The 81,590-nt window shown below is 46.6% G+C and carries 80 protein-coding genes; 45 read left to right on the forward strand and 35 right to left on the reverse strand.

Translation table 11 applies throughout. From position 1 onward, the window contains the following. Positions 1 to 43: 43 nt before the first annotated feature. The 3 genes from hemG to R7P64_RS21395 are packed head-to-tail and all read right to left on the reverse strand — an operon-like array spanning position 44 to position 2,708. On the reverse strand, positions 44 to 571 hold the full coding sequence (hemG, locus tag R7P64_RS21385; RefSeq protein WP_005378894.1) for a menaquinone-dependent protoporphyrinogen IX dehydrogenase: 528 nt from the start codon (positions 569 to 571) through the stop codon (positions 44 to 46). A gap of 9 nt (positions 572 to 580) precedes the next feature. Continuing rightward, positions 581 to 2,038: a TrkH family potassium uptake protein gene (locus tag R7P64_RS21390; RefSeq protein WP_005378893.1), complete on the reverse strand. Its 1,458-nt coding sequence runs from the start codon at positions 2,036 to 2,038 to the stop codon at positions 581 to 583. Positions 2,039 to 2,084: 46 nt separating this feature from the next. After that, positions 2,085 to 2,708, reverse strand: coding sequence for a YigZ family protein (locus tag R7P64_RS21395; protein ID WP_005378891.1), 624 nt, complete (start codon positions 2,706 to 2,708; stop codon positions 2,085 to 2,087). Positions 2,709 to 2,969: 261 nt separating this feature from the next. Between R7P64_RS21395 and fadB the strand changes: the two genes are divergently transcribed. From fadB to R7P64_RS21410, 3 genes are all read left to right on the forward strand, one after another. Beyond that, positions 2,970 to 5,141 carry a fatty acid oxidation complex subunit alpha FadB gene (fadB, locus tag R7P64_RS21400; protein ID WP_318123951.1) on the forward strand — a complete coding sequence of 724 codons (2,172 nt, stop codon included), beginning with the start codon at positions 2,970 to 2,972 and terminating at the stop codon, positions 5,139 to 5,141. A gap of 14 nt (positions 5,142 to 5,155) precedes the next feature. After that, positions 5,156 to 6,331, forward strand: a complete 1,176-nt coding sequence (fadA, locus tag R7P64_RS21405) for an acetyl-CoA C-acyltransferase FadA (RefSeq protein ID WP_006743176.1) — start codon at positions 5,156 to 5,158, stop codon at positions 6,329 to 6,331. Positions 6,332 to 6,581: 250 nt separating this feature from the next. Then, a complete protein-coding gene (locus R7P64_RS21410; RefSeq protein WP_025768943.1) occupies positions 6,582 to 7,562 on the forward strand; it encodes an MDR family oxidoreductase in 981 nt (326 codons plus the stop codon). A gap of 52 nt (positions 7,563 to 7,614) precedes the next feature. On the opposite strand, the gene R7P64_RS21415 is transcribed toward R7P64_RS21410, so the two are convergent. Together R7P64_RS21415 and R7P64_RS21420 are read right to left on the reverse strand one after the other, a co-directional pair. Next, entirely contained in the window at positions 7,615 to 8,559 is a 945-nt protein-coding gene (locus R7P64_RS21415) for a LysR family transcriptional regulator (RefSeq protein ID WP_017821924.1), read from the reverse strand. A 168-nt stretch (positions 8,560 to 8,727) separates the two neighbouring features. Further along, positions 8,728 to 8,910, reverse strand: coding sequence for a hypothetical protein (locus R7P64_RS21420; RefSeq protein WP_005378880.1), 183 nt, complete (start codon positions 8,908 to 8,910; stop codon positions 8,728 to 8,730). A 133-nt stretch (positions 8,911 to 9,043) separates the two neighbouring features. Between R7P64_RS21420 and tusA the strand changes: the two genes are divergently transcribed. Beyond that, a complete protein-coding gene (tusA, locus tag R7P64_RS21425; protein ID WP_033906598.1) occupies positions 9,044 to 9,292 on the forward strand; it encodes a sulfurtransferase TusA in 249 nt (82 codons plus the stop codon). A gap of 44 nt (positions 9,293 to 9,336) precedes the next feature. Here tusA and R7P64_RS21430 read toward each other — a convergent pair whose 3' ends face one another. Together R7P64_RS21430 and R7P64_RS21435 are read right to left on the reverse strand one after the other, a co-directional pair. Beyond that, the gene (locus R7P64_RS21430) at positions 9,337 to 9,597 is read right to left on the reverse strand and encodes a hypothetical protein (protein ID WP_005378878.1); all 261 of its coding nucleotides are present in this window, start codon (positions 9,595 to 9,597) and stop codon (positions 9,337 to 9,339) included. Between the two features lie 160 nt (positions 9,598 to 9,757). Beyond that, positions 9,758 to 10,312, reverse strand: a complete 555-nt coding sequence (locus tag R7P64_RS21435; protein WP_005378877.1) for a TMEM165/GDT1 family protein — start codon at positions 10,310 to 10,312, stop codon at positions 9,758 to 9,760. Between the two features lie 484 nt (positions 10,313 to 10,796). Between R7P64_RS21435 and glyQ the strand changes: the two genes are divergently transcribed. The 4 genes from glyQ to R7P64_RS21455 all read left to right on the forward strand — a co-directional run bounded on the left by glyQ (position 10,797) and on the right by R7P64_RS21455 (position 17,579). Further along, positions 10,797 to 11,726: a glycine--tRNA ligase subunit alpha gene (glyQ, locus tag R7P64_RS21440; protein WP_064376850.1), complete on the forward strand. Its 930-nt coding sequence runs from the start codon at positions 10,797 to 10,799 to the stop codon at positions 11,724 to 11,726. A gap of 1 nt (position 11,727) precedes the next feature. Beyond that, the gene (gene glyS / locus R7P64_RS21445) at positions 11,728 to 13,794 is read left to right on the forward strand and encodes a glycine--tRNA ligase subunit beta (RefSeq protein WP_005378875.1); all 2,067 of its coding nucleotides are present in this window, start codon (positions 11,728 to 11,730) and stop codon (positions 13,792 to 13,794) included. A 217-nt stretch (positions 13,795 to 14,011) separates the two neighbouring features. Further along, complete coding sequence (locus tag R7P64_RS21450; protein WP_318123954.1) at positions 14,012 to 16,096, forward strand: alpha-amylase; 2,085 nt, start codon at positions 14,012 to 14,014, stop codon at positions 16,094 to 16,096. A gap of 229 nt (positions 16,097 to 16,325) precedes the next feature. Next, positions 16,326 to 17,579: a valine--pyruvate transaminase gene (locus R7P64_RS21455; protein WP_154204935.1), complete on the forward strand. Its 1,254-nt coding sequence runs from the start codon at positions 16,326 to 16,328 to the stop codon at positions 17,577 to 17,579. 127 nt (positions 17,580 to 17,706) lie between these two features. Here R7P64_RS21455 and R7P64_RS21460 read toward each other — a convergent pair whose 3' ends face one another. The 6 genes from R7P64_RS21460 to dnaA all read right to left on the reverse strand — a co-directional run bounded on the left by R7P64_RS21460 (position 17,707) and on the right by dnaA (position 25,528). Next, positions 17,707 to 18,144 (reverse strand): Hsp20 family protein, encoded by a 438-nt coding sequence (locus tag R7P64_RS21460; RefSeq protein ID WP_005378857.1) that lies wholly within the window; start codon positions 18,142 to 18,144, stop codon positions 17,707 to 17,709. A gap of 533 nt (positions 18,145 to 18,677) precedes the next feature. Next, a complete protein-coding gene (locus R7P64_RS21465) occupies positions 18,678 to 19,094 on the reverse strand; it encodes a GreA/GreB family elongation factor (RefSeq protein ID WP_025768940.1) in 417 nt (138 codons plus the stop codon). A 343-nt stretch (positions 19,095 to 19,437) separates the two neighbouring features. Continuing rightward, the gene (gene gyrB / locus R7P64_RS21470) at positions 19,438 to 21,855 is read right to left on the reverse strand and encodes a DNA topoisomerase (ATP-hydrolyzing) subunit B (protein ID WP_005378841.1); all 2,418 of its coding nucleotides are present in this window, start codon (positions 21,853 to 21,855) and stop codon (positions 19,438 to 19,440) included. 13 nt (positions 21,856 to 21,868) lie between these two features. Beyond that, positions 21,869 to 22,948 carry a DNA replication/repair protein RecF gene (gene recF, locus R7P64_RS21475; RefSeq protein ID WP_005378839.1) on the reverse strand — a complete coding sequence of 360 codons (1,080 nt, stop codon included), beginning with the start codon at positions 22,946 to 22,948 and terminating at the stop codon, positions 21,869 to 21,871. Positions 22,949 to 22,957: 9 nt separating this feature from the next. Further along, the gene (dnaN, locus tag R7P64_RS21480) at positions 22,958 to 24,058 is read right to left on the reverse strand and encodes a DNA polymerase III subunit beta (RefSeq protein WP_005394106.1); all 1,101 of its coding nucleotides are present in this window, start codon (positions 24,056 to 24,058) and stop codon (positions 22,958 to 22,960) included. Positions 24,059 to 24,121: 63 nt separating this feature from the next. Continuing rightward, positions 24,122 to 25,528, reverse strand: coding sequence for a chromosomal replication initiator protein DnaA (gene dnaA / locus R7P64_RS21485; RefSeq protein WP_318123956.1), 1,407 nt, complete (start codon positions 25,526 to 25,528; stop codon positions 24,122 to 24,124). 412 nt (positions 25,529 to 25,940) lie between these two features. Here dnaA and R7P64_RS21490 point away from each other — a divergent pair, with 412 nt between their 5' ends. The 23 genes from R7P64_RS21490 (at position 25,941) to glmU (ending at position 46,190) form a co-directional block, all read left to right on the forward strand. Further along, the gene (locus R7P64_RS21490; RefSeq protein WP_005378831.1) at positions 25,941 to 26,687 is read left to right on the forward strand and encodes an amino acid ABC transporter substrate-binding protein; all 747 of its coding nucleotides are present in this window, start codon (positions 25,941 to 25,943) and stop codon (positions 26,685 to 26,687) included. Between the two features lie 114 nt (positions 26,688 to 26,801). Next, on the forward strand, positions 26,802 to 27,473 hold the full coding sequence (locus R7P64_RS21495) for an amino acid ABC transporter permease (RefSeq protein WP_005378829.1): 672 nt from the start codon (positions 26,802 to 26,804) through the stop codon (positions 27,471 to 27,473). Beyond that, complete coding sequence (locus R7P64_RS21500; RefSeq protein WP_005378827.1) at positions 27,470 to 28,207, forward strand: amino acid ABC transporter ATP-binding protein; 738 nt, start codon at positions 27,470 to 27,472, stop codon at positions 28,205 to 28,207. The genes R7P64_RS21495 and R7P64_RS21500 overlap by 4 nt, the downstream gene beginning before the upstream one ends. A gap of 242 nt (positions 28,208 to 28,449) precedes the next feature. Further along, a complete protein-coding gene (rpmH, locus tag R7P64_RS21505; RefSeq protein ID WP_005378825.1) occupies positions 28,450 to 28,584 on the forward strand; it encodes a 50S ribosomal protein L34 in 135 nt (44 codons plus the stop codon). Between the two features lie 46 nt (positions 28,585 to 28,630). Further along, positions 28,631 to 28,954 carry a ribonuclease P protein component gene (gene rnpA, locus R7P64_RS21510; RefSeq protein WP_005394102.1) on the forward strand — a complete coding sequence of 108 codons (324 nt, stop codon included), beginning with the start codon at positions 28,631 to 28,633 and terminating at the stop codon, positions 28,952 to 28,954. Continuing rightward, positions 28,921 to 29,178, forward strand: coding sequence for a membrane protein insertion efficiency factor YidD (yidD, locus tag R7P64_RS21515; protein WP_005378822.1), 258 nt, complete (start codon positions 28,921 to 28,923; stop codon positions 29,176 to 29,178). The genes rnpA and yidD overlap by 34 nt, the downstream gene beginning before the upstream one ends. A 2-nt stretch (positions 29,179 to 29,180) precedes the next feature. Further along, positions 29,181 to 30,803, forward strand: coding sequence for a membrane protein insertase YidC (yidC, locus tag R7P64_RS21520; RefSeq protein WP_005383834.1), 1,623 nt, complete (start codon positions 29,181 to 29,183; stop codon positions 30,801 to 30,803). 130 nt (positions 30,804 to 30,933) lie between these two features. Next, a complete protein-coding gene (gene mnmE, locus R7P64_RS21525) occupies positions 30,934 to 32,295 on the forward strand; it encodes a tRNA uridine-5-carboxymethylaminomethyl(34) synthesis GTPase MnmE (protein WP_005383836.1) in 1,362 nt (453 codons plus the stop codon). A 100-nt stretch (positions 32,296 to 32,395) separates the two neighbouring features. Beyond that, positions 32,396 to 32,830 carry an FMN-binding protein MioC gene (gene mioC, locus R7P64_RS21530; protein WP_154204938.1) on the forward strand — a complete coding sequence of 145 codons (435 nt, stop codon included), beginning with the start codon at positions 32,396 to 32,398 and terminating at the stop codon, positions 32,828 to 32,830. A gap of 477 nt (positions 32,831 to 33,307) precedes the next feature. Beyond that, on the forward strand, positions 33,308 to 35,203 hold the full coding sequence (mnmG, locus tag R7P64_RS21535; protein ID WP_005378901.1) for a tRNA uridine-5-carboxymethylaminomethyl(34) synthesis enzyme MnmG: 1,896 nt from the start codon (positions 33,308 to 33,310) through the stop codon (positions 35,201 to 35,203). After that, positions 35,203 to 35,838, forward strand: a complete 636-nt coding sequence (gene rsmG / locus R7P64_RS21540) for a 16S rRNA (guanine(527)-N(7))-methyltransferase RsmG (RefSeq protein WP_262634477.1) — start codon at positions 35,203 to 35,205, stop codon at positions 35,836 to 35,838. The genes mnmG and rsmG overlap by 1 nt, the downstream gene beginning before the upstream one ends. Before the next feature lie 10 nt (positions 35,839 to 35,848). Continuing rightward, positions 35,849 to 36,622, forward strand: a complete 774-nt coding sequence (locus R7P64_RS21545) for a ParA family protein (RefSeq protein ID WP_005383838.1) — start codon at positions 35,849 to 35,851, stop codon at positions 36,620 to 36,622. Positions 36,623 to 36,646: 24 nt separating this feature from the next. Continuing rightward, positions 36,647 to 37,528, forward strand: coding sequence for a ParB/RepB/Spo0J family partition protein (locus R7P64_RS21550; RefSeq protein WP_005383840.1), 882 nt, complete (start codon positions 36,647 to 36,649; stop codon positions 37,526 to 37,528). Positions 37,529 to 37,717: 189 nt separating this feature from the next. Further along, positions 37,718 to 38,107, forward strand: coding sequence for a F0F1 ATP synthase subunit I (locus R7P64_RS21555; protein ID WP_005378921.1), 390 nt, complete (start codon positions 37,718 to 37,720; stop codon positions 38,105 to 38,107). 8 nt (positions 38,108 to 38,115) lie between these two features. Continuing rightward, positions 38,116 to 38,928 carry a F0F1 ATP synthase subunit A gene (atpB, locus tag R7P64_RS21560; RefSeq protein WP_005378922.1) on the forward strand — a complete coding sequence of 271 codons (813 nt, stop codon included), beginning with the start codon at positions 38,116 to 38,118 and terminating at the stop codon, positions 38,926 to 38,928. A 57-nt stretch (positions 38,929 to 38,985) separates the two neighbouring features. Next, positions 38,986 to 39,240: a F0F1 ATP synthase subunit C gene (atpE, locus tag R7P64_RS21565; RefSeq protein WP_002540812.1), complete on the forward strand. Its 255-nt coding sequence runs from the start codon at positions 38,986 to 38,988 to the stop codon at positions 39,238 to 39,240. Between the two features lie 74 nt (positions 39,241 to 39,314). Next, positions 39,315 to 39,785 carry a F0F1 ATP synthase subunit B gene (atpF, locus tag R7P64_RS21570; RefSeq protein ID WP_005378929.1) on the forward strand — a complete coding sequence of 157 codons (471 nt, stop codon included), beginning with the start codon at positions 39,315 to 39,317 and terminating at the stop codon, positions 39,783 to 39,785. 14 nt (positions 39,786 to 39,799) lie between these two features. After that, complete coding sequence (gene atpH / locus R7P64_RS21575) at positions 39,800 to 40,333, forward strand: F0F1 ATP synthase subunit delta (protein ID WP_017635596.1); 534 nt, start codon at positions 39,800 to 39,802, stop codon at positions 40,331 to 40,333. A 13-nt stretch (positions 40,334 to 40,346) separates the two neighbouring features. Continuing rightward, the gene (atpA, locus tag R7P64_RS21580; RefSeq protein ID WP_005378931.1) at positions 40,347 to 41,888 is read left to right on the forward strand and encodes a F0F1 ATP synthase subunit alpha; all 1,542 of its coding nucleotides are present in this window, start codon (positions 40,347 to 40,349) and stop codon (positions 41,886 to 41,888) included. Positions 41,889 to 41,932: 44 nt separating this feature from the next. Next, the gene (gene atpG / locus R7P64_RS21585; protein ID WP_005378932.1) at positions 41,933 to 42,799 is read left to right on the forward strand and encodes a F0F1 ATP synthase subunit gamma; all 867 of its coding nucleotides are present in this window, start codon (positions 41,933 to 41,935) and stop codon (positions 42,797 to 42,799) included. Positions 42,800 to 42,834: 35 nt separating this feature from the next. Continuing rightward, positions 42,835 to 44,238: a F0F1 ATP synthase subunit beta gene (atpD, locus tag R7P64_RS21590; RefSeq protein WP_005383849.1), complete on the forward strand. Its 1,404-nt coding sequence runs from the start codon at positions 42,835 to 42,837 to the stop codon at positions 44,236 to 44,238. A gap of 18 nt (positions 44,239 to 44,256) precedes the next feature. Further along, positions 44,257 to 44,679: a F0F1 ATP synthase subunit epsilon gene (locus R7P64_RS21595; RefSeq protein WP_005378937.1), complete on the forward strand. Its 423-nt coding sequence runs from the start codon at positions 44,257 to 44,259 to the stop codon at positions 44,677 to 44,679. 149 nt (positions 44,680 to 44,828) lie between these two features. Next, complete coding sequence (gene glmU / locus R7P64_RS21600; RefSeq protein WP_053304044.1) at positions 44,829 to 46,190, forward strand: bifunctional UDP-N-acetylglucosamine diphosphorylase/glucosamine-1-phosphate N-acetyltransferase GlmU; 1,362 nt, start codon at positions 44,829 to 44,831, stop codon at positions 46,188 to 46,190. Between the two features lie 80 nt (positions 46,191 to 46,270). Here the strand turns inward: glmU and R7P64_RS21605 are convergent, their stop codons facing one another. Next, entirely contained in the window at positions 46,271 to 47,011 is a 741-nt protein-coding gene (locus R7P64_RS21605) for an amino acid ABC transporter permease (RefSeq protein ID WP_005383852.1), read from the reverse strand. 115 nt (positions 47,012 to 47,126) lie between these two features. Between R7P64_RS21605 and R7P64_RS21610 the strand changes: the two genes are divergently transcribed. Next, positions 47,127 to 47,903 carry a transporter substrate-binding domain-containing protein gene (locus tag R7P64_RS21610; RefSeq protein WP_213907440.1) on the forward strand — a complete coding sequence of 259 codons (777 nt, stop codon included), beginning with the start codon at positions 47,127 to 47,129 and terminating at the stop codon, positions 47,901 to 47,903. A gap of 44 nt (positions 47,904 to 47,947) precedes the next feature. Here the strand turns inward: R7P64_RS21610 and punC are convergent, their stop codons facing one another. Beyond that, positions 47,948 to 49,153 carry a purine nucleoside transporter PunC gene (punC, locus tag R7P64_RS21615; RefSeq protein ID WP_005378946.1) on the reverse strand — a complete coding sequence of 402 codons (1,206 nt, stop codon included), beginning with the start codon at positions 49,151 to 49,153 and terminating at the stop codon, positions 47,948 to 47,950. Between the two features lie 152 nt (positions 49,154 to 49,305). Here punC and punR point away from each other — a divergent pair, with 152 nt between their 5' ends. Beyond that, positions 49,306 to 50,208 carry a DNA-binding transcriptional activator PunR gene (gene punR, locus R7P64_RS21620; RefSeq protein ID WP_017821565.1) on the forward strand — a complete coding sequence of 301 codons (903 nt, stop codon included), beginning with the start codon at positions 49,306 to 49,308 and terminating at the stop codon, positions 50,206 to 50,208. Between the two features lie 54 nt (positions 50,209 to 50,262). Here the strand turns inward: punR and ilvA are convergent, their stop codons facing one another. Genes ilvA through ilvG form a run of 5 tightly spaced genes read right to left on the reverse strand, consistent with a single transcriptional unit; the run spans position 50,263 to position 56,561 of the window. Continuing rightward, positions 50,263 to 51,810 carry a threonine ammonia-lyase, biosynthetic gene (gene ilvA / locus R7P64_RS21625; RefSeq protein ID WP_213973536.1) on the reverse strand — a complete coding sequence of 516 codons (1,548 nt, stop codon included), beginning with the start codon at positions 51,808 to 51,810 and terminating at the stop codon, positions 50,263 to 50,265. A 2-nt stretch (positions 51,811 to 51,812) separates the two neighbouring features. Continuing rightward, a complete protein-coding gene (ilvD, locus tag R7P64_RS21630; protein WP_005383859.1) occupies positions 51,813 to 53,654 on the reverse strand; it encodes a dihydroxy-acid dehydratase in 1,842 nt (613 codons plus the stop codon). 13 nt (positions 53,655 to 53,667) lie between these two features. Continuing rightward, positions 53,668 to 54,606, reverse strand: a complete 939-nt coding sequence (gene ilvE / locus R7P64_RS21635; protein WP_005378953.1) for a branched-chain-amino-acid transaminase — start codon at positions 54,604 to 54,606, stop codon at positions 53,668 to 53,670. 12 nt (positions 54,607 to 54,618) lie between these two features. Continuing rightward, on the reverse strand, positions 54,619 to 54,903 hold the full coding sequence (ilvM, locus tag R7P64_RS21640; RefSeq protein ID WP_005378958.1) for an acetolactate synthase 2 small subunit: 285 nt from the start codon (positions 54,901 to 54,903) through the stop codon (positions 54,619 to 54,621). A gap of 11 nt (positions 54,904 to 54,914) precedes the next feature. Continuing rightward, positions 54,915 to 56,561, reverse strand: coding sequence for an acetolactate synthase 2 catalytic subunit (gene ilvG, locus R7P64_RS21645; RefSeq protein WP_005378960.1), 1,647 nt, complete (start codon positions 56,559 to 56,561; stop codon positions 54,915 to 54,917). 465 nt (positions 56,562 to 57,026) lie between these two features. Between ilvG and R7P64_RS21650 the strand changes: the two genes are divergently transcribed. Beyond that, positions 57,027 to 58,550, forward strand: coding sequence for a YifB family Mg chelatase-like AAA ATPase (locus R7P64_RS21650; protein WP_262591890.1), 1,524 nt, complete (start codon positions 57,027 to 57,029; stop codon positions 58,548 to 58,550). Between the two features lie 55 nt (positions 58,551 to 58,605). Here the strand turns inward: R7P64_RS21650 and R7P64_RS21655 are convergent, their stop codons facing one another. Next, positions 58,606 to 59,562, reverse strand: a complete 957-nt coding sequence (locus R7P64_RS21655; protein WP_285400266.1) for a DUF2860 domain-containing protein — start codon at positions 59,560 to 59,562, stop codon at positions 58,606 to 58,608. A 149-nt stretch (positions 59,563 to 59,711) separates the two neighbouring features. Here R7P64_RS21655 and R7P64_RS21660 point away from each other — a divergent pair, with 149 nt between their 5' ends. Then, on the forward strand, positions 59,712 to 60,590 hold the full coding sequence (locus tag R7P64_RS21660) for an acyltransferase (RefSeq protein ID WP_137282462.1): 879 nt from the start codon (positions 59,712 to 59,714) through the stop codon (positions 60,588 to 60,590). 46 nt (positions 60,591 to 60,636) lie between these two features. Here R7P64_RS21660 and R7P64_RS21665 read toward each other — a convergent pair whose 3' ends face one another. The 5 genes from R7P64_RS21665 to R7P64_RS21685 all read right to left on the reverse strand — a co-directional run bounded on the left by R7P64_RS21665 (position 60,637) and on the right by R7P64_RS21685 (position 64,643). After that, a complete protein-coding gene (locus R7P64_RS21665; protein ID WP_033906582.1) occupies positions 60,637 to 61,239 on the reverse strand; it encodes a thiol:disulfide interchange protein DsbA/DsbL in 603 nt (200 codons plus the stop codon). 34 nt (positions 61,240 to 61,273) lie between these two features. Beyond that, a complete protein-coding gene (locus R7P64_RS21670; protein WP_170890928.1) occupies positions 61,274 to 62,260 on the reverse strand; it encodes a serine/threonine protein kinase in 987 nt (328 codons plus the stop codon). Positions 62,261 to 62,313: 53 nt separating this feature from the next. Then, a complete protein-coding gene (gene ccoG / locus R7P64_RS21675; protein ID WP_318119209.1) occupies positions 62,314 to 63,735 on the reverse strand; it encodes a cytochrome c oxidase accessory protein CcoG in 1,422 nt (473 codons plus the stop codon). A gap of 308 nt (positions 63,736 to 64,043) precedes the next feature. Further along, complete coding sequence (locus R7P64_RS21680; RefSeq protein ID WP_318119210.1) at positions 64,044 to 64,310, reverse strand: YihD family protein; 267 nt, start codon at positions 64,308 to 64,310, stop codon at positions 64,044 to 64,046. Between the two features lie 165 nt (positions 64,311 to 64,475). Continuing rightward, entirely contained in the window at positions 64,476 to 64,643 is a 168-nt protein-coding gene (locus R7P64_RS21685) for a hypothetical protein (RefSeq protein WP_005379043.1), read from the reverse strand. Between the two features lie 296 nt (positions 64,644 to 64,939). On the opposite strand from R7P64_RS21685, the gene R7P64_RS21690 reads away from it, so the two are divergent. Both R7P64_RS21690 and trhA read left to right on the forward strand, forming a co-directional pair. Beyond that, positions 64,940 to 65,746: a sporulation protein gene (locus tag R7P64_RS21690; RefSeq protein ID WP_213915382.1), complete on the forward strand. Its 807-nt coding sequence runs from the start codon at positions 64,940 to 64,942 to the stop codon at positions 65,744 to 65,746. 70 nt (positions 65,747 to 65,816) lie between these two features. Continuing rightward, positions 65,817 to 66,470, forward strand: coding sequence for a PAQR family membrane homeostasis protein TrhA (trhA, locus tag R7P64_RS21695; protein ID WP_318119211.1), 654 nt, complete (start codon positions 65,817 to 65,819; stop codon positions 66,468 to 66,470). A 33-nt stretch (positions 66,471 to 66,503) separates the two neighbouring features. Here trhA and R7P64_RS21700 read toward each other — a convergent pair whose 3' ends face one another. The 6 genes from R7P64_RS21700 to def form a co-directional block, all read right to left on the reverse strand. Continuing rightward, complete coding sequence (locus tag R7P64_RS21700; protein WP_005379050.1) at positions 66,504 to 67,088, reverse strand: DUF3157 family protein; 585 nt, start codon at positions 67,086 to 67,088, stop codon at positions 66,504 to 66,506. Between the two features lie 26 nt (positions 67,089 to 67,114). Continuing rightward, complete coding sequence (locus R7P64_RS21705) at positions 67,115 to 68,560, reverse strand: TrkH family potassium uptake protein (RefSeq protein ID WP_005386656.1); 1,446 nt, start codon at positions 68,558 to 68,560, stop codon at positions 67,115 to 67,117. 9 nt (positions 68,561 to 68,569) lie between these two features. After that, positions 68,570 to 69,946 carry a Trk system potassium transporter TrkA gene (trkA, locus tag R7P64_RS21710; RefSeq protein ID WP_005379062.1) on the reverse strand — a complete coding sequence of 459 codons (1,377 nt, stop codon included), beginning with the start codon at positions 69,944 to 69,946 and terminating at the stop codon, positions 68,570 to 68,572. Positions 69,947 to 70,009: 63 nt separating this feature from the next. Next, positions 70,010 to 71,293 (reverse strand): 16S rRNA (cytosine(967)-C(5))-methyltransferase RsmB, encoded by a 1,284-nt coding sequence (gene rsmB, locus R7P64_RS21715; RefSeq protein WP_318119212.1) that lies wholly within the window; start codon positions 71,291 to 71,293, stop codon positions 70,010 to 70,012. Positions 71,294 to 71,373: 80 nt separating this feature from the next. Continuing rightward, positions 71,374 to 72,321, reverse strand: a complete 948-nt coding sequence (fmt, locus tag R7P64_RS21720) for a methionyl-tRNA formyltransferase (RefSeq protein WP_005461453.1) — start codon at positions 72,319 to 72,321, stop codon at positions 71,374 to 71,376. 33 nt (positions 72,322 to 72,354) lie between these two features. Further along, a complete protein-coding gene (def, locus tag R7P64_RS21725; protein ID WP_005379068.1) occupies positions 72,355 to 72,873 on the reverse strand; it encodes a peptide deformylase in 519 nt (172 codons plus the stop codon). Between the two features lie 138 nt (positions 72,874 to 73,011). On the opposite strand from def, the gene R7P64_RS21730 reads away from it, so the two are divergent. From R7P64_RS21730 to R7P64_RS21745, 4 genes are all read left to right on the forward strand, one after another. After that, on the forward strand, positions 73,012 to 74,106 hold the full coding sequence (locus R7P64_RS21730; protein ID WP_238844198.1) for a LysM peptidoglycan-binding domain-containing protein: 1,095 nt from the start codon (positions 73,012 to 73,014) through the stop codon (positions 74,104 to 74,106). Continuing rightward, complete coding sequence (dprA, locus tag R7P64_RS21735) at positions 74,090 to 75,199, forward strand: DNA-processing protein DprA (RefSeq protein WP_222712611.1); 1,110 nt, start codon at positions 74,090 to 74,092, stop codon at positions 75,197 to 75,199. The genes R7P64_RS21730 and dprA overlap by 17 nt, the downstream gene beginning before the upstream one ends. Positions 75,200 to 75,201: 2 nt before the next feature. Next, positions 75,202 to 75,681 carry a DUF494 family protein gene (locus R7P64_RS21740; protein ID WP_005379074.1) on the forward strand — a complete coding sequence of 160 codons (480 nt, stop codon included), beginning with the start codon at positions 75,202 to 75,204 and terminating at the stop codon, positions 75,679 to 75,681. A gap of 74 nt (positions 75,682 to 75,755) precedes the next feature. Then, the gene (locus tag R7P64_RS21745) at positions 75,756 to 76,325 is read left to right on the forward strand and encodes a type I DNA topoisomerase (RefSeq protein ID WP_318119213.1); all 570 of its coding nucleotides are present in this window, start codon (positions 75,756 to 75,758) and stop codon (positions 76,323 to 76,325) included. Between the two features lie 66 nt (positions 76,326 to 76,391). Here the strand turns inward: R7P64_RS21745 and R7P64_RS21750 are convergent, their stop codons facing one another. Together R7P64_RS21750 and purE are read right to left on the reverse strand one after the other, a co-directional pair. Further along, positions 76,392 to 77,525 carry a 5-(carboxyamino)imidazole ribonucleotide synthase gene (locus R7P64_RS21750; RefSeq protein WP_285335371.1) on the reverse strand — a complete coding sequence of 378 codons (1,134 nt, stop codon included), beginning with the start codon at positions 77,523 to 77,525 and terminating at the stop codon, positions 76,392 to 76,394. 4 nt (positions 77,526 to 77,529) lie between these two features. Next, a complete protein-coding gene (gene purE, locus R7P64_RS21755; RefSeq protein WP_005379082.1) occupies positions 77,530 to 78,015 on the reverse strand; it encodes a 5-(carboxyamino)imidazole ribonucleotide mutase in 486 nt (161 codons plus the stop codon). A gap of 200 nt (positions 78,016 to 78,215) precedes the next feature. Here purE and R7P64_RS21760 point away from each other — a divergent pair, with 200 nt between their 5' ends. The 4 genes from R7P64_RS21760 (at position 78,216) to R7P64_RS21775 (ending at position 80,940) form a co-directional block, all read left to right on the forward strand. After that, positions 78,216 to 78,773: an L-threonylcarbamoyladenylate synthase gene (locus R7P64_RS21760; protein WP_005379084.1), complete on the forward strand. Its 558-nt coding sequence runs from the start codon at positions 78,216 to 78,218 to the stop codon at positions 78,771 to 78,773. Between the two features lie 47 nt (positions 78,774 to 78,820). After that, complete coding sequence (gene hemF / locus R7P64_RS21765) at positions 78,821 to 79,738, forward strand: oxygen-dependent coproporphyrinogen oxidase (protein WP_065274969.1); 918 nt, start codon at positions 78,821 to 78,823, stop codon at positions 79,736 to 79,738. A gap of 101 nt (positions 79,739 to 79,839) precedes the next feature. Continuing rightward, positions 79,840 to 80,673, forward strand: coding sequence for a shikimate dehydrogenase (aroE, locus tag R7P64_RS21770; RefSeq protein ID WP_042523879.1), 834 nt, complete (start codon positions 79,840 to 79,842; stop codon positions 80,671 to 80,673). A 3-nt stretch (positions 80,674 to 80,676) separates the two neighbouring features. Further along, complete coding sequence (locus tag R7P64_RS21775) at positions 80,677 to 80,940, forward strand: DUF1488 domain-containing protein (RefSeq protein WP_213973540.1); 264 nt, start codon at positions 80,677 to 80,679, stop codon at positions 80,938 to 80,940. A gap of 14 nt (positions 80,941 to 80,954) precedes the next feature. On the opposite strand, the gene R7P64_RS21780 is transcribed toward R7P64_RS21775, so the two are convergent. Beyond that, complete coding sequence (locus R7P64_RS21780; RefSeq protein WP_171345091.1) at positions 80,955 to 81,506, reverse strand: gamma carbonic anhydrase family protein; 552 nt, start codon at positions 81,504 to 81,506, stop codon at positions 80,955 to 80,957. Between the last annotated feature and the right edge of the window lie 84 nt (positions 81,507 to 81,590).

The raw sequence follows: 81,590 nt of genomic DNA on the forward strand, positions 1-81,590 counted from the left end.
CGGATAAATTTGCATCAAAAGCGGTCAAAAGAGCACGTTATTTCTACAGTTCTCTGAATTTATCTGCGAAAAGAGCCACTTTTTCCCAATTGGTGTACTCCACCTCTTTGGTCGTATCAGTTTCGCCACCCGTCATCGACATAATGAACCTAATCATAGTTCTGTCGAACCAGCTGTAACGTGGGTAATAAAGTGCACCAGCAAAAACACCGATTAGCGTTGGTTTCCAAGGCGACTTAATTAGGAACTTGCGAATGTAGGCACTACCTTCAGGTGTATCCTTTCCTTGGTCCTCTTTACGAGCGGTTAGGTTTACGCAGAAAAATGCCACTTTATTTTGCTCCAATTGATTGAGGTTTCGCTCAATAAACTGGTATAGCTTTTTATTAAGATGGCCATAGCGAATAGAGGCGCCTATCAATACTCTGTCGTATTGGCTGAAGTCAATCGTCTCGACATTATGTAAATCCACCAGCTCACAATCGAAGTCTGGAAGTTGTTCATCTATATAGTGGAGAATTTTTTTAGTCTGCCCTTCGCGGGAAGAGTATAGAAATAATGCTTTTGCCACGATTTCCCCTTAGCTACGCCAAAACGTCGGCGTAAGTAGAATAAGTAAGGTAAAGATTTCCAAACGACCAAACAGCATAGAAACTATCAATACCCATTTTGCTTTGTCGTTAACATCACCAAAGTGAAGCGCCACTTCTCCCAAGCCAGGACCGAGGTTGTTCAGAGTCGCAGCCACCGCTGAGAACGCACTAAGCTCATCCATTCCTGTTGCAATCAACCCCAACATACAAACCACAAATACCAATGCGTATGCGGAGAAGAAACCCCAAACCGCATCGACAACACGTTGCGGTAGGGCACTGCCACCTACTTTGATGGTGTAAACCGCGCGTGGATGGACTAAACGTTTTAGTTCACGCGCACCTTGTAAGGTAAGAAGCAGGATACGGATCACTTTCATGCCGCCGCCTGTTGAACCAGCACAACCACCTATAAAGGAAGAGAACAATAACAGCACAGGTAAGAAGAGAGGCCAATCCGCAAAACCTGTTGTCGTAAAGCCCGCTGTTGTGGATATTGATACGGTTTGGAACAGAGCCTGATCGAAAGCATCGTATGTCGATGTGTAAGAGTGATGTTTCAGTAATAATAGAAAGCAAATGATAAATAGCAGCACTTGAATAAACAAGAAGGCACGAAACTCAGGATCTTTCCAGTAATACTTGGGATGTACGCCACCTGATGCAAATGCAGCAAAGTGCAGCGTGTAGTTACATGCAGATATAAGCAGAAAAACCACAGTAATCAGGTTAATCGCGTAACTATCAAAATATCCGATGCTGGCATCGTGGGTAGAGAAGCCGCCAATAGCAATGGTGGAAAAGCTGTGACTGATGGCGTCAAATGGCGTCATACCAGCTAACCAAAAAGCCGAAGCACAGGCGATAGTCAGGCTCAGATAGATGTACCAAAGCGCCTTAGCAGTTTCTGCTATGCGCGGCGTCACTTTAGTATCCTTGACTGGACCTGGGATCTCGGCGCGGTAAAGCTGCATACCACCGATGCCAAGTACTGGCAAAATCGCCACCGCTAATACGATGATTCCCATACCGCCGAACCACTGCAGTAACTGTCGATAGAATAGAATCGCTTTAGGTAACTCATCCAAACCAACAATAACGGTCGCCCCGGTCGTCGTGAGAGCAGAAAACGATTCAAAAAACGCATCTGTCACTGAGACGTTCGGGTTGTCAGCAATGAGAAAGGGGATCGAGCCTGCACTGCCAAGTACTGTCCAGAATAAGACGACAATAAGAAAGCCATCTCGAGCTTTAAGCTCGTGCTTATACCTGCGGTTTGGGTACCAACAAACGGCCCCACAAAACAGCAGAACAAAAAATGTCGTGACAAAAGGCACACCAGCACCATCTCGATAGATCAGCGCAACGAGTGCTGGCGCAAGCATAGTGACACTAAAGAGTGCGAGCAGTAGCCCGACGATTCGAATAATTGAACGAAATTGCATGGATAAATTGACTAGCGAAGCTGTCCCTGTTGCTTCCTGTTTTTCATTATTGTCCGTCTAGCGGAGTGACAATTGCCTTTGCCCCGCTTTTATTGATGATTGCTTGGGTAAACGCGCTCACTTCTCGAAGCTCAATTTCCACCACTAATACGACCTGATCGCTGTATTCAGCCTCGACTTCTATCGCGCCAAATTGCGGCATGATTGATTGTGCGATAGGCATAAACCCATAGTCTAACGTTAGTCTGAGCTTTGTGGTTATTTTTTTCTCAATAGTTTGAAGCAGCTTGAGCGCTTGTTGAACCCCACCCCCATACGCTTTAACCAAGCCGCCTGTACCTAACTTGATTCCACCAGAGTATCGCGTGACCACAGCCGTGATCTCCCCCACCCCAGATCCAGACAGCTGCGCCAGGATTGGTTTGCCTGCTGTTCCGGACGGCTCCCCATCATCACTAAAGCCCCATTTCATTGAATCTTCCGGGCGACCAGCAACAAAGCCCCAACAGTTATGTCTGGCATCAGCGTGTTTAGCTTTGATTTGATCAACAAATGCTTTTGCTGCTTCGATACTTGGCGTGTGTGCCAAATAAGTAATGAAGACGCTCTTTTTAATTTCTTCTTCAAATTGAGCGGGCTCTGCTGGAATCAGATAAGGCTTGTCATTCATAGGATTATGGATTCATGTCTATTTGCCTGAAGTCTATCACGAGTGTGATTTACCCGTCGCATAAGATCTGCCACAGCGCACAATGTTAAACACTTGTTTAAAAAATGTATTGAAATTAAACAATCCACGATCCAAACTAACTTTACTGGTCAAACCAGAACAAAAATAAAACGACTTCCTCGATACCTATTTGCCGAGGTACACGGCGTCGTTGAAATAGGTATACAGACAATCCACGATTGTATGTCATGGAGATAGACAATGATTTACCAAGCCGAAACCCTACAGGTAAAGGAAATACAAGATGGTATTGCAGAGCTAAGCTTCTGCTCTCCAAAATCCGTCAACAAACTCGACCTAGCGACATTAGAATCGCTAGATAAAGCTCTTGATGCGCTCATTGCCCATCAAGGCTTCAAGGGGTTGTTGCTCACTTCAGATAAAGACGCATTCATTGTAGGCGCAGACATTACCGAGTTTTTAGGTCTGTTTGCTAAAACGGATGCCGAGCTCGACCAATGGCTGCAATTTGCTAATAGCATCTTTAACAAATTAGAAGACTTACCCGTTCCGACCATCTCAGTGATCAAAGGCCACGCTCTTGGTGGCGGTTGTGAATGTGTGCTAGCAACAGACATGCGTATTGGTGACAAAACCACCAGCATCGGCTTACCAGAAACGAAACTGGGAATCATGCCGGGCTTTGGTGGTTGTGTACGCTTACCTCGCGTTATTGGCGCAGACAGCGCAATGGAAATCATCACCCAAGGTAAAGCATGCCGAGCTGATGAAGCATTGAAAATTGGCTTACTCGATGCTGTTGTAGAGACTGATGCTTTATACGAATCAGCACTACAAACTCTTAACTCTGCAATTAATGAGAAACTTGACTGGCAAGCACGCCGAGCACAGAAAACATCGCCTCTAACGCTGAGTAAGCTTGAATCAATGATGAGCTTCACCATGGCGAAGGGTCTGGTGGCACAAAAAGCAGGTCCTCACTACCCTGCCCCAATGACAGCCGTTATCACGATTGAAGAAGGTGCTCGCTTTGCACGTAATGAAGCGTTAGACATTGAACGTAAGCACTTCGTGAAATTGGCTAAATCGGAAGAAGCAAAATCACTCGTTGGCCTATTCCTTAATGATCAATACATCAAAGGCATTGCGAAAAAAGCAGCGAAGTCAGCAAGTAAAGACACGCAACGTGCAGCCGTATTAGGTGCAGGTATCATGGGTGGCGGCATTGCTTACCAATCAGCGCTAAAAGGTGTGCCAGTCTTAATGAAAGACATCGCGCAAGCGTCGCTCGACCTAGGCATGACTGAAGCATCTAAGCTGCTGAATAAACGCTTATCTCGCGGTCGCATTGATGGCTTTAAGATGGCGGGTATTTTAGCGTCAATCACACCGAGCTTACATTACGCAGGTATTGAAAACTCTGATGTGATTGTTGAAGCTGTCGTTGAAAACCCGAAAGTAAAAGCAGCAGTTTTGAGTGAAGTTGAGTCCCATGTCGGTGACGACACCGTTATCACCTCAAACACCTCGACGATTCCTATCAACCTATTGGCAAAATCACTAAAACGCCCAGAAAACTTCTGTGGTATGCACTTCTTCAACCCAGTGCATCGTATGCCTCTTGTTGAGATCATCCGTGGTGAGCACACCTCTGATGAAACCATCAATCGTGTTGTGGCGTATGCTGCGAAAATGGGCAAATCACCAATTGTCGTTAATGACTGCCCAGGGTTCTTTGTAAACCGCGTATTGTTCCCATACTTTGGCGGCTTCAGCATGCTACTTCGTGACGGTGCTGACTTTACGAAAATCGACAAAGTCATGGAGCGTAAGTTTGGCTGGCCGATGGGACCGGCGTACTTGCTTGACGTAGTCGGCATTGATACCGCGCACCACGCACAAGCTGTGATGGCTGACGGTTTCCCTGAGCGTATGGGTAAACAAGGTCGTGATGCGATTGATGCACTGTTCGAAGCAGACAAATATGGTCAGAAAAATGGTAATGGCTTCTACAGCTACACCATAGATAAAAAAGGTAAGCCGAAGAAAACCTTCTCCGAAGCGATCTTACCGGTACTTGCTGACGTTTGTGCCGATAAGCAGGACTTTGACGATCAGACCATCATTCAACGTATGATGATTCCAATGATCAACGAAGTGGTGCTGTGCCTACAAGAAGGCATCATTGCCACTCCGCAGGAAGCGGATATGGCACTGGTTTATGGTCTTGGTTTCCCTCCATTCCGCGGTGGCGTATTCCGCTATCTAGACAGCGTGGGTATTGCTGAATACGTTGAAATGGCAAAACAACACGCCGAGCTAGGTGCGATGTACCAAGTACCGCAAATGCTGATTGATATGGCGGCGAAAGGTGAAAGCTTTTACGGTGCACAACAGCAAGGTTCTATCTAAGGAGGGATTCTAAAATGACTAATCAAACAAGAAATGTTGTCGTAGTCGATTGTCTACGTACTCCAATGGGTCGCTCTAAAGGTGGTGCTTTCCGTCATACACGAGCAGAAGATCTATCTGCGCGCCTAATGAAAGGCATTCTTGCGCGTAACCCACAAGTGAACCCAAGCGAGATTGAAGACATCTACTGGGGCTGTGTACAGCAAACACTAGAGCAAGGCTTTAACGTTGCACGTAATGCGGCGCTGCTTGCTGGTCTGCCGATTGAAATTGGCGCCGTGACGGTGAACCGCTTGTGTGGTTCATCAATGCAAGCGCTTCACGATGGTACACGTGCCATCATGACTGGCGATGCTGAAATCTGCCTAATTGGTGGTGTTGAGCACATGGGGCATGTGCCAATGAACCACGGTGTAGACTTTCACCCAGGTATGTCAAAGAACGTAGCAAAAGCTGCGGGCATGATGGGCTTAACGGCTGAAATGCTTGGTAAATTACATGGTATTAGCCGTGAGCAACAAGACGAGTTTGCCGCTCGCTCTCACGCTCGTGCGCACGCAGCAACCGTAGAGGGTCGTTTTAAAAACGAAATTCTACCAATTGAAGGCCACGCAGCAGACGGCACACTGTTCACTCTGGATTACGACGAAGTGATTCGCCCTGAAACATCCGTTGAAGGTCTATCTCAACTTCGCCCAGTGTTCGACCCAGCAAACGGTACAGTAACAGCCGGTACTTCATCGGCGCTGTCCGATGGTGCATCAGCGATGTTGATCATGAGTGAAGAGAAAGCCAATGAGCTTGGTTTGAAGATTCGTGCACGTATTAAAGGCATGGCCATTGCGGGCTGCGATCCTTCTATTATGGGTTACGGTCCTGTACCTGCGACGAAAAAAGCGCTCAAGCGTGCCGGTCTTTCAATTGAAGACATGGATGTGGTTGAGCTAAACGAAGCATTTGCCGCGCAGTCTCTGCCGTGTGCTAAAGACTTAGGCCTACTTGATGTTATGGATGAGAAGGTCAACCTTAACGGTGGTGCGATAGCATTGGGTCATCCACTAGGCTGTTCTGGTTCACGTATCTCAACAACGTTGATCAACCTAATGGAAGCGAAAGACGCGAAATACGGTCTGGCCACCATGTGTATCGGTTTGGGTCAGGGCATTGCGACAGTATTTGAACGACCATAACAGTTCAAGACGTTGTTGTAGTGATCGAGCCAACAATCATAAGCAAATGAACTAATAATAAAATTTTTAGTATTACACTTAAGGGCGACAATTGATGTCGCCCTTTGTTTTACATCAAACATGCATGAAGAGCATGCATTAAATGCTCAAGTTTCATTTTATTCATAGACAAAGAAGACATACACTTAGACCAGTTGATATCTTGCTGCATGTGACCCAGAGTCATGCTACCGCACAATCGGAGAACCTTATGTTTAATGCTCTAGTTCTAAATCAAGAAGACAAACGTACTATCGCTAACATCGAGCAAATCGATGAAACACAACTGCCTGAAGGCGACGTTCTGATTGACGTTGATTACTCATCGTTAAACTACAAAGACGGTCTTGCGATCACAGGTAAAGGTAAAATCATCCGTAACTTCCCGATGGTGCCAGGTATTGACCTAGCAGGTACGGTAGTAAGCTCAGAAGACGACCGCTACCAAGTTGGTGACAAAGTTGTCCTTACTGGCTGGGGCGTGGGTGAAAACCACTGGGGTGGTATGTCTCAGCGTGCTCGTCTAAAAGCGGATTGGCTAGTACCACTACCAAAAGGTCTAGACAGCAAGAAAGCAATGATGGTTGGTACTGCTGGCTTCACTGGTATGCTGTGTGTTCAAGCACTGCTTGATGCAGGCATCAAACCTGAAAATGGCGAAATCCTAGTAACTGGCGCAAGTGGCGGTGTAGGCTCAGTCGCAGTAACGCTTCTAGCACAGCTTGGCTACAAAGTTGCTGCAGTGACAGGTCGTGTAGAGAAAAACGGCCCGCTACTTGAAAAACTAGGTGCTAGCCGCATCATCGACCGTACTGAATTTGAAGAACCAGCACGTCCGCTTGAAAAACAAGTATGGGCAGGTGCGGTTGATACTGTAGGCAGCAAAGTACTAGCAAAAGTATTGGCGCAAATGGATTACAACAGTGCAGTTGCAGCTTGTGGTCTTGCAGGTGGTTTTGATCTACCAACCACAGTGATGCCGTTCATCCTACGTAATGTTCGCCTACAAGGTGTGGACTCAGTAATGTGCCCAACAGAGAAACGTATCGCTGCATGGGAAAAGCTGGTCGAGCTACTACCAGACAGCTACTTCGAGCAAGCGTGTACTGAAGTTGCTCTTGCTGAAGCACCGAAATATGCAGAAGACATCACCAACGGTCAAGTAACGGGTCGTGTGGTTATCAAGCTATAAACACTGACTCAGTGTAAACAGACGAAGAGCCGGCATTGCTGGCTCTTTTTTGTTAGCAGTTCAGTCCCATATCTTCGATACGTTTAGCTATCAGACGGCTACACTCTTCACGCACAATCGTTCTTAACCATTCTTGAGCGGGAGAATGCTCGCAACGCGCATGCCAAATCATCGAGTATTCAAACGGCGTGAATTGGAATGGTAACGGTTTCACCACCAAGTCATAACGCTCGGCAACCAGATACGCCAAGTCCGCTGGCACTGTGATGATAATTGGCAAGGTATCCATGATCGCCAATGCGGCTTCTAAATGGTACGCCCGCAGAACCATTTTACGCTTAGGTTTCTCCATCAAAGCTTGTTCGATCAGTGCCTTAACACCATCACTGATGGCGATCATGGCATGTGGATGACTCAGATAATCATCCAAGCTCATTTCTTTATTCGCTAATGGATGCTGTTTTGAAAGCATACACAGCACCCCCACTCGCCCCAACACTTCACTGCGTAGAGGCTCCACCGGGCCTGTCGGGCGACAAATCGCTAAGTCTGCACCTTCATAAGTGAGCTGATCTGATAAACGGTCGTGTTGCAGTGGTAAGAAGTTGAAAGACACGTTTGGTGCTTCTTGGTAAATTCTCGGCAAAGCGAACGGTAAGATCGTTTGCATGGCATAATCGGTGGTCACGATGTTGAAAGTCTGTACGCATTGCAATGGGTCAAACTCAACCGGAGATAACAACTGACGTAAAGACTCTAATGGCTCGCCCAATGAGCGATCGATCTCTAACGCTTTCTGAGTTGGGATCAAATGCTGTCCCTGACGAGTAAACAGCGGGTCTCCCAATAAGTCGCGTAGACGACCAAGCACACGACTCATTGCCGATTGACTCAAGTTCAGACGTGTTGCCGCCTTACTGACACTGTTTTCTTCTATCAGTACTCGCAACGCAACCAGTAAATTTAAATCTCGGCGATAGATATCTTCCAGTTCCACGAATTAGCCACTTATTTTGTATGTGTTTGGGTAAATTGTACTCTTTAGGCAAAAAAAATCCCGCCTTTCAGCGGGGAAGCCCAAGAAAAATGGGGATAGTGTCGGAATGAAGTGTCGGTAAAAAATAGGTGAGCGTTATTAAAAGCATTCTGATCCAAGCAAGAAGCGCTAATTTTCTTGCTCAGATGCGCCAGACCATCTGCGCATCTCGATCCAAATCCCAATAATAGTGGCAACCATGCCTACGAGAGGCGTCAAAGAGGTGTCAGCTGGCGTCCTAAGTACCAATGCACAGAACGAGATAAAACACAGCACTGAGTAAATCGTAAGTCTGTCTAACGCTGTTAACATTGCCTCTCCCTTGCCAGTTGTTACCAAATTGTTAATTTAAGGTAAAACAAAAAATTCGGTTTGCCAAGTGGTTATTGAATATTTTTTCAACGAAAGTAAAATTCAACGCTCAGTTAGTTACGAGAATCACACTATGAGCTTTAATCCTGAACTGGCAAACAAGACATTAGAGGCGCAAGGACTGCGCTGCCCAGAGCCAGTGATGATGGTCAGGAAGACAATTCGCAACATGCAAGATGGTGAGATTTTGCTGGTCAAAGCAGACGATCCATCCACGACTCGAGACATTCCGAGTTTCTGCCGCTTTATGGACCACCAGTTAGTTGCGGCACAAACGGAGCAAGTTCCGTATCAGTACCTGATCAAGAAAGGATTGGAATAATCTGGTCGAACTAAAAACGGCAGCCTATATTGGCTGCCGTTTGTTTATTCGTCGTATTCGAGTGTGCGAACTTCTGATTGGAGCTTGTTAAGTTGTTTCTTCATTGCCCGCATCTCTTCATGCATAGGAATGATGTGAGCGACACGAATCCACGCTTCTACTGTCAATCCAGTAAGAACGAACGATCCTGCTACAATCGGTAACCACATATCAGTTAGCACCATCGCTAGTAAACACAGCGCTAAACCAAAAGTGAATAAATAACTCTGACTCTTCGGGGACATCCCCATGTAACGTGTAAGCATAAACTTGCCCTCTCGCTATCATTCACACCATTAAACTACCATGACAAGTATGACACTTATATGTCATCCGTCACGCAACGGAACGATTTAGAGTCAGAGTTTGAACTCGCGCAGCACGCTACTAATGATTGATAACTCACATCATTTCACGTGCAAAAAATCAGAACAGTGCAGCCCCTATTGCCAGAGCAATAAACAAAAATGCGGTGATTTTACGGATCAGCCCTAAAGGCATCTTGTCGGCCGACAATTTACCAATCAGGACCACAGGTACATTCGCCAGCAGCATACCGATTGTGGTACCGATAATCACCAAACTTAACGCATCCGCGTATTGCGCCCCTAAGATGGAAGTGGCGATCTGAGTTTTATCGCCTATCTCCGCAACGAAGAACGCGATAAAGCTGGCAATAAATGGGCCTCGATTAGAAATCTGCTCGTCATCATCCAGTTTGTCCGGGATCAGAACCCAAGCCGCCATCGCGACAAAACTGACCACCAGCACCCACTTTAAAATCTCAGGTGATAGATAGTCTGCGACAACCACACCTAACCATGCAGCCAAAGCGTGGTTGGCAATAGTTGCCAAAAAGATTGCTGCAATAATTGGGATTGGTTTTCGGTAACGACTTGCGAGTAATAGAGATAGCAATTGGGTCTTATCGCCAATTTCTGCTAACGCTACAGTAGTAATTGAAATAGCTAAAACGCTCACGACATGCTCATTGGGGCAGGGATTATTATTTTTAACCGAAGACAAACCTCACGCCCCTACCCCGGTTCGTGATGATTTGTCTAAGGTCTTGCTAAACTTGAAAGGCTTCAAGTCTCGAACGCCATGGTGATTTTGCACCAATTATGTTGACGGACGAACCAGATGAAACAGAAACTTCATCAGGTAAGCTACTCCCCAAAGACAGGCGCAATTCTAGCCACCTTTGTTGCGCTTCTCAAGAGCCAAAGCAGGCGAAAACTCCCTTTTAGGAAAAATACAGCAGATAACGCGGTAAAAATTCATTAAAGGAGAAAATCGCCCACGAATTAATCAAGATTAGCTCTACTCCCATGCTCAATATCTGGTTATACTAGATTGTTAATTTATTCAACCGTAATTACTCTTTATCGCCGTTGTTAGAGTTGAAAAACTCGGCATAGATGACGAATTAACGAGTAACAAGAGAATCGCGCGAACCTGACTTATGCAAAAATACGATATCAAAACCTTCCAGGGAATGATCCTCGCGCTGCAGGATTATTGGGCTCAAAATGGTTGTACCATTGTTCAACCGCTAGATATGGAAGTGGGTGCGGGTACCTCTCACCCAATGACCTGTCTACGAGCGCTTGGCCCAGAGCCAATGTCGACAGCTTACGTACAACCTTCACGTCGTCCTACTGATGGCCGTTACGGTGAAAACCCTAACCGTCTTCAGCACTACTACCAATTCCAAGTAGCGCTAAAACCATCGCCTGACAATATTCAAGAGTTGTACCTTGGCTCCCTTGAAGTTCTTGGTATTGACCCTCTTGTACACGACATCCGTTTCGTAGAAGACAACTGGGAAAACCCAACACTAGGCGCATGGGGTCTAGGCTGGGAAGTTTGGCTAAACGGCATGGAAGTGACTCAGTTTACTTACTTCCAGCAAGTTGGCGGTCTTGAGTGTAAGCCAGTTACTGGTGAGATCACTTACGGTATCGAACGTCTAGCAATGTACATCCAAGAAGTAGACTCTGTTTACGACCTAGTTTGGAACATCGCACCAGACGGCAGCAAAGTGACTTACGGTGACATCTTCCACCAAAATGAAGTAGAGCAATCGACTTACAACTTCGAGCACGCAGACGTGGAATTCCTATTTGGTTTCTTCGAACAGTGTGAGAAAGAGTGTAAAGAACTGCTTGAGCTTGAAAAGCCACTGCCACTACCTGCTTACGAGCGCATTCTAAAAGCTGGTCACGCATTCAACCTACTAGACGCACGTAAAGCGATCTCAGTAACTGAACGCCAACGTTACATCCTACGCATCCGCAACCTGACTAAAGCAGTTGCAGAAGCATACTACGCATCGCGTGAAGCTCTAGGCTTCCCAATGTGTAAGAAAGAACAAGCGCAAGGGGTAGAGTAACATGGCAAAAGAATTTCTAATCGAGCTAGGTACAGAAGAGCTACCACCAACGCAACTTCGCACTCTAGCTGAAGCATTCGCAGCAAACTTCGAAGCAGAACTAAAAGGCGCTGAGCTTGCTCACGAAGGCGTTAAATGGTTCGCGGCACCTCGTCGTCTTGCACTTAAAGTCGCAGCACTAGCAGACAGCCAGTCTGACAAAGTTGTTGAAAAACGTGGTCCTGCGGTTTCTGCAGCGTTTGACGCGGAAGGCAACCCAACAAAAGCGGCTCAAGGCTGGGCACGCGGTTGTGGCATCACGGTTGACCAAGCAGAGCGCATGGTTACAGACAAAGGTGAATGGCTACTGTTCAAACAAGAAGTGAAAGGTCAGCCAACGTCTGAGATCGTAGTTGAACTTGCAGCGAAAGCACTAGCAAACCTACCTATCGCAAAACCAATGCGCTGGGGTAACAAAACGACTCAATTTATCCGTCCAGTTAAGACGCTAACCATGCTAATGGGCAGCGACCTAATCGAAGGCGAGATCCTTGGTGTCGCTTCTGATCGCACTATCCGTGGTCACCGCTTCATGGGTGAGCAAGAGTTCACTATCGATTCTGCTGAACAATACCCTGCGATCCTAGAAGAGCGCGGTAAAGTAATGGCAGATTACGAAGCGCGTAAAGCAATCATCCTAGCTGACGCACAAAAAGCAGCAGCAGCGGTTGGCGGTATCGCTGACCTAGAAGATGACCTAGTAGAAGAAGTAACGTCTCTGGTTGAATGGCCAGTAGTACTAACAGCGAAGTTCGAAGAAGAGTTCCTAAAAGTGCCTTCTGAAGCGTTGGTTTACACCATGAAAGGTGACCAAAAATACTTCCCTGTTTATGACGAAAACAAGAAGCTACTACCTAACTTCATCTTCGTATCGAACATCGAATCAAAAGAGCCTCGTTACGTAATCGAAGGTAACGAGAAAGTAGTTCGCCCTCGTCTTGCTGACGCAGAGTTCTTCTTCAACACAGACCGTAAGCGTCCGCTTATCGACCGTCTGCCTGAACTAGAGCAAGCGATCTTCCAAAAGCAACTGGGTACGATCAAAGACAAAACAGACCGCATCACAGAGCTTGCTGGCTACATTGCTGAGCAAATCGGTGCTGACGTTGAGAAATCAAAGCGTGCTGGTCTACTAGCAAAATGTGACCTAATGACCTCAATGGTATTCGAATTCACGGATACTCAAGGTGTGATGGGTATGCACTACGCTCGCCACGACGGTGAAGCAGAAGAAGTTGCAGTAGCACTGAACGAGCAATACATGCCTCGTTTCGCAGGTGATGAACTGCCATCAAACGGTGTTTCAACTGCAGTTGCAATGGCAGACAAGCTAGACACTATCGTAGGTATCTTCGGTATTGGTCAAGCGCCTAAAGGCAGCGACCCATTCGCACTACGCCGCGCATCTCTAGGTGTACTACGTATCATCGTTGAATACGGCTACAACCTAGATCTTGTTGACCTAGTAGCGAAAGCGAAGTCACTATTTGGCGACCGCCTAACCAACGACAACGTTGAACAAGACGTTATCGAGTTCATGCTTGGTCGTTTCCGTGCTTGGTACCAAGACGAAGGCTTCAGCGTAGACATCATTCAAGCGGTTCTAGCGCGTCGTCCTACAAAACCAGCAGACTTTGACCAACGAGTTAAAGCGGTTTCTCACTTCCGTGAGCTAGAAGCGGCAGAGTCTCTAGCAGCAGCGAACAAACGTGTAGGTAACATCCTAGCGAAATTCGACGGCGAACTAGCAGCAGACATCGACCTAGCACTTCTACAAGAAGACGCAGAGAAAGCACTAGCAGAAAGCGTTGAAGTAATGACAGAAGCGCTAGAGCCAGCATTTGCTACTGGTAACTACCAAGAAGCCCTAAGCAAGCTAGCTGACCTACGTGAACCAGTTGATGCATTCTTTGATAACGTAATGGTAATGGCAGACGACGAAGCACTTAAGAAGAACCGTCTGACACTACTGAACAACCTGCGTAACCTGTTCCTACAGATCGCAGACATTTCTTTGCTTCAAAAGTAATTCATTACTCTTCGAAGTGATTAAGAAATAAGTAAAAGGGAAGCAGATGCTTCCCTTTTTTGTTGCCTTCAAACCGATGAAGGTGACGCTTATTATTCATTTTGTGAACAAGACTAAAATTTGTAGGGTGAGACGCGTTTAACTTGTTGGTGTAGAGCTCGGATTGTAGAGGCACAGTTTTGCTATAACTGGACTGTTTATTCGGGGGAAGGACACAATGAAAAAAACAATTCTCGCACTCTCTATCGGTCTACTGAGCGCCTGCAGCCAGATACCAGAAAATGCCATCGTATTAAACGTTGGTGATGACACCGCTGTTTTTGAGGAAAACTCACAAGGCTTACTTGTCGCTGAGCAAAAACTCGAAAAAGGCAGTTATACCTTTACCATTGCTGACAGCAAGCAAAGCTGTGGCAGTAGCTTTGCCCTAGCAGAAGAAGATCGCATCAAATTCAATCGTCCATTAAAAATGGATAATTGCGCCACTGATGCACAAATGCCGCTGCGCATCTTCAAAGCCAATACCTATCAATTTACGCTCAATCCAACCACCAATGAGCTGACGGTAAAAATCAAACCAAAACAGAGTCAGGACATCACCTACTCTTGCCCTGTCGCAACTGACGCGCCAAAAGCCATCAACGTTACTCAAACCTTTAATGATGGCACTGTCGTTCGTGATGCCTTAACCGGACAAGAAGCCACAGTCGCCAATGGCAGCGTCACCATGCAGCCGGGTCCTATGAGCCAAGGTCTATTGCTGCTAGAAGAAGTTGAACAGCAAGCCGACAAACCGTTCAGCTGGGATAACGCAACAGTGTACTTCGTCATGACTGACCGCTTCTACAATGGCAACCCTGACAACGACAACAGCTACGGTCGCAGTAAAGACGGAAAATATGAGATTGGTACCTTCCACGGTGGTGACTTAGCGGGTCTGACGAAAAAACTCGATTACATCGAATCACTTGGTGTGAATGCTATCTGGATAACCTCACCACTGGAACAAATCCACGGCTGGGTTGGCGGCGGCGATAAAGGCGACTTTAAGCACTACGGCTACCACGGCTACTATCACCAAGATTGGACCAAGCTTGATGCCAACATGGGTACCGAAGATGAACTCAGAACCTTCGTCGATACCGCCCACAAGAAAGGTATCCGCGTGATTTGGGATGTAGTCATGAACCACACAGGTTATGCGACATTAGCAGACATGCAGGAATTCGGCTTTGGTCAGCTTTACCTTGATGACCAAGAAGCCAAACAAGTACTTGGTGAAAAATGGACCGACTGGCAACCAAAATCAGGACAAAGCTGGCACAGCTTTAACGACTACATCAAATACGGTGATAGTGAAGCGTGGGAAAAATGGTGGGGCAAAGATTGGATTCGCACCGACATTGGCGATTACGATGCGCCGGGCTACAACGACATCACCATGTCTTTGAACTACCTACCGGATCTCAAAACCGAATCGACGCAGAAAACCGGACTACCAAACTTCTTCCGCAATAAAAACACCAATGCGCAAGATGAACTGCAAACCCCGCGTGAGCATCTGATTACGTGGTTATCCGACTGGGTACGTGATTACGGCATTGATGGCTTCCGCGTCGATACCGCCAAACACGTTGAGATGGAAGCGTGGGCAGAGCTCAAAGCAAGTACCACTCAAGCCCTCGCCGAATGGAAACAAAACCACCCCGACAAAGCACTAGACGATCTGCCATTTTGGATGACCGGCGAAGTGTGGGCACACAGCGTGGTGAAGAGCCCGTATTTCGATAACGGCTTCGATTCGATCATCAACTTCGAGTTCCAATCTGACGTGGCTCCAAAAGCGCTAAAGTGTTTCGCTCAACTTGATAATGATTACCGCCGTTATGCAGAACGCATCAATACCGATCCTGAGTTCAACGTGTTGAGCTACCTGTCTTCACACGATACACAGCTGTTTTGGTCAGCGCGCAGCCGCAGCTTTGATGACCAAGCACGTGCAGCAAATGCACTGATGCTGGCTCCCGGTGCAGTACAGATCTATTACGGTGATGAGATAGCTCGTGATTTTGGCATTACTGGTTCAGACGCCCACCAAGGCACACGCTCAGATATGCCATGGGATAAGATTCATGGCGAGCGTGAGGATCTACTGCAACATTGGCAAAAGTTGGGCGAATTCCGTAAACGCCACCCAGCAGTTGCTCAAGGTAAGCACATCACTCGCAACCAAGAAGGTTACTACGCATTCGAACGCCAATACCAAGACGACAAGGTGCTGATTGTTTACACCGGTGAGTAAATCACACTCTCTCCACCAGCAAGGGAAGCATAAGCTTCCCTTTTTTATTGTTCTTTTTGCCCTTTTGTCTCGTTCCTCTGGTCTGATGACGCACTTTTTTCTTTTTCGGCTTAATTCACACTTTGCGTTAATTACACATTGAGGTAAGGTCAAGGATTACTCGATAAGCCGATAAAACATCGGCATAAACATACACAAAGCAATCACAATGAATTAGGTATAAGTCAGCATGCAGTTCTCAAAGTTTGGTGAAAAATTTAATCAGTATTCAGGTATTACGCAGTTAATGGACGATTTGAATGATGGTCTGCGCACACCAGGTGCCATCATGCTCGGTGGAGGTAATCCTGCCGCCATTCCTGCCATGCTCGATTACTTTCACCAAGCCAGTGAGGAAATGCTCGCCAGTGGGGAGCTCGTCGCCGCCCTCGCCAACTACGATGGCCCGCAGGGTAAAGACGCGTTCGTCAAAGCGCTAGCTCAGTTATTCCGTGAAACTTACGGCTGGGATATTTCCGAAAAGAACATCAGCCTAACTAACGGTAGCCAGAGTGGCTTTTTCTACTTGTTCAACTTGTTGGCAGGTAAACAGCCAGACGGTTCGCACAAGAAAGTGCTACTGCCTATCGCACCTGAATACATCGGTTATGGTGATGCTGGCATTGATAAAGATATCTTTATCTCTTACCACCCAGAAATCGAGCTGTTAGATAACGGTCTGTTTAAATACCACGTCGATTTTGAGCAGCTAACCGTCGACGACTCTGTTGCGGCAATCTGTGCATCTCGTCCAACCAACCCAACGGGTAATGTACTGACAGACGAAGAAGTACGTAAGCTGGACAAGCTAGCACGTGAGAACAACATCCCGCTGATCATCGATAACGCCTACGGTCTACCTTTCCCGAACATCATCTTTGAAGATGTCGAACCGTTCTGGAATGAAAACACCATCCTATGCATGAGCCTATCTAAACTTGGCTTGCCGGGCGTGCGTTGTGGCATTGTGATTGCGAGTGAAGAAATCACTCAAGCGTTAACCAATATGAACGGCATCATCAGCCTAGCGCCGGGCAGTGTTGGTCCAGCGCTGGCAAACCATATAATTGGCAAAGGCGATCTTCTTAAACTGAGTTCAGAGGTGATTAAGCCGTTCTACAAGCAAAAATCACAACGTGCGGTTGAACTGCTCCAACAAGCAATTACCGATGAGCGATTCCGCATCCACAAGCCGGAAGGCGCTATCTTCTTGTGGTTATGGTTTGATGAACTGCCAATCACAACAATGGAACTGTACCAACGCTTGAAAGCGCGTGGCGTATTGATTGTCCCTGGTGAATATTTCTTTATTGGTCAGCAAGACGAGTGGGATCACGCGCACCAATGCCTGCGTATGAACTACGTTCAAGATGATGAGATGATGCAAAAAGGCATTGCGATTATCGCTGAAGAAGTGGAAAAGGCTTACCGCGAAGGTAAATAGACGGATTGAACTCAGCCGTTCTTCTCTTTGAAATTACGGCTTTAAAATAGCGGATTTGAAAACCCCCAAACTAAAAAGAGCGCCCATATGGCGCTCTTTCTCATTCTATAACCGGGTGGTTAACTGATTAGTTGTTCTCAATCAGGTTGTTGCCACCGATAGCAATCTTACGTGGTTGCATGGCTTCAGGGATTTCACGAACTAAATCGATATGAAGCAGACCGTTTTCCATTGATGCACCCACGACTTTTACGTAATCCGCTAGCTGGAATTTACGTTCAAAATCACGTTCTGCAATACCTTGGTAAACGTAGTTTTTGCCTTCTTCTGCTTTACGTTCGCCCTTCACAATCAACATGTTTTCGTTTTGAGTCAGATCGAGCTGTTCTTCAGCAAAGCCAGCAACGGCCATAGTAATACGGTAGTTGTGCTCGTCTTTTTGCTCAATGTTGTATGGAGGGTAACCGCCAGAAGTATTTTTCGCTGTATTCGCTTCCATCAGGTTTAGCAGACGATCAAAGCCAATTGCATTACGGTATAGTGGCGAGAAATCTACATTACGCATAAATCTATCCTCTTAATTAAGCAATAGTCTTAGTTCAGATGAGTTTCATCCTACTGGCGTGTTTATGCAAAAACCAACGCCGAACTAAGAGATTCTTATCATTCCACTGGCCTTGGTTTGGCTCGGAGACATGATATTGAATCTAAAGGTTTAAGTTGTGTGCTAAAACGCCATATCCTCTTCTGAGCGATCTCGTTTTAGCGATTTCAGAGGGCTGGTCTTCTAGTCTCTAGCAAGCCAGTCACCCTCTTCACAACTAGATATAAGGTCGTCAAAAATGACTTTCAAGGGAAAAAATAAAAAATTTTTAAAGCATCCACTATCCCCTTGAACAGCTTAGTTCCTCATCACTTCGCGATCAGTGATAAAAAGCCCGCCGTTCTGGAGGGCTCAATCTACACTTTACTTGCGGGAGGATTTACGCGCTTTTACAACGCCCTTTTCTGCCGCCTTTTCCTGCTTTAATTTACGCTTTTCTTTTAGACTCAACTGCGGTTGTTTCTTTTCTTTCTTACTCATGACTTCACCTCTATTTATTGGCACAACAGACAACCACACAGCATTTTCTGCGCTGGAGGCTGCGATTGATGAACAATTTCAGTAATCACAAAGCAGCGTCGCTGATTAAAAATTTCCACTTCAAGCGCATCATTTTTAGCTCGACCTAATAGTCGAGACCCCAAATAAGAATCGACCGCGAGCATACCTGTCATGGGTTGCCCCTTGCGCGAGCTGACCAATGTCATGCGATATTGATAGGCGCGTTCAACATCCACTAAGCGAACCGTGTCCCCAACCGCAATACGAGCTCGGTTACGGCAATGGGCTTGTTGCTCGCAGGTTTCAAATAGCGATAACAACCTTAGTGGTGATTGATAGGTTAAAAAGCGACTGGTTAACCACCAAGTTCGCAGCGCCAAGCAGTACGCTGAGAACCAGCGTTCAAACATGATTATTTCCTTCTTAATGCCTTGTCTTACAAATAAATTCAGTGCATTGAACCGGAAGTGCATCACTTCCGGCTTAGTTCAGGAAAGTCATCACCATTTTCTTAGTCTCCTTAATCATCAGCTCTTCAGCACTATAGCGAGCAGAAAAAAGAAAGCAAAAGCGCTCAAGCGAACAAAATGGCGAGAAAAAAAGAAAACAGATATAAAATGGCAGGCTTGATCGGGTTGTTGGCAGTTAGTACCAGAAAAACATCCGCTTTAGCAGAAAGTGGCGATTTTAGCTGGTGATACAACAAAAAAAGCAGCGATTTCTCGCTGCTTTTTACTATCACGAACAGTGTCGTTATACGTCTAGGTTCGCTACTTTCAGTGCGTTCTCTTCGATGAAGTTACGACGAGGTTCTACTTGGTCACCCATTAGCGTAGTGAACAGTTGATCTGCGCCTACCGCATCTTCAATCGTTACCTGCATCATACGACGAGTTTCTGGGTCCATGGTGGTTTCCCAAAGTTGGTCTGGGTTCATCTCACCTAGACCTTTGTAGCGCTGACGGCTTAAGCCACGCATTGACTCTTTCACTAACCAGTCAAGCGCTTCTGCAAAGTTTGCCACTGGCATAGTACGCTCACCACGTTTGATGTACGCGCCTTCTTCCAGAAGTCCATCAAGTGCTTCTGATAGATCAGCCAACTTGCCGTACTCTTTCGAGTTTAGGAAGTCGATGCTAATTGCATGTTCGTGCGTCACGCCGTGAGTACGAACCACAATCTTAGGCAAGTTTAAGCCTAGCTCTTCGTGCTGCTCAACTTCGTAGCTGTACTGGCTTGCACCCACTTCTTTCGCATTCAGCTGTTCAATAAGCTGCTTCGTCCACGCTTCCACAACTGATGCGTCATGGCATTGCTCTGGCGTTAGGCGAGGAGTGTAAATCAACTCGTTTACCAAAGCACTTGGGTAACGACGGCTCATACGTTCCGCCAGTTTAATACCCGCATTGTACTGTTGAACAAGCTTCTCTAGTGCTTCACCAGCCAATGCTGGTGCTTCTGCGTTTACGTGTAGCGATGCGTTGTCCAGAGCCAATGATACTTGGTATTGGTTCATCGCTTCTTCATCTTTGATGTACTGCTCTTGTTTGCCTTTTTTCACTTTGTATAGTGGTGGCTGAGCGATGTACACATAGCCACGCTCGATAAGCTCTGGCATTTGACGGTAGAAGAAGGTCAACAGTAGCGTACGGATGTGCGAACCATCGACATCGGCATCGGTCATGATGATGATGTTGTGGTAACGAAGCTTGTCCGGGTTGTACTCGTCACGACCGATACCACAACCAAGTGCAGTGATCAGCGTTGCTACTTCTTGCGAAGACAGCATCTTGTCGAAACGCGCTTTTTCTACGTTAAGAATCTTACCTTTTAGCGGTAGGATTGCTTGGTTCTTACGGTTACGGCCTTGTTTTGCGGAGCCGCCTGCCGAATCACCCTCCACTATGTATAGTTCAGAGAGTGCCGGATCTTTTTCCTGACAGTCTGCAAGTTTACCTGGAAGGCCAGCTAGGTCTAGTGCACCTTTACGGCGCGTCATTTCACGAGCTTTACGCGCTGCTTCACGAGCACGTGCTGCATCGATGATTTTCGAACAAACCATCTTCGCTTCTGTCGGGTTCTCAATCAGAAACTCAGACAGTTTTTCACCCATTGCAGACTCAACAGCTGATTTCACTTCAGAAGAAACCAGTTTGTCTTTTGTTTGGCTTGAGAACTTAGGATCAGGCACTTTCACCGAAACAACCGCAGTTAGACCTTCACGCGCATCGTCGCCTGAAGTCGCTGTTTTCGCTTTCTTCGAGAAACCTTCTTTATCCATAAAGCTGTTCAATGTACGTGTTAGCGCAGCACGGAAACCAGCAAGGTGAGTACCACCATCACGCTGTGGGATATTGTTGGTAAAGCAGAAGATGTTCTCTTGGAAACCATCGTTCCATTGCATCGCCACTTCAACTGAAATGCCGTCTTCACGCTCAGAGTTAAAGTGGAAGATTTTTTCGATGATTGGCGTTTTGTTGGTGTTTAGGTGATCAACGAACGCTTGAATACCACCTTCATACATGAAGTGATCATGTTTGTCCGCTTCACGTTCATCAACCAATTTGATCGACACACCAGAGTTCAGGAATGACAGTTCACGCAGGCGTTTCGCCAGAATGTCATAGTGGAACTCTGTGTTAGAGAACGTCTCGGCACTTGGCCAGAAACGAATTTGTGTACCGGTTTTATCCGTATCACCCACAACGGCTAGTGGCGCTTGAGGCTCACCATGGCGGTAGGTTTGCGTATGGATATGGCCACCACGATGAATCGTTAGCTCAACTTTCTCTGATAGTGCGTTTACTACTGAAACACCTACCCCGTGAAGACCACCCGATACTTTGTATGAGTTATCGTCGAACTTACCACCCGCGTGAAGAACCGTCATGATTACTTCTGCTGCAGAGACATTTTCCTCAGAGTGGATTTCTGTTGGAATGCCACGACCATCATCGCTAACGGAAACCGAGTTATCCTCATGAATTGTCACAACGATGTCTTTACAGTGACCTGCCAACGCTTCATCAATTGAGTTATCCACCACCTCGAAAACCATGTGGTGAAGGCCGGTGCCGTCGTCCGTATCGCCGATGTACATTCCTGGACGCTTACGTACCGCATCCAGACCCTTCAGTACCTTAATACTCGATGAATCGTAATTTTCAGACATGAGTTTCTCTCTTCTAGTTTGACTCTATCCTGCCATGTTCCACATGAAACAATTTACCGTTATCGTCCAACATATCGGCGATTTGGCTTTCAGTGATAGAGCTTACAAATACTTGTGCGCCCGTCTCTTTTAAGCAGTCAGCAAGACGCTTGCGACGTTGGCTATCTAATTCCGACGCGAAGTCATCAATTAGGTAAATGCATTGTTTACCGGCCATCTCTGTCAGGTGTTGCCCTTGCGCTACACGCAATGCACACACCATGAGTTTTAATTGACCGCGTGACAGAACATCTTCAACGGGCGTTCCGTTCACTTTAATGCGCAAATCAGCTTTGTTTGGGCCACTAAAGGTGTATCCCAATGCCTGATCACGCTCAAAATTCTTTTCTAGTATCTCGTGGTATGGAGTGTCTTTATCCCAGCCACGATAATACTTCAATTGGATCTCAAATTCTGGCAAAAATGTCTGACAGATAGTTTCTGCGACGGTTTTCATCTGCTCGATGTAACTTGCTCGCCATTGGCTGATGTTTTCAGCCAACCCTGCCATTTCCTGATCCCAATAACTGAGCTCACGATAACTATTGGCGGTTTTCAACAACGCGTTGCGCTGCTTGTTCAGGCGCTTGAACCTTCCCCATGCTTGATAAAAAGCGGGCTCGGTATGAAACACGCCCCAATCAATAAACGCACGACGATGTTTAGGGCCATCTGTCAGTAAATCAAACCCTTCTGGGTGTATCAACTGCAGAGGCAGAACTTGTGCCAACTGCGCTAATTTTTGTCCAGATTGACCGCCTATTTTAACCTCTGTTGAGCCATCACGCTGCTTATTAATGCCGATAGGTAGCTCAAATTGATCCGAGTTCAAAAAACGACCATGAACAAACAGTTCGTCACACTCATTTTGTATCACTCGTCCGGTGAGAGAGCTCTTGAATGAGCGGCCATGCCCGAGCAGATAAACCGCTTCTAAGACACTGGTTTTACCGCTGCCGTTCGGCCCGATAAGAAAGTTAAAGCCTGCTGATAACTCAATATCACAGGCTTTAATGTTTCGAAACTGCTGAATGATGAGACGAGAAAGAGGCATTCAGTTGGCTTATAGACGAATTGGCATCACCACGTACATGGCACTGTCATCGTCGGCATTTTCAATCAACGCGCTAGCGTTAGCATCCGACATCGACACACGTACATTTTCACAACGCAACGTGTTCAGAACATCAAGCACATAGCTTACGTTAAAGCCGATTTCGATGGCGTCACCTTCAAAGGTTACATCAAGCATCTCTTCCGCTTCTTCTTGTTCTGGGTTATTCGCGGTTATGCGCATTTCAGTATCAGCCAGATTCACTCGCACGCCACGGAATTTTTCGTTGGAAAGAATCGCAGCACGAGAGAAGGCTTGGCGCAACTCGTCACAACTTGCTATTAGTGTCTTATTGGTGCTCTGAGGCAATACACGGCGGTAGTCAGGGAAACGACCATCAACCAACTTAGAGGTAAAAGTAAAGTTATTCACCTCAGCACGAACATTGGAGCTACCGATCTGAAGTACTACGGGCTGCTCTGGCGCATCCATCAACTTTACTAATTCTTGCACACCTTTGCGTGGCACGATGATTTGCTTCTGCGCAAAGTCCGCACCTAGCTGAGTTTGCGATACCGCCATACGGTGGCCGTCTGTCGCCACGCTGCGTAGCGTGGTGCCGTCAATTTCAAACAACATGCCGTTGAGGTAGTAACGAACGTCTTGATTCGCCATCGAGAACTGAGTTTTGTCGATCAGCGTACGTAAATCAGCTTGGCTCAGTGATACTTCCACTTCGCTTTGCCAGTCTTCAATATTAGGGAAATCGTTCGCAGGAAGCGTTGCCAACGAGAAACGGCTGCGACCAGAGCGAACTTGTACGCGATCACCTTCTAATACAAATGTGATGATCGCATCGTCCGGTAAACCACGGCAGATATCGAGAAACTTACGCGAAGGAACGGTAATGCTGCCCGCTTCAAAATCACCTTCTAGCGTCACTTTGCTTACTAACTCTACTTCAAGATCGGTTGCCGTCATCGACAATACGTTCTCTTCTACTTTAAGAAGTAGGTTACCCAGGATTGGCAGAGTTGGTCGGCCACCTAAAGCGCCCGAAACCTGCTGTAGCGGTTTGATTAAATGACTACGTTCAATGGTAAATTTCATGCTTGGCTCTTTACGCTGTCAGCTCAATAAATGATTTGCTTAGAATACCGTTATTCTAACCGATTACGAAGACAGGGTGCGAATCAAGTTAGAGTAATCTTCTTTAATGTCGTGGCTCTCTTCACGCAGCTGCTCAATCTTGCGACAAGCATGAAGTACGGTCGTATGATCGCGGCCCCCGAACGCATCGCCAATTTCAGGCAAACTGTGGTTGGTTAGCTCTTTTGCTAACGCCATAGCCAGCTGACGAGGACGCGCTACAGAACGAGAACGACGCTTAGACAGCAAGTCCGCCACTTTAATCTTGTAGTATTCCGCCACGGTCTTTTGAATGTTATCGATCGTCACCAGCTTCTCTTGTAGAGCAAGCAGATCGCGCAGCGCTTCACGCACAAAATCAATCGTGATTGGACGACCAGTAAAGTTCGCGTTCGCGATAACACGGTTCAATGCACCTTCTAGCTCACGAACGTTCGAACGCAGACGCTTGGCAATGAAGAATGCCACTTCATCAGCAAGGTGGATTTGGTGATCTTCAGCTTTTTTCATCAAGATCGCCACACGCGTTTCAAGCTCAGGTGGCTCGATCGCAACAGTAAGACCCCAACCAAAGCGAGATTTAAGACGATCTTCAACGCCATTAATTTCTTTAGGATAACGGTCAGACGTTAGAATGATCTGCTGATTACCTTCCAATAGTGCGTTGAAGGTATGGAAGAATTCTTCTTGTGAACGTTCTTTATTAGCAAAGAATTGGATGTCATCGATAAGGAGCGCATCCACGCTGCGGTAGTAGCGTTTGAATTCTTCAATCGCATTGTTTTGCAACGCTTTTACCATGTCTTGCACAAAACGTTCTGAGTGCATGTAGACCACTTTTGCGTTCGGGTTGTTATCCACAATCGCGTTGCCCACCGCATGCAACAAGTGCGTTTTACCCAAGCCCGTGCCGCCGTATAGGAACAGCGGGTTGTATGCTGCACCAGGATTATCCGATACCTGACGCGCCGCAGCCAAACCCAGTTGGTTCGACTTACCTTCAACAAAGTTGTCGAACTTGTGTTTTGGGTTCATGTTTGAGCGGTGATTGATAGCCGCAATCGCTTGAGCGTCGTCATCCCAGGTTTTGTGTACTGGCTTACGCGCCTGTAATTGCGCAGGTGCAGATGACTCCGCAGCCACATCTGCAGGCGTACGTGTCGGCGCTGGTTTTGGTGCAGAGACATGTCGGCTCCCCACTTCAAAACGTAAGTTAGGAATATCGCCACCGCAGTATTCCTGCAGTAAGCGAGTAATATTGTTCAGATACTTATCACGCACCCAGTCCAACACAAAGCGGTTTGGCGCGAATAGAGTGAGAGTATTGTCATTGAGCTCCGCTTGTAGCGGACGAACCCACATGCTGAATTCTGTAGCTGGTAGCTCTTCTTGAAGCTGCTGCAAACATTGCAGCCAAAGCGAAGATGACACGGTGCCCCCACTGAGTAATTGAATTATCGGAAAAGACTGGCAATTTTACCTGTTGATAACCAAGATCGCCAGCGATTGATCGACGATCCAGTGAATAAGATCCAAGTTATTCACAATTATTTCTGCAAACTTGATGAGATCAACACACCTTGCCCCAAATTTGCCCACACAACGATCCACAATTGGGCAAAATTCACAAGATCGAGCGATTGGTGATAAGTCTGTGTATTATTTTATTCCCAATGCTGATTTTGTCGATCATTTCGCTAGGTTCAGTTCGCATTTTCGTCACATTTAACATTCTTCTTCTATTATCTAATAACTCACAGGTCTAGGTTATTGCTCTTGGTTATTTATTTAATTGAGCTAACTAACAGTAGTATTTCCAACCATAAAATTATGGAGATGTATTATGAAAAACTGGATTAAGGTTGCCGTTGCAGCCATTGCACTGTCGGCAGCAACCGTACAAGCCGCTACTGAAGTCAAAGTTGGTATGTCAGGTCGCTACTTCCCGTTTACTTTTGTAAAGCAAGACAAGCTACAAGGCTTTGAAGTCGACATGTGGGATGAAATCGGTAAACGTAACGATTACAAAATCGAATACGTAACAGCCAACTTCTCTGGTTTATTTGGTCTTTTAGAAACCGGTCGTATCGATACGATCTCCAACCAAATAACCATGACTGATGAGCGTAAAGCTAAATACCTATTTGCTGACCCTTACGTTGTAGATGGCGCACAAATTACCGTGCGTAAAGGCAACGACAGCATCAAAGGTGTTGACGATCTTGCGGGTAAAACCGTTGCGGTGAACCTAGGCTCTAACTTTGAGCAACTGCTACGTCAATACGATAAAGACGGCAAGATCAACATTAAAACGTACGACACAGGTATCGAACATGACGTGGCGCTCGGTCGTGCAGATGCATTTGTAATGGATCGTCTTTCTGCTTTAGAGCTGATTAAGAAAACTGGTCTTCCTTTGGAATTGGCAGGCGAACCGTTTGAGACCATTCAAAACGCATGGCCTTTCGTGGACAACGAGAAAGGTCGTAAGCTGCAAGAAGAAGTAAACAAAGCACTGGCTGAGATGCGCGCAGATGGTACAGTAGAGAAAATTTCCGTGAAGTGGTTTGGCGCTGACATCACGAAATAAGAACTCTTTGTACTTTAGGCCGCAAAGTGGTATCACTCTCGGACTAAAATAAACTTACGTAAAGGTGGAACTTGTTTTCCACCTTTTCTTTTCTCTAGCCTTTAGGTAAGCCGTATGGGATTTGACTTTAATTACATGTTGGAACTGCTGCCGATATTGCTGAAATATCTTGGCACAACCATGGAAATGGCGACATGGGGATTGGTGTTTTCGCTGATTTTATCCGTCATTTTAGCCAATATTCGCGTATTTAAACTGCCAGTTCTGGATCAATTAAGCCAACTGTACATCAGCTTCTTCCGTGGCACCCCACTGTTGGTTCAGCTTTTCCTGCTCTATTACGGCTTACCGCAAATTTTTCCATTGATGGTCGGTATCGACGCCTTTTCAGCAGCGGTTATCGGTTTAACGCTGCACTTTGCCGCTTATATGGCGGAAAGTATTCGTGCCGCCATTATTGGCATTGATCGCAGCCAAATGGAAGCGAGCTTATCGGTCGGTATGACGACATCCCAAGCAATGCGCCGAGTGATTTTACCTCAAGCAACGCGTGTCGCACTGCCTTCATTGATGAACTATTTCATCGATATGATCAAGTCAACGTCTCTTGCTTTCACGCTTGGTGTGGCCGAAATCATGGCGAAAGCACAGATGGAAGCCTCATCAAGTTTCCGTTTCTTTGAAGCTTTCCTTGCGGTTGCTCTTATTTACTGGGGCGTGGTGGTGATTCTGACTCGCGTACAAATCTGGGCAGAAGCAAAACTGAATAAGGCGTACGTACGATGATTAAGTTAGAAAATATTCACAAACGTTTTGGTGAGACTGAAGTGCTGAAAGGCATCGACCTCGATATTAAGCAAGGTGAGATCATCGTGATTATCGGCTCAAGTGGAACGGGTAAATCAACCTTGCTGCGTACGGTGAACTTTCTAGAGCAGGCAGATGAAGGTCGTATCACGATAGATGACATCTCCGTTGATACTCAAAAACACACTAAAGCCGAAGTATTAGCGCTGCGTCGTCGAACTGGCTTTGTGTTCCAAAACTATGCCCTGTTTGCCCACATGAATGCGCGCCAGAACATTGCCGAAGGTCTAGTGACCGTTCGAGGCTGGAAAAAAGCCGATGCTCTCAAACGAGCGCAACAAATTCTGGATGACATCGGCCTTGGGGATAAAGGCGATAGTTATCCAGCGGCATTGTCTGGCGGCCAACAACAACGTGTGGGTATCGGCCGAGCGATGGCGCTGCAACCAGAACTGCTGTTGTTTGACGAACCAACTTCTGCGCTGGATCCTGAATGGGTCGGTGAAGTTCTCTCATTAATGAAGAAGTTAGCTAATCAGCATCAAACCATGCTGGTGGTGACGCACGAGATGCAATTCGCGAAAGAAGTCGCTGATAGAGTGATCTTCATGGCGGAAGGCAATATCGTTGAGCAAGGTTCTCCACAGGATATCTTCGATAATCCACAAGATCCTCGTTTGAAAAAATTCCTTAACCAAGTAGGAATAGAGTAACGATCAAGCATCAGGATCGATTGATCCTTGAGATTTTACTCACACTACGTATAATCGCCCGGCCGGAATTTCGTACTCATTGAGTCATTGACACATTATGTGAGTGTGATTACAATTCCGCCTCTTTGTTGAGAGGCGTCGGTTGTCCTTCTCTATATAAAGAGCTTCTTTATATAAGAAAGCAAATACCCACGCCGGGTTTAACAAGAACCTAAAACTACTGATCAGTAAAGGTAATTATCATGAAACGCACTTTTCAACCTACAGTTCTAAAGCGCAAGCGTACTCACGGCTTCCGTGCTCGCATGGCAACTAAGAACGGTCGTAAAGTTATCAACGCACGTCGTGCAAAAGGCCGTGCGCGCCTATCAAAATAATCGCTAGTTTATTTTGAACACGTACGCGTTTAATCGGGAGTTACGTTTGTTAACTCCCGAGCATTATCAAAACGTCTTCCAGCAAGCTCATCGAGCTGGCTCGCCTCATTTCACCATCATTGCTCGCAATAACAAACTTTCTCACCCACGATTAGGTTTAGCGGTTCCCAAAAAGCAAATCAAAACGGCTGTCGGTCGTAACCGATTTAAGCGTTTGGCTCGTGAAAGCTTTCGTAACAATCAACATCAGCTTCCAAACAAAGATTTTGTTGTGATTGCGAAGAAAAGCGCGCAAGATTTAAGCAATGAGGAAATTTTTAAGTTGTTTGATAAGCTATGGCAACGCCTGTCTCGCCCTTCACGTGGATAGCCATTGGGCTCGTTTATCTGTATCGCTGGTTTATCAGCCCTTTGATTGGTCCTCGTTGCCGGTTCACACCAACCTGTTCCACTTACGCGCTAGAAGCTTTGAGAGCTCACGGTTTTGTAAAAGGATGTTGGTTATCAGGCAAACGTCTATTAAAATGCCACCCTTTGAATGAAGGGGGGTATGACCCCGTTCCACCAGTCCAAAAACAAGACAGAGATAACTAACGATGGATTCTCAACGTAATATCCTGCTCATCGGTTTGGCCCTGGTTTCTTTTTTGCTGTTTCAACAATGGCAAGTTGCAAAGAATCCAGAACCTCAAGCAGTTGAACAGGCTCAATCAAGCAGCACTCTACCTGCACCATCTTTTGCTGATGAACTTGACCCAGTTCCTGGTCAACAGCAAGCTTCTGCAAAAACTATCACAGTAACGACTGATGTTTTAACTCTGTCGATCGACACCGTTGGTGGCGATGTGGTACATGCCAACCTTAACGAATACTCTGCTGAGTTAGATTCATCAGATTCCTTTGTTCTGCTTAAAGACGCTCAAGGTCACCAATTTATCGCTCAAAGCGGTCTAGTGGGCCCTCAAGGTATCGACTTGAGCAGCACAAATCGCCCTCACTACAACGTAAGTGCAGACAGCTTCACAATGGCTGACGGTCAAGATGAACTTCGCGTTCCGATGACATTCACTGCAAACGGCATCGAATACACCAAAACTTACATCTTTAAACGCGGCAGCTACGCGCTTAATGTTGAATACGATGTAGTGAACAACTCAGGCAACAACGCAACATTTGGTATGTACGCTCACCTACGTCAAAACCTAATGGACGATGGTGGTAGCATCACAATGCCTACTTACCGTGGTGGCGCATACTCAACAGAAGATACGCGTTACAAGAAGTACAGCTTTGATGATATGCAGGATCGCAACCTGTCTCTTAACCTAGCCGATGGCCAAGGTTGGGCAGCAATGATTCAGCACTACTTTGCCGCAGCTTGGATCCCACGTAACGAACCAGGTACTAACCTATACACTCGTGTAATTGGCAACCTAGGCGACATCGGCGTTCGTATGCCGAACAAAACTATCGCAACAGGCGATCAGGCTAAGTTTGAAGCAACACTTTGGGTTGGTCCAAAACTGCAAGATGAAATGGCAGAAGTGGCACCTAACCTAGACCTAGTAGTGGACTACGGCTGGTTATGGTTCATTGCGAAGCCTCTTCATATGTTGCTTTCATTCATCCAGAGCTTTGTTGGTAACTGGGGTGTGGCAATCATCTGTCTGACCTTCATCGTTCGTGGTGCAATGTACCCACTAACAAAAGCGCAATACACGTCTATGGCGAAAATGCGCATGCTACAGCCTAAGCTGCAAGCAATGCGTGAGCGTATCGGTGATGACCGTCAGCGCATGAGCCAAGAAATGATGGAACTGTACAAGAAAGAGAAAGTGAACCCACTAGGTGGCTGTTTACCTCTTATCCTACAGATGCCTATTTTCATCGCGCTTTACTGGGCACTAATGGAATCGGTAGAGCTACGTCACTCTCCATTCTTCGGTTGGATTCATGACCTTTCAGCACAGGACCCTTACTACATCCTGCCACTATTGATGGGTGCGTCTATGTTCCTAATCCAGAAGATGAGCCCGACAACGGTAACGGATCCAATGCAGCAGAAGATCATGACCTTTATGCCGGTTATGTTTACCTTCTTCTTCTTGTTCTTCCCATCAGGTCTCGTTCTGTACTGGTTGGTGTCGAACATCGTAACGCTTATCCAGCAAACTCTGATCTACAAAGGATTAGAGAAAAAAGGCTTACACAGCAAGTAACCTTTTAGGAAATGATTGAGAAAGGCGGCCAAAAGGTCGCCTTTTTGTTTTTGGCTGATTACAATTCAGCTAATTAATTGTGATGGCTCCCTAGGTATCTTCCCTATAGCCCAGCTCAAAAGGCAAAATTATGACTACAGATACGATTGTCGCTCAAGCGACCGCGCCTGGTCGTGGCGGTGTCGGTATTATTCGAGTTTCTGGCCCTAAAGCCAACCAAGTGGCGTTAGAAGTCACTGGCAAAACACTAAAGCCCCGCTACGCAGAGTACCTGCCGTTTAAGTCAGAAGATGGCACTGTGCTTGATCAGGGCATCGCACTGTACTTCCCTAACCCACACTCATTTACAGGTGAAGACGTACTTGAGCTGCAAGGCCATGGCGGCCCTGTCGTGATGGATATGCTGATAAAACGCATTCTAGGTATAGATGGTATTCGAGCTGCTCGCCCTGGTGAGTTCTCTGAACGCGCATTTCTGAACGATAAACTCGACTTAGCTCAAGCCGAAGCGATTGCAGACCTCATTGATGCCAGTTCTGAAGAAGCAGCAAAATCGGCGCTGCAATCCTTACAGGGCGCATTTTCAGGCCGCATTAATACCTTAGTTGAGTCGCTGATTCATTTGCGTATCTATGTTGAAGCAGCCATCGACTTCCCTGAAGAAGAGATCGACTTTTTGGCCGACGGTAAAGTGGCTGGTGACCTACAAGCCATCATCGACAACCTAGATGCGGTGCGCAAAGAAGCTAACCAAGGCGCTATTATGCGTGAAGGGATGAAAGTCGTGATTGCGGGTCGTCCAAATGCGGGCAAATCAAGCCTGCTGAACGCGCTATCGGGTAAAGAGTCTGCAATCGTAACCGACATCGCAGGAACTACGCGTGATGTACTGCGTGAGCATATCCATATTGATGGCATGCCTCTGCACATCATCGATACTGCAGGTTTGCGTGATGCTTCCGATGAAGTAGAGAAAATCGGTATCGAACGCGCGTGGGATGAAATAGCCCAAGCAGACCGCGTGTTGTTCATGGTGGATGGCACGACAACCGATGCCACCGATCCGAAAGATATCTGGCCAGATTTTGTGGATCGCCTACCAGACAACATTGGCATAACTGTGATCCGTAATAAAGCGGATCAAACGGGTGAAGATATGGGGATCTGCCACGTCAATAACCCTACTCTTATCCGTTTGTCAGCGAAGACTGGTGCAGGGGTTGAAGCTCTGCGCGATCATCTCAAGGAGTGTATGGGCTTCTCTGGCAACAGTGAAGGTGGGTTTATGGCTCGTCGTCGTCATCTCGATGCATTAGAACGTGCCGCACAGCACCTTCAAATAGGCCAGGAGCAGCTTGAAGGCTATATGGCAGGTGAAATATTGGCTGAAGAGCTACGCATCACCCAACAACATCTCAATGAGATTACCGGTGAGTTCAGTTCTGACGACTTACTGGGACGAATCTTCTCTTCATTCTGTATCGGGAAGTAAATAATCGAACGCGCGGTGCTGAGCTTAACTCACACCGCGTTTCTTTTTGTACGGCAAGCCATCCATGAGCTTTAGCCGTCGCATTCAATAAGGAAGAAGTATGATCCACATTATTACAGGCAGCACGTTAGGTGGCGCAGAATACGTAGGGGATCACCTGAGTGATCTACTCAACGAGAATGGATTTGAAACAACGATCCACAACCAGCCTTCCCTCTGTGATATCGAAAATCAAGGTACGTGGTTGGTGATCACCTCTACACATGGAGCTGGTGAGTATCCTGATAATATCCAACCTTTTATCGCAGCATTACAAAATACACCGCCAAAAATGACTGATGTAAAATTTGCGGTGATTGCGATTGGTGACTCTAGCTACGATACGTTCTGTGCCGCTGGTCAACACGCTTATGATTTATTAGAGGATATTGGTGCAACCCCTCTCGCAGATTGCTTTAAAATCGATGTACTGAGCCATGATGTGCCAGAAGACGCCGCAGAGATGTGGTTAAAAGAGAATATCGAACGTTTTTAAACTCACGACTTTCCCTTCAACAGAGTCGAAATTCGGCTCTGTTTTCTCCCATGTGAATAACTCCCACCAAATTATTTTGTTTAACCGCTCAAAAACCAACCAAACAGACTGTGGATAACTACAATAAGATCCAGTGATTTTCCTTTAGTTATCCCAATAACAACTTTGATCAATTTTACCCCCTGTGTATAACTACCACTTTTGATCCCAGGTAATCCTCGATCTGATCCAATCATGATCACAAGATATGATCCAAAGAAGATCCATGATCTTGTTGATCATTTTTAGGTTATCCACAGAAACGGTCGATCCTAATAGTAGATCTAATAAAAGATCATATATATAGATCTTATATATATTTATCTTGAAGCTTAAAACGGATAAAACGAGAAAACGTTTTTCTCTCTGGCATAAAGCAGGTAAAATACGGCTCCTTTATCTGTCCATTAAATCCCTTTGAATACCTGAGGTCAGTTCATGCTTTATCACGAAAACTTTGACGTCATTGTTGTCGGTGGCGGACACGCAGGAACGGAAGCCGCGCTCGCATCTGCACGCACAGGACAAAAAACGCTTCTCCTTACCCATAACATCGATACATTAGGCCAGATGTCTTGTAATCCGGCGATCGGTGGTATTGGTAAAGGTCACTTAGTAAAAGAAGTAGATGCTATGGGCGGTTTGATGGCTGAAGCCATCGACCATGCAGGTATTCAGTTTCGTACACTAAATGCCTCCAAAGGTCCTGCAGTACGAGCAACTCGAGCTCAAGCCGATCGCGCTCTGTACAAAGCGTACGTTCGTAATGCATTAGAAAATGCGCCTAACTTAACGTTGTTCCAGCAATCAGTTGATGATCTGATTGTTGAACAAGATCGCGCAGTTGGTGTGGTAACTCAAATGGGACTTCGCTTCCATGCGAAAGCCGTTGTGCTAACCGTGGGTACCTTCCTTGGTGGTAAGATCCACATAGGTATGGAAAGCTCGTCTGGTGGTCGTGCCGGGGATCCACCATCGATCGCATTAGCGGATCGACTGCGTGAACTGCCGTTCCGCGTGGATCGTTTAAAAACAGGTACTCCACCGCGCATTGATGCTCGTACTGTTGATTTTTCAGTGCTAGAAGCTCAGCACGGTGATAACCCAACGCCTGTATTCTCGTTCATGGGCAAACGTGAACAGCATCCGCGTCAGATTCCATGTTTCATCACCCACACCAATGAACAAACTCACGATGTGATCCGCAGTAACTTGGATCGCAGTCCAATGTACGCAGGTGTGATTGAAGGTATTGGTCCTCGTTACTGTCCGTCTATTGAAGACAAAGTGATGCGTTTCGCTGACAAAAACAGCCACCAAATCTTCATTGAGCCAGAAGGCCTAACCACGCACGAGTTATACCCTAATGGTATCTCGACCAGCTTGCCATTTGATGTGCAAGTACAAATCGTGCGCTCAATGAAAGGGTTTGAAAATGCACACATCGTTCGCCCAGGTTATGCGATTGAATATGATTTCTTCGATCCACGTGATTTGAAGCAAACGTACGAGACGAAGTTCATCCATGGTTTGTTCTTTGCTGGCCAGATTAATGGCACGACTGGCTACGAAGAAGCCGCAGCGCAAGGCTTGATGGCCGGTCTAAATGCAAGCTTGTTTAGCCAAGACAAAGAAGGCTGGAGCCCACGTCGTGACCAAGCTTACATGGGCGTGTTGATTGATGACTTATCGACCATGGGTACCAAAGAGCCGTACCGCATGTTCACTTCTCGTGCGGAATACCGCCTGCTACTTCGTGAAGATAACGCCGATTTACGTTTAACGGAAAAAGCGCGCGAGCTAGGCTTGATTGATGATGTTCGTTGGGCTCGCTTTAACGAGAAAATCAACAATATGGAAACGGAGCGTCAGCGTTTGAAAGCAACGTGGATGAATCCGAAGTCAGAGGGTGTTGATGAGCTGAACAAGCTGCTGAAAACCCCAATGGCCCGTGAAGCGAGTGGTGAGGATCTTCTGCGTCGTCCTGAGATCACTTATTCGCAACTGACGCAACTTGAAGCGTTTGCTCCTGCACTTGAAGATCAGCAAGCGGCTGAGCAAGTTGAAATTCAAGTGAAATATGATGGTTACATCAAGCGTCAGCAGGAAGAGATCGAAAAATCACTGCGTCACGAAAATACCAAGTTACCTGCTGATTTGGATTACCGCGATGTAAAAGGTTTATCAAACGAAGTCGTTGCTAAACTGAGCGAGGCCAAACCAGAGAGCATCGGTATTGCATCACGCATTTCTGGTATTACGCCTGCTGCAATTTCTATTCTACTTGTTCACTTGAAAAAGCATGGTTTGCTGAAGAAAGGTGAGGAAGAATAATGAGTGCATTGCGAACAAAGCTGGATTCACTGATCGCGAAAACCGATTTGGAAGTGTCAGAACAGCAACGAGAGCAGTTAGTTGGTTATGTCGAACTGCTCGACAAATGGAACAAAGCGTACAATTTAACATCGGTACGTGATCCGCTTGATATGTTAGTGAAACATATTCTTGATAGTATCGTTGTAAGCGCACACCTGCCCGGTGAGCGCTTCATTGATGTTGGTACTGGTCCGGGGTTACCGGGCATCCCTTTGGCAATCATGAACCCTGAGAAAACCTTCTTTTTGCTCGACAGTCTTGGCAAACGCATCCGTTTTATCAAGCAAGTCGTGCACACATTAGGGCTGAAAAACGTGACACCAATTCAAAGTCGCGTCGAAGAATTCCAACCTGAAGAAAAATTTGATGGCGTTTTGAGTCGAGCTTTTGCTTCAATGACAGACATGGTGGAATGGTGCCACCATTTGCCGAAACAAGAGCTCGGGGTGTTTCTAGCGCTGAAAGGACAGCACCCTAAAGATGAAATGGATCAGCTTCCTGAATGGTGCAGTGTGACAGAGATCATATCTTTGGCTGTTCCTGAGTTGGAAGGTGATCGTCATCTAGTAATCTTATCGCGCAAGGAAAATTAGCGAGGTAATCGTGGGTAAAATTGTAGCAATCGCCAACCAGAAAGGTGGGGTCGGCAAAACAACAACGTGCATTAACTTAGCGGCTTCGATGGCGGCAACAAAGCGCAAGGTTTTGGTGATCGATCTCGACCCGCAAGGCAATGCTACGATGGCCAGTGGCGTGGATAAGTATATGGTCGACGCCACCGCATACGATCTTTTGGTTGAAGATACACCGTTCGATCAAGTCGTTTGTACCCAAACAACAGGGAAGTATGATTTGATCGCGGCGAACGGAGACGTGACCGCGGCAGAAATCAAATTGATGGAAGTTTTCGCTCGTGAAGTGCGTCTAAAAAATGCATTGTCGTCAGTTCGCGATAACTATGATTTCATCTTTATTGATTGTCCTCCTTCTCTAAACCTTCTTACAATCAATGCGATGGCGGCAGCTGACTCTGTGCTGGTGCCGATGCAATGTGAATACTTTGCGTTAGAAGGTTTAACTGCTCTTATGGATACAATCAGCAAGTTAGCGGCTGTTGTGAATGAAAACCTAAAAATCGAAGGTTTATTGCGTACCATGTACGACCCACGCAACCGCTTATCGAATGAAGTATCCGATCAACTTAAAAAACACTTTGGGAATAAAGTTTACCGTACTGTCATTCCGCGTAATGTTCGTTTGGCTGAAGCGCCAAGTCACGGTAAGCCAGCAATGTACTACGATAAGTACTCCGCAGGTGCCAAAGCGTATCTTGCTCTAGCGGGCGAAATGCTCCGCCGCGAAGAAATCCCAGTTTAACTCTAACCTAAGGAATTCAATCCCATGTCTAAGCGTGGTCTCGGAAAAGGACTGGATGCGTTATTGTCGACCAGTTCGTTTGCTCGTGAAAAACAGCATATTGCATCGCATAGCCAAGAATTATCGGCAGACGGTGAGTTAACCGATTTAGCGATTGGTCAATTGCAGCCGGGCGTATACCAACCGCGTAAAGATATGGCGCCTGAAGCGCTAGAAGAACTAGCGGCTTCGATTCAATCACAAGGCATTATTCAACCAATCGTGGTTCGCCAGGTCGAAAATGGTCAGTTTGAGATCATCGCAGGTGAGCGCCGCTGGCGTGCTGCAAGGCAGGCGGGTTTAAAACGCGTGCCGTGTTTGGTGAAAAAAGTTGAAGATCGTGCCGCCATCGCCATGGCGTTGATTGAAAACATTCAACGTGAAGACTTGAATGTGATTGAGGAAGCCCAAGCGCTTGAACGTCTACAAGATGAATTCACGCTGACACATCAGCAAGTGGCCGATGTGATTGGTAAATCAAGAACGACGGTCAGTAACCTATTACGTCTGAATCAGTTGGAAGTTGATGTAAAAGGTCTGGTTGCAGATAAAAAATTGGAAATGGGTCATGCTCGAGCTCTGTTAGCGTTAGAAGGCGAACAGCAAGTCGAAGTAGCTCAACAAGTGGCTAAGAAGCAAATGACTGTTCGCCAAACCGAACAGTTAGTAAAAAAGTGCTTAGCCCCACAAAATGAGCAAAAAGGGCAACAAGAGGATACCGAAGCCGAGCAAATGTCGCATAAATTGAGTCAGCTGCTTGATGCAAAAGTTTCTCTTACCCGTTCTGCAAACGGAAAAGCGAAATTGACGATAAGTCTTGATGAGCCTCACAAATTGGACCAACTAATTGCCAAGCTTGAGGCCTAGATGAGATAATTGATTTAGGTCAATTAATCTAATTAATCGAATTTTGTGCGAAAGTTGTCGTTTTGTAAACAAAACTGTAAGTTTTTGATGCAATCGAATTGCTTTACGTTGAACTGAACGTATAATTTTCGCCAATTTCCCAGCACAGAGAGTTAAGTGCGAAGTGGATATTACTAGAGGTACGAATACATGGTAGCTGCGTTAGCTAGACCAGGACGAGAGCTCGCAAGGCAATTGTTAATGATCCAGTCTGGCGCGGTTATTTTTGTGGCAGCAGGAATGGCGGTAGCCATAAATCCTGACTGGGGATTTTCAGCGCTGATTGGCGGAGGCATTTTTGTTGTTGCCAATGCAGTATTCGCGCTGTGTGCTTTCATGTTTAGTGGAGCTCGCGCTGCCAAGCGCATCGCTGCTTCCTTCTATACGGGTGAAGTACTGAAAATTCTCATCACGGTTGCACTGTTCTATGTTGCCTACATGTATATGCAGGTGGAACTTGTTCCCCTCAAACTAACCTATTTGCTGGTACTAGGTATTAATATCTGTGCACCAGTGCTATTCATTAACAACAAAAAATAGGATGAGTTATGGCTGCGCCAGGTGAAGCGCTAACATCGTCCGGTTACATTGCCCACCACCTTTCTAACCTATCGCTATACAAGTTGGGTTTAGTAGGGTCGGAGACAAGTTTCTGGAACGTACATATCGATAGCCTGTTTTTTTCTTGGTTTACTGGTTTAATTTTCCTCGGAATTTTTTACAAAGTAGCAAAGAGAACAACAGCGGGTGTACCGGGTAAGCTTCAGTGTGCTGTAGAAATGATCGTTGAATTTGTCGCCGATAACGTCAAAGACACGTTCCATGGACGCAACCCACTGATCGCGCCTTTAGCACTGACTATCTTTTGTTGGGTATTTTTGATGAACGTGATGGACTTAGTTCCTATCGACTTCTTACCATACCCAGCAGAGCATTGGCTAGGTATTCCTTACCTTAAGGTTGTACCGTCTGCTGATGTGAATATCACCATGGCTATGGCTCTAGGCGTTTTTGCATTGATGATTTACTACAGCATCAAAGTAAAAGGTCTAGGTGGATTCGCAAAAGAACTTGCACTACATCCATTCAATCACCCACTGATGATTCCGTTTAACCTACTAATTGAAGTGGTATCGCTATTAGCGAAACCTCTATCACTTGGTATGCGTCTATTCGGTAACATGTTCGCGGGTGAGGTTGTATTCATTCTTTGTGCGGCAATGCTACCATGGTACTTACAATGGATGGGTTCACTACCGTGGGCAATCTTCCATATCTTGGTTATTACGATTCAAGCCTTCGTATTCATGATGTTGACAATTGTTTACCTGTCAATGGCACACGAAGATCCTGATCATTAATTTTTTTAAAGCTTTTTATTTGGGCACTAAGCCAACAACTATAAATTGGAGATAGTAATGGAAACTTTACTGAGCTTTTCTGCAATCGCCGTAGGTATTATCGTCGGTCTTGCTTCTCTTGGTACAGCGATTGGTTTCGCACTGCTAGGTGGTAAATTCCTAGAAGGTGCTGCACGTCAACCAGAAATGGCTCCTATGCTACAAGTTAAGATGTTCATCATCGCGGGTCTACTTGATGCGGTTCCAATGATCGGTATCGTAATCGCGCTACTATTCACTTTCGCAAACCCATTCGTTGGTCAACTAGGTTAATCACCTTTAACTCGGGACGGGCGATTATCGCTTGTCACTGATTAACACTAAGTCCAAATAGAGGGGTAGCTGTTGTGAACATAAACGCAACTCTGCTAGGTCAAGCAATCTCGTTCGCACTATTTGTGTGGTTCTGCATGAAGTATGTATGGCCACCATTGATGCAAGCGATCGAAGAGCGTCAGAAGAAAATTGCTGATGGTCTTCAAGCAGCAGAACGTGCTGCGAAAGACTTGGATCTAGCACAAGCCAACGCTTCTGATCAATTGAAAGAAGCGAAGCGCACAGCAACTGAGATCATCGAACAAGCGAACAAACGTAAGTCTCAAATTCTTGATGAAGCTCGCGAGGAAGCTCAGGCAGAACGCCAGAAAATCCTAGCGCAAGCAGAAGCAGAACTTGAAGCTGAACGCAATCGTGCACGCGATGAGCTGCGCAAACAAGTTGCTACTCTGGCTGTAGCTGGTGCTGAGAAAATCCTTGAGCGTTCTATCGATAAAGATGCGCAAAAAGATATTCTCGACAACATTACTGCAAAACTTTAAGTCTGGGGGCGCATATGTCTGATTTGACTACTATCGCACGCCCCTATGCTAAAGCAGCCTTCGACTTTGCTTTAGAGAAAGACCAGTTGGACCAATGGGGCCAAATGTTATCTTTTGCTGCTGAAGTGGCCAAAAACGAACAAATGAACGAACTACTAACGGGTTCGGTTTCTGCTGACAAAATGGCAGAAATTTTTGTTGCAGTTTGCGGCGAACAAGTTGATGCGCACGGTCAAAACCTTTTGAAGGTAATGGCTGAGAATGGTCGTTTAGCGGCCCTTCCTGATGTTTGCACGGAGTTTTTTACTCTGAAAAAAGAACATGAGAAAGAAATTGATGTTGAAGTAATTTCAGCAACAGAGCTTTCTGATGAACAACTTGCAAACATTGGCAGCAAACTTGAAAAGCGTCTTGAACGCAAAGTGAAGCTGAATTGCAGTGTAGATGAGACCCTACTTGGTGGGGTTATTATTCGAGCCGGAGACCTAGTCATCGATGACTCAGCGCGTGGTCGTTTGAACCGCCTGAGCGATGCATTGCAGTCTTAATGGGGATTGGAGCATGCAACTTAATTCCACGGAAATTAGCGATCTGATCAAACAACGTATCGAATCTTTCGAAGTTGTTAGTGAAGCTCGCAACGAGGGTACTATCGTATCGGTAAGCGATGGTATCATCCGCATCCACGGCCTAGCGGACGTGATGCAAGGTGAAATGATTGAATTACCGGGTGGCCGTTATGCACTGGCACTTAACCTTGAGCGTGACTCGGTTGGTGCGGTTGTAATGGGCCCATATGCTGACCTTAAGGAAGGCATGAAAGTTACAGGTACTGGCCGCATTCTTGAAGTGCCAGTTGGTCCAGAACTACTAGGCCGCGTAGTAAATACGCTGGGTGAGCCTATCGATGGTAAAGGTCCAATCGAAGCGAAAATGACTTCGCCTGTAGAAGTGATCGCACCAGGTGTAATCGACCGTAAATCGGTAGACCAACCTGTGCAAACTGGTTATAAGTCAGTTGACTCAATGATCCCAATCGGTCGTGGTCAGCGTGAGCTTATCATCGGTGACCGTCAGATTGGTAAAACAGCACTGGCGATCGACGCGATCATCAACCAGAAAGACTCTGGTATTTTCTCTATCTACGTAGCAATCGGTCAGAAAGCATCGACTATCGCTAACGTTGTTCGCAAACTAGAAGAGCACGGCGCACTACAAAATACTATCGTTGTAGTTGCATCAGCTTCTGAATCTGCAGCGCTTCAATACCTAGCGCCTTACGCAGGTTGTGCGATGGGTGAATACTTCCGCGATCGCGGTGAAGACGCACTGATTGTTTACGATGATCTATCTAAGCAAGCGGTAGCTTACCGTCAGATCTCTCTACTACTTAAACGTCCACCAGGCCGTGAGGCATTCCCAGGTGACGTATTCTACTTACACTCGCGTCTACTAGAGCGTGCAGCTCGTGTAAACGAAGAGTACGTAGAGCGTTTCACTAACGGTGAAGTGAAAGGTAAGACTGGTTCTTTGACTGCTCTTCCTATCATCGAAACTCAAGCAGGTGACGTTTCAGCATTCGTACCGACTAACGTAATCTCGATTACCGATGGTCAGATCTTCCTACAAACTGAGCTATTCAACGCTGGTGTTCGTCCTGCTGTTGACCCTGGTATCTCAGTATCTCGTGTAGGTGGTTCAGCTCAGACGAAAATCATCAAGAAACTATCAGGTGGTATCCGTACAGCACTAGCTGCATACCGTGAACTAGCGGCATTTGCTCAGTTCTCTTCTGACCTTGATGACGCAACGAAGAAACAGCTAGACCATGGTCAAAAAGTTACAGAACTAATGAAGCAGAAGCAGTACGCTCCAATGTCTGTATTTGACCAAGCCCTAACTATCTTCGCGGCAGAGCGCGGTTACCTTGATGATGTAGAACTTAACAAAGTTCTAGATTTCGAGGCGGCTCTACTATCGTACGCTCGCGGTCAATACGCTGAACTAGCAGCTGAGATCGACAAGTCTGGCGCTTACAACGATGAAATCGAAGCTCAGTTGAAGAAACTGACTGACGACTTCAAAGCAACCCAAACTTGGTAATTAGGTCGGTGGCAGTTTCTGCCACCAACTAACGGAGAGTAACGATGGCCGGCGCAAAAGAGATACGTAATAAAATCGGTAGTGTTAAAAGCACTCAGAAAATTACGAAAGCGATGGAAATGGTAGCAGCTTCAAAAATGCGTCGTTCTCAAGATGCAATGGAAGCTTCTCGTCCATACGCTGAAACAATGCGTAAAGTGATCGGTCATGTGGCTAACGCAAACCTAGAGTACCGTCATCCGTACCTAGAAGAGCGTGAAGCTAAACGTGTTGGTTACATCATCGTTTCGACAGACCGTGGTCTGTGTGGTGGTTTGAACATTAACGTGTTCAAAAAAGCCGTTACAGACATGCAAGCATGGAGAGAGAAAGGTGCTGAGATTGAGCTAGCCGTTGTTGGCTCAAAAGCAACAGCTTTCTTTAAACATGGTGGCGCAAAAGTTGCGGCACAGGTTTCTGGTCTTGGAGATAATCCAAGCCTACAAGACCTAATCGGCTCTGTTGGCGTAATGCTGAAGAAATACGATGAAGGTGAACTGGACCGTCTATATGTAGTATTCAACAAGTTTGTAAATACTATGGTTCAGCAACCAACGATCGATCAATTGCTACCTTTGCCTAAATCGGACAGCGAAGAGATGCAGCGTGAGCATTCATGGGACTACATCTATGAGCCTGAACCAAAACCTCTACTGGATACGCTATTAGTGCGTTACGTAGAGTCTCAGGTATACCAAGGTGTGGTTGAGAACCTTGCTTGTGAGCAAGCGGCTCGAATGATTGCGATGAAGGCTGCAACGGATAACGCAACCAGTTTGATTGACGATTTGGAACTTGTGTACAACAAAGCCCGTCAGGCTGCGATTACACAAGAACTATCAGAAATCGTTGGTGGTGCAGCTGCGGTTTAAGCTTAGGTAAAACGAAATAGTTTAGAGGATTAACGATGGCTACAGGTAAGATCGTACAGATCATCGGTGCGGTAGTCGACGTAGAGTTCCCACAGAGCAATGTACCTAGTGTATATGACGCTCTAAACGTAACGGACTCAAAAGAGCGTCTAGTTCTTGAAGTTCAACAACAGCTAGGCGGTGGCGTAGTTCGTTGTATCGTAATGGGTAGCTCTGATGGTTTACGTCGTGGAGTAGAAGTGGTTAACACTGGCGCTCCAATTTCAGTACCAGTAGGTACTAAAACTCTAGGTCGTATCATGAACGTCCTAGGTGACGCGATTGACGAGCGTGGTGAAGTGGGTGCGGAAGAGGTTTACTCTATCCACCGTAGTGCACCAAGCTACGAAGAGCAATCAAACGAAATTGCACTTCTAGAAACGGGCGTTAAAGTAATCGACCTAATTTGTCCATTCGCTAAGGGTGGTAAAATCGGTCTATTCGGTGGTGCTGGTGTAGGTAAGACCGTTAACATGATGGAACTTATCAACAACATCGCACTACAGCACTCAGGTCTATCAGTATTTGCTGGTGTTGGTGAGCGTACTCGTGAAGGTAACGATTTCTACTACGAGATGCAGGAAGCGGGCGTTGTAAACGTTGAGAAGCCTGAAGAATCAAAAGTAGCGATGGTTTACGGTCAGATGAACGAGCCACCAGGTAACCGTCTACGTGTTGCACTGACTGGTCTAACAATGGCAGAGCGTTTCCGTGACGAAGGTCGTGACGTACTACTGTTCATTGATAACATCTACCGTTACACACTTGCAGGTACAGAGGTATCAGCACTACTAGGTCGTATGCCTTCTGCGGTAGGTTACCAGCCAACTCTTGCAGAAGAGATGGGTGTACTTCAGGAGCGTATCACGTCAACGAAATCAGGTTCTATCACGTCTGTACAGGCGGTATACGTACCAGCGGATGACTTGACTGACCCGTCTCCAGCAACAACGTTCGCGCACTTGGATGCAACGGTTGTACTTAACCGTAACATCGCTGCAATGGGTCTATACCCTGCGATCGACCCGCTAGATTCAACATCTCGTATGCTTGATCCACTAGTCGTTGGTCAAGATCACTACGAAGTTGCTCGTGGTGTTCAGCAGACTCTTCAGCGCTACAAAGAGCTGAAAGATATCATTGCTATCCTAGGTATGGACGAGCTATCTGAAGAAGATAAGCAAGTTGTATCTCGTGCACGTAAGATTGAGCGTTTCCTAACTCAGCCTTACCACGTAGCAGAAGTATTTACAGGTGACCCTGGTATTTACGTACCTCTAAAAGAGACTCTACGTGGCTTTAAAGGTCTACTAGCTGGTGAATACGACGACATTCCTGAGCAGGCATTTATGTACTGCGGTAGCATCGACGATGCTATTGAGAATGCGAAGAAGCTATAAGGCTAACTAGGAGGCGATATGGCAGCAATAACCTTTCACCTAGACGTGGTAAGCGCCGAGAAGAAAATCTTCTCTGGTCGTGTTGAAACGTTTCAGGTGACCGGTAGCGAAGGTGAACTTGGTATTTTCCATGGTCACACACCGCTGCTGACCGCTATCAAGCCTGGTATGGTGCGTATTGTGAAACAGCACGGCCACGAAGAAATTATTTATGTTTCTGGTGGTATGGTAGAGATTCAGCCTGGTACAGCGACTGTACTAGCTGATACAGCTATCCGTGGTGAAGAGCTAGACGCAGCGAAGGCAGAAGAAGCCAAACGCCGCGCTGAGGAGCAAATCCAGAATCAGCATGGTGACATGGACTTCGCACAAGCGGCCAGTGAACTGGCTAAAGCCATTGCTCAGCTACGAGTTATCGAGCTGACAAAAAAGCGTCGCTAAGCTCAATTAGCAACGTTGCATGAAAAAAGGCGGCCAATTGGTCGCCTTTTTGATTAATTTTAGTTGGAAATTTACCTTACTCCATTAACTATTTTAAAAGAGCTGTTTAAAATAACGGCCAATTAACATAAAACGTCAATAGGTTATCAATGAAATTCAGTGCTGTGATTCTTGCAGCGGGTAAAGGTACCCGTATGCATTCGAACATGCCTAAGGTGCTACACACTTTGGCAGGTAAGCCAATGGCAAAACATGTGATTGATACATGTACAGGTCTAGGTGCACAAAATATCCACTTGGTCTTTGGCCACGGTGGTGATCAAATGCAAACCACTCTTGCAGAAGAGCCTGTAAATTGGGTGCTTCAAGCGGAGCAGTTAGGGACAGGTCATGCGGTTGATCAAGCGTCTCCGAAGTTTGAAGACGATGAAAAAGTACTGGTGCTTTACGGTGATGTTCCACTGATTTCAGCTGAAACGATTGAAAACCTATTAGATGCACAGCCAACAGGCGGTATTGCACTACTAACAGTGATTCTAGATAACCCGACAGGCTACGGTCGTATTATCCGTAAGAATGGTCCTGTTGTGGCGATCGTTGAGCAAAAAGATGCAACAGAAGAACAAAAACAAATTAAAGAGATCAACACTGGCGTGATGGTTGCGACTGGTGGGGATCTTAAGCGTTGGTTGTCTGGCTTAAACAACAACAACGCACAAGGCGAATACTACCTAACTGACGTTATTGCAGCTGCACACGATGAAGGTCGTGCCGTTGAGGCAGTACACCCAGTCAATGCCATTGAGGTGGAAGGGGTCAACGACCGCGCACAGCTTGCTCGTCTAGAGCGTGCTTTCCAGTCAATGCAAGCTCAGAAACTACTAGAGCAAGGTGTCATGCTACGCGATCCAGCACGCTTTGATTTGCGTGGTGAGTTACAGTGCGGTATGGACTGTGAAATCGACGTGAATGTTATCATCGAAGGTAAAGTTTCACTGGGTGATAACGTGGTTATCGGTGCGGGTTGTGTACTGAAAGATTGTGAAATCGACGACAACACCATCGTTCGCCCTTACAGTGTGATTGAAGGTGCAACGGTTGGTGAAGAATGTACGGTTGGTCCATTTACTCGCCTTCGTCCTGGTGCTGAAATGCGTAACGATTCCCATGTGGGTAACTTCGTTGAAGTGAAAAATGCGCGCATCGGAGAAGGTTCAAAAGCGAACCACCTAACTTACTTAGGTGATGCAGAGATCGGTCAACGTACTAACATCGGCGCAGGTACTATCACTTGTAACTACGATGGTGCGAACAAGTTTAAAACCATCATCGGTAATGATGTTTTTGTTGGTTCTGATAGCCAGCTGGTGGCGCCTGTCACTATCGCTGATGGCGCAACCATCGGTGCAGGCACGACACTAACAAAAGATGTTGAAGAAGGTGAGTTAGTAATTACTCGCGTCAAAGAGCGCAAAATTACTGGCTGGCAGCGTCCTGTAAAACAGAAATAAGCATTACCTACACTCTGTCTCTATATTGTCAAAGCCGCTCAACAAGAGCGGCTTTGTTGTTTCTAGCTAAGGCTTCATCGCTAGTAGCTAGGAATGGCAATACGTTTTTCGAGCCAACGAACGGCTTGAGATACAAATAGGATGAGCAACAAGTACTCCAAAACGAGGAAGGTATAAATCTCTAAGGGTAAGTACTCATTCACCACCAGCTCATTAGCACGGCGAGTGAGATCGCTTAAACCAATAACGCTGACTAAAGAACTCATCTTGAGAATGTAGACAAATTGATTACCCAGTGGTGGGAGAATTTGCCGAAATGCTTGGGGAAGAATTACCAGGCGCATCTTTTGCCAATAGCTTAAGCCCAAAGATTCAGCCGCTTCATGTTGGCCACGGCTGATAGCTTGTATCCCACCGCGAAACACTTCCGCCATAAACGCACTCTCAGCGATAGTCAGTGCAATAACACCCGCCCAAAAGTGATTGAGTGAGACATCCAATAGTGTAGGCATGCCGTAATACACCCAAAGTAGTAAGACTAAAACTGGCACTGAACGGATCACCTCGACATAAATACGGTTTATCCACTTCAGAGAGGCAGAGTCCGACAGAGCGGGTAACGCAACGATCAGGCCCAAGCTCATCGCAAATAACATACTGAGGAGTGATACCTGAATGGTGTCATTAAACCCAGCGATTAAAAACTTTAGATTGGTGAGCCCTTGATCCGTCGAAGGGTCAAGTACATACCAGCCCCATTGATAATCTGAACAACCAGTGAGTAATAGCAATGAAAACAGCCATAGAGTTCGAAACGTCACATTTACTCCCTGAATTAACTAAAAAACTTCCTTTGTTGCTGCTATGTTATCAGTAGAGCTCTAATAAAGGTTAATTATTAAACCGTATAAGGTCATTATTTTTAAGGGAATAAAAATGAGAAAGATTTTACTAGTGCTAGGAATGTGTTTGCTTGCTGCGACTCAAGTCGCTCACGCTGAAAGCCGTCTTCAATCCATTTTAGACAATGGCGTACTCCGAGTTGGAACGACGGGAGATTGGAATCCGATGACGATGAAAGACCCTGCGACAAACAGTTATCGTGGCTTCGATATCGATGTAACAACAGAACTTGCTAAAGATCTCGGTGTAAAAGTGGAGTATGTTCCCACGGATTGGAAGACGCTAGTTAATGGCATTACCGCCAACAAATACGATATTACTGGCAGCGCATCTCTGAACATGTCTCGCGCGAAAGTAGCTGGATATAGCCAGCCATATTTCTACCTTGCCTTTGTACCTGTGGTGCAAAAGAAAGATCTCGCCAAATTCTCTGATTGGGCGGATTTTAATAAACCAGAAGTAAAAGTCGCGGCGACGTTAGGTACGGTACAAGAAAAAATGGTGAAAGAGTTCTTCCCGTCTGCTCAGCATATTGTTATTGAAGCGCCAGCGCGCGACTTCCAAGAACTACTAGCTCGCAGGGCCGATGTATCGGTGACGTCCAATGTGGAAGCAGCGACGTTGGTGGACAAGTTTAAACAGTTGGCGATAGTGCCAGTGACCGCACCGCGTAAACCAACCCCAATTGCTATGTTGTTGCCGCAAGACGATCAAGTATGGATTAATTACATCAATCACTGGGTAGAGTTGAAAAAGACTCAAGGCTTTTTTAAGCAGACTGCCAATAAATGGGGGTTGAAAAGCTTATAAACAGAAAGAGCCGCATTGCGCGGCTCTTTTTATTATCTGAACGATTAAAGTTCGTCTTCACTCACGACTCGGGCGTTGTCAGGAGTCGTAAAGTGCTTGGATAATTCGCGATTCGACAGAATGTATCCCATCCACAGCCCACCCATACAGATGATGATTGCGATGCCAGTAACCATCTGAGCTTGGCTTGCCATTGCGGCTACCAATGCACTTGAGAAGCTACTTACACAGATTTGCAGGCTGTTTTGCAGACCTGCTGCTGTTGCAGGGCTCTGTTGTGCGCTGGCCAGTGCACGGTTTACCACGATTGGGTACAGTGCGCCGTTAGCAACGGCAATCAAACAGAATGGCGCAAGAATAGGCCAAATCGATGACAGCTCCCACTGTGAAGCAATGAAAATCATTAATGCCGCGACACTAAATAGGCCAATCAGTTGGCGCAGAACCTTTTCATCACCAAATTTTCGAACGCCTACTTTACCTAAGTAGCCACCAGCCATAAACGCGATAGTTTGTGGGATAAAGCTCAAACCAATATCTTTTGCTTCGTAGCCCAGTTGCGCCATGATTTCTGGCATCCCAGTTAGGTAAGCAAAGAATGCAGCTGAAGCCGTCGCAAACATAAACACGTTGCCAAGGTATTTTTTAGAACTCAGCAGCGCTTTGATGTCGGCAGACATACTGGTTTGTTTTATTTCTGCTTTCTCGTCTTTTTGTGCCATGGTCGCAAAGACCAAGAAGACACCAACCAGTGTTAGCGTAATAAAGATACTGTGCCAGCCGAAGTTATCTGCCAACACAACCCCTAATTGAGGTGCTAGTGCTGGTGATAGCGCGACGAGTGGCATGATTGTCGCAAAAATTTGTTGGCTACTGCTTGAGTAGCGTTTAATGACCATAGCTTGCCAGATCACGGCTGGTGCACACACACCGATAGCTTGGATAAAGCGCAGTGTGAGTAGTTGCCATACTTGATCACAGAAAGCCAAACCGAATGACGCGATAGTAAATAGCACCAACCCGGCTGCGAGTGTATTACGATGGCCAAATTTATCGGATGCCAATCCCCACATTAGCTGGCCAATCGCCATACCAACGAGGAATACCGTTAAAGAGAGCGCAATTTGCTCAGGGCCTGTTGCAAAGTCGATTTCCATCGCTTTGAATGCTGGCAGATACATATCGGTAGCAACGAAGCCAAGCATCGATAATGCTGCCAGATAAATGAGCTGTAGTTTTGAGATTTTCATGATTCAACCAGTCAAATTATTTAATCATTTTTTAATCAACATCAGTTGGCGCCAACCCTGATTTATTTACCTTATTATTCTATTTTTCGATTTTGAGAAAATAAAACGCTAAAATTGTTGGTTATCAATCAAATTTTTTGAAAGGTTAAATCATGTTCTCTAAAGCGTCTTTGGAAATGCTGGATACGGTTGCCCGTTTAGGCAGTTTCACCGCTGCGGCTGAGGTATTGCATAAAGTCCCCTCAGCCATCAGCTATGGAGTAAGGCAGGTCGAGCAAGATTTAGATGTGGTGCTGTTTCGACGTTTACCAAGGAAAGTCGAGCTAACTCCAGCGGGTGAACTTTTTATGGCCGAGGCGCGCTCTTTGCTGCGTCAAATGGAAGAGGTGAAAGCACAAACGCGGCGAGCGGCTCAAGGATGGAAAAGCACGTTAAAGCTGACCTTAGATAACGTGGTGAAGTTAGAAAAACTCAAACCTTTGGTGGAAGATTTCTATCGCGAGTTTGAATTTGCTGAATTGCAGATCAATATGGAGGTCTTCAATGGTTCTTGGGAAGCCATAGCACAAGGTCGAGCCGACATTGTCGTTGGCGCGACATCTGCGGTTCCCGTTGGGGGAGATTTTGAAGTCAAAGATATGGGCGTATTAGATTGGGCATTTGTAATGTCACCCGCTCATCCTTGCGTTAGACAACAAGTGCTTACTGAAGAGTTTGTGAGTCAATTTCCGGCGATCTGTCTTGATGATACTTCGAACGTGCTGCCAAAACGCCATACTGGCCATTATCCGCAACAGCGCCGATTATTATTGCCCAATTGGTATAGTGCGATTGAATGTTTAAAAAATGGGGTGGGCGTGGGTTACATGCCACGTCATATTGCAACACCCTTAATCAATGATGGTGTGCTGGTGGAGAAGGTCATGCCGGATGATAAACCGCTCAGTCACTGCTGCTTAGTATGGCGCAAAGATGATAATCATAAATTGATCCAGTGGATGGTGGACTATCTTGGGTCGCCTAATCAGCTACATAAAGATTGGTTACAGTCATAAAAAACACCTCGCATTAGCGAGGTGTTTTCATTGATATGTTTGAAATGTGGCGTTTTATGACAAGAAAAACTTATATGATGGGTTGTCTGTCTCGTCTTTGCATTGATAGCCAAGTTCACGTAAATGTGCAGAAAACTGAGCTAAATCGCTTTCATCTAACTCGAAACCACATAAAACGCGTCCGTAGTCAGCGCCGTGGTTACGGTAGTTGAACAAACTGATATTCCAGTGTGTGCCGAGTGTGCTTAAGAACTTAAGTAGCGCCCCAGGGTACTCTGGGAATTCAAAGCTGTAGAGGCGCTCTTTGAGTTGCTTCGATGGCTTACCACCAATCATGTAGCGCACGTGCAGTTTCGCCATTTCATCATCAGAGAGGTCAACCACAGGGTAGCCACCATCACGTAAGTCGCGAATGATATGTTCTAGCTCTTCCTGACCGCCTTGCAAACGCACACCGACAAAGATATTTGCCAATGCGTCATCGTTGTAGCGGTAGTTAAACTCTGTCACGGCACGGCCGCCAATGAGATTACAGAACTCAAAGAAAGCACCTTGACGCTCAGGGATGGTGACGGCAAGCAGACCTTCACGTTTTTCACCAAGCTCGCAGCGTTCAGAAACATAACGCAGACCGTGGAAGTTGGTGTTTGCGCCAGACAATACCGTACCTAGGTTTTTGTCTTTCAGCTTGTTCTGTTCAGCAAACTTCTTCAAACCCGCCAGAGCAAGCGCGCCAGAAGGCTCTGCAATCGCACGGGTGTCTTCAAAGATGTCTTTTACTGCTGCGCAGATTTCATCGCTAGAGACGGCAATATGGCCATCAATGTACTTTTGGCATAGACGAAACGTCTCTTCACCAATGCGTTTTACTGCAACGCCATCGGCAAACATGCTGACCTGGTCTAATACTACTGGTTCACCTGCATCCAATGCCGCTTTGAGGCATGAAGAATCTTCTGGCTCGACCGCAATCACTTTGATTTCTGGCATGAGCTGCTTCACAAGTACCGCAACACCCGCAGCCAAACCGCCACCACCGACAGGGACGAAAATGTAATCAAGGTGACCATTTTGCTGCAGCATTTCCATGCCGATGGTGCCTTGACCTGCAATCACCAGTGGGTGATCGAACGGTGGGACAAAGGTGTACCCGTTTAACTCGGATAGACGCTCTGCCTCGGCTTTGGCCTCATCAAAGTTACTGCCGTGCAGCACCACATTGCCACCGAAGCCACGTACCGCATCGACTTTGATGTCTGGTGTGGTTTTGGGCATCACGATGGTGGTCTTGATGCCTAGCTTAGTACCAGAGAGCGCCATGCCTTGAGCGTGGTTACCTGCCGATGCTGCAATGACACCAGCGGCTTTTTGTGCTTCAGATAAACTCGCCACCATGTTGTATGCACCGCGCAATTTGAACGAGTGTACGGGTTGGCGATCTTCACGCTTGATCTGCACGTTATTCCCGATACGTGCAGATAAACGAGGCATTTCTTGCAGTGGCGTCACTGTTGCTACTTCATAAACAGGTGCGCGAAGGATTTGGCGCAGATAATCTGCGCCAGTTTGGTTCACTTGTTTTTCGGGTTGAGCTTCCATCATTGCTAGCCCTCTAGCTTCGACTTGTCTCGTACTGCACCCTTGTCAGCACTGGTTGCCATACTCGCGTACGCTTTGAGTGCAAAGGAAACTTCACGTTGGCGGTCAACTGGTTTCCAGCCTAGTTCGTCTTGTTTTGCACGGCGCTCAGCAAGTTCTTGTTCAGACACTTGGAGTGAAATTGAACGGTTTGGAATATCAATTGCGATCATATCGCCTTCTTTTACCAGGCCAATTGCACCGCCGTTTGCTGCTTCAGGAGAGGCGTGACCGATTGACAGACCTGATGTGCCGCCAGAGAAACGGCCGTCAGTCAGAAGTGCACACTCTTTGCCAAGGCCCATCGATTTTAGATAAGTGGTTGGGTAAAGCATTTCTTGCATGCCCGGACCACCTTTAGGGCCTTCGTAACGGATAACAACCACGTCGCCTGCTTTTACTTTGCCACCCAAGATGCCTTCTACGGCGTCTTCTTGGCTTTCGAAAACTACGGCTGGGCCAGTGAATTTATGAATGCTCTCATCCACACCAGCAGTCTTAACGATACAACCATCTAATGCGATGTTGCCTGATAGAACGGCTAGGCCACCTTCTTGGCTAAAGGCATGATCGATAGTACGAATACAACCTTCCGCACGGTCGTCATCAAGGCGATCCCAGCGGCAATCTTGTGAGAACGCTTGAGTAGTACGAATACCCGCAGGACCTGCGCGGTAGAACTTAAGTACTTCTTCGTCTTCAGTTTGGATGATGTCGTATTTCGCCAGCTGCTCTTTCATCGAAAGGCCAAGCACGGTGCGCGCATCATTGTGTAGAAGACCTGCACGATCTAACTCACCAAGAATCGCCATGACGCCACCTGCGCGGTGTACGTCTTCCATGTGATATTTCTGGGTAGATGGTGCCACTTTACATAGGTGTGGTACTTGACGTGATAGGCGATCGATATCTTCCATATCGAAATCCACTTCACCTTCTTGCGCCGCGGCAAGTAGGTGCAGAATGGTGTTGGTTGAACCGCCCATTGCGATGTCCAGTGCCATTGCGTTTTCGAACGCATCAAACGTAGCGATGTTGCGCGGCAGTGCTGATTCGTCATCTTGCTCGTAGTAACGACGAGTCAGTTCAACGATACGACGACCTGCATTAAGGAACAGTTGTTCACGGTCAGCGTGCGTTGCCAGCATAGAACCGTTACCTGGTTGAGAAAGACCCAGTGCTTCCGTTAGACAGTTCATTGAGTTTGCAGTGAACATGCCTGAACACGATCCACACGTTGGACATGCGCTGCGTTCGATCTGCTCGCTTTGCTCATCAGACACTTTTGGATCCGCGCCTTGGATCATTGCATCTACAAGGTCTAGTTTGATGATCTGATCAGAAAGCTTGGTTTTACCCGCTTCCATTGGACCACCAGAAACAAAGATAACAGGGATGTTAAGACGCATAGATGCCATCAACATTCCTGGAGTGATTTTGTCACAGTTAGAGATACATACCATGGCATCGGCACAGTGCGCGTTGACCATGTATTCTACTGAGTCTGCGATCAGTTCGCGTGAAGGCAGTGAGTACAGCATGCCGCCGTGACCCATTGCGATACCATCATCAACCGCGATGGTGTTGAATTCTTTCGCAATACCGCCAGCTTTTTCGATTTCGCGTGCTACAAGCTGACCCATGTCTTTCAGGTGTACGTGACCCGGAACAAATTGAGTAAACGAGTTTACAACGGCGATGATTGGTTTACCGAAGTCTTCTTCTTTCACACCCGTTGCACGCCACAGTGCTCGTGCACCCGCCATGTTACGACCATGTGTGGTGGTAGCTGATCTATATTTTGGCATTTCCTAATCCTTCTTACTTCTGTTCTGGGTACACATAGTCTAACCAGCCCCACTTATCTTCCGTGGTGCCGTCAAATAGGCCAAAGTAGGCTGCTTGTAGTTCTTTAGTGATAGGGCCGCGCTTACCAGTGCCCACTTCAATCTTGTCGATGGTTGCCACTGGTACAATCTCAGCCGCAGTACCTGTCATGAAGACTTCATCGGCAAGGTAAAGGGCTTCACGAGCAATGTTCGCTTCACGTACTTCGTAGCCTTTATCGCGTGCAATTGTCATGATCGAGTCGCGAGTGATGCCCGGTAGAATCGCGCTAGTTGCTGGTGGTGTGGTGATTACGCCATCTTTGATAACGAAGATGTTTTCACCAGCCCCTTCCGATAGGTAACCATCTACGCTTAGCGCAATACCTTCGTCGTAACCGTGACGACGCGCTTCACCACCAACCAATAGTGAAGATAGGTAGTTACCGCCTGCTTTAGCTGCAGTTGGGATGGTGTTTGGCGCAGCGCGGTTCCAGCTTGAAATCATCGCATCGACACCTTTTTCTAGCGCTTCTTCGCCTAAGTAAGAGCCCCAAGGAAATGCTGCAATGATTAGATCCATCTCAGTGCCAACTGGTGGACATACGCCTAAGCCAACATTACCGACAAAACCCAATGGACGAATGTAAGCGCTGTCGAGTTTGTTTTGGCGCAGTGTTTCGCGGGTCGCTTCCATGATTTCTTCTACAGAGAAAGGGATCGGAAAGCGGTAAATCTTGGCAGAATCTTTTAGACGTTGTGCATGCTCACGGTGACGGAAGACAATTGGGCCTTTTGGTGTGTTGTAACAGCGCACGCCTTCAAACACGGATGTACCATAGTGCATTGCGTGAGTCAGAACGTGAACGTTCGCCTCTGCCCATGGAACCATCTCACCATTAAACCAAATGAAATCTGCAGTTTTCGTTGCCATTTGTTGCCTTCCTTATGCACTTACGTGTTGTTGTAAGTTGTGATTTGGCAGTTCATCGTTGCGGATTTTTAGCACCTCAACCTTACGAACGTCCCACAACTTCTCTATTTGATTGATCAAAAACGAGATTGGTCGATCGCTGTCGACGATGATCTCGACGCTGGCTACTTTGCTTTCGTGGTTTTGCGTAGCAGCGACTTGTTTGATCACGAAGCCTCGGTGACGAATCACACGTAGAACGCGCTCCAACAGTACCGGTTTGTCATCGGCTTTGATGTCGAGTAAATATCTGTCCATGCGATTGTCTCCTATGTATTTTCCAACATATCACTGTTTGATGCGCCAGGTGGCACCAATGGCCACACGTTTTCTTCTTCATCAATCAAAACGTGAAGCATGTAAGAAGTTTCACTCGCTAGCATCTCTTTGAGAGCAGGTTCGACTTCTTCTTTCTTGGTGATGGTTTTGCCCGGGATATCGAACGCTTTTGCTAACATCACGAAATCTGGGTTGTCATCAAGAATGGTTTCACTGTGGCGACCGTCAAAGAACAATGACTGCCATTGGCGAACCATGCCAAGACGTTGGTTATTAAGAAGGACAATCTTCACTGGAATCTGACGACGCTTCAGCGTGCCCAATTCCTGAACGTTCATCATAAATGAACCGTCACCTGTAATAAGGATAGACTGATCATCAGGACGTGCGACTGCAGCACCCATCGCCGCTGGCAAGCCAAAGCCCATGGTGCCAAGGCCAGCAGAAGTGATGAAATTTTGTGGTTCGCGTGGCTGGATATGTTGCGCTGCCCACATCTGGTGCTGACCGACGTCGGTCGAGACAATTGAGCTATCTGGCATCATGTCAGACAGCTGTTTAAGCAATAGCGGTGCGTAGATTAACTCGCCCGGGTGGTCGTAACGCCACTTAAAGCCGCTGCGCAGACTTTCACTGTGATGAACCCACGGTGAGATATCTTGAGTCAGCTCTAGCTGAGGAAGAATGGTGTTGATGTCGCCACGTAATGGTGCGTTGGCGTGGCGCAGTTTATGAATCTCCGCAGCATCAATGTCGATATGAATCACTTTCGCATTTGGTGCAAACGTGTCGAGCTTACCCGTCACACGGTCATCAAAGCGCGCGCCAACCACGATCAATAGATCGGCTTCTTGAACCACTAGGTTAGCGGCTTTGGTGCCGTGCATACCCAACATACCAAGATAGTGAGGATCATGGCGTTCAATGGTACCGAGGCCTTTTAATGTGCTAACTGCAGGCATTGGGTTTAAGCGAAGAAATTCGCGTACTGCATCGGTTGCTTTCGCAAGTTGCACGCCACCACCAACATACAACACTGGGCGAGTAGATGCTGCCAGCACATCTTGCGCACGTTTGATATCTTCAGCGCTGACATCTTCGATTGCTGGTGCTATGTATGGAGGAAGAAGGTCTGTGGGTGCTTGAGCGAGTTGAACGTCTTTGGCGATATCGACAATGACTGGACCCGGACGACCGGTTTTTGCGACCTCAAAGGCTTCGGCAAGTGTCGGAGCTAGATCTTCAATTTCGGTCACGAGATAGCTGTGCTTAGTACAGGCTAGGGACATTCCGATCACATCCATTTCTTGGAATGCATCGGTACCGATATGAGAGCTAGCTACCTGGCCTGTGATGGCAACTAGAGGTACGGAGTCAAGGAAAGCGTCGGCAAGGCCGGTAACAAGGTTAGTGGCTCCTGGGCCGGAAGTTGCCATGCACACAGCAACGTCTTGAGTGGAACGAGCCATCCCGATAGCTGCCATAGCGGCCCCTTGCTCGTGACGGCATAGGATGTGTTCCACCCCACCGTCATACAAAGCATCATAGATTGGCATGATGGCCCCGCCGGGGTAGCCAAAAACGGTTTCGATGCCTTGCTGTCTTAAAGCGGCTACGACAAGTTGTGCACCAGTCATCGTAAACCTCCTTTGCTACGTTGTGGCTCGTAGCGATTGCCATATTTATTGCACTTCATGTGCACTCCCATTCTTCCCGTTAAACTGTCCGAGGGTTAGACAGATGACAACTTGTAGTTGTAAAAAAACCCCCGGACTTTTCAGTGCGGGGGTTTTTTGTAATTTGTGGTTACCTTTCGCCCACAATACCCCGCGCGGTGCCAATAATGACCACGATAATCAGGGCTAGCAGTGCGTTGATATGAGCGAAAAGATTCATCTGTCTGTCGTTCTTTTTTCGTTAAAAAATGTTGTGTAATGTTCTACGAAATTGTTTGCGTCATTAGTGGTATCACACAATTCCGCTGCATGACAAGCAAAAAGTCATTCTTTTTTCACATTAACTCTCAATTGGGACGCGGTATATAACATAACCAACTAGATAAAACATTTGTTTACAGAGTGTTCAAAAAAATTGAGGAACGTATGGGGCTGGCAATCATTCATAGTCGAGCAAGCGTCGGGGTGCAAGCGCCATCGGTTAGTGTAGAAGTTCATATCAGCAACGGCATGCCAGGGTTTACCTTAGTAGGCTTGCCAGAGACAACGGTAAAAGAGTCCAAAGATCGCGTACGCAGTGCGATCATTAATTCTAACTTTCAATTTCCTGCTAAGCGGATCACCGTGAACTTGGCTCCGGCAGATCTACCCAAGGAGGGAGGACGTTTTGATCTTCCTATAGCATTGGGAATTTTGGCCGCTTCGGAGCAAATCGCGACAGATAAGCTCAAAAACTACGAATTTGTTGGTGAGTTAGCACTATCTGGTGGTCTGAGACCTGTAAAAGGTGTGCTGCCTGCTGCGCTGGAAGCTATTAAGATTCAACGTCATTTGGTCGTCCCACATGTGAATGGCGATCAGGCGGCGCTGGTGGGGAAGGAACAACATAAATCGGCCCAATCATTACTGGAAGTATGTGCCGAGCTTTGTGGTCAACATCGACTGAATCTTTTTCAAACGCCTAAGCGAAAAACGATCGAAAAACATGGTCGAGACTTACAAGATATTATTGGCCAACAACAAGGTAAGCGAGCACTGGAGATTGCTGCCGCTGGAAACCACAACTTACTTTTCCTTGGCCCGCCAGGTACTGGAAAAACGATGTTGGCTTCGCGTTTGTGTGACTTATTACCGGAAATGAGTGACGAAGAAGCAATGGAAACCGCTTCGGTGGCATCGTTGACTCAGAGTGAAATTAATGAGCATAACTGGAAGTCGCGTCCGTTTCGTTCTCCGCATCATTCAAGTTCAATGGCGGCATTAGTCGGCGGTGGTTCGGTACCCAGACCAGGGGAGATCTCTTTAGCCCACAACGGGTTATTGTTTCTCGATGAAATGCCCGAATTTGATCGTAAAGTTCTGGACTCGTTACGCGAACCGCTCGAATCTGGCGAGATCATTATCTCTCGAGCGCAAGGTAAAACACGCTTTCCGGCTCGTTTCCAATTAGTTGGAGCATTGAACCCAAGCCCGACAGGATATTACGAAGGCAATCAAGCGCGCACCAATCCACAAGCTATTTTGCGCTACCTTGGTCGATTATCTGGACCACTGTTAGATCGCTTTGATATGTCTTTAGAAATCCCAGCTTTGCCCAAAGGGACATTAGCAGAAGGTGGTGATCGCGGTGAGCCGACTGCTATCGTAAAAGCGCGTGTGAGCCATGCGCGTAACAATATGCTAAACCGCAGTGGTAAGGTCAATGCACTGCTAGGTAGTCGAGAAATTGAGGCGTTTTGTCCCTTGCACAAGAGTGATGCTGAGTTTCTTGAAACCGCTTTGCACCGTTTAGGACTCTCGATTCGTGCGTATCATCGTATTATCAAAGTGGCGCGAACAATCGCCGATTTGGATGGGGCGGAGCAAATTGAACGAACGCACTTGGCCGAGGCACTTGGGTATCGAGCGATGGACCGTTTACTGAAACAGCTTACGGCGCAAGCGGTATAGACAGCAAAGTGTCATCGCAACAAGTGTTGTAAGCACCTTGTTGCGATGAAGGACGTTAGAAGGTGTAGTTGAGACCAAGCGACAATAGGTACTCTTTCTCCTCATAAAACGTGATATTCGAGTCAGTTTGGCTATAGCCGGCTAAAGAAATGAACGACCAGTCTTGCCAGTCAAATACGTTTTGATATTCGTAGGCCGCAAATAGGCTGATGGTGTCGTCATTTCGTGTTTTAGCAAAAGTTTGGCTAGCGGCTTGATAGTCTTTCCATGCATAACCCGCTGTGAGGGCCAATCGATGGCGGTTGATAAATTTAAACCAGCTAATGTCAAATCCGTACGAATCAAATGACTCCGCTTTACCGTCGGCATCTTGATTGATGTAGGTGAAAGCGGGTTGCAACATAGACGTTTGGTTGAGTGGAATGCGATAGTCGCCTTTGACATAGTAAAGGTTAGCATCGCGAGCAAGTGAGCGGTCTGTCACTTCCTCCTGCTCGATGTCTTTATCAGCATAAGCAAGATCAAGGTTGAAGTTCTTATCAATTAACCCTTTGATCTGAAAGCGATACGCATTGCCGTCAACATCCGTCTCTTTACGTGCGGTTCCTACTTGATAAGGGTTGCGCCAAGTTTCGCCTTTGAGTACCGTCGGCAGATAGGAAACATCGAGCACGGTGCCAGATTGTAGCTCGTGTTGATAGCCCAACTGAAAAGCGAGTGTACCTACCGCGACATCTGAGCGTGTGGTACCGGCGTAAACTTGGTGGTTGAGTCGGCTACCAAAGGTGTATGTCACACTCCCTAGCGGTGCAGCGATAACAGAACTGTCACTATCGGCACGCTTATCGAGAGAATCGATGGTGTTACTATTTTCTGTATTGAAATTGGATTCTGATGATATGAATCCGGCATTCAGCGAAATTTCACCGCCAAAACCTGCGGTTTCAGCGAGTTGAGCCTGAGCAGAACTGACGACAAAGGCCAAAGGCAAGATAAGTAGCCTTGGTTTCATTCGTTATCTCCTTGTTGTCGAATGAGTGGTGCACATATTGGTTACGGTAACAAATCTGACCATTCCCACGCATGTTCCAATGTGGCAAAGGCGCAGTATAATTACACGCTGTTTTATTCTTCACACATTATCACTGTTGTTTGACTATCATGTTGGCATATTTGTTATTTTTTTTTAACGCTTCTTTTGTGATTCTCAATTCTGCGGTTTGTTCACTCGCAATTTGTGTTATCGCTGTATTTAAAATATTGCTTCCTGGCGTAAAGCTAAAAGCGATAGCGACCGCTTGTGCCAATAAGGTGATGTGGTTATGGGCTACCGTTAATGCGTGCATTCTGGCGGTATCTAACCGCGTTGAGTGGGATGTTCAGGGCGGTGAAGCGCTTAAAAAAGACGGGTGGTATCTGCTGATCAGTAACCATCTCAGTTGGACAGATATTGTTGTGCTTTGCTGCGTGTTTAAAGACCGTATTCCCATGCCGAAGTTTTTCCTCAAGCAACAACTGCTGTATGTGCCTTTCATCGGGATGGCGTGTTGGGCGCTCGACATGCCATTTATGCGTCGCTATTCGCGAGAGTATCTGATCCGCAATCCTCATAAGCGAGGTCAAGATTTAGAAACGACACGTCGCTCGTGCGCTAAGTTCAAACACAGTCCAACCACAGTGGTTAACTATGTCGAAGGAACTCGATTTACCGAAGAAAAGCAGCGTAAGAGTAAAGCAAACTATCAATATTTGCTGCAACCAAAATCGGGCGGGATTGCGTACACGTTAGCGGCGATGGGGGAACAGTTCGAGAGCATTATCGACGTTACGTTGGCGTACCCAGAAAATACGCATAAACCGTTCAAGGATTTATTGATGGGTCGCATGAGCAAGGTGGTTGTGCGTGTGAATGTGTTACCCGTTGATGAACGAGTGCTCGGTGATTACTTCAACGATAAGCCCTATAAGCGGCAATTTCAGCAATGGTTGGGTGATGTGTGGCAAGAAAAAGATCGGTTACTACAAGAGATTTACAAATAAACAAAAGGGGAGCGACGTGCTCCCCTTTTGATTGATATCGATGTGCTTATTTTAGTGTCAGCAAGTAGTTCACCAGAGAGAAGTACTCATCCATCGTTTTGATGCTTTGTGCTTGAACTAGGTATTTGTTGTTAACGATAACCGCAGGAACGCCGGTTAGACCGCTGTTTTCAAATTGCTTGTCCATACGGCGAACCATTGAATCAACCGCGAAGCCTTTGAATGCAGAATCGAATTTTTTCGCGTCTACACCTTCATCAAGGAAGATTTGACGAAGTTCTTCATCATTACGTGGCGCCTTCTTTAGATTGTGGATGCGGTTAAACATCACTGGCACCATTTTGTCTTCCACTTTTAATGCAACCATCGTTGCGTAGGCTTTGCTCATTGATGGGCCCATGTTGCCACCCATGAAAGAAACGTGGTTTTTTAATAGCTTAGTACCTTCTGGCAACTGCTTTTTCAGTTGCTGGATAACTGGTTCAAAGCTATTACAGTGCGGGCAGTAGAAAGAGAAAAACTCCGTCACAAGAGGTTTTTTTGATGCCTCAAGATCCAATACTTTGTAATGTTCACCTTCTTTGAATTGCGCTGCATGTGCCGACAGGCTTAATATCAGCATAGAAAACAGTGCGAACAGTTTTTTCATCGAAATATCTCCATTTTTGAATTTTTGGCCTGACTTACCATTGAGGCATTAAAGACAGCGGTGCTTCTTCTAAAGCGGCGATCTGCTCTTTAAATGCAAGGACCTGACCTTCCCAGTATTTTGGCTCATTAAACCATGGAAAAGCGAGAGGAAATGCAGGGTCATGCCAACGTTTTGCTAGCCATGCCATATAGTGCACCATTCGTAGACCGCGAAGTGGCTCGATTAGTTTCAATTCTGCAGGATTAAAGTCGCAAAACTCTTGGTAAGCCTCTAAAACAATATCCAACTGCATCAGTTTGTCTTGGCGTTCACCGTTCAATAGCATCCATAAGTCTTGTACTGCAGGGCCGTTACGAGCGTCATCCAAATCAACAAACATAGGGCCATCTCGCCACAAAATATTGCCTGGGTGGCAATCGCCATGCAAACGAATGATATTGAAGCCTTCGTGCCAGTGGCTTTCAATTGATTTGATCAGCATATCCAAGTCATTGAAGAAGCTGTTCTCCAAGTGCATTGGAATCATATTGGCGTTTTGCAGAATCTCTCTTGGTTGATACAGGTATTCTTGTAAGCCGATCGTAGGGCGATGTTGGAAGGCTTGGCGGCTGCCGACTTTATGGATTCGGCCAAGGAAACGCCCTACACCTTCGAGCTGATCTAAATTGTCAACCTCGTATTGGCGACCACCCACGCTATCAAACAGCGCAAAAGCATAGCCTTGATAGTGATGCAGGGTTTCACCGTTGATGCGCACAGGTGGTGCGACGGGGATCTCATTGCCAATCAGCTCTAAAGTAAAGTCGTGCTCCTCTTGGATCTGTTCATTGCTCCAACGTTCAGGACGGTAAAACTTGACGACATAACGACGACGCTCTTCGTCAGTGAATTGATAAACACGGTTTTCGTAGCTATTGAGGGGAAGAAAGCCTGATTCTGCGCGAACGCCGATGCTTTCTAACGCGTACCACATAAAGTCTGGGGTAAGGGCGTCAAAGTTAAACATACTTTGGGACATATAAACAAAAAGGCTCATTACTGAGCCTTTTTCCGTTAGTCACTGAAGTAGCGCTATAGTTTTTTAATAAAACGGCTTTCTACTTCAATAGTGAATTCGTTGCTGTTATCGGTGAGTATAAACTGAATTGTCGTAATCGCAGAGTTTAGCTTGTCAGGATCGGCACCAAGACTCATTGGCAGGTTTAATACCTCACCTGGCTGGACCTGAATTGTCTGCTTACCATACCAGCTTACATCGGATAGCCCTTCAACATCCAACGAGTACTCTTGCACTTGCTGAGTTTTGTTGATCACTTTGAGGGTGTAGGTGTTTTCTACTTCTCCCGAGCTATTAACGCGGAACAGTTGGTTACGGTCGCGAATAACACTCATGCCGGCTGGGTCTACCGCTGCAATTTGGGCAAAGAAAAGACCGACCATGACGAGTAGTACGGCACCATAGCCTAGCAGCTTCGGACGCATGACTTTGGTACTCTTACCCGATAAGCGATGCTCGGTGGTGTAACTAATTAGGCCTTTCTCGTAGCCCATGCGATCCATGGTGTTGTCACACGCATCAATACAGGCGCCACAGTTGATACATTCATACTGCAAGCCGTCACGAATATCGATACCTGTTGGGCACACCTGCACACACAAATCACAATCAATACAATCACCCAAACCAAGTTGCTTTGGATCGGCTTTACGCGGACGTGGGCCACGTTTTTCCCCACGTTTTGCATCGTAGCCAACGATGAAGGTGTCTTTATCAAACATGGCAGACTGGAAGCGCGCGTAAGGACACATGTGAATACACATGATGGAACGCATCCAACCAGCATTACCATAAGTACAAATGGCAAAGAACATTACCCAAAAGACGGGCCAGAAGTTGGCGTTAAAGGTGAAAAAGTCGATAACCAATTGCTTCATTGGCACGAAGTAGCCAACAAAAGTAAAACCAGTGGCGAGTGCAATGGCAAACCAAGCTATATGTTTGACGGTTTTACGCATCGCTAAATTCGCTGTCAGCTTATTGGAGTCTTGTTTACGGCGTTTATTGGCACTACCTTCGAGCTTCTCTTCAAACCAGATATACATGAAGGTCCAGACGGTTTGTGGGCAGAGATAGCCACACCAAACCCGACCTAAGAAGGTGGTAATAAAGAACAACCCAAACGCCGCGATCACAAACAGCAAGGCGAGTAGGGTAAGATCTTGTGGGTACAGTGTGGTACCGAAAAAGTTGAACTGCTGGTTGCCAATATCAAGCAAGATCGCTTGACGTTCACCGTAAGGAATCCACGGTATCAAAGCGAAGAGAAGTAGTAAGAACCAACCACCGTAACGACGTAGTTTCTGGTAAGTTCCTTTACTTTCGCGTACATAGATGCGATTACTTGGGTTAAACCGATCCCCATTTCCTTTGTGGGTTTTGGGATTATAGGTTTTAGGAGTCACATCTTTGATATCGATCTTGTCCTGACTCATGCACTCATCCTTCTTAGGCTTTTATAATGTACGGCGTCATTTCTATTGATGTCGCTCGATGACATTGCTGCTCGTTCCGTCATAAAGATGACCGAACATAATTATTTTAGTAAATACTGATGAACGGCGATTATACAATCAATAACAATTCCGTTTCTTTAACGCAGTCAATGTTTAACAACAAAAATCAGTACAGTTAACCTGATAATTGGCTGAACAGTTATAACCAATTGTGGGACTAAAAACTTTGGTTATAAAAAAGCGACTCACAGAGAGAGTCGCTTAAAGAATACTGGCTGTTGAGCTGGTTATTTGATGATGCCACGAGCGCGTAGGATCGCCGTTTTAAAATCGTCCTCTTGGTCTTTTTTGAGTCCAGGGATCATTTCATCTTTGCTGCTATTACGCATTTTAAGGTGGTAGATCAGTACATCGTCGGTCAGATCTTCTAGCTTTCCTTTGTAGCCTGCTTCTTTTGCCAGCTTAACGATGAGCTGCAAGAGGTTCAGCTCTTGATCTTTATGCCATTCAGGCTCTAGTAGCTCAAGCAGCTCTTCAATGCGATGACACTTCATTTCTTTCTCCACAGAATTTATAGGTGTAATTAGCAGTAAAGGTACCAAATTGCTTTGCGAAGACCAAATAGGAAAAACTATCTCTTTCACTGTAGTTTGTTCTAAGTCTTTGAAGTTTATGAGTAGCGCGCAAAGAAAAAAGCGCAGCTGGCGCCGCGCTTTTGATTAAGCTGCTTTGATAACTTTGGCCGGAACACTCGACATCATTGCTGTCTTCTCAACCAATGTCATTGCTGGCGCAACTTGCTTTGCCTTTGGTGCAGTAGTAAAGCCACTGCGGCGGCGCATTGCACTAGTATTAGTGTGTGCGAACCTGACTGTTGTTGGGCGCATTAATTTACCTAACTGTCAGGCATATCCATTGCCGATGTAATGGCCTGAATCATTATGAGCTAGGCTCCAACAAGATTGAAGAATCACTCTTCTGGCTCTCGCCAATCCAGTTAATGAGTCAGGAATACCGATATGCATGCATATCAAGTGTAAGATTAGCATCCTTGTAATAATTGGTCGATAGTTGAGCAATTGAATTGTTTAGATTTTGTCATTTTGTCGCAATGTTCGAGGCAATTTTTGTTTGATCCCACGATCAGCAGTAGTAGTATGAGATCTCGATGAAGGAGGTGCCTATGTCATTTTTGAAGAAGACACTTGCCAGTTTTGGGATTGGGAGCGCGAAGGTCGACTCAATCTTAAACCAAGACGTGCTATACCCAGGTCAAAGTGTGGATGTGTCTATCCATGTATATGGTGGTGCGACTGAACAAGCGATCGACAACATTGATTTAAAACTCTGTTGCCGCTACATCGCCGAAGCCCCTGATGACCGTGGTGCGCGAGAAGGATACAGCATGCGCCGAGTACCTCAAACTCATGTGCTTGCTAAGTGGAGTCTCCCTTACGCATTTACCATCCATTCCGGCGAAGAGCGTACCTTCGATGTTAAGCTCGATGTGCCTTGGAACACGCCTATCACCATTGGTGATGCCAAAGTATGGTTAGAAACCGGCTTAGACGTTGCCGCTGCTTTGGATCCGACTGATAAAGACATCCTCACCGTTCGACCTGATCCACTGATGGATGCGGTACTATCTGCATTTGAAGCGCAAGGTTTACGAATTCGCCAGGTGGAATGCGAGGAAGTGAAAGGATTCGATCTACCATTTGTGCAAGAGTTTGAACTGGTGCCAACCGACGGACCTTACCACGGCGTGTGGCGCGAATTAGAATTTGTTGCCCACCGCAGTGAGCAAGAGCTCAAGTTATGGTTTGAAGTTGACCGCACACGTAAGGGGCAAGGTGGCATGCTCGCGAGCTTACTGGGTAGTGGCAAACTCAAGCGAGAGCTGACCATTCCTGCCACGACTAAGCCAGATCAAGTTGGCGAACTGGTACTCAATTATCTCGATCAAACTACTGCCGTTCATGAGTCTTAATTTAAGCTTACACGTGTAAGCCTAATGTGCCATACTAGAGCAAATTTCAAACTCTAGTATAGGCGCATTGATGTCCGAGCTGCAGAAACCTCAATACAGTCAACGTGAAGAACTGGCCAATACCATCACCCACGGTATAGGGATGATTTTTGGTTTTGTTGGCTTGATACTGCTGTTAGTTAAAGCCATAGACCATCAAGCTGACACTTTAACGCTTACCAGTATGGCGATTTATGGTGCGAGTATTATCGTGCTATTTTTGGCCTCGACGCTCTATCATGCGATCCCTTATCCCAAAGCGAAACGTTGGCTAAAAACCTTCGACCACTGTGCTATTTATCTTTTGATAGCAGGCAGCTATACCCCTTTCTTGTTAGTCAGCTTAAGAACACCTCTAGCATTTGGGTTGATGATCGTTATTTGGAGCATTGCGTTGATCGGCATCATCATGAAAGTTGCGTTCGTCTATCGATTTAAAAAGCTTTCTTTGATGACGTATTTGGTGATGGGATGGTTATCGTTGATTGTGATTTATCAATTAGCTATTAACTTGGATGTCGGCGGACTTACACTGCTTGCTGCTGGTGGAATTGTGTATTCACTAGGGGTAATTTTCTACGTCGCGAAGCGCATTCCCTTTAACCATGCGATTTGGCACGGCTTTGTTTTGGCTGGCTGCGTGTGCCATTTCTTTGCGATTTATTACTTTGTTGAGCCTATCTAGCCGATAGGCTCAACAAAGAATATTAAACACGTATTAGCGAGTTTTTACCTCTAGCACTTTGGCAGAAAACTGGTATTGCTGTGATTGCGGTACAGCCAATTTAATGCTCTTACCTTGTTCCGCTTGCTGTGGTCGCAGGTAGGTATCCGCCATGCGCTTGATGGATTGCCAAACCGTCACGTTTTCTTTTGCCAGTTGCTGACCAGACATATCAAACACTTGCACCTCAACTTCCACTTGAATGACAGATTGAGAGCTTTGGTTAGTGATTGATGTAGGTAAAATAAGCTCACCGCTTTGATAGCTTGCTGAACCAATCAATACATCCACACCTGAATCTGATAGCTGCATGGTTGGCTTTTTGGCGTTTACCACCACGGTCGTGCCAACGGTTTTCGTTACCACTGGAATTGTCGCAATCGCAGGAGCTGCGATTGTTTCAACTACGCTTGCTGTTGTTTGTGTCTCCGTCGCTTGCTGCGCCGGTTTTTTCATGACGTACTCCCAGGTAAAGTCATCGTTCAACTTCACTTCTCGACCATCGGCTAAAGTGATGACCTCGGCGGCGTATGTGGATGAGGCGGCAAGTAGGGTCGCCAGAGTAATCCATGTTTTCATTGTTATACCTTTTAATTAGAGTCTGCTTAGCGGCGCCAAAACGCAGGAAAGAACAGTACAAGAATAGTCAGAATTTCCAAGCGGCCCATTAACATCCCAAAGCTTAAGAGCCATTTGGCAGTATCGGGCAGAGGCGCGAAGTTGCCTGTCGGGCCAATCACACTGCCCATACCAGGGCCAACATTGGCAACGGCGGTGATTGAGCCAGAAATACTGGTCACAGGGTCGAGGCCAAGAGCACTTAAACAACCCGCGATAAAGATAATGGTGATAAAAAACATCAAGCCAAATGCCACCACTGAGCGAACAATATCATCATTCACCGGTCGCTGGTTATAACGCTGTACAAACACCCCAGAAGGGTGAATCAACTTCATCATTTGTTTGTTTAGCAGCGTCATTGCAATTTGGAAGCGGAAGATTTTGATCCCGCCAGACGTTGATCCTGAGCATGCTCCCGCCATCATTAAGAATGCGAAAAGAGTAGTGGGTAATGCGCCCCATGCGGTGAAGTCTTCTAAGCCAAAGCCAGTTGTGGTGACGACAGAGACAATATTAAACATCGACACTCGCAGGGCATCCAAAATGGTGTACCCATCTCGAATCACTAGCCAAGCTGAAATCACTAAGCTAGAGAATACGAACAGGTACGCAAATCCTCTAACTTGAGCGTCGTTAACCAACACATCAATACGGCGTTTACGTAATGCGGCGATAAAGAGCAAAAACGGCAAACCACCTAAGAACATAAAGGTAGTGGCCACCCAATGTGCGCCATTAGAGAAGTGGTTCATTGACCCATCAGATGTAGAGTACCCACCCGTCGATAGCGTAGTAAAGGCATGGTTGATTGCTTCGAACAGGTTCATGCCGGTGACCAAGTAGCCCAAAATACATAAGCCTGTTAGCATCAAATAAACCGCTACGATGTTTTTGGCGACCGTTTTCGCTCTTGGACTACTTTTATCCGACCAATCTGATGATTCGGTTTGGAATAGCTTCATACCACCGACATTCAGCATAGGTAACACTGCTACCGCCATCACGATAAAACCAATGCCACCAAGCCACTGTAAAATAGAGCGCCACAGCAAGATGCTCGGCGCCATGTTGTCTAGGCCACTGAGCACCGTTGAGCCCGTCGTGGTGATACCCGACATCGTTTCGAAGTAGGCGTCGGTGAAGCTGATGTGGTTGATAAACACAAATGGCAAGGCGGCAAACGCACTCGCGATGGTCCAAACCAAACTGGTGATGAGGAACATATCGCGTACGCTGAGTTTGAACTTGGCGGTTCGACCTATCGTTAGGCAGATGAAGGCGGCAAGGTGCGTGATCACAACGGCTTGGGCGAAATCGAGGAACCCCCCCGTACCGGTAAAGAAAGCGACCAAAGTCGGCACGTACATAAACAGGGCCAGTTTGGATAAAACCAGCCCGATAACAAACAGTACGGGACGTAAGTTGACCATAGGAAAATCCTAGAGGAAGAATGGACTCGGCTGGAATAGCGCTTCGACGTCTGATACGTATTTTTTGTTGACCAGGAACATCACCACATGGTCATCCTGCTCGATGACCGTACGGTCGTGGGCAATAAGAACTTCTTCGCCACGAACGATAGCACCAATGGTGGTCCCAGGTGGAAGCTTTATATCTCCAATCGCACGTCCAACCACTTTAGATGTACTTTCATCACCGTGAGCGACGGCTTCAATCGCTTCCGCAGCGCCGCGGCGAAGTGAGGATACGTTTACGATATCAGCGCGACGAACGTGCGTTAGCAAGGCTGAAATAGTGGCTTGCTGAGGTGAGATTGCTACATCAATTACGCCGCCTTGTACCAGGTCTACATAAGCGCCACGTTGGATCAGCACCATCACTTTTTTAGCGCCCATGCGTTTTGCCAACATTGCAGACATGATGTTGGTTTCATCTTCGTTGGTCAGCGCGATGAAGACGTCGACTTGGTCGATGTTCTCTTCCGAGAGAAGCTCTTGGTCTGCCGCATCACCGCAGAACACGATGGTGTTTTCTAGTTGCTCAGAGAGCTTTTCTGCACGCTGGTAGTTACGCTCAATCAGCTTCACGCTGTAAGTTTGCTCTAGGCGTTTTGCCAAGCTTGCGCCAATGTTACCACCTCCAACAATCATGATGCGGCGGTACGGTTTTTCTAGGCGCTGAAGCTCACTCATCACTGAGCGAATATGATTACTTGCTGCAACGAAGAACACTTCATCGTCGGCTTCAATAATGGTGGTACCTTGTGGGCGAATCGGACGGCCTTGACGGAAAATCGCCGCCACACGGGTATCGATGTGCGGCATGTGCTCACGCAAAGCAGACAGCGCGTTACCCACCAACGGGCCACCATAGTAAGCTTTCACCGCCACTAGGCTGACTTTCTGTTCAGCAAAACTCACCACTTGCAGCGCGCCTGGGTATTGGATCAGACGTTCGATGTAGCTCGTGACGAGTTCTTCTGGTGCGATAAGGTGATCAACAGGAATAGCGCCAGATTTAAACAGGGCTTCTTTTTCTGCCAAGTATTCTGGAGAGCGAATACGCGCAACGCGGTTTGGGGTATTGAATAGAGTGAACGCGACCTGACAGGCGGCCATGTTGGTTTCATCAGTGTTGGTTACTGCGACGAGCATATCGGCGTCTTGCGCGCCAGCTTCATGCAGCACGTCTGGATGGCTCGCATGGCCATTGACCACACGTAGGTCGTATTTGTCCTGCAATTCACGCAGTCGGTCGGCATTATTGTCGACGATGGTGATGTCGTTGTTTTCACCCACTAGGTTTTCTGCCAGTGTGCCGCCAACCTGACCTGCACCAAGAATAATGATCTTCATACTCTTTTCTCGTATCTGAAAAAGGCGATTGAAATCACTTCAATCGCCCTATTTAGCATGCTGTTACGCGTGTGTCTTAGTTAGCACTGCGTAGTAGAAACCATCCATATCTTCTTCGCCTGGTAGAATTTGACGACCAGGCTGGTCGGGATCAGAATCCAGCAGTTGCGCATCCGCGGTACGTGCTAAAAACGCTTTTACTTGCTCCACGTTTTCTTGCGGTATGATTGAACAAGTCGCGTAAACCATGGTGCCGCCGGGCTTCAGTTGCGTCCACATGGCATCAAAAATTTCACTTTGCAGCTCTGCTAATGCGGCGATGTCGTCTGCACGACGTAGCCATTTGATGTCTGGGTGACGACGAATCACGCCAGTCGCAGAACATGGGGCATCCAGCAAAATGCGATCAAATTGCTCGCCTTGCCACCATTCTTGTGGATTACGCGCATCACCGCAAACCACTTTTGCCTGAAGGTTGAGACGCTTCAGGTTTTCATGCACACGTTTCAAGCGTGTGTCGTCGCAGTCAATCGCGACCACTTCACTGCCCGACGTGCGCTCTAGAATGTGCGCAGTCTTGCCACCTGGCGCAGCACAGCAATCTAAAATCCGTTCGCCGTCTTGTGGTTTTAGGTAGTTGATCGAAAGCTGCGCCGCCGCATCTTGTACCGAAACCCAACCTTTATCAAAACCAGGTAGCTTCATCACGTCACATGGTGCGGCCAATTTTATGGCGTCCATTGCTTCTGTGTGTGGCGTGCTATCAATGTTTTCATTTTTGAGCAGCGCAAGGTATTCATCACGAGTGTGGTGTTGATGGTTCACACGCAGCCACATTGGTGCTTTTTGGTTGTTCGCTTCAACAATGCTTTCCCATTGCTGTGGGTAGGCCTCTTGCAGCAGTTTTAGTAACCAGCTTGGGTGACCGTACTTGCCAGCGTTGTTGCTGACGGCCATTCGGTCGAGTTCTTCTTGGTTGCGTTGGTAGTTACGCAATACAGCGTTAATCAAACCACGCAGACGAGGACCTTTAAGCTCTTTAGTGCCTTCAACCGTTTCACCGACAGCTGCGTGCGCAGGAATGCGCATGAAGCTCAGTTGGTAAATACCAACCAGAATTAGGTGATGGAATACACGTTGTTTGCCTTTGAGCGGCTTATCCATCAATTGGTTTGCGATCATTTCTAGGCGAGGTAGGTAACGTAGCGCACCGTAACAGATCTCTTGTAGCAGAGCATGGTCACGAGGTCGTACCGTTTGCTGAGCCGCTGGAAGAGCGCTTGAAAGTGAGTGGCCCTTGTCGACGACAAGATACAGGACGTTAGCAGCCGCAGCGCGAACATTCATGATGAGTACCTTAAAGTAAAGGAGGGCATCTCTGCCCTCTAAAAGTTCGTATTATTGGGGATGATAACCCCTAGTATGGCTTAAACCAGCAGAGTGCCAACTTCAAACCAAGCCGCACGCGAATTCAGAATATCCTGAACTGACATGGCTTTTTTGCCAGGAACTTGCAGTTGCTCTAGCACCAGTACGCCGTTGCCTGTCGCAACATAAATACCGGTTTTATCTGCTTGTACGATGGTGCCGGCTGGCTTGTCACTGGTTTGCTCTGCCACACGGCTTTGCCATACTTTGATGCTGTTTTCTGCCGCCTCAAAGTGGCTCATTGGCCATGGGTTAAATGCACGAACGCAGCGCTCAATGTGCGCCGCATCGTCGTTCCAGTTGATGCGTGCTTCTTCTTTGCTGAGTTTTTTCGCATAGTTCGCTAGCTCATCGTCTTGCTTCACTGGCACTGCTTTACCCGCAGCAATGTCTGCTAGGCAGTCAATCAGAGCTTCTGGACCAAGCTCAGCCAATTTTTCATACATTGAAGCGCTGGTATCTGTCGCTTCGATTGGCAGCGTGGCAATCTTCAGCATATCACCAGTGTCGAGACCGATATCCATCTGCATGATGGTCACGCCAGTTTCTGCATCGCCCGCCCAAATAGAGCGTTGGATTGGAGCCGCACCACGCCAACGAGGTAGGATAGAACCATGTACGTTGATACAACCCAGTTTAGGGGTATCAAGAACCGCTTGTGGCAGCAGCATACCGTACGCCACGACAACCATGAGGTCGGCGTTCAGATCGGCAAGTTCTTGTTTCGCTTCGTCGGACTTAAAGCTTTCAGGTTGGTAAACCGGGATATTGTGTTCTAGCGCCAGTTGTTTTACCGGTGGCGCAGCCAATTTTTTGCCACGACCCGCTGGACGATCTGGGTTTGTGTAAACCGCGATGACTTCATGCTCCGAAGACAACAACGCCGCCAAGTGACGGGCGGCGAAATCCGGAGTACCTGCAAAGACAATTCGTAAAGACTGACTCAAGGTAGACTTCCTTCTAATTGGTATGGTTCGAGATTAAGCGTTTTGCTGCTTCTCGTTAAAGCGTTTGATTTTCGCTAGCTTGTCCTGAATGCGTTTGCGTTTCAGTGGCGATAGGTAATCCACGAACAGCTTACCTTGTAGGTGATCAAGCTCGTGTTGAACACAAATCGCTAGCAGGTCGTCGGCTTCAAAGGTGAACTCTTTGCCATCACGATCCAGTGCTTTAACGGTAACTTCTGCAGCGCGAGGCACAAGTGCGCGCGCACCTGGTACCGACAGACAGCCTTCTTCGATGCCATCTTCGCCACGCTTTTCCAGAATCTCAGGGTTGATTAGCACCATCGGCTCATCGCGAGTTTCTGAAATATCAATCACTACGATACGTTTGTGGATATCAACCTGCGTTGCAGCAAGGCCAATACCTTCTTCGTCGTACATGGTTTCAATCATGTCATCGACGATTTTTTGAATCTCAGGTGTCACCGCTTCAACAGGCTTTGCGACTGTGCGCAGGCGATCATCCGGGAATGTTAATACTTGTAATACAGACATATTCACTCGAAATATTGAACTGTGCCGAAACAGCACAAACCTTGTTGGCTCAATTCTAGACATTTTATAGCCTAAATGACAGCATCCTTGCACCAATTTCCATTCTGGTTCCTGCTTAATAGACCAAGGACGAGGGTCATGAATCGAATTTTCCGCAACGTTGCCAGTGTTACGTTGCCGTTACTTTTCTCTTTCAACGCTGTAGCAAATGTGGATGCGAACCCACTGACTGTTAAAGATGATGCGCCACAAACGTATGTAGTCGTGAAGGGCGATACGCTATGGGATATTTCGGCCATGTACTTGAATAGCCCGTGGTTGTGGCCTCGTTTATGGCAAGTAAACCCGGAAATCGATAACCCTCATTTAATTTATCCCGGAGACAAGCTGTCTTTGGTGTGGATTAACGGTCAGCCCGTGTTGAGCCTAAAACCGGTTAAGAAGCTGAGCCCGAAAGCTCGCATCACAGAAAAGAAAGCCGTACCAACCGTTGCGGAAGGTTTGGTGATGCCTTACCTTAAATCGGATCGGTTGCTAGATAAAGATTCGTTGAACAATGCTGCAAAAGTGATGGGTAGCAGCAAAGGCAGTAAGTATCTGACTGCAGAAGATGTGCTGTATATCAATGGCAATCAGACCGCGACAGGTTGGGCTATTTACCGACCAGTAGCTACCTTTTCGCGTGACGATGTGTCCGAAGAGATTACCGCGCTGCGTTTGATTGCCAAAGGCGAGCTCGTTGAAGCTTCGAGTGATTACTCAGGTTTGAAGCTTACATCGCAAATGCAAGAAATCCTACGTAACGATATCGCGTTGCCAAATCAATCGGTTGAGAATACTGACTTCACAACTACGTTCTATCCGCTGCCGTCGCCACAAGGCAGTTCTGCAAAGCTGCTAGGTAATATCGAAGGTATTCGCTTTAGTTCAACTAACCAAGTCGTGGTGATTGATAAAGGCACGTCAGATAATCTCAAGCAAGGCAGTGTGTTTGATTTAAAAGAAGACGCGCACCCAGTTTACAAAGACGGCGATGAGTTCAAGAAAGAGTTTGGCGTGCTTGATAAGAAAATCACTTTGCCTCAAAGCAAAGTTGGTGAGTTGCTGGTCATTCGTCCTTATGAGTACTTTAGCTTGGCACTGATCACTCACAGTACGAAACCCATTAACCAAGATATTTCGGTGGTGTCACCGTTGGCGGACGAATTAACCATCGATGAATCGACGAAATAACGATGATCTCGCTGCCTGGTTAAAACTGAGTTGTTTACCAGGCATTGGCGGCGTCAAAATGAATAAGCTACTGGCAAGAGACACGCCACGTAACATCGTAAACTTCTCTCCTGAACAGCTACAACAACTTGGGTTAACAACTAAGCAAATTCAAGCTTGGGCTTCAACAGATAAAGAAGTCGATGCTTGTTTAAGCTGGCTTGAGGCTTCTACAAACCATCATATCCTGACACTGACTGACCCGCGTTATCCACCTCAACTCAAACAAATCGTTGCACCGCCACCTCTACTTTTTGTTCAAGGAAACTCTACTTGTCTTTCTCTGCCACAAATCGCGATGGTTGGCAGCCGAAATGCGAGTATTGATGGATTACAGCATGCACGTCAGTTCGCTGCAGAGTTTGTTCAGCACGATTTTATTGTCACCAGTGGTCTCGCTTTAGGCATTGATGGCCATGCGCATGATGGTGCGTTGCAAGCGGGTGGTAAGACGATTGCGGTGCTAGGATCTGGCTTAGAAAATATTTATCCGGCACGTCATCGTGGTTTAGCGCAACGTGTTATTGAACATGGGGCCTTGGTGTCTGAGTTTCGGCCTAATGCCAAGCCGCGTCCAGAAAACTTCCCGCGTCGTAATCGTATTATTAGTGGATTATCGCTTGGTGTACTGGTCGTCGAGGCGGCGAAAAAGAGCGGCTCGTTAATTACAGCTCGTTACGCGCTTGAGCAAGGTCGAGAAGTATTTGCGCTGCCAGCGTCAATCAATGCCCCCAATGCCTGCGGTGGAAACCAGTTGATACGTCATGGCGCTTGCCTCGTAGAAAAGACGAAAGATGTCTTAGATGAAATACAGTCCTTGCTTGATTGGTCTATTAATCAGAGTACCGATTTATTTTCTACGTTAAATGATGAAGAAGAATTGCCATTTCCTCAGCTGTTAGCTAACGTAGGAAGTGAAGCTACACCGGTTGATATTCTTGCAAACAGGACCAATATACCTGTCCAAGAAGTCATGATGCAGCTCTTAGAGTTAGAACTCTCTGGGCATGTCGTTGCGGTTTCAGGTGGCTATATTCGAAAGGGGAGGGGCTAGCTATGATGATGGATATACTGATGTATCTATTCGAAACCTACATCCATAGCGATGCAGAGTTACAGGTCGAACAAGACGAGTTGGAAGAAGAGTTGCTTCGTGCAGGCTTCCAACAAAAAGATATCTACAAAGCCCTTGTCTGGTTAGAAGAGCTTGCCGCATTGCAGCAAAGTGACACCTCTTCTGCAATCTCGACTTGCATGGCTTCGTCATCAACTCGTATCTACACAGCGAAAGAGATGCAGCGTTTAGATTTGGAATGCCGAGGATTTCTATTGTTTCTCGAGCAAATCAATGTGTTAACCACAGAAACTCGCGAAATGGTGATTGACCGAGTGATGGGATTAGAAACGAGTGAGTTTGAGCTTGAAGACCTCAAATGGATCATTCTGATGGTGCTGTTTAATGTGCCTGGCAACGAAAACGCTTACACGCTAATGGAAGAGCTGTTGTACACCAAGGAACAAGGGATTCTTCACTAACCATCTGCAAGTTCGAGTTTAGCTAGAATAAACGCGAGCTTGTCTTTTTGTGTGTTTTTCACGAAACGGTAAGTATGAGTAGTAAAATCGACAACACCCTTTTCTCTGCCCATGAACACGCTTTGGAACACGAGCCGTGTCCAAAATGTGGTGGTGAGCTGACTCTCAAGCACGGAAAACATGGCCCATTTCTCGGCTGTAACCATTATCCAAGCTGTGATTACATTAAACCGCTACACAGCAATGATGGGCACATCGTGAAAGAGTTGGGTGTGCCTTGTCCTGAGTGTGGCAATGAGTTGGTACTCCGCCAAGGGCGCTACGGCATGTTTGTCGGTTGTAGTAACTACCCGGCTTGTCATCATATTGAGTCGATTAATCAACCAGAGCCAGAAAAACAGTCGCAAGAGCATCAAGCGTGTCCTGAATGCGGTAAAGGTCATTTAGTTGAACGTAAGACGCGTTTTGGCAAAACATTCTACGCGTGTGATAACTACCCTAAATGCAAATTTGCTGTGAACCTTGCTCCGGTCAAGGGGCGATGCGAAGAATGTGGTTTTACTTTGTTGGTGGAGAAGAAACTCGCCAGTGGTGTGAAATTGCAATGTGCCAACCGTAAGTGCCAGCACACCCAACAAGGGTAAATACATCAAAGGAATTAAAAAGGGTCGCATCGTGCGACCCTTTTTTTATTTTTTTGCTGCCAAACGTTAGTGTTGAGGCTGTTTAGCGAACGCTTGCACGGCTGGGAAAGCTATTGGGTCTAAGATGTCTGCCAGAGCGCACAACCTACGGTGCAATTCTCCTGGGTAGTCGCCACACACGTTGATGTGTCCCATCTTGCGACCTGCACGTTTCTCTTTGCCATACCAATGAATGTGGCAACCATCCATTGATAACAATGCTTCTGGTAGTGTGTCTTCACCAAGAATATTGATCATTGAGGTTTCACGAACCAATTTCGTACTGCCTAATGGTAAGCCGCACACTGCGCGCAGATGGTTTTCAAACTGACACGTTTCTGCACCTTGCTGTGTCCAGTGACCAGAGTTGTGCACGCGTGGAGCAATCTCATTCACTAAAAGTGCCCCATCGACATCAAAGAACTCAAGCGCCAATACGCCAACGTAATCTAGGCTATCTGCGACTGCCGTGAACATTTGCTTTGCTTGTTCCTGTAACCCTGGCGCATCAATCGCAGTAGAAAGACTCAATACACCGTTGGTGTGAACATTCTCTGCCAGAGGGTACACTTCCACACTGCCATCTTTGCTTCGAGCACCAACCAGTGATACTTCGCGGTTAAAAGGAACAAACTCTTCAGCAACAATCGCTTGAGTTGGTGTTGCCGCGATGCACTCTGCCATCTCAGTCCAAATGTCGTCGACTTGAGAAGCTTCTTTTAAGCGCCATTGGCCTTTACCATCGTAACCACCTAATGCACTTTTCAGAACCATTGGCATACCAACGTGTTCAATTGCGCGGTCAAAGTCTTCACGAGTTTCAATGACGTAGTATTTCGCGTTGCGCACGCCGGCATCATCAAGCAGTGCCTTTTCAATACGGCGATCACCACCTGCTTTGATGGCTTGCGTACTTGGTAGGAACTTGCCGCTCGCTTCGCAAACTTTGAGCACGTCATGTGGAATATGCTCGAACTCGGCAGTAATCACATCAACTTGCGTAATCGCATTTTCCAAACCATGGCCAAGTACCTGTTGAGTTAAAGGGTGAACGACATCACCGTTGGTGACATCGTAAGCTGAAATTTGAATATTCAGTGGCGCACCAGCCAGAGACATCATACGAGCCAACTGACCCGCACCAAGAACCAGTACATGCATCTGATTAATCCTCTGCAGGGTTTGGATTTGCGAGAACTGTTTCCGTTTGCTCATTACGGAATGCTTCTACCTTCGCCATGATGTTTTCATCATGAGTGCCTAGGATTTGCGCTGCTAGGATACCGGCGTTTGCTGCGCCCGCTTCGCCAATCGCCAATGTACCAACCGCAATTCCCTTTGGCATCTGTACAATAGAAAGCAGTGAATCCATACCTTTCAGTGCACGAGACTGAACGGGAACCCCAAGCACTGGCAAACTAGTAAACGCCGCCGCCATACCTGGTAGGTGGGCTGCACCACCTGCGCCTGCGATGATAACTTTGATGCCGCGTTCTTTTGCGCCACTGGCGTAGTCAGCCAGTAATTGAGGAGTTCGGTGTGCTGACACTACTTTTGTTTCGTAAGGCACGCCAAATTGGTCTAGCATGTCTGCTGCTAGTTTCATGGTTGGCCAATCGGATTTAGAACCCATGATGATACCGACTTTCATCTCAAACTCCTTTAAGCTGCAAAAAATTAGGTGAGCTATAAATTTGTGCGCATTATACGGGGATTTTTATCTCAAGCAAACGTTTGCGTCCAGTTGTTGGCGCTATTGATACATTTTATAAAAAAATTGCTTTAGTGTCTGAGAATGAATATTTGTACACTTAGTGAAAACAACACAGTCAAACAAATAGGAAGTAATCGGTGGATAACTTTGAACAAGTGCTCAACGCACTCAAGCAAGGCGAAGTGATTGCCTATCCAACAGAAGGGGTTTTTGGTGTCGGATGTGATCCAGATAACCCAGAAGCAATTCAAAAGCTATTAGAGCTCAAGCAGCGTCCGGTAGAAAAAGGGCTGATTCTAATCGCGGCAAGTTATGATCAGCTCTTGCCTTATATTGATGAATCTCAGTTGACTGAAGAACAATTACAGACTGTTCATGCCACTTGGCCAGGCCCATACACTTGGATCATGCCAGCGAGCGATAAAGTATCCAACTGGGTTTCAGGGCAGTTTGATTCAATTGCGGTTCGTGTGACTGATCATCCTTTGGTGCAAAAAATGTGTAATGCATTCGGAAAGCCGTTAACCTCTACCAGCGCGAATCTCTCCGGCTTACCACCGTGTATGACCACGGAAGAAGTCGAAGAGCAGTTGGGTGATAAGCTGGTCGCCATTCTTCGTGGCGAGACCAGCGGTCGTGATAAACCCAGCGAGATTCGTGACGCCAAAACTTCACAAATATTAAGACAGGGTTAACCCTGCTAGCCAGCCATCATTAGGTTTCACGTAATAGGTAATAACGTATGTCAGCGATCGATAAGCACGCCGTAAAGCAGTTCTTGATGTCACTTCAGGACTCCATTTGTCAGCAGTTAGAACAAGAAGATGGAAAGGCCGTCTTTGTCGAAGATGCATGGCAACGTGAAAAAGGAGAGCGTCTGGGTGGCGGTGGTCGCTCACGTGTTTTGCGTGATGGCCTTGTTTTCGAGCAGGGAGGCGTGAACTTCTCGCATGTGGAAGGGAAAGAAATGCCAGCATCAGCGACAGCGCATCGCCCAGAGCTAGCGGGTCGTCGTTTTGAAGCCATGGGTGTTTCTTTGGTTATTCACCCTAAAAACCCTTATGTACCGACTTCACACGCCAATGTCCGCTTCTTTATTGCAGAAAAAGATGGCGAAGACCCAATTTGGTGGTTTGGTGGTGGTTTTGACCTAACGCCGTTCTATCCATTTGAAGAAGATTGCCAATCATGGCACGACACTGCAAAACTGCTTTGTGCGCCATTTGGTGACGATGTTTACCAAGAGCATAAAGCATGGTGTGACAAATACTTCTTCCTACCACATCGTAATGAAACTCGCGGTGTTGGCGGTTTGTTCTTTGATGATCTAAACCAGTGGGAATTTGATAAGTGCTTTGCTTACATCAAAGCTGTCGGTGAAGGCTATTGCCAGGCTTATTTGCCGATCGTTTCTCGTCGTAAAGAGATCGAGTATGGTGAGCGTGAGCGTGAATTCCAACTATATCGTCGCGGCCGTTACGTAGAGTTCAACTTAGTGTATGACCGTGGCACCTTATTTGGTTTACAAAGCGGTGGGCGTACTGAGTCGATTCTGATGTCAATGCCGCCGCTCGCTCGCTGGGAGTACTGCTACGAGCCAGAAGCGGGATCGCCAGAAGCTGAACTTTACGAGCGATACCTAACGCCACGAGAGTGGTAAGCACGGAATCTCCTTTTCTATATAGATAGATAGTGATAGGGTCATCTGTAATCAGGTGGCCCTGTTTTCTCTATATCTAAGTAAGGAACAAAGGTAAGGAAATGACCCAGCAAATCGATCGCTATGCCGTGTTTGGTAATCCTATCGGACACAGTAAGTCGCCATTCATTCACACCTTGTTTGCTCGTCAAACCAATCAATCTTTGGTGTACACCGCAGAAAGTGCACCTGTTGATGGTTTTATTGACGCGGCGAAGGTGTTTTTTGCTGAAGGTGGCAAGGGGTGCAACATCACTATGCCATTTAAAGAAGATGCTTATCAATTTGCTAGTCGATTGACAGAACGGGCTCAGTTAGCAGGCGCGGTAAATACCCTCAAGAAGTTAGACGATGGTGAAATCATCGGTGACAACACTGATGGTGCAGGTTTAGTGCAAGATCTGCTTCAGCATCAGGTTGTATTGGAAGGCGCGCGAATCCTAATTATTGGCGCTGGTGGTGCCGCTCGTGGTGTTATTAAGCCACTACTCGATCAAAAGCCGACCTCTTTAACCATTACCAACCGTACCTTTAGTAAAGCACAAGAGCTCGCAGAGCTGTTTGTCTCTCATGGTCCTATCGTAGCGAGAGAGATGGAAAGTATTGATGAAGAGTATGATGTCATCATTAACTCTACCTCCGCTTCTCTTAGTGGTGAACTGCCTGCTATCTCTTCCTCTATCTTTGCCGCCAACAGCACAAGCTATGACATGATTTATGGCAAAGGAGTGACGAGCTTTAACTTATGGGCAAGAGAAAATGGTGCCGCTCATGCGTATGACGGTCTTGGAATGCTGGTTGGGCAGGCTGCAGAAAGCTTTATGCTTTGGCGTGGCTTACGTCCTGGTGCCAAACAAATTCTCAGAGAACTAAGAAAGAACCTTGAAGGTCAATAAGCGATGAATCAATCCATCTTATTCCCAGATATTCAATCATGGGATGAAGTATCACAATCGGTAAACTTTTCGGCGCAACAATCAGGCGCACTAATAGAGTGCTTTGTGACGAAACAAAAGCTAGAAAAGCTCAGTGGTTCACTGATTGAAACTGAGCAAGCGGCAATCAAAGTGTTTACTGATTACCGATTCGATCTAGAAGAAATCGCCGAAGAGCTAATAGAAGATGAAGCCTTCGATGAAGAAGGCCATATCATTATCGATTAGCTGACGATTCCTGGCTACTCTTTGATGTCTTCTACTTCGTTAATGTAGTCGTCTTTGTTCTGCACATAGTTGTTGGCAGACTTTTGCAAGAAAGCTCGTTCTTTATCTGATAGAGGGCGAGCTTGCTTAACAGGGCTTCCAACATATAAATAACCACTTTCTAATACCTTCCCTGGTGGCACCAAACTTCCTGCACCAATCATCACATCTGACTCAATTACAACAGCATCTAAAACAATAGCTCCCATACCAACCAAAACACGATCGTGGATCTCACAACCGTGCAGCATCACTTTGTGGCCAATCGTAACGTCATTACCAATAATCAATGGGTAGCCGTTTGGGTTTTCGGCGTTCTTATGGGTGACATGCAAAACACTGCCATCTTGAATATTCGTTCGATCACCAATGTGAATGTGGTTTACATCGCCTCGCGCTGCTACCAATGGCCAAATGCTAGAATCATCGCCAATTCGGATATCACCGACTAAAACAGAGGTTGGGTCAACGTAAACACGCTCACCAAGTTCAGGCTTTATACCTTTGTAGCTTCTCATTGAGCTCATCTTTTTTCCTTATTCAGGGCGATTACAGGGTGTATGGAGGTAGAATAGTAGTGAAAACTCGCCTTTTAGAATAAAAAACACCCA

This window comes from Vibrio sp. 2304 (assembly GCF_033339475.1).
GTDB classification, from domain to species: Bacteria; Pseudomonadota; Gammaproteobacteria; order Enterobacterales; family Vibrionaceae; genus Vibrio; species Vibrio alginolyticus.

Bases quoted from the DNA above. Each gene is read 5' to 3' on its own strand.
- R7P64_RS21395 (WP_005378891.1), bottom strand. From the start codon at position 2,708: ATGAATGACAAGCCTTATCTGATTCCAGCAGAGCCCGCTCAATTTGAA.
- R7P64_RS21665 (WP_033906582.1), bottom strand. From the start codon at position 61,239: ATGAAAAAACTGTTCGCACTGTTTTCTATGCTGATATTAAGCCTGTCG.
- atpE (WP_002540812.1), top strand. From the start codon at position 38,986: ATGGAAACTTTACTGAGCTTTTCTGCAATCGCCGTAGGTATTATCGTC.
- atpA (WP_005378931.1), top strand. From the start codon at position 40,347: ATGCAACTTAATTCCACGGAAATTAGCGATCTGATCAAACAACGTATC.
- yidC (WP_005383834.1), top strand. From the start codon at position 29,181: ATGGATTCTCAACGTAATATCCTGCTCATCGGTTTGGCCCTGGTTTCT.
- mioC (WP_154204938.1), top strand. From the start codon at position 32,396: ATGATCCACATTATTACAGGCAGCACGTTAGGTGGCGCAGAATACGTA.
- R7P64_RS21745 (WP_318119213.1), top strand. From the start codon at position 75,756: ATGAGTAGTAAAATCGACAACACCCTTTTCTCTGCCCATGAACACGCT.
- R7P64_RS21495 (WP_005378829.1), top strand. From the start codon at position 26,802: ATGGGATTTGACTTTAATTACATGTTGGAACTGCTGCCGATATTGCTG.
- R7P64_RS21460 (WP_005378857.1), bottom strand. From the start codon at position 18,144: ATGCGTAATGTAGATTTCTCGCCACTATACCGTAATGCAATTGGCTTT.
- R7P64_RS21490 (WP_005378831.1), top strand. From the start codon at position 25,941: ATGAAAAACTGGATTAAGGTTGCCGTTGCAGCCATTGCACTGTCGGCA.
- tusA (WP_033906598.1), top strand. From the start codon at position 9,044: ATGAGCTTTAATCCTGAACTGGCAAACAAGACATTAGAGGCGCAAGGA.
- rsmB (WP_318119212.1), bottom strand. From the start codon at position 71,293: ATGAATGTTCGCGCTGCGGCTGCTAACGTCCTGTATCTTGTCGTCGAC.
- R7P64_RS21700 (WP_005379050.1), bottom strand. From the start codon at position 67,088: ATGAAAACATGGATTACTCTGGCGACCCTACTTGCCGCCTCATCCACA.
- R7P64_RS21410 (WP_025768943.1), top strand. From the start codon at position 6,582: ATGTTTAATGCTCTAGTTCTAAATCAAGAAGACAAACGTACTATCGCT.
- glmU (WP_053304044.1), top strand. From the start codon at position 44,829: ATGAAATTCAGTGCTGTGATTCTTGCAGCGGGTAAAGGTACCCGTATG.
- gyrB (WP_005378841.1), bottom strand. From the start codon at position 21,855: ATGTCTGAAAATTACGATTCATCGAGTATTAAGGTACTGAAGGGTCTG.
- atpB (WP_005378922.1), top strand. From the start codon at position 38,116: ATGGCTGCGCCAGGTGAAGCGCTAACATCGTCCGGTTACATTGCCCAC.
- purE (WP_005379082.1), bottom strand. From the start codon at position 78,015: ATGAAAGTCGGTATCATCATGGGTTCTAAATCCGATTGGCCAACCATG.
- ilvA (WP_213973536.1), bottom strand. From the start codon at position 51,810: ATGATGGAAGCTCAACCCGAAAAACAAGTGAACCAAACTGGCGCAGAT.
- def (WP_005379068.1), bottom strand. From the start codon at position 72,873: ATGTCTGTATTACAAGTATTAACATTCCCGGATGATCGCCTGCGCACA.
- R7P64_RS21750 (WP_285335371.1), bottom strand. From the start codon at position 77,525: ATGCATGTACTGGTTCTTGGTGCGGGTCAGTTGGCTCGTATGATGTCT.
- glyQ (WP_064376850.1), top strand. From the start codon at position 10,797: ATGCAAAAATACGATATCAAAACCTTCCAGGGAATGATCCTCGCGCTG.
- R7P64_RS21670 (WP_170890928.1), bottom strand. From the start codon at position 62,260: ATGTCCCAAAGTATGTTTAACTTTGACGCCCTTACCCCAGACTTTATG.
- R7P64_RS21610 (WP_213907440.1), top strand. From the start codon at position 47,127: ATGAGAAAGATTTTACTAGTGCTAGGAATGTGTTTGCTTGCTGCGACT.
- R7P64_RS21555 (WP_005378921.1), top strand. From the start codon at position 37,718: ATGGTAGCTGCGTTAGCTAGACCAGGACGAGAGCTCGCAAGGCAATTG.
- R7P64_RS21650 (WP_262591890.1), top strand. From the start codon at position 57,027: ATGGGGCTGGCAATCATTCATAGTCGAGCAAGCGTCGGGGTGCAAGCG.
- trkA (WP_005379062.1), bottom strand. From the start codon at position 69,946: ATGAAGATCATTATTCTTGGTGCAGGTCAGGTTGGCGGCACACTGGCA.
- mnmE (WP_005383836.1), top strand. From the start codon at position 30,934: ATGACTACAGATACGATTGTCGCTCAAGCGACCGCGCCTGGTCGTGGC.
- R7P64_RS21775 (WP_213973540.1), top strand. From the start codon at position 80,677: ATGAATCAATCCATCTTATTCCCAGATATTCAATCATGGGATGAAGTA.
- rpmH (WP_005378825.1), top strand. From the start codon at position 28,450: ATGAAACGCACTTTTCAACCTACAGTTCTAAAGCGCAAGCGTACTCAC.
- R7P64_RS21465 (WP_025768940.1), bottom strand. From the start codon at position 19,094: ATGTTTGAACGCTGGTTCTCAGCGTACTGCTTGGCGCTGCGAACTTGG.
- R7P64_RS21740 (WP_005379074.1), top strand. From the start codon at position 75,202: ATGATGATGGATATACTGATGTATCTATTCGAAACCTACATCCATAGC.
- aroE (WP_042523879.1), top strand. From the start codon at position 79,840: ATGACCCAGCAAATCGATCGCTATGCCGTGTTTGGTAATCCTATCGGA.
- R7P64_RS21780 (WP_171345091.1), bottom strand. From the start codon at position 81,506: ATGAGCTCAATGAGAAGCTACAAAGGTATAAAGCCTGAACTTGGTGAG.
- R7P64_RS21550 (WP_005383840.1), top strand. From the start codon at position 36,647: ATGTCTAAGCGTGGTCTCGGAAAAGGACTGGATGCGTTATTGTCGACC.
- atpD (WP_005383849.1), top strand. From the start codon at position 42,835: ATGGCTACAGGTAAGATCGTACAGATCATCGGTGCGGTAGTCGACGTA.
- hemF (WP_065274969.1), top strand. From the start codon at position 78,821: ATGTCAGCGATCGATAAGCACGCCGTAAAGCAGTTCTTGATGTCACTT.
- fadB (WP_318123951.1), top strand. From the start codon at position 2,970: ATGATTTACCAAGCCGAAACCCTACAGGTAAAGGAAATACAAGATGGT.
- dnaN (WP_005394106.1), bottom strand. From the start codon at position 24,058: ATGAAATTTACCATTGAACGTAGTCATTTAATCAAACCGCTACAGCAG.
- mnmG (WP_005378901.1), top strand. From the start codon at position 33,308: ATGCTTTATCACGAAAACTTTGACGTCATTGTTGTCGGTGGCGGACAC.
- dprA (WP_222712611.1), top strand. From the start codon at position 74,090: ATGAATCGACGAAATAACGATGATCTCGCTGCCTGGTTAAAACTGAGT.
- fadA (WP_006743176.1), top strand. From the start codon at position 5,156: ATGACTAATCAAACAAGAAATGTTGTCGTAGTCGATTGTCTACGTACT.
- R7P64_RS21730 (WP_238844198.1), top strand. From the start codon at position 73,012: ATGAATCGAATTTTCCGCAACGTTGCCAGTGTTACGTTGCCGTTACTT.
- atpH (WP_017635596.1), top strand. From the start codon at position 39,800: ATGTCTGATTTGACTACTATCGCACGCCCCTATGCTAAAGCAGCCTTC.
- atpG (WP_005378932.1), top strand. From the start codon at position 41,933: ATGGCCGGCGCAAAAGAGATACGTAATAAAATCGGTAGTGTTAAAAGC.
- R7P64_RS21595 (WP_005378937.1), top strand. From the start codon at position 44,257: ATGGCAGCAATAACCTTTCACCTAGACGTGGTAAGCGCCGAGAAGAAA.
- R7P64_RS21705 (WP_005386656.1), bottom strand. From the start codon at position 68,560: ATGGTCAACTTACGTCCCGTACTGTTTGTTATCGGGCTGGTTTTATCC.
- ilvM (WP_005378958.1), bottom strand. From the start codon at position 54,903: ATGGACAGATATTTACTCGACATCAAAGCCGATGACAAACCGGTACTG.
- R7P64_RS21655 (WP_285400266.1), bottom strand. From the start codon at position 59,562: ATGAAACCAAGGCTACTTATCTTGCCTTTGGCCTTTGTCGTCAGTTCT.
- rsmG (WP_262634477.1), top strand. From the start codon at position 35,203: ATGAGTGCATTGCGAACAAAGCTGGATTCACTGATCGCGAAAACCGAT.
- R7P64_RS21500 (WP_005378827.1), top strand. From the start codon at position 27,470: ATGATTAAGTTAGAAAATATTCACAAACGTTTTGGTGAGACTGAAGTG.
- yidD (WP_005378822.1), top strand. From the start codon at position 28,921: ATGGCAACGCCTGTCTCGCCCTTCACGTGGATAGCCATTGGGCTCGTT.
- glyS (WP_005378875.1), top strand. From the start codon at position 11,728: ATGGCAAAAGAATTTCTAATCGAGCTAGGTACAGAAGAGCTACCACCA.
- trhA (WP_318119211.1), top strand. From the start codon at position 65,817: ATGTCCGAGCTGCAGAAACCTCAATACAGTCAACGTGAAGAACTGGCC.
- punC (WP_005378946.1), bottom strand. From the start codon at position 49,153: ATGAAAATCTCAAAACTACAGCTCATTTATCTGGCAGCATTATCGATG.
- ilvG (WP_005378960.1), bottom strand. From the start codon at position 56,561: ATGACTGGTGCACAACTTGTCGTAGCCGCTTTAAGACAGCAAGGCATC.
- R7P64_RS21430 (WP_005378878.1), bottom strand. From the start codon at position 9,597: ATGCTTACACGTTACATGGGGATGTCCCCGAAGAGTCAGAGTTATTTA.
- R7P64_RS21660 (WP_137282462.1), top strand. From the start codon at position 59,712: ATGTTGGCATATTTGTTATTTTTTTTTAACGCTTCTTTTGTGATTCTC.
- ilvE (WP_005378953.1), bottom strand. From the start codon at position 54,606: ATGGCAACGAAAACTGCAGATTTCATTTGGTTTAATGGTGAGATGGTT.
- ilvD (WP_005383859.1), bottom strand. From the start codon at position 53,654: ATGCCAAAATATAGATCAGCTACCACCACACATGGTCGTAACATGGCG.
- recF (WP_005378839.1), bottom strand. From the start codon at position 22,948: ATGCCTCTTTCTCGTCTCATCATTCAGCAGTTTCGAAACATTAAAGCC.
- R7P64_RS21450 (WP_318123954.1), top strand. From the start codon at position 14,012: ATGAAAAAAACAATTCTCGCACTCTCTATCGGTCTACTGAGCGCCTGC.
- R7P64_RS21685 (WP_005379043.1), bottom strand. From the start codon at position 64,643: ATGCGCCCAACAACAGTCAGGTTCGCACACACTAATACTAGTGCAATG.
- ccoG (WP_318119209.1), bottom strand. From the start codon at position 63,735: ATGAGTCAGGACAAGATCGATATCAAAGATGTGACTCCTAAAACCTAT.
- punR (WP_017821565.1), top strand. From the start codon at position 49,306: ATGTTCTCTAAAGCGTCTTTGGAAATGCTGGATACGGTTGCCCGTTTA.
- R7P64_RS21455 (WP_154204935.1), top strand. From the start codon at position 16,326: ATGCAGTTCTCAAAGTTTGGTGAAAAATTTAATCAGTATTCAGGTATT.
- R7P64_RS21680 (WP_318119210.1), bottom strand. From the start codon at position 64,310: ATGAAGTGTCATCGCATTGAAGAGCTGCTTGAGCTACTAGAGCCTGAA.
- R7P64_RS21690 (WP_213915382.1), top strand. From the start codon at position 64,940: ATGTCATTTTTGAAGAAGACACTTGCCAGTTTTGGGATTGGGAGCGCG.
- R7P64_RS21420 (WP_005378880.1), bottom strand. From the start codon at position 8,910: ATGTTAACAGCGTTAGACAGACTTACGATTTACTCAGTGCTGTGTTTT.
- R7P64_RS21390 (WP_005378893.1), bottom strand. From the start codon at position 2,038: ATGCAATTTCGTTCAATTATTCGAATCGTCGGGCTACTGCTCGCACTC.